Genomic DNA, 108,514 nt, shown 5'->3' with positions numbered 1-108,514 from the left:
GCCACCGCCTCAACAAAGGCGGCGAACGCCAAGCCAACCGCGTCCTGCACATCGTCGCCGTCGTCCGCCTGCGCTACTGCCCACGCACCCAGGCCTACCTGCAACGACGCACCGAACAAGGCCTCACCAAACGCGACATCATCCGCTGCCTCAAGCGCTATATCCTCCGCGAAGCCCACACAGCGATCATGAAAGACCTCGCACTCACTGCTTGACATCTATAGGAGCGTCAGGCGTGCCATCTACCTACGTGCGGCGCTACCCCCTGATCAGATTGCCGGGGGTCTGGGGGCAGCGCCCCCAGGGGAAGCACGCAAGGCGACCACGCCGCCCGCACCCCAACCCAAGCACCTACCGCGACGGATCCAGCACCAACTTCCCAGCAGTCCGACGAGCCCGCAGGTCCTCGTGCGCCTGCCGAACCTCCCCAAGCCCATACTCCCCACCGGGAACAGCCCTCAACCGACCATCCACAACAAGCTGGAACAACTCAGCCATAGCCCGGTGAGCCAAAGTCCCATGCGCCGCATCCCGAACCTTCAGAGCGTGGGGCAACCACATACCCGCAACGGCCGTGGAGTGCACCAACAACGCCCCGAGGTCGACCGGCTTAGGCCTCTCCCGCGAGGCCATGCCATAAAACGCAAGCCGCCCAAACGGAGCCAGCGCAACCAACGACTGGTCAGTAACAACCCCTCCGGTCATGTCCAGCACAACATCAACCCGCCGCCCGCCATTGGCTTCCTTCAACGCGGCAGTCATGTCAGCTGCACGAGAATCGATCGCGACATCGGCGCCAAGATCAAGCGCCAGCTTCCGCTTGTCCTCGGAAGAGGCAGTGGCGATGACCCGCCCAGCCCCCCACAACTTGGCCAGCTGAACGGCGATCGTCCCCACCCCACCAGCGGCAGCGTGGACGACAACCGACTCACCGGCCTCCATGTGAGTCGACTTCCGCAGCAACAACCAGGCGGTAGCGCCCTGAACGATCAACGACAACGCGGTCAGATCGTCAACACCGTCAGGAACATCAAAGGTGGTCAGAGCAGGCGCCACAGCCTTCTCCGCATACCCACCGGAATTCTTCGTCAGCGCGACAACCCGACGCCCGTCCGCGGTGGTCCCGACGACCTCACCGCCCGGCACCAGCGGCAACTCCATCTGCGCCAGGTAGGAGTTCTCCGCCTGATGCGTGTCGGCGTAGTTCAGGCCGGCACGCGAGACGTTGATCAGCACCTCGCCCTCACCCGCGACAGGGTCGGGCAGCTCGACCTGCTGGAGCACCTCGGGCCCGCCGAACTCGGTGATCTGAATGGCACGCACGGTCAGTTCTCCTCAAGCGCGATGGAAACGGGGTCCTTGCGAGCGGCCTCGATGCGCGAGCCGTCGGCGGCGCGGGGGCCGGGCGGGTTGCGGAACCCGAACGGCTCCGACGAACGACCTGCCTGCACGAACCAGGCCTCGCCGGTCCCCGAACCCTCCACAATGGACATGAAGGTGTCCACGACGGCCGACACGGGCAGGATCGGCATGCCGATCTCCTCCAGCGTCGAGCGCAGCGGGACGATGATGTTGGTGTCGGCGAACGCCGGGCACAGCGCGTTCACGCGCACGTCGGGATAGGCGCCACCGAGCGAGCGCACGAGACCGACGACGGCGGCCTTGTTGGCGCCGTAGACGGGGTCGCCCGGCATCGGCATGAGGCCGGCCATCGAGGCCGTGGCGATGATCTGGCCGCCGCGCTTGCGCACCTCGGGCAACGCGTGGTGCGCGCCGTAGACGACGCCGTCGAGGTTGATGGCCATGGCGCGCCGGTACACGTCGACGTCGAAGTCGTCGCCCAGCGAGCAGCCGGTGCCGATGCCGGCGTTCAGGAACGCGATGTCGAGCCCGCCGAACTCGCGCACGGCGAGGGCAACGGCGTCGGCGGAGTCCGAAGGCACCGTCACATCGCAGCGCACGAACACGCCGCCGATCTCATCGGCGACGGCTTTGCCCTGGTCGGCGTCCACATCAGCCACGACGACGCGCACGCCGTGCGATGCCAGCCGCCGGGCGGACGCGGCGCCGATGCCGTTGGATCCGCCGGTGACGAGCGCGACCTTGCCGGTGAAGTCCACGGGCATCTGCCTCCTCGAATTGCCACATTCCGACCAGTCGGTATGGTCGTCCGCACAGGCCTGGACGTCAAGCGGACTGATAGGTACGTTACTAAGCGGTTGCTTAGCTCACCATCCCCTCACCGAAGGAGGACCCGTGGCCGACAGGGTTGCGATCGTCACCGGCGCGGCTCGTGGCATCGGCGCCGCGGTCGCGCAGCGCCTCGCCGCGGACGGCCTGGCCGTCGCGTTGCTCGACCTCGACGAGCAGGGCGTGCTCGACGGCGCCGACAAGATCGTCGCGAGCGGTGGGCGCGCCGTCGGCCTCAAGGTCGACGTGGCGGACGAGGAGCAGGTCAACGCCGCGGTGGCGAAGGTCGCCGAGGCCCTCGGCGCCCCGACCGTGCTGATCAACAACGCCGGCGTGCTGCGCGACAACCTGCTGTTCAAGATGACCGCGAGCGACTGGGACACGGTCATGAACGTGCACCTGCGCGGAGCGTTCCTGATGAGCAAGGCCGTGCAGGCGTTCCAGACGAAAGAAGGCTTCGGCCGCATCGTCAACCTCAGCTCCACCTCCGCCCTCGGCAACCGCGGCCAGGCCAACTACTCCGCCGCCAAGGCCGGTCTGCAGGGTTTCACCAAGACCCTCGCGATCGAGCTCGGCAAGTTCGGCGTCACGGTCAACGCGATCGCGCCCGGTTTCATCGCGACCGAGATGACCAAGGCGACCGCCGAGCGCATGAAGATCCCGTTCGAGGACTTCCTCACCGGTGCGGCGCAGACGATCCCGGTCGCGCGCGTCGGCCAGCCGGAGGACATCGCGCACACCGCGTCGTTCCTCGTCAGCGAGGGTGCCGGGTTCGTGTCCGGCCAGGTCATCTACGTCGCCGGCGGACCGAAGGACTGAGGATCATGCGCGCTTTCGAGAGCATCGACGAGCTGGTCGCCGCCAAGGGCGAGCACCTCGGGTTCGGCGAGTGGCACGAGGTCACGCAGGAGCAGGTCAACCTGTTCGCCGACGCGACGCTGGACCACCAGTGGATCCACATCGACGTCGAGAAGGCAGCCAAAGGCCCCTTCGGCGGTCCTGTGGCGCACGGCTACCTGACGTTGTCACTGGTGCCGTACCTGGTGCGGGACGTCTACACCGTCAAGAACATCAAGATGGGCGTGAACTACGGCAGCAACAAGGTCCGCTTCCCGCAGCCGGTGCTGGTCGGCGCCAGGGTGCGCGGCGGGGTCGAACTGCTGGACGTCACGGACATCGCGCTGGGCAAGCAGCTCGTGACCAAGGTCGTCATCGAGATCGAGGGCAGCGACAAGCCCGCGTGCGTCGCCGAGATCGTCAGCGTGATCGTGCCGTGAGACTGTGGATCAGCAGGTCCGCGTAGTGCTCCGCCAGCCGCCCGGCCGGGATGTCCCCGTCCGGGCGGTACCACGTGCCGAGCTGGTGCAACGACCCGAAGAAGTAGTACGTGGCGACGTCGGCGGGCACGTCGTCGCGGAACGCCCCGCTGCGCTGCCCCTCCTCGATCAGGCCGCGGAACTTCTCGTGGTAGCGCCGCCGCTCCGCCCGGACCTCCCGCTGCTTCTCCTCCGAGAGGTGGTTCATCGAGCGGAAGAACACCTTGGCGGCGTCGAAGTCGTCGACGCTCGTGACGATCACGTCGATCGCGGCCTCGCGCAGCCGCTCGGCGACCGGGCCGGTGCTCGACGCGATCTTCTCCAGGTGTTCGGTCTGCAAGCGCAGCAACCGCCCGTAGATCTCGTGCAGCAGGTCGTCCTTCGACCCGAAGTAGTGGTACATCGCGCCTTTGGTGACACCGGCGTGCTCCACGATCTCCTGCACGGCGACGCGCTCGTACCCCTTGTCCGCGAACAGGCGGGTGGCGGCGTCGATCAGTCTTTCAGGCACGGTCACGACCGGAGCGTACCTCCCGACCAAGGAGAACCGAGGCAATGATCAGTCGCTGGACCATTGTCGTCGACCGCGACGACCTCACCAAAACCGAAGTGCTGCACGACGAACTCCCCGCCCTGGCCGCCGGCGAGGTGTTGCTGCGCGTCAGCCGGGCCGGCCTCACCGCCAACAACGTCACCTACGGCGTGATCGGCGACCTCATCGGCTACTGGAACTTCTTCCCGGCCGGCGGCCCCGGCCAGGGCGTGATCCCGCTGTGGGGCCTCGCCGACGTCGTCGAATCCACAGTGGACGCTCTGCCCGCCGGCACCCGCGTCTACGGCTACCTGCCGATGGCCAGCCACCTCGTCGTGCGCCCCAGGCTGACCTCGGCCGGCTTCGTCGACGCGAGCGAGCACCGCGCCGAGCTGCCGGCCGTCTACAACAGCTACCTCGTCACCACCCAGGACCCCGCCTACGACGAGCGGCTGGAAGACCTCCAGGTGCTGTACCGGCCGCTGTTCCTCACGTCGTTCCTGCTGGCCGACCGGCTGGTGGACAACGACTTCCACGGCGCCCGCACCGTCGTGGTCTCCTCGGCGTCAAGCAAGACCGCGTTCGGCACCGCCCAGTGCCTTCGCGGCGCCGGTGTGCGGGTCGTGGGCCTGACTTCGCCGCGCAACGTGGAGTTCACCAAGGGCCTGGGCCTCTACGACACCGTGCTCCCCTACGACGCTTCGGTGGACGTCGAACCTTCGGTGTACCTGGACTTCAGCGGCTCGGCGGACCTGCGCTCGACACTGCACGACCGGCTCGGCGCAGAGCTGGTGAAGGACATCTCGATCGGCCTCACGCACGGGGCCACCACGCCGGACCCCCGCACCGAGTTCTTCTTCGCGCCGGACCAGCTGCGCAAGCGCACCGCCGACTGGGGCTCCGAAGGCCTGGCTCAGCGCTTCGGCGAGGCCTGGCGGGGGTTCACCGCCCAGGCCGGTGACTGGGTCGCCGTGGTCCAGCACAGCGGGCCGGAGGAGTTGATCGACGTCTGGCAGGCCGTGCTGGCGGGCAAGGCGAACCCGAACACGGCCGACGTGATCAGCTTCTGAACGGCTCCTCGCCCTTCACCATCGCGAGGAACGCACCCCAGGCGGGCGCCGCGACAGTGGCGTCCGCCCGGCTCTTGGAGTCACGGATGCGGGCGGCGGAGCCGTCCAGCGCGATCTCCACACAGTTGCCGTTCCCACCGCCGTTGCTGCGGCTGCTCTTGCGCCACACAGCAGACACGTCGATCCCTACCTCTCGGCGGCCAGCCTCCCGATCCACTCGGCGGACTCGTCCGGGGTCAGCGCCAGCTTCGAGAGGTGCTTGAAGACCAGTTTAGCGGCCTTCACGCGCTCGACATCCTCGACGTGCGTCGAGCCTGCGGGGTGTTCGACGTAGAGCACGGACATCTCACCGGGGTAGGCGAAGTCCAGCACGGTGAACGGCCCGTTCTGCCCGTCGTGCAGGCCTGCGGCATCCGGCAGGACCTGCACGGTCACATTGGGCAGTAATCCCCTGTCGCTGACGTGCAGCAACTGCTCGCGATCCGCTTGTCTGAGGGCTGCTTCAGCGATGACCCCGCGATATTGCAGCGGGCTGCTGTCGTCCAGCCGCTGTTGCCTCCTCGTCCGGATGGCGATCTGATTCTCGATCCACTTCCGCGAATGCTGGATCTGCCATCCCAGGAACACTGCGCGCATGTAGCTCTCGACCTGCAGCAAGCCCGGAATGTAGCCGAGGCTGAACTCGCACACCTTGATCGCGTCGTGCTCCAGGCTGAGGTAGCCCTGATCTTCTACGCCGTAGGGATGCCACCAGCCCTTCTCGCTGGCGCGTTCCCACATGTCGATGAACGGCGCCTCTTCGGTGACGAGCACGCCGTACAGGTCGAGCATCGCCCGCAGGCCGGGGAACTCCGGCAACTGGCCGTTCTCGATGCGGCTCAGCTTCTGGTAGTTGTACCGAAGCCGGAACGCCGCCTCACGCTGACTCAGCCCAGCTCGTTCACGCAGCCTCTTCAGGGCATCACCGAGGCGCACCTGCCGGAACGTGGGGTCGGACATGCCCCAAACGTTACGGACGAGATCTGACATTCGTGAATCACGGTGGCGGGGTCTGATGAGGACCGTCCACTGCATGGAGTACGTCCACAGCATCCAGTACCACCGACGCAGCCAGAACGGCCGTCTCACCCTGGCCTACGTCGAGTCCGTGCAGGATCATGGTTGGTACATAAAGAAAGAAGCCGACTGGAAGTCCCGTTACACGGTCGCCTGCGCGACCGAATACCTCACGCGAGTGTCCGCGGAGGCGGGCACCTTCGCCATCACGGTGTGGAGGGACGCCATCCGGGTCTGCACGGTAGGGATCGACTGGAATCCTCCGAACAGGTGATCTCAGCGCCGGATCAGCCCGGCCAGCAGGCCCGCGATGTTGTGGGCGTCGTCGTGGCCGCGGTGGTGCGTGCCGTCGAGCCTTTGCCCGGCGAGCCGCACCGCCTCGGCCATCCCGACCTCGCGCGGCAGGGCGTGCACCAGCGCGAACAACGTCTTCACGTTGAGGTGCCGCGGCCCGAACGGGTACCGGACCCCGAAGTCGGCGCACTGCCGTTCGAACATCTTCCGGTCGTAGTCACCGTACGAAGCCCACACCCGGCGGCCCGACCGGAACTCCTTGCGCAGCACCGCACACGCCTCGGCGAACGAGACCCCGCCGGCGACCTGGTCGGCGGTCAGCGTCGTCAGTTCGGTGCAGAAAGGGCTGACTGACGACCGCGACGGCGCTACCAGCAGCGACCGTCGCTCGCCCCGGATCCCGGACGCCACCGCGAGCGGGCAGATCCCGATCTCGATGATCTCCGAGACCTCGCCGGGAGGCGGCGTGCCCTCCCAGCAGGTCGACTCCACGTCGACCACCAGCACCTCGTCCAACGCGATCACGTGGACCACGATCTCACCGGTCGCGGCGTTCCACGAGTCGCACTCCACCCGCACCGCGCTCTATCGACAGCCACGGATCTCGCGCACCGCCTCCAGCAACGACTTCGCGCCGGCCTCGACCAGACGGCCCCCGCTCGCCTGCGCGACTCGGTCCAGGTCCGCCGTCGAGGCCTCGCCGAACCGGATCGGGAACACCGGCACCTCTCCCCTGCCGACCCGCAGGAACTCGTCCACCGACGGGCCCGCGTTGTTCTCACCGTCCGTCATCAGCACCACCGCCGTCTCGCCGCGGGCCAGTTGCAACGCGCGGTCCAGCGCGGCCCAGATCGCGGTGTTGTCCCGCAGGTCGCCGGACGCGACGACGGCCAGTAACGCATCGAAGTCCTCCCGGCCGCGCACGGTGATCGAACGCTCCTCCAGCACGGTGCCCGCGAACCGGACGATCGTCACGGTCTCGCCGACGTAGAAGCGGTCGAACCCGTTGAGCGACGCGAACGCCTCCCGCAGCCCAGCGAGGCGAGCACCGGCCATCGACGTCGAGTAGTCCAGGACGAAGACCACCTGCCGGCCTTCCCCCGAGCGGTCGTGGAAGAGCAGCAGCCGGTCGATCACCTCGGAACTGTCCGGGAAGGAGAGCGCGGTACCGAGGTCGGCTCGCAGTTTCTCGTCGCGCGTCACGGAGGGTTCGACGGGACGGCGCCAGGTGCGGTCGGCGATCATCTGCTGCGCGGCCGGCGACCTCAGCCACTCCACGACGCGGTCGTACGCGGCCCGGTGCGCGGGGTCGACGAGCATCAGCGGGTAGTCCGACAGCACGATGCCGTCGCGCGGGTAGACGATCTCCAGCGGTTCGGCCAAGCGCCCGGAAGCGTTCAGGGACAACAACTCCGACTCGTGCGCGACCAGTCCGTCCACATCGGACCGGCGGACGAACTCGCCGACAGGGTCGGGCACGTCGAAGGCCCGTCCCGCGAGGAACCCCTGCAGGCGGTCGCAACTCACGTCCTCGGTCCGTAGCGGCGCGCCCGCGGCCGCCGTCGCGACGCCGATCAACGCGGCCATGCCACTGCCGGACACGCGTGGATCGGCCATGCCGTACCGGAACCGGCCCAGCGCGGCGCGGTCCGCGACGTCCGCCCACGTCGGCCGCTCGCCCAGCACGGACCGGCTGCCGCGCTTCACGCCGAGCACCACCGGGGACGTCATGATGCTCGACGCCAGTTCCGGCTCGGCACCTCGCAGGAACCTGGCGGTGGACAACCACGCCAGGTCGAACCCGGCGAGCGACCTGCCGGCCTCGACCGTACCGCGGTGCTCGACCGCCAGCTCGACCCCGGTGGCCTTCCGCAGCTCCGCCAGCACAGGTCCGAGGTCGGCCAGTTCCGTGCTCGCCAGCATCTTCAACCGGACCGGCGGCGGCGTGCTCGACGTGCACGCGGTGACCAGCAGCAGCAGCAGAACTGCTGCCAGCACCTTCATTACTCGGGGCTCCCGCACGGCTCCCCCTGAGTCAGACGATCACGGCACCACCATCGACGACGAGCGTCTCGCCGGTAACGTAACCGCCCGCGGGGGAGGCCAGGAAGACCACGGCGGCGGCAAGTTCCTCGGGATCACCGATGCGTCCGGCCGGAAGCGCCGCCTGCATCTTCTCCAGGTACCCCGGCGGGTACTGGTCGGTCATCTCCGACTCGAAGAAACCGGGGCAGATCGCGTTGACGCGGATGCCCTTGCGCCCGGTCCACTGCTGCGCCAGGTCCCGCGTCAGGCCGAGCAGTCCCGCCTTGGACGCCGAGTACGCGGCCTGGGGAATACCGCCGGTCACGAGCCCGAGCACGCTGGAGATGTTGATGATCGAGCCGCCGGACTTCATGACCGACGCGGCGGCCTGGGCCATCCAGTAGGCGCCGTTGAGGTTCACGTCGATGACGCCGCGGAACTCCTCCGGCGTCTCGCGCGAAGCCGGCACGGCCGACGCGACACCGGCGTTGTTCACGAGCACCGCCACCGTGCCGAACTCCGCCGCCGCTCGTGCGACTTCACGGCAGTCCTCGGGCTTCGACACGTCGGCCTGCACGACCAGAGCGCGCCGACCGGTGGCCTCGACCAGTGCGGCCGTGTCCTTCAGCCTGTCCGCGCGACGAGCCGCGAGCACGACGTCCGCGCCCGCCTCCGCGAGTGCCTTGGCGAACGCGACGCCGAGCCCCGAGGACGCGCCGGTGACGATCGCGACCTTCCCGTCGAGGCGGAACTTGTCCAGAATTCCCACTACGAAAGCCTTTCCAGGATGATCGCCATGCCCTGACCGCCGCCGACGCACATCGTCTCCAGGCCGAACTGGGCGTCGCGGGCCTGCATGCCGTTGATCAGCGTCGTCATGATCCGCGCACCGGTCGAGCCGAACGGGTGGCCCAGCGCGATCGCGCCGCCGTGCACGTTCAGCTTGTCGATGTCGATGCCCAGCGCGCGCTGCGAACCGAGCACCTGGACGGCGAACGCCTCGTTGATCTCCACCAGGTCGATGTCCGAAATGGACAGACCGGCGTGGCCGAGCGCCTGCTTCGTGGCGTCGACGGGGCCGAGGCCCATGATCTCCGGCGACAGGCCCGAGACGCCCGTGGACACGATGCGCGCCAACGGGGTCAGGCCCAGCTCGCGGGCCCGCACATCGCTCATGATCACCACGGCGGCCGCGCCGTCGTTCAGGGGGCAGCAGTTGCCGGCCGTGATGGTGCCCTCGGGCCGGAACGACGGCTTCAGCTGGGAGACGGCCTCCAACGTCACCCCGGCGCGCGGGCCGTCGTCCGTCGAGACGACGGTGCCGTCGGGCAGGGTGACCGGCGTGATCTCGCGGGCGAAGAACCCGTCCGCGATCGACTTCTCCGCGAGGTTCTGCGACCGGACGCCGAACTCGTCCTGGTCGTGCCGCGAGATGCCCATCTGCGTGGCGACGTTCTCGGCCGTCTGGCCCATGGAGATGTAGTAGTCGGGCAGCTTGCCGTCGAGGCGCGGGTCGGTCCACGGAGCGTTGGACGCGGCCGTGTCCTGGGTCCGCTGCTGAGCTTCGTCGAACAGCGGGTTGAACGAGGGCACACCTGCGTGCAGGTACCGGGAGACACACTCGACGCCGGCCGAGATGAACCCGGTGCCCTCGCCCGCCCTGATGGCGTGGAAGGCCATCCGCGCGGTCTGCACGGACGACGCGCAGAACCGGTTGACCGTCGTGCCGGGAAGGTTGTCATGGCCCAGTTGCACCGCCACGCGGCGTGCGATGTTCTGGCCGTGCTCGTCCTGCGGCTCGGCACAACCGAGGTGCAGGTCGGTGATCTCGGACGCCGGGATGTCGCCCAGTGCCGCCGAGATCACCTGCGCGGCCAGGTCGTCCGGCCGCAGCGAGACGAGAGAACCCTTGCGGGCACGGCCGATCGGCGACCGGGCGGTGGAGACGATGACTGCCTCAGCCATGGAAAACCTCCTACAGGCCCAGGTCGCGGCCGATGAGTTCCTTCATGATCTCGTTGGATCCCGCCCAGATCTTCGTGACGCGGGCGTCCATCCACGCGCGGGCGACGCGGTACTCGGTCATGTAGCCGTAGCCGCCGTGCAGCTGCACGCAGGCGTCGATGACCTCGTTCTCGATGTCGGCGCTCCAGTACTTCGCCTGCGCCGCCTCGACCGAGCTCAGTTCGCCGCGAACGTGCTGCATGGTCAGGCTGTCGATGAACGCCTGCGAGACGTCCAGCTTGGTGCGCAGCTCGGCGAGCAGGAACTTGTTGTGCTGGAACTTGCCGATCGCCTGGCCGAAGGCCTTGCGCTCCTTGACGTACTCCAGCGTCTCGTCGAAGACGCCCTGCGCGTGCGCCAGGTTCGAGATGGCGCCGCCGATCCGCTCCTGTGGCAGGCGTTCCATCATGTAGATGAAGCCCTGGCCCTCCTCGCCGATGACGTGCTCCTGCGAGAGCCGCACGTCGGAGAAGAACAGCTCCGCGGTGTCGGAGGGGTGGTGGCCGACCTTCTCGAGCTTGCGGCCGCGCTCGAAGCCGGGCATGCCGGTCTCGACTGCGAACAGCGTGATGCCGCGCGCGCCCTTGGACGGGTCGGTGCGGGCCGCGACGACGATCATGTCGGCGGTGTAGCCGTTGGTGATGAACGTCTTGGAGCCGTTGAGGATCCAGTCGTCACCGTCGCGGACGGCGTTGGTCTTCAGCGCGGCGAGGTCGGATCCGCCGGACGGCTCGGTCATCGCGATGCCGGTCTTGATCTCGCCGGTACACATGCCGGGCAGCCAGCGCTGCTTCTGCTCCTCGGTGCACAGGTCGACGAGGTAGGGCGCGACGACGTCGCCGTGGATGCCCAGCGACGAGGCGACCGCGGCGTTGACCCGGCAGAGCTCCTCGGCGAACACCGTGTTGAAGCGGTAGTCGTTCGCGCCGCTGCCGCCGTACTCCTCGGGGATCTCGAGGCCCAGCAGGCCCTGCCGACCGGCCTCCAGCCACACGTCCCGGTCGATCACCCGCTGCTCGATGAACTTCTCGACGTTCGGCGTGATCGTGCGCTCGACGAACGCCTTCGCCGACTCCCGGAACGCGGCGTGATCCTCGTTGAACAGCGTCCGCTGCACGACTACCTCCATACTAAGCGGTTGCTTAGAGCTAAGCGCCCGCTTAGCGTGCAGTACGATCCATCACCTGTCAACACGCGAGGAGCGGCCCGATGAACACGACCGGACTGGACGGGTTCTCACTGCTCGACGAAACCTGGCGCGCCGTGACCCCGGACGCCGCCCGCCGGATGCTCATCGCCGCCGTCCAGGCGTTCGCAGACAAGGGATACCACGCCACGACGACGCGTGACATCGCTTCGCTGGCCGGAATGTCCCCCGCGGCCGTGTACATCCACTACCGGTCCAAAGAAGAGCTTCTCTTCAACATCTCGCTCGTCGGCCACGAGACGTCGCTGGCGCTGCTGTCGAGCATCCAGGGCGACGGCGCGGTGCAGCGGCTGAGGAACGCGGTGGCGACGTTCGCGGGCTGGCACGCGGAGTTCCACACGACGGCGCGGGTGGTGCAGTACGAGCTCGGCGCGCTCTCCCCGGAACACCACGCGGAGGTGGCGGAGCTGCGCCGGCAGATCGAGCAGCGGATGCGGTCCTACATCGCGGACGGCGTCGAGGAGGGCGTGTTCGACGTCCCCGACCTCAAGGGCGCGACCCTGGCCGTGCTGTCGCTGTGCATCGACGTCGCGCGCTGGTACCAGCCGAGCGGCAAGCGGACCCCGGACGAGATCGGCGCGATGTACGCCGACCTCGTCCTGAGGATGGTCCGCCCTACCTGACCGACTTCCTGCCGTACACGCCTGCCACGACCGAGACACCGATCGCCGCGACGACGATCTGGACGATCACCTCGATCCAGTCGATGCCCGGCGTGTCCTGCACGCCGAGCAACCGCGCGATCCACGTCCCGATGAACGCGGCCGCGATGCCGACCAGCAGCGTCAGCCAGATCGGAATGGCCTGCTTGCCCGGTGCGAACAGCTTCCCGAGCAAGCCCAGGATCAGGCCGATGATGAGCGCGCCGATGATGCTCTCGATGGTCACGGTCGCCTCCTCCCGCTACACCCCGATGCACTCGGGGATCTCGGAGAAAATCATCCCGTCACTCGGCAAGATCCGCAGCTCGAGAACTACCAGCGGCTGCCGGAGACCTGGCTCATCCACTGGTTGATCGTCGCGGTCCAGTCGGTGCCGACGGCCTGCTGGTGCGACATGGCGAACCGGCCGTACGCGTCGCCGCCCGCACGGAGCAGCCCGGCGCGCTTGTCGGCCTCCAGGACCACGTGCAGCTCGCCCGGCGTGGTGACGAACGTCAGTTCGACCTGCTTGACGCGGCCCGCGAACTGGGGCGGCGGGTAGAACTCGATCTCCTGGTAGAACGGCAGCTGCTGCGGCACGCCGTGGATGCGGCCGCGCTCGTTGTCCGCCTTGGTGAAGCGGAAGCCCATCTGCCCGAACGCCTGGAGCACGGCGTCCTGCGACGCCAGCGGGTGCACCCAGATCGGGTCGAGGTCACCGGGGTCGACGGCGCCGCGCACCTCGAGCTCGGTGCGCAGGCCCAGCTGCATGCCGTTGAGCTGCATGCCGCCCACGACGTTGAGCGGGCACTCGAACGGCACCGGCACCTGGAACGGCAGCGAGAGGTTCTGGTGCGGCTGGGCCATGATCCGCTGGCCCACGGAGAACTTGTGGAACTCCATGTTGGTGTTGTACTCGTTGTCGCCGCTCTCGACCTCGACGCGGGTGAGCAGCGCGAGCGTGACGTGGTCGATCTCGGCCGGGTGGTCGCCGCCTGCGATGCGCACCTCGCCGGACAGCACCTCGCCGGGCCTGACGTTGGGATTGGTCAGGACCGTGTCGACAGTCGGCCCGCCCACGCCGAACGCGCGCATCATCCTTTTGAACACCACTGCGGCCTCCTGAAGCCCTTGCTGTTTGCGGGGAGTCTGCCAACTGGATCGCCCGTTTGCGGCGAAGTGTTCCGTTGACGCCTCAACCCCCAGATCGGTTCCGTATGGACTTCTGTTGACTTCAGATGGCAGCATGCGACCGCCGTCACATACTAAGCGGTCGCTCAGGAGGTTGCCCGTGCTGCTCGTCGCCAACCGGGGTGAGGTGGCTGTCCGCGTTCTGCGCGCGGCCGCTGACCTGGGGATACGCACCGTGGCGGTGTATGCGGAGGACGACGCTTCCTCGCTCCACGTGACGCTCGCGGACCGTGCGGTGGCGCTGCGTGGGCCGTCGCCGTACCTCGACGTGGATCAGCTACTGGACGCGGCCGAGGGGTGTCAGGCCGTGCATCCGGGGTGGGGATTCCTGTCCGAGAACGCCGCGTTCGCTCGGGCGTGTTCGGAGCGCGGGCTGACGTTCGTCGGGCCGTCCGCTGACGTTCTGGAACTGCTCGGTGACAAGCGGCGAGCACGGGAACTGGCGGCGTCGCTGGGGATTCCGGTGCTGGAGGCTGCGCCCGGCGAGTTCCCGGTGATGGTGAAGGCGGTCGCCGGGGGTGGCGGCAAGGGCATGCGGGCGGTGCACAGCCCTTCGGAGCTCGACAGCGCCGTCGAGGCGTGCCGGGCGGAGGCGCTGGCGGCGTTCGGGGTGGGCGATGTCTACCTCGAACGGCTGATGCCCTCCGCCCGGCACATCGAGGTGCAGCTCGTCGGCACCTCGGTGATCGGCGACCGCGACTGCTCGCTGCAGCTGCGGCACCAGAAGGTCGTGGAGATCGCGCCCGCTCCCCTGCTGGACTCGTTGCTGCGCAAGGCTCTGCACTCATCGGCCATGGCAATCGCCTCGGCCGTGGACTACCAGGGCGTCGGCACCGTCGAGTTCCTGGTGTCCGGGGACTCGTTCGCGTTCCTGGAGGTCAACCCGCGGCTGCAGGTCGAGCACACGGTCACCGAGATGGTGTCCGGAGTGGACCTGGTGCGCACCCAGCTGCTGCTCGCCTGGGGCGGCGACGTGGACTTCACGCCCCACGACCGCGGCGCGGCCGTGCAGGTGCGCGTGAACCAGACCTCGGGCGGCGTGCTGTCGTCGTTCGGGCTGCCCGCCGGGCCGGGCGTCCGCGTCGACACGCACGGGTACGTCGGCTACCGGGTCGGCACGCGGTACGACGGGCTGCTCGCGAAGCTCGTGGTGCACGGCGAGGACCTGGACGTAGCCCTGAACCGGGCGCGGCGCGCGTTGCGCGAGTTCCGGGTCGAGGGCGTCGCGACGAACCTGGAGTTCCTTCATACCCTGCTGGACCAGGACATCGTCGGTGCGACCACGGACTTCGTGGTCGAGGAGCCGGTGCCGGGCATGCGGGCGCCGCTGGCCGGCACGGTGGTCGCCGTCGACCCCGGTGCCGTCGTGCTGGAAGCGATGAAGATGCAGCACGTCGTACGGGTGTCCGGCGACGTGCTGGTGTCGGTGGGCGACACCGTGACCGAGGGCCAGGTGCTGGCGACCGGTGCCGGCGAGTCCGATGAGGACGTTGCCGAGGTGGATCCGGAGCACGTCCGGCCGGATCTGGCGGAAGTGCTGGCGCGCCACGACTTCGACCGCCCCGGGGCCGTCGCTCGCCGGGGTGGGCGGACCGCCCGCGAGAACATCGCGGATCTCTGCACTTCCTTCGTCGAGTACGGCGGCCTCGCGATCGCCGCCCAACGCCGGCGCCGATCGCTTGAGGACCTGGTCGAACGCACGCCCGCCGACGGCATGGTGGCCGGCATCGGCATCGTGAACGGCCAACGGGTCGTGGCGATGTCCTACGACTACGCCGTGCTGGCCGGCACTCAGGGCCTGCGCAACCATCAGAAGAAGGACCGGCTGTTCGCCCTGGCACAGCAGGAGAACCTGCCGGTGGTGCTGTTCGCCGAGGGCGGCGGCGGACGGCCCGGCGACACCGACCACAGCATGGTCAGCGGCCTGGACTGCGGCTCGTTCCACGCGTTCGCGCGGCTGAGCGGGCAGGTGCCGTTGGTCGGCGTGGTGGCGGGGCGGTGCTTCGCGGGCAACGCGGTGCTGCTGGGCACGTGCGACGTGATCATCGCGGTCGAGGGCGCGAACATCGGCATGGGCGGCCCGGCGATGATCGAGGGCGGTGGGCTCGGTGCGTTCCGGCCCGAGGACATCGGTCCGTTGGACGTGCAGGTGCCCAACGGCGTGGTGGACATCGCGGTGGGGTCGGAGGAGGACGCGGTCGCTGTCGCGAAGCAGTACCTCTCGTACTTCCAGGCTCCCGCAGGCGTCCCCTCGCCGAATGCGCAGCCTTCGCCCGCGCCCTCGGGGGAACCCCTAAAAACAATTCTCCCAGACAGCACCGACAATTTCGGATCGTGGAACTGCGCGGACCAGCGCCTCCTCCGCCACGCCGTCCCCGAGAACCGCCTGCGCGCCTACAACATCCGCGCGCTCATCACCACCCTCGCCGACACCGGCAGCGTCCTCGAACTCCGCCAGGGCTTCGGCAAGGCGATCGTCACCGCACTGGTCCGGATCGAAGGCCGCCCCATTGCCCTGATCGCCAACGACCCGAACGTCCTCGGCGGGGCGATCGACGCCGACGCCGCCGACAAGTGCGCCCGCTTCCTGCAGCTGGCCGACGCGTTCGACATCCCGGTCGTCTCGCTGTGCGACACCCCGGGGTTCATGGTCGGCCCCGACGCCGAACGGACCGCCACCGTCCGCCACCTCACCCGCATGGTCGTGACGGGCGCCAACCTCACCGTCCCTTTCGGACTCGTGATCCTGCGCAAGGCGTACGGCCTCGGCGCGCAGGCCATGGCGGCGGGCAGCCTGAAGGTGCCGCAGTTCGCGATCTCGTGGCCCACCGGCGAGTTCGGCCCGATGGGCCTCGAAGGCGCCATCAAACTCGGCTTCCGCAAAGAGCTCGACGCGATCGCGGACCCGGACGAGCGCAGGCAGCGCTACGACCAGATGGTCGCGATGGCCTACGAGCACGGCAAAGCCCTCAACGTCGCCTCGGTCTTCGAGATCGACGACGTGATCGACCCGGCCGACACGCGCCGCTGGATCGCCACGGCGCTGGCCCCCGCAACTTCCCGCTCACAAGGGAAGAAACGCCCGTTCATCGACACGTGGTGAGGAGAATCCGTGGTCAGCGTCGCCCCTGCGGAACAGAAGACCTTACGTCGGCTCATGGCAGCCGGGCTCGTCGGTTCGAGTCTCGAGTGGTACGACTTCTTCATCTACGCGACCGCCGCGGCATTGGTGTTCCCGAAACTGTTCTTCCCCGAGGCGACGCCGATCGTGGCGTTGCTCCTGTCGTTCAGCACGTTCTGGGCGGGCTTCATCGCGCGCCCGATCGGCGGCCTGGTCTTCGGGCACTTCGGCGACAAGGTCGGCCGCAAGCCGGCACTGGTCGTCTGCCTCGGGCTGATGGCGGCGGCGACGTTCCTCATCGGCCTGCTGCCCACGACGGCGTCCATCGGCGTCGGCGCGCCGATCCTGCTGGTGCTGCTGCGCTTCCTGCAGGGCATCGCGGTCGGTGGGCAGTGGGGCGGTGTGGTCCTGCTGCTGACCGAGACTGCGGGGCCGAAGAAGCGCGGTTTCGCGGGCACGTTCGGGCAGGCCGGCGTTCCGATCGGCGTGCTGCTGGGCAACGTCGCCTTCATCAGCGCCACGACGTCTCTCTCGCCTGAGGCGTTCGCCTCGTGGGGCTGGCGCGTGCCGTTCCTCGCGAGCGCGCTCCTCTTCCCGGTGGTGCTGTTCATCCAGCTCAAGGTCGAGGACAGCCCGGTCTTCCGTGAGCTGCAGCAACGCCGTGCGTCGGGACCGGTCGTGGCGCAGGCACCGCTGAAGGAGGCTCTGCGGACCCACCGCAAGCCGATCCTGCTCGGCGCCGGCCTGATGTTCGCGTCCAACGCGATCTTCTACGTGTCGATCGCGGGCGTCCTGTCCTACGCGACCACCACGCTCGGCCTGGCCCGCGAGTCGGTGCTGGTCGTCAGCATGCTGTCGTCCCTCGTGAGCATCCCGGTCATCCTCTGGGCCGGACACGCGTCGGACCGCCTCGGGCGCCGTCCGCTGATCATCGCGGGCACGATCGGCATGATCGTGTGGGCGTTCCCGTACTTCCTGCTCGTGGACACGGCCTCGCTGCTGTTGCTGTTCGTCGCGAACACGGTCGGAGGCATCGCGTCCTCTCTCGTGTACGGGCCGATCGCCGCCTACCTGGGTGAACTGTTCGAGGCGCATGTCCGGTACTCGGGTGCTTCTCTCGCGTACCAACTGGCGTCGATCCTGGTCAGCGGCGGCACACCGTTCGTCATGACGGCGCTGCTGGGCGCGACCGGGACCTCGCTGTCCGTGTCGGCGTTCCTGCTGGTCATGGGCCTGTTCACGTTGGTGTCGGTGTTCAGGCTGCCGGAGACGCACCGGCCGGAACGGGCCTGATCAGAGGCTGTGAAGGCCTGATCTAACGGACAAATCGGGCCTTCACAGTCAAGACCTCTGCGGAACCTGGAGCCGATGCCGTACGTTGGCGCGTCGTGACCACTCTCATGGCGCGCTTCAAGCAGCGGATGCGCAGGTTCGCGCAGAAACCCGGCTCGATCGACCTCGCCCCGTTCCAGGCAATGCTCGCGGACGTGGAAAAACACGCGGACGCGTTCAAGGCGTTCAGCGACGAAGAGCTGACGGCCCACGCCAAGAAGCTGCGCGGGGAGAGCACGGACACCGAGCTCGTGGCCCTCACGCGGGAGGCCGCCGAGCGAGCCATCGGGCAGCGTCCGTTCGACGTGCAGGTGCTGGGTGCGCTCGGCATGCTCAGCGGGCTCGTCGTCGAGATGGCGACCGGTGAGGGCAAGACGCTCGCGGGCGCCATGGCCGCGGCCGGGTTCGCGATCAAGGGCAAGCGCGTCCACGTGGTCAGCGTCAACGACTACCTCGCCCAGCGCGACGCGGACTGGATGGGCCCGCTGTACCGCCTGCTGGGCGTCACCGTGGGCTGGATCAACGGCAGCTCGAAGGCCGAGGAGCGCCGCGAGGCCTACCAGTGCGAGGTCACGTACGCGCCGGTCAGCGAGATCGGGTTCGACATCCTGCGGGACCGGATCGTCACGAGCGCCGACGACGAGATCGTGCCGGAGCCGGAGGTCGCGCTCATCGACGAGGCCGACTCGGTGCTCGTCGACGAGGCCCGCGTACCGCTGGTGCTCGCCGGCTCGACCAGCTCGGAGGCGGCCGACCCGGTCATCGCGGACCTGGTGAAGCGGCTGCGGCAGAACCTGCACTACGAGATCGACGACGAGGAGCGCAACGTCTTCCTCACGGGTGCGGGTTCCGAGGCCGTCGAGCGGGCGCTCGGCGAGATCGACCTGTACTCGCAGGAGCACGTCACGTCCACGCTGTCGAAGGTGAACGTGGCGCTGCACGCGCAGGTGCTGCTGCACCGCGACGTCGACTACATCGTGCGTGACGGCAAGGTGCACCTGATCAACGACACGCGTGGCCGTGTCGCGAAGCTGCAGCGGTGGCCGGACGGCCTGCAGGCCGCGGTCGAGGCCAAGGAGAACGTCCAGACGACCGAGTCGGGCGAGATCCTCGACTCGATGACGGTGCAGGCGCTGCTGTCGCGCTACCCGACGCGCTGCGGCATGACCGGTACCGCCGTGGCCGTCGCCGAGACGCTGCGGGAGTTCTACGAGCTGGAAGTGCTCGTGATCCCGCCGAACAAGGAGAACATCCGCGAGGACGAGCACTTCCGCCTCTACGCGACGCTGGAGCAGAAGGAGGAGGCGATCGTCGAGGAGATCAAGACCGTGCACGAGACCGGTCGCCCGATCCTCGTCGGCACGCTCGACGTCGCCGAGTCGGAGCGGATCTCCTCCAAGCTGCGCGCCGCCGGCATCGAGTGCGTGGTGCTCAACGCGAAGAACGACGCCGAGGAGGCGTCGATCATCGCGGACGCCGGTTCCTACCAGCGCATCACGGTCTCGACCCAGATGGCCGGTCGCGGTACGGACATCCGGCTCGGTGGCCACGAGGGCGAGGACCACGACCGGATCGCCGAGCTCGGCGGCCTGTACGTGATCGGCTCCGGGCGCCACTCGTCGTCACGCCTGGACGACCAGCTGCGCGGCCGCGCGGGGCGTCAGGGCGACCCCGGCGGCTCGGTGTTCTTCTCGTCCATGCAGGACGAGCTGATCACCCAGTACGCGCCGGACGCCGAGGACCCGTCCGAAGTGGACAACGACGGGCGGGTGCACGACAAGGGTCTGCTGCACACCTTCGAGCACGCCCAGCGCGTGGCCGAGGGTGTGAACCTGGAGATCCACCGCAACACCTGGCGCTACAACAAGCTGATCGAGCACCAGCGCGACCTTCTGCTCAAGCACCGCGACGTCGTGCTGCGCACCGACGCGGCGTTCGAGAAGGTCGGCGAGAAGGAGGGCGTGTCCGGCGAGGTGGCCGCCGACGCCGCCCGCAAGATCACGCTGTTCTTCCTCGACGACCTGTGGACGCACCACCTGACGTTCCTGTCGGACCTGCGCGAGGGCATCCACCTGCGCGCGCTGGCCCGGCAGAACCCGCTGGACGAGTTCCACCGCGAGGCCATCCCGGCGTTCAACAAGATCGTGCCGGAGTCGTGGGAGCGCACCGCGGAGAAGTACGAGGCGGCCAAGATCACCGACGACGGCTACGACCTCGCCGACGCCGGGGTGAAGCGCCCGAGCTCGACGTGGACGTACCTGGTGCACGACAACCCGTTCGGCTCCGGACTGGAGGAGTCGATGAAGGGTCTCGTCAAGATGGTCCGCGGGCAGCGCCGCTGACGGTCACATCTTCCCGGGGACGACGAGGTCGTCCACGGGTCTGGCGGGCCGGGGCAACGTCTCGGCCCGTCTGGCTTTCGCAGGCGTCGTGGCGGCCGCGGTCATCTCGGCGGTCAGCTTCTTGATCTCCGCGAGGATGTCGAGGTGCTCCTGCGACGGCGGTGGTCCGACGAAGTTGGACCTGTCGTGTGCCGTCCGTTCCGCGCGCTCGGCCAGCAGCCGGATGCGGCGCAAGTGCTCGTGTTCCCCGTCCGGGAACAGGAAGTCGGTCTGCTCCATCACCAGTGCAAGCTTTCGCGTGCACGGGTGACGAGTCGATCCCCTAGTCGGCTGATTCGAGTTTCTGGACGAGCCAGCCGTGGAAACCGCCGATGTGGTGCTCCGGGAGCACCACCACTTCACCATGCGCGGGCCGATATCGCTCGCAGGTTTTGAAGTCCTGTTCGTTCACCCGGTGGAACAGCTCGACCGAGCGAGAGACGTCACGGCCGGTGCAGACGGGCAGGGTCGAACAGGGCGATCGGGTGCCGCGTGACCCCGTCGATCGCGAGGTCGGCAAGGATCTCGCCGACGACGGGCACGAACTTGAAGCCGTGCCCGGAGAAGCCGCACGCCACGGTCACGCCGTCGTGCCCTGGGTGGCGGGCGATGACGAAGTCCCGGTCGGCGGTGTTGGTGTACATGCAGGTCGCGGCTCGTTGCACCGTGCCGGCGAGGCCGGGCATCGGAGACCTCGTGGCGGTGACGATCGCCTCGACCTCGTGGGCGTGCACCGTGCGGTCGATGGTCTCGGGCGTGCAGATCTCGCCGCCGTGGTGGAACGCGACCTTCACCGCGCCGTCATGCTCGGGGAAGCCGTAGAAGCTCGTGCCGTCCGCGCGGTCCCAGATGTAGATCGGGTAGCCGGCGAACGGCTCGGCCGGGGTGAAGTAGAACTGGACCTGACGTTCGATCTCAAACGGGATTCGCAGGTCTCCCAACAACTCCGGCGCCCACGGGCCAGGGCACAGGACGACGTGCCCGGCCTCGTAGCTCCCGCGACTCGTGGTGACCCTGCCGGGCTCCCAGTGCGTCACCGGCTCTTCGAAACGCAGGTCGGCCCCCGCGCGCCGGGCGAGCGTCAGGTGGGCCGCTACGGACGTCTCCGGCACGACGAAGCCCGCGCCGGGTTCGTACAGCCCGATCTCGTCGTGCGCCGGCCGCAGGGCGGGGAAGCGCTCCCGGAGCTGGGACGCGTCGAGCAGTTCGTGTGCCAGACCGAACTGCTCGACGCTCGCCCGGCTACCCGTGATGGCGCCGCTGTCCGGATCGCCGACGATGATCCCGCCGACGCGGTGGAAGATCCGTTCACCGCTGTCCCGCTCGATCTGGTCCCACATCTCGTGTGCCCGCAGCAGCAACGGCACGTACGCGGGGTCCTCGAAGTAGGCCTGCCGCGTGATGCGGGACCCGCCGTGGCTCGACCCCAGCGCGTGCGCGGGCGTGAACTTCTCCAGTCCCAGCACCCGTTTCCCGCGCTGGGCGAGCCGGTACGCGGCGGCACTGCCCATGCCGCCGAGCCCGATGACGATGACGTCGTAGGTCATCCGCGGAGCCGCTTCATCCTGGGATCGAACAGCGGCTCCTGAGCAGGACGCGCCTTGACCTTCCGCCCGAAGTACTCGATCTCGACCTCGTCGTCGATCTCGCTGGGCAGCCAGGCGTAGGCGATGTTGAGGCCGGTCGTGTACCCGTAGGCGGCACTCGTGACATAGCCGACCGGTTCTCCTTGGTGGAACACGGGTTCGCTGCCGAGTACGACGCTGTGCGGGTCGTCGATCGTGAGGCAGGTGAGCTTCTTGGTCGAGGTGAGGTTGTGCAGCGACCCCTTGCCGAGGAACTCCTTGTCCTGGCGCACCGCGAACCCGAGCCCCGCCTCGAACGGGTCGTGCTCGGTCGTCACGTCCGTGCCCCACGACCGGTAGCCCTTCTCCAGGCGCAGGCTGTTGAACGCGCCGCGCCCGGCGGCGATGACCCCGTGCCGCTGTCCTGCCTCCCACAGCGTGTCCCACAGCTTCGGGCCGAGGTCCGCGGTGGTGTAGAGCTCCCAGCCCAGTTCGCCCACATAGGACAGTCGCAGTGCCGTCACCGGAACGTTCTTGATGAACGCCTTCTGCGCGGTGAAGTACCCCTTCCGCGTGTCCAGGGTGTGCGAGATGTCGTTGACGAGATCGCGCGCCAACGGGCCCCACAGGCCGATGCAGCACGTTCCGGCCGTGATGTCCTTGATGAAGACGTCGTCCGGCGCGTGCCGGGTGAGCCAGTCGAGGTCGAGGTTGCCGTTCGCGCCGACCTGGAACGTCGTCGCGCCGAGCCGGGCGATCGTCAGGTCGCTGCGCACGCCGCCCTGTTCGTCCAGCAGCAGCGTGTAGACGACGGCGCCGGGCCTGCGGTCGAGGTTGTTGGTTGTCATGCGCTGCAGGAACTCCAGCGCTCCCGGCCCGCCGACCTCCAGCCGCTTCAACGGTGTCATGTCGAACAGCGCGACCCGCTTGCGCGTCACCAGCGCCTCGGCCCCGCAGATCGGCGACCAGAACCGGCTCGCCCACTCGTTCCGCGCGGGCACCTCGGCGACCTCGGGCAGGCCCGCGTTGGCCTCGTACCAGTGCGGCCGCTCCCAGCCCGACGCCTCCAGGAAGAACGCGCCGAGCTCCTGCTGCCTGCCGTAGAACGGGCTCGTGCGGATCGGCCGCGGGCTTTCCATGGGCTGCAACGGGTGCAGCACGTCGTAGACCTCGACGAAGTTCTGGCAGGCGCGTTCCAGCACGTAGTCGGGCGCCAGCTGCACCTGCTCGAACCGGTTGAGGTCGCTGGAGTGCAGGTCCAGCTCCGGCTGCCCGTCCACGATCCACTCGGCCATCGACCGCGCCACACCCGCGGAGTGCGTGATCCACACCGCCTCCGCCACCCAGAAGCCGTGCAGCGCCGGGTGTTCGCCCAGCAACGGCATCCCGTCGCTGGTGAACGAGAACATCCCGTTGAACCCGCGGTCCACCCCGGCCCGCGCCAGCGCCGGGATCAGCTCCACGGCCGACGCCCAGGACTCCTCGAAGTCCTCCTCGGTGAACGGCAGCTCCGAGCCGGTGATGTCGCGCGCCGCGATCGGCATGGGCCGGTGCCCGTACGCGCCAATGCCCAGCGCCTTGCCGTGCGAGCGGAAGTACAGGTCGGCTTCCTGGTGCCGCAGGATCGGCTGACGTGCCAACGCCTCCGCGTCGGCGTCCAGGTCGCCGGTGAACGCGTACTGGTGGGCCATGGGCACGAGCGGAACAGTCAGCCCGACCATCTCGCCCAGCAGCGGCCCCCACATCCCGGCGCACGACACGACGATGTCGGCGGCGAACACGTCCGTCCCGGTCCGCACGCCGGTGACCCGGTCGCCCGCGGTCTCGACGGCGACGACCTCCTGCCCGAACTCGAACCGCGCCCCGCGCTCGATGGCCCGCCGCGCCTGGATCTCGGCGGCCTGGACGGGCTTCGCGAGGCCGTCACTCGGGATCAGAAACCCGCCGAGCACCCGGTCCCGGTCCAGCAACGGGTACAGCCGCGCGACCTCGTCCGCGTCGATCAGCCGGCTCCGCACGCCCCACGACGTGGCCCAGCCGTGCCTGCGCGCGAGGTCGGCGAGCCGTTCGGGGCCGGTGGCGATCTCCAGGCCGCCCACCTGGTCGAAGCAGCCGAGAGCCGTGTACTTCTCGACCGTGTAACGGGCGAAGCTCGTCATGCTGCGGCACGAGTTCGTCTGGAAGACCAGGCCGGGCGCGTGCCCGCTGGACCCGCCGACCGCGAGTCCCGCCGCCTGGTCGAGGACCGTGACGTCGGTGAAGCCCCGCTCGGTGAGCTCGTCGGCCAGCGCGCACCCGACGATCCCCGCCCCCACGAGCACCACGCGAGGCACTGCACCAGGCATCAGTACACCCCTTCGCCGCAGTTGCGAGTAACAGAACTCGTACCGCTATCTGCAACAACCTGCGGTCAGGGCGTCCGGCTGTCAAGACGGCCGTTCGGGCTCACCCGCGGCGAGGGGCGCACCCCTCGCTGCGGGCTGTCTAGCCTGCGAAGTAACCCAACTGTGCCGAGAGTTCGCCTGCCGCCGCCGTCATCTTCGGCACGATCTCCTCCACCCGCTGCCGCGACAACCGATATGACGGCCCGGACGCGCTCATCGCCGCGACGACCTCGCCACGATGCCCGCGCACCGGGACGGCCACCGCGTGCAGGCCCAGTTCGAGCTCCTCGAAGCACGCCGCGAATCCCTGCGACGCGACCGTCTCCAGCTCGGCCAGCAACTGGCCGCTGTCCACGACCGTGTTCTCGGTGTAGGAGTCGAGCGGCAACGACGCCAAGCGCTTGCGCTCGTCCGCCGGCAGGTAGGCCAGCAGGACCTTGCCGGACGACGTGGCGTGCAGGGGTGTGCGCTGGCCGATCCAGTTCACGGCGGAGACGGCCGCCGAGCCGCGGGCCTGGGTGATGTTGATGGCGACGCCGGCGTCGTGCACGGCGATGTTGACGGTCTCGCCGAACGAGTCGGCAAGGGTCTCGCACACGGGCTGGCCGAGCTTGGTCAGGTCCATCCGACCGGTGGCGGCGCCGGCCAGGCGCACCACCCCGAAACCGATGGCGTACTTGCCCCTTTCACCGAGCTGCTCCACCAGGCCACGCGCCTCCAGCACGGAGACGAGTCTGGACACCGTGGACTTGTGCACACCCAGCTCACCAGCGATTTCGGTGATACCGGCCTCGCCCTGCGCCAGTAGTTCGAGCACGCTGATGGCCCTGTCCACGGACTGCACCTGAGCTGCCGAGTCGGAGTTGCTCATCGCGCAACAGTAACCGGCAGGCAAAACAACCGCGTGGACTCTTGACTGCGGGTCTTCGGAGCCGCACATTGTGTTGCGTCATTCGGAACGTGTGCCGTGTCACGCAACGGAGGCCGACGATGATCCGCGCCTGCGCTCTCATGGACCTGCCCCCAGGGGAGGCGGTTCGCATCGTCGGTCCTCGCGCGCCGTCAGCGGCGAGCGCCTGTCCCGTCCACGTGAAAGATGGAGGGGTCTATCTCGATGCCCAAGTGAACAGGGACGTGGCGTGAAGACGATCGCGATCATCGGCGCCTCACTCGCCGGTCTGAGGTCGGCGCAGGCACTGCGCCAGCAGGGGTTCGAAGGACGGATCGTCGTCGTCGGTGACGAGGTCCATCTCCCCTATGACCGGCCTCCTCTCTCGAAGGACTTCCTCCTCGGCAAGGTCGAGGCGGTACCGCTCGCGGACCAGGAGGACCTCGACGCGCTGGACGCGGAGTGGCGCCTGGGCGTGCGGGCGACCGGGTTGCTCTCCAGCCGGGAGATCTCGCTCAGTGACGACACGACGGTCGAGGCCGACGGCATCGTCATCGCGACGGGCGGCCTGCCGCGCACGATTCCCGGCACGCACGTCCTGCGCACGCTGGACGACGCGATCAAGCTCCGCGAGGCGTTCGGCACCGCGCAGCACATCGGCATCATCGGCGCCGGCTTCATCGGGGCCGAGATCGCCTCCAGTGCGCGCGCTCTGGGCAAGGACGTCACCGTCGTCGAGGCACTTCCCACGCCTCTCACGCGCGTGCTGGGCGCCGAGATGGGCGCTGCATGTGGACACCTGCACGGCGACCATGGATCAACGTTGATCACGGGAATCAATGTTGACTCGGTCAACGTCGACGGCGGAATCAACCTCGCGGACGGCCGTGTCGTCGGCGCCGACGTCGTCGTCGCGGGCATCGGCACACGCCCGGCGACGGACTGGCTCACCGGCGGGCCGGTCAACGTCGGCAACGGCGTCCTGTGTGACGCGGGCGGCGTGACGAATCTGCGGAACATCGTCGCCGTCGGCGACGTCGCGAACTGCGCCGGGCACCGTGCCGAGCACTGGACGAGCGCGACCGAACAGGCACAGATCGCCACCCGGAACCTGCTCGCGGGCGAGACCGTCGCGACGCACACCAACGGCGGCTACGTCTGGTCCGACCAGTACGGCGTGCGGATCCAGTTCATCGGGCGAGCGACGGAGGACGTTCGCGTAGAAGATGGGGCCATCGAGGACAGGAAGTTCGTCGCGACCTATCGAGACGGTGACCACCCGGACGACATCGTTGGCATTGTGGCCATGAGCAACGCACGACTCTTCACCCGGCTTCGCCGGAATCTGAAGTAACGGTCGTCACGGTTTACCGCCACCGGCGACCGGATAAATACCCGAGTGTCCTTCATGGACACATAATTCAGGGAGGCAGTCCGTGTCGCCGGTGCGGCAGATCATCAACCCCTTCGACCAGAGCGTCATCACCGAGGTCGAGGAGCAGACCCGCGACCAGGCCGTGGCGGCGATCGCCAGGGCGAGAAACGCCTTCGACCACGGCGACTGGCAGCACTCCAGCCCCGAACACCGCGCCGCCGTGCTGAACCACGTCGCGGACCTCCTGGAACGCGACAAGGAGGACATCGCCCGCACCGAGACGCTCGACACCGGCAAGACGCTGGTCGAGAGCCGCATCGACGTGGACGACGTCGCCGCCGTGTTCCGCTACTACGGCAACCTCGCCGGACTGCTGCACCCGAAGATCGTCCAGGGTGTTCCGGCGGACGTCATCAGCCGCGTCGACTACGAACCCGTCGGCGTCTGCGGCCTGATCGCGCCCTGGAACTACCCGCTGTTGCAGATGTCCTGGAAGATCGCGCCCGCCCTGCTGGCGGGCAACACGATCGTGGCCAAGCCCAGCGAGATCACCCCGCTCACGACGATCAAGCTGTTCGACCTGCTGCGGGAGGCCGGACTGCCGGACGGGGTCGCGAACCTGGTCCTCGGCACCGGCCCGGAGGTCGGCGCGCCGCTGTCCGAGCACCCCGACGTCGACCTGGTCTCGTTCACCGGCAGCCTCGCGACCGGTCAGCGGATCATGGCATCGGCCGCGAGGACCGTGAAGAAGGTCGCGCTCGAACTCGGCGGCAAGAACCCGAACATCGTCTTCGTGGACGCCGACCTCGACGTCGCCGTCGACTACGCGCTCACCGCCGCGTTCTTCCACGCCGGCCAGGTCTGCTCGTCCGGTACCAGGCTCATCGTGCACTCCAGCGTCTACGACGACTTCGTGGACGAGGTCGCGCGCCGGGCCGATCTCATCAAGCTGGGCAACGGGTTCGACGAGGACACCGAGTCCGGTCCCCTCGTCAGCGCCGAGCACCGGGCCAAGGTCGAGAGCTACGTCGAGGTCGCCAGGCAGGAGGGCGCGACCCTCAAGGCGGGCGGCAGGCGTCCCGAGGAAACCGAGCTGCAGAACGGTTTCTTCTTCCGCCCCACGGTCTACGCGGACTGCACGAGGGACATGAAGCTCGTCCAGGACGAGACGTTCGGCCCGATCATCACCGCCGAGCGCTTCGAGACCGAGGACGAGGCGATCAGGCTCGGCAACGACACCGAGTACGGCCTCGCCGGCGGTGTCTGGAGCCAGGACCTGGACAAGGCGCAGCGCGTCGCGAAGAAACTGCGCCACGGCACGGTCTGGATCAACGAGTTCGGCCCGTACCTGCCGCAGGCGGAGTGGGGCGGCTTCAAGCGCTCCGGCGTCGGCCGCGAACTCGGCACCGCGGGCCTGCACGAGTACACCGAGCCCAAGCACGTGTACCAGAACCTCAAGCCTGAAGCCCAGAACTGGTTCGCGCGAAGGGACTCCAAGTGACCGCGTACGACTACGTGATCGTCGGCGGCGGAACGGCGGGCTGTGTGCTCGCGGCACGACTCACCGAGGACGAGAACGTCACGGTCGCGGTCATCGAGGGCGGCCCCTCCGACGTCGGCGACGAGAAGATCCTGAACCTGCGCAACTGGATCAACCTGCTGGAGACCGAGTACGACTACGACTACCCGACGGTCGAGCAGCCGCGCGGCAACTCGCACATCCGGCACAGTCGCGCGAAGGTGCTCGGCGGGTGTTCCAGCCACAACACGCTGATCTGCTTCCAGCCGCTGCCGCAGGACCTCGACGGCTGGGGCCACGGCTGGACGTGGGACGCGGTCGGCCCGTACTACGACAAGGTCCAGCTCAACATCATCCCCGTGGTGGAGAAGGACCGGAACCCGATCGCCAAGGACTTCGTCGCCGCCGCGCAGCAGGCCACCGGCGTCCCGGAGATCGAGAACTTCAACGCCAAGCCCTTCGAGGACGGCGTCGGCTTCTTCTCCATCGCCTACCACCCGGAGAAGAACAACCAGCGCTCCAGCGCCAGCACCGCCTACGTGCATCCGATCCTGGACCGCAGGAACCTGACGCTGCTGCTCGACACCTGGGCGGGCAGGATCGAGTTCGACGGCACCCGCGCGATCGGCGTGCACACCGACAAGGGCTACGTCGAGGCCAACAAAGAGGTTCTGCTCTGCGCGGGCGCGATCGACACGCCTCGGCTGATGATGCTCTCGGGCATCGGCGACGCCGAACACCTGAGCAGCATCGGCATCGAGCCGCGGCACGATCTGCCCGGCGTCGGCGAGAACCTGCTCGACCACCCGGAGTCGGTCATCGTCTGGGAGACCACGAAGCCGTTGCCGGAGAACTCGGTGATGGACTCCGACGCCGGTCTGTTCATCCGGCGCGACGAGTCCGACCCGCGGCCGGACCTGATGTTCCACTTCTACCAGATTCCGTTCACCACCAACACGGAACGCCTCGGCTACCCGGCGGTGGAGCATGGGGTGTGCATGACGCCGAACATCCCCAGGCCGCACAGCAAGGGCAGGCTGTGGCTCAAGTCCAGTGATCCCACCGAGAAGCCGGCGCTCGACTTCGGTTACTTCACCGACCCCGACGGCTACGACGAGCAGACCCTCGTCGACGGCTTCCGGATCGCGCGCGGGATCGCCGAGCAGGAGCCGCTGAAGTCGTGGCTCAAGCGGGAGATCGCGCCGGGACCGGACGTCACGAGCGACGAGGCCCTGTCCGAGTACGGCCGCAAGGCGGCCCACACCGTCTACCACCCGGCGGGCACCTGCGCCATCGGGTCCGTTGTGGACGGTGACCTGAAGGTCATCGGACTCGAAGGCCTCCGGGTCGTCGACGCGTCCGTGTTCCCGACCATGCCCACCGTGAACCCCATGGTCACGGTGCTCATGATTGGAGAACGCGCCGCGGACCTGATCAAGGAGGCGTGAGTGACCCGAACTGATTCGACACTGTCAGCGGAGGACAGGCTCCGGAATCTGGGTTACACCTCGGAGTTCAAGCGGGACATGAGTCCCTGGGCGAACTTCTCGCTGGGCTTCACCTACCTCTCCCCCGTGGTCAGCACGTACACGTTGTTCGGCGTCGCCCTGGCCCTGGGCGGCCCGCCGATGATCTGGAGCTTCGTCGTCGCGGGCGTCGGCCAGTTCCTGGTCGCGCTGATCTTCGGCGAGCTCGTGGCGCAGTACCCGGTCGCGGGCGGCGTGTACCCGTGGGCACGCCGCCTGTGGGGCAAGCGCTGGGCGTGGATGACCGGCTGGGTGTACATGATCGCCCTGCTGGTCACGATCGCGTCCGTCAGTTACGGCGCGGGCCCTTACCTGGCCACACTTCTCGGCTACACGGCCAACGTCGGCAACACGGTGCTGTGCGCGATCGCGATCATCGTGGTCTCGACGCTCATCAACTACGCCGGCACGAAAGTGTTGAGCTGGGCCGCGATCTTCGGGTTCGCCGCGGAGATCGTCGGTGCGCTGGCGGTCGGCGTCTGGCTGCTCGTCGACAACCGCGTCCACGGCCTGGGCGTGCTGTTCGACAGCTTCGGCGCGGAGGGTTCGGGCAGCTACCTGCCGGCGTTCTTCGCGGCGGGCATCATCGGCCTCTACCAGTACTACGGCTTCGAGGCGTGCGGTGACACCGCGGAAGAGGTCAAGGACCCCGGCCGCGTCATCCCGAAGGCCATGCGCCGAACCATCTACATCGGCGGCGCGGCGGCCACGTTCGCGTGCCTGTCGCTGCTGCTGGCGGTGCCGGACTTCGGCAGGGTCATCAGCGGCGAGGACGCCGACCCGGTCACGAACATCCTCACCAACGCGTTCGGCCCGGTCGGCTACAAGATCGTGATCGGCGTCGTGCTGATCTCGTTCCTGTCCTGCACGATGTCGTTGCAGGCAGCGGCGTCCCGGCTGACGTACTCGTACGCCCGCGACAAGATGATCTTCGGGCACAGGGCGCTCGCGAAGTTCAACAAGAAGCGCCACATCCCGCCGTACGCCCTCGCGCTCGCCGGTGTCATCCCGGCGATCATCATCTTCGCGTCGATGCTCTCCTCGGACGCGCTGGCCAAGATCGTGTCGTTCGCGACGCTCGGCATCTACCTGGGCTTCCAGATGGTCGTGTTCGCCGCGCTGCGGGCCAGGATCAAGGGCTGGGTGCCGTCCGGCGAGTTCACGCTGGGCCGCTGGGGCATGATCGTCAACGTCCTGGCGCTCGCGTACGGCGTGGCGGCGATGGTGAACATGGTGTGGCCGCGCACCCCGGACGCGCCCTGGTACGACAACTACATCGTCATCCTGAGCGGTGTCCTGGTGGTCGGCATCGGCCTGGTCTACATGCTGATCGCCAAGCCGTTCGGCAACTCCGACGCGGCCGCCGGGGACGCGGTGCCAGCGCCGTGACCGTCAGGCTCTGCCCCGTATTTCGACGTTCAGACGGGTGCATCGTGGTGCCGGCCCCGCGCCCTCATATCGGGCATATGGGGGCGCGGGGCCGGTGCCGCGAGGCGCCCTGCTGGGCGCCGGAAGACGCGGTGGAGGTTGGCGGTCACGGCGCTGCTCAGCCTTGCAGGCGAAGTAGGCGCAGGGCGAGCTGCACCTCCAGCACCCGCTCCGGCGACTGCCAGTCGCCGAGCAGCGACGAGACCCGGTCGAGCCGTTGCGTGACCGTGTTGACGTGGAGGTGCAGCTCCGCCTTGGCACGGCTGAGGTTCGCGCCGCAGCGGAAGTAGACCTCCAGCGTGTGCACCAGTTCCGTGCCGCGCTCGGCGTCGTAGTCGAGCACCGGGCCGAGCACCGACCGCACGTACCCGGACACGTCCGCCCGGTCGCCCAGCAGCACGCCGACGAACCCGAGGTCGTCCATCGTGGCGGCGTCCTTGTCCCGGCCCAGCTGCCGCAACGCCTTCAGGCACCGGCGCGCCTCCTCGTAGGCCGCCGCGATCGCCACCGGCCCCGCGACCGGACCGCACGCGCCCACCGTCGCGTCCAGCGCCTTCGCCACCTCGCGGGCCACGTGCGTGGACACCGACGGCAACGCCAGCACGACGTCCCGGCCGCGCGACCCGGCCAGTCCCCTGTGGACGGACGCGTAGTGCGTGGCCCCGGACAGGTTCCCGTCCGCCACCAGCACCACGTGCGGGTCGCTCAGCTCAACGCCGACCCGCCGTGCCCGCGCCAGCAGACCGGCGGCGTCGCGGCCGTCCAGGATGTCGGTGATCAGCTCGCCGCGGACCTTGTTCTCCGCCTCGGCCACGGTCCGGCGCAGCAGCAGCAACAGCGCCGTCACCGCCGCCGACCGTTCGAACACCCGCCGGTCCGCGTCGGGCAGGTCCGGGCGGCCCGAGAGAGCGATCCCACCCAGCAGCTCCGACCCGGCCAGCACCGCGCACACCCACACGCCGGACAGCAGCACGGCCCGCCCGTTCGCCCGCACGGCGGCGGGAGGCACGACGTCCAGCACCTCGACCGGTCCGCCGAGCAGCTCCCCCACCGCCGCCGCGACCTCGGCCGAGGAACCACCGCGCAGCACCAGGTCCGTGAGCCGGTCGTGCGCCTCCTCGGCGCGTTTCATGGCCTCGTTGTGGGACTGGATCGTCGCGAACAACGACGCCGTGTCGATCGCGATGGCCGCGTGGTCGGCCAGGGACTGCAGCAGCGCGACCTCCTCGGCGGGGAACTCGCGTGAGGTCCGGTCGGCCGCGTACAGCACGCCGATGACCTTCGAGCCGAGCTTCAGCGGCACGCCCAGGATCGCGGTCAGGCCCTCGTCGTGCACCGCCGAGTCGATCGGGTTCGTGTGGTTGAACCGGGCGTCGGCGAAGTAGTCGGACGTCGCGTACGGCCGGGCGGTCTGCGCGACGAGCCCGCCCAGGCCCTCGCCGAGTCCCAGCCTGACCTTCTGGAACAACGGCGAGAACGACCCGTCCGTCACCCTCATGTAGGTGCCGGCCGGGTCGTTCATCGACAGGTAGGAGACGTCCGTGCCGAGCAGGGTTCTGGCCCTGCGCACGATCGAGCGGAGAACCGCGTCCGGGTCGCGCATGCCCGCGAGCTCGGACGCGGTCTCGAACAACGCCGCCAGTTCGGCCTCACGCCGTCGTGTCACACCCCAACCCTGTCATGTTCCTCCAGGTCCGCACCACGGGTCTCCTTGGCGAACGCGATCGCGACCACGGTGATCACGCAGGTGATCAACACGTAGACGGCGATGGGGAACGACGACTTGTACGCCTGCAACAGCGCCGTCGCGATCAGCGGCGCCAGCGCACCCGCCACGATGGACGCCAGCTGGTAACCGACCGACGCGCCCGAGTACCGCACCCGCGTCCCGAAGAGCTCCGAGAAGAACGCCGCCTGCGGCCCGTACATCGCGCCGTGCAGCACCAGGCCGACGGTCGTCGCCAGCGTGATCAGCACCGGGTCCCTGGTGTCGAGCAGCGGGAAGAACGCGAAGATCCACGCGGCCATGCCGACCGCGCCGACGAGGTAGATCGACCGCCGCCCGAACCGGTCGGACAGATGGCCCCACACCGGGATCGTCACCAGGTGCACCGCCGAGGCGATCAGCACCGCGTTGAGCCCCACGGACTTCGACAGCCCGAGACCCGTGACCACGTAGACCAGGATGAACGCCGTGATCACGTAGTACGACACGTTCTCGGCGAACCGCGCGCCCATCGCGATCAGCACCTCGCGCCAGTTGTGCTTGAGCAGCAGCAACGCCGGTGCCTTCTCCTGCACGGGCTCCTTCGCGCGCTTCTCCTGTGCCGCCAGGAAGATCGGCGACTCGGACACCGACAGCCGGATCCACAGCCCGATCACCACGAGCACGCCGGAGAGCAGGAACGGGATGCGCCAGCCCCACGCGAGGAAGTCCTCGTCCGACTGCACGGCCGCCAGCACCGCCAGCACACCGGTCGCGAGCAGGTTTCCGCACGGCACACCGGCCTGCGGCCACGACGCCCAGAACCCGCGCCGCTTCGGATCACCGTGCTCCGACACGATCAGCACGGCCCCGCCCCACTCGCCGCCGAGCGCGAAACCCTGCACGAGCCGCAGCAACGTCAGCAGCACCGGCGCCAGGACGCCCACCGACGCGTACGTCGGCAGCACGCCCATCAGCATCGTCGCGCCACCCATCAGCAGCAACGACAACACCAGCAGCTTCTTGCGCCCCAGGCGATCCCCGAAGTGGCCGAAGACAAGACCACCCAGCGGCCGGGCCAGGAAGCCGATCGCGTACGTGGTGAACGCGAGCAGCGTGCCCGTCAACGGGTCCGCGGTCGGGAAGAACAGCTTGTTGAACACCAGGGCGGCTGCCGAGCCGTAGAGGAAGAAGTCGTACCACTCGACAGTTGTCCCGATGAGCGAGGCGCCTACCACTTTTTTGATCATCGACAACTCCTCATTGAGCTGACCAGCCGCCATCGACGGCCAACGACGTACCGGTGACAAAACTGTTGCCGCACAACCACAGCACGGCGTCGGCGACCTCGGAGGGTTCGATCAGCCGTTTCACCGCGCTGCGCTGCAGGAAGATCTGCGACGAGACGTCCGCCTCGGAGATGCCGTGCACCCTGGCCTGGTCCGCGATCTGCTTCTCCACCAACGGGGTCCGCACGTAGCCGGGCGCCACGCAGTTCGACGTCACGCCGTGCGGGGCGCCTTCCAGCGCGGCGACCTTGGAAAAACCTTCCAGGCCGTGCTTGGCGGCGACATAAGCGGACTTGAACGCGGACGCGCGCATGCCGTGCACGCTGGAGATGTGGACGAGCCGGCCCCAGCCACGCGAGTACATGTGCGGCAACACGTGCCGGGTGAGGCGGAACGCGGCCCCCAGCATGAGCTCGACCATCGCCGAGAAGCGTTCGGCGGGGAACTCGTGGATGGGCGCGACGTGCTGCACGCCGGCGTTGTTGACCAGGATGTCGATCTCGCCGGGCAACGCGGCAACGGAACCGGTGAGGTCCAGCACGTGCCCGACCCCGCCGAGTTCCTCGGCCAGCGCCAGCACCCGGGGATCGCGGTCGGCCAGATGGACCTTGGCACCCGCGGTGGCCAGTGCGCGGGCGCAGGCCAGGCCGATGCCGCTCGCGGCTCCGGTGACCAGCGCGCTGTGACCCGTGACACTCGACATGAACGGAAACGGTAGGCGTCACACGGCGTGCTCAACATGTGGCGCACCCACATAACGCCTGGTTACAAGATGGCTTTAGCCACCATTTAGCGTCTCGGAGGCATATCTGGCGAACAGACGGGGTACAGGGGCGTAAGCTCCCGTCACCTGAACGGGGGAAGATCAGCAAAAGGGGGCCATACCATGTCTGCAACACCTATCTACGACGACCTCCTGCGCGAGCTCGAAGGCATCGCACAGGAGGCCGGTCTGACCAGCTCGGAGCCCACTCCCGAGCCCGTCAAGTCGTAGGAAACTACTTCGGAGGCGCGATCAGCTCGGCGGGAACCGGCTGGTCCTTGCTGATCAGGTCGAACAGCTGAGACGCCTTCTCCTTGTTCCACTGCACGACCGAGCCCGCGCCGGGCACCGTCGGCGTGCCACCGACCGGCACCGTCCCGCTCGTCGCCTCGCTCATGTTGAGCGCGACGCTGGCCAGGTGCCACACGTGGTCGTCCTCGTTGACCGACACCGAACCGGACGCCGCGTTCATCAGCGGGATGACGCGGAACGGGTTCGCGAGGGTCGCCGGGCTCTTCACCTTCTCGAAGAGCGCCGACAGGAACTTCCGCTGGTTCTGCACGCGCTGCAGGTCGGCGGTCGCGAACGCGCGCGTCCGCACGAACCCGAGCGCCTGCGGCCCGTCGAGCTCCTGGCAGCCCGCGGGCAGGTCGATGCCGGCCAGCGGGTCCTTGATCGGCTGGTCGAGGCAGATGTCCACGCCACCGACCGCGTCGACCATGTCGGAGAACCCGCCGAAGCCGATCTCCATGTAGTGGTCGATCCGCACGCCGGTCGCGCCCTCGACGGTCTGCACGAGCATCTGCGGCCCGCCGAACGCGTAGGCCGCGTTGACCTTGTTGCGGCCGTTCTCCGGAATCGAGACGTAGGAGTCACGCGGAATCGACAGCAGCACTGGCTTGGCGGCGCTGTTGTCCGGCAGGTGCAACATCATGATGGTGTCGGTCCGCCGTCCGGCGGCGTCACCGGTGGCCAGCGCGTCCTTCTGCTCCTGCGTCAGGCCGTCCCGCGCGTCCGATCCGACGAGCAGCCAGGTGGTCCCCGGCGTCTCGGCGGGACGGCCCTCGTAGTCCGGCAGCGCGTTGATCCGCGTCAGCGTCGAGTCGACGTAGAACCCGAACCCGACGGCACCCAGAACCAGGACGAGCAGCAGCACCAGAATGACGCGTCCCGGACGCCTCTTCTTCCTCATCGGCCGCTGCGGCGGCATGGGACGCCGCGGCTGCTGGTAGCCGTGGTGGTACCCAGCGCTCATTTGTCGCCAACCCCGATCGCATCAGTTTCGCTTTGCAACTAGGGACGCCGTTCGTCCCCTTAGGTTGCGAGGAACCTACCGGGGTGGCAGCACCAACGCCTCGAAAAGGCGGTTCACCTCGGCCGACGGGTCGTCCGTCCAGCCCGTGTGCGCCGGTGACGTCTGCACGATCGTGCTGCGTGGCGCGGTCAGCCAGCGGAAGCGCTGCCCCACCGTCGTCCGGCTGACCGGACCGGCCTCGGCAGCGCCGTCGCACGAGTTCGTCAGGTGCTTCAGCGACGTTTCGAGCATCTCGACGTCGAGGTGCGGGTCCAGCACCCGCAGCCGCTCACCGTCCACATAGGTCTTCGCGCACAGGAAGCCCAGCGGCGCGCAGTAGACGATGACGCCGACGTTCATGAACTCGCCACGCTCCTGCCGCGGTACCGCCCGCAGCAGCGCGTACTCAAACACGTGCGGCACGCGCGGCCTCCAGCGAGTCGACCCAGCCGCGGTTGGTCAGGCGGTAGGTGAAGAAGTCGTGATAGCGCCGGCGCAGTTCCGCCGGATCGCCTTCCAGCCACTCGTCGGGAACGAGCGCGAGCACCTCGTCGAGCAGCTCCGGCGTGACCTTCGCGGCCAGCTCAGCGTCCACTTCGGACAACACGCCCGCGTTCGGCAGCATCGCGTGGTCCGACGAGTCGTACCGGTAGTCCTTGGTGGCCGGTCGTTCCTCGCTCCACGAGTAGTGGAAGTACAGGGCGGCACCGTGGTCGATCAGCCACGGTTCGCGGTGCCACAGCAGCATGTTCGGGTTGCGCCAGCTGCGGTCGACGTTGAGGACCAGCGCGTCGAACCACAGCAGCCTCGTCGCGAGCTCGGCGCCGGGGTCGCGCACGACCGGGTTGAAGTCGAACGAGCCGGGCAGGTAGTCGAGTCCGAGGTTGAGGCCTCCGCTGGCGCGCAGCAGTTCCTGGACCTCCTGGTCGGGTTCCGCGCGTGCCAGCTCCGGGTCCAGGTGCACCAGGACGATCTCGGGTATGCGGAAGCCGAGCCGCCGGGCCAGTTCGCCGACGACGATCTCGGCGACCAGGACCTTCACGCCCTGCCCCGCACCGCGGAACTTCACCACATACATACCCAGGTCGTCGGCCTCGACCAGCCCCGGCATCGAACCGCCCTCGCGGAACGGCGTCACGTACCGGGTGGCCGTGACCTCCCTCAGATGACTCACCCGCGCATGATCACACGAACGCCTGCCCGAAGCCGAGCCCAATACCGGCGTCTAGGAGGTCAACGCCCTGAAGTAGGCGGCCTGACCTGCCTTGTTCGGGTGGTAGGAGTCGGCGGTCGGATTGACCAGCGCGTTCATCCACGGCTCGGCCGCGCACACGCCGTGGTCCGCAAACGCTTCCCTCACGTCGACGTACCGCGCACCAGCGCGTCCGGCTGCCTGCGCGATGACTCCGGAGAGCTGGTCGGCAGCCTCGTTGAGCACCTGGCGTTTGGACTTGGAGAGCGTCCGGCACCCGTCGTTCGGGGTGAACAGCCGCGGATAGCCGAGCACGACGAGCTTGGCGTGCGGTGCCGCTTCCTTGATCGTGGCGTAGGCCGTGTCGAGCCGGGCAGGCAACTGCCCGTGGATGAAGTCCACCGCCGTGGCGACCCTCTTGGCACAGGCCCTGTCACCGCTCAGCGTGCAGGTCGTCAGTACGTCCACGAACCCGAGGTCGTTGCCGCCGATGGTGATAGTGACGAACGTGGTGTTCGCGGTCAGCGCCCGGAACTGGGACCTGAGCGACTTCGTGGTCGCCCCGCTGCACGCCACGAACTTGAACGACGGGAACTCCGTGCCCCGCAACGCCGGGTAGGCGTTCGAGCTGCGGCGGCACGAGCCGTCCACATAGGAACCGGCGCCCGCCCCGGACGCGTAGGAGTCGCCGAGTGCGACGTACTCCGGGGCGATCGGTGCGGGCGCCAGCAAAGCGACAGCGAGTACTCCAGCCAAAAGTCCCATAGGCCCGGAGTACCACTGTGGATGATCGACTTGAAGTGCGTTAACCCAGTCGTGTGGGCAGCACGCAGACCGGGATCGCGGTCTGCAGCGGCGTGCCGGACGGGGTCAGCTTGCCCGTGACCTTGTCGACCGCGAACGACGTGACGTTGTTCGAGTTCTGGTTGGCCGCGAACAGGAACGACCCGGTCGGGTCGAACGTGATGTGCCGCGGGTACTTGCCACCGGCCGCGGTGGTGCCGAGCATCGTCAGCCCGGAACCGCCGACCGCGAAGTGCGCGACGCTGTCGTGCCCGCGGTTCGACAGGTAGACGTACCTGCCGTCCGCCGAGACCAGCACCTCGGCCGGGTAGTTCGTCGGGCCTCCGGACGGCACGGTCTTCAGCACCTGGCCCGGCGTGAGTTTCCCGTTCGCGTAGGCGCAGGTCACGATGGTCGAGTCCAGCTCGTTCGCGACATACGCGGTCTTGCCGTCCGGATGGAACGCGATGTGCCGCGGTCCGGCTCCCGGCTTCACCCTGGCCTGCGAGACCTGGGTCAGCTTCCCGCCGGCGAACGAGTAGACGAACACCGAGTCCGCGCCGAGGTCGACCGCCGCCGCGTACCTGCCAGCCGGGTCGAACACGATGTGGTGCGCGTGCGGGCCTTCCTGGCGTTCCTTGTTCGGCCCGGACCCCTTGTGCTGCACCTTCTGCGTGCGCGCGCCGAGGCTGCCGTCCTTGTTGACCGGAAACACGCTGAGCGAGCCGGACGAGTAGTCGGCCGTGATCAGGTACTTCCCGGACGGGTCGAGCGTCAGGTGGCACGGGTCGGCGCCACCGGTGGCCTGCTTGTTGATCACCTTCCGCGTGACCGCGTTGATCGCGGTGACCTCACCCTTGGTGTTCTCGTTGACGGCGTAGAGGAACCTGCCGTCGCGCGACTCGATCACGAACGACGGGTTGACCACGCCGCTGATCACGCCGGTCGTCCTCAGCTGCCCGGACACGGTGTCGTAGGTGCCGATGCCGATGCCCTTGGCGCCACCGCTCCACGTCGTGTAGGCGCCGAAGAACACTCTCCGCGTGGCGGCAGCCGCCTCAGCGGTCCCTCCGGTCATCAGCAGTCCAGCTCCCACACCCATGGCTCCGAGAAAACGTCGCCGGTCCACACCCACGTCCGCACCTCCGGGATACTTTTGCGGCGGCGGCGCAGCCCACACTGGCCCAGACCACTACGGTCAGGCAATAGGTGCAATCAAGATTGCGTCTAGCGCAACGGGTCGTTGTTGACCAGCCGGGCCTTCTCGGCCTCGAGGTCGTAGGCCGGTGGCGGGAACTTCGGATCCATCTCGCGCAGGGTCTCCAGCAGCAGCCTGCTGATCGTCCAGTTCCGGTACCACTTGCGGTCGGACGGGATCGCGTACCAGGGCGTGTCACGGCAGTTCTTCAACGCCTGGGTGTACGCGTCCTGGTACTTGGACCACTTCGACCGGACGTCGATGTCGGCCGGGTTGTACTTCCAGTTCTTCCTCGGGTCGTCCAGGCGCGCGAGCAGCCGTTCCTTCTGGACCTCCGGCGAGATGTGCAGGAAGCACTTGACCATCGTGATGCCGGAGTCCGCGAGCTCCCGCTCGAACGTGTTGATCTCCTTGTAGCGCGTGCGCAGCTGCGCGGCGGTGATCAGGCGCTCGACCTTCGGCACGAGCACGTCCTCGTAGTGGGAGCGGTCGAACGCGCCGAGGCGGCCCTTCTCGGGCAGGACCCTGCGGATGCGCCAGAGGTAGTGGTGGCGCAGTTCGGCGGCGGTCGGTTTCTTGAACGACGCGATGCGCACGCCCTGCGGGTTCACCAGGCCCATGACGTGCCTGACCACGCCACCCTTGCCCGAGGTGTCCATGCCTTGCAGCACGAGCAGGACCGCGCGAGAGTTCTCCGCGTAGAGCGCCTCCTGCAGATCGTCCAGCTCGGCCCCGGTGGCGACCAGGTCCTCGGCCGCCTCCTTCTTGCTCTGGGGACCGATCGGGCGGCCGGCGGGGTCGAGGGTGGAGAGATCCACCTCATCGAGTCTCAGCGCGTCACGAACCGACTTCTTCGCCATCATGTGACCGTAGCGATTCACCGTCGATTCCGCCCGCTGTGCAAGCAAGAGCCACCGATTGGTGAATCTACGCAACAAACTGATGCAATGCGCAACGGTTGACGGTCGATATCGCTTGTCGACGCACCTAGCCTTGGAGGATGACCGCCATCGCTGAGCACAACACCACGGGAACCACGAATTTGGCGAGCGCGGACTTCGTCGCTCTCGACGAGGAGTGGAGCACGCACAACTACCACCCGCTGCCGGTGGTCATCTCGCACGGCGAGGGTTCGTGGGTCACCGACGTCGAAGGACGCCGCTACCTGGACTTCCTGTCCGGCTACTCGTCGCTGAACTTCGGGCACCGCCACCCCGCCCTGGTGGCCGCCGCCGTCGAGCAGCTCGGCCGCGTCACGCTGACCAGCCGCGCGTTCCACCACGACCAGTTCGGCCTGTTCTGCCGTGAGCTCGCCGCCCTGACCGGCACCGAGATGGTGCTCGCGATGAACTCCGGCGCCGAGGCCGTCGAGTCCGCGATCAAGGTCGCGCGCAAGTGGGCGTACCGGGTCAAGGGCGTGCCGGAGGGCACGGCGGAGATCATCGTCGCCGGGTCCAACTTCCACGGCCGCACCACGACGATCGTGTCGTTCTCGACCGACGAGACCGCGCGCAACGACTTCGGGCCGTTCACGCCCGGCTTCAAGGTCGTCAAGTACGGCGCGCTCGACGAGATCGAGTCCGCGATCTCCCCGCGCACGGCCGCCGTGCTGCTGGAGCCCATCCAGGGCGAGGCCGGCGTCGTCGTACCGCCCGCCGGGTACCTGGCCGGGATCCGCCGGCTGTGCGACCAGCACAACGTGCTGATGATCGCCGACGAGATCCAGTCCGGACTCGGCCGCACCGGCGAGCTGTTCGCTCTTGACCACGAGGGCGTGCGTGCCGACCTGTACACACTCGGCAAGGCGCTGGGCGGCGGCATCCTGCCGGTGTCCGCCGTGGTCGGGTCGCGTGCGGTGCTGGGCGTGCTGAAGCCCGGCGAGCACGGGTCGACGTTCGGCGGAAACCCGCTCGCGTGCGCAGTGGGGCGCGCGGTCGTGGGACTGCTGGCGACCGGTGAGTTCCAGCAGCGCTCGCGCGACCTGGGCGCGTACCTGCACGCCGAACTGAACAAGCTGGTCGGTCACGGCGTGGCCGAGGTGCGCGGGCGCGGGCTGTGGGCCGGCGTCGAGATCTCGCCCGGCGGCCCGGTGGGCCGTGCCGCGTCGGAGGCTCTGGCCACGCGCGGGGTGCTGTGCAAGGAGACGCACGCGTCGACGTTGCGCGTCGCGCCGCCGTTGGTCATCACGCGGGACGAGATCGACCTGGGCGTTCAGGCGATCGCGGAGGTCGTTCGTCCGGTTTAGGGTGATTTAGCTCGTAGGTAGGTCACAAATGCGGCGGACGAGCCACCTGGCTCGCCCGCCGCAGGCATGATGACTCTTATGGGTGAACGGGTTCGCGCTGAGGCTGCTGCGGCTCTGGGCCGTTGGGTTGAGCCTGAAGAGGTCTACACCCAGGGACGCGCACTGAAGTCCTCAGTGGACTTCAAGGCGCACCGCGCGATGTCGCTGGCCCGGTCGCGCCCGTCCGTGCTGGAGTTCATGCGCGCGAGCAACGCGGGCCGGCTGGAGCACCTGGTCCCGTTGCGGGTCGGCCGGATGCTCGAGAACCCGTTCGCGTTCTTCCGCGGTGCGGCCGGACTGCAGGCGGGCGATCTCGCGGCCGGCTGCTCGACGGGCCTTCACGCTCAGCTGTGCGGTGATGCACACGCAGCGAACTTCGGCCTCTACGGCACGCCCGAGGGCCAGATCGTCATGGACATCAACGACTTCGACGAGACGCTGCCCGGACCGTGGGAGTGGGACCTCAAGCGGCTCGTCGCCTCGCTGGTGCTGGCCGGACGCGTCGGCGGCGTGTCGGACAAGGGCTGCCGCGACGCCGCCGAGGACGCCGTGAGCGCGTACCGGGGCACGATCCGCCACCTCGCGGAGATGCCGTTCCTGGACTCCTGGACCGCGCTGGGGGACGAGTCGACGCTGTCGAAGGTGAAGGCCGACGACCTGATCAACGACTTCTCCAAGGCAGCCGAGAAGTCGCGCAAGAACACCAGCGCGAAGTTCGCCGCCAAGTGGACCGCGCACGACGGCGAGAAGTGGCGGTTCATCACGAACCCGCCGACGTTCACCGAGGCCACTCCCCCGACCGCCCAGGCCGTGATCGCCGCGCTGCCGTCCTACGTGGACACCCTGCGTGAGTCGCGGACCAACCTGATCATGCGCTACGGCGTGTCGGACGTGGCGTTCCGCGTGGTCGGCACCGGCAGCGTCGGCCTGCGCAACTACCTGATCCTGTTGCACGGCAACGGCTCCGAGGCACTGGTGCTGCAGGCCAAGGAGGCCAGGCCGTCCGCGCTGCAGCCGTTCCTGGACGTCGAGCCCGCCAAGCACGAGGGCAGGCGGATCGTGCACGGCGCGCGGCTCGTGCAGGCGGAGACCGACATCCTGCTGGGCTGGACGACGATCGAGGGCCGGCATTTCATCGTGCGGCAGTTCCGCAACCGCAAGGGCGAGATCGACGCGACCACGCTGAAGCGCGACGACCTCGACGACTACGGCCGCCTCGCGGGCGCCCTGCTGGCCCGCGCGCACACCCGTTCCCTGGACCCGCGACTGCTGGCCGGCTACTTCCAGGACGGCGACGACCTGGACGACGCGTTCGCCAAGTACGCGTTCGACTACGCCGACCAGACCGAGGCGGACCACGAGGAACTGACCACGCTGGTCAAGAACGGGAAGCTGCCCGCGACCGCCGAGGACCGCTGACCCGCCCGCACACCGGTGTTGACCTAGCCTGGCGGTATGAAGATCCGCCGCGCCGCCTCCACCGACGACGTGTTCGCCGCCGCGCACCTGTTCGACGCGCCGCCGCGGCCGGACGCGACCGCCCGGTTCCTGGCGCAGGATCACAGCCATCTGCTGATCGCCTACATCGGCGACCAGCCCGCCGGTTTCGTCTCCGGGGTGGAGACCACGCATCCGGACAAGGGCACCGAGATGTTCCTCTACGAACTGGGCGTGGACGACGCGTTCCTGCGCCGCGGCATCGGCACCGCGTTGGTCGAGGCGCTGAAAGCACTTGCGGTGGAACGGGCCTGCTACGCGATGTGGACCGGCGCCGCCGCGGAGGACACGGCGGCGCAGGCCACCTACCGGAAGGCGGGCGGGTCGATCGACGACGGCGCCTTCGTGTCCTGGCAGTTCTAGTTCCAGACCGGTTCGTCCACTTCGGACACCTTGCCGTCCGCCCGGAAGTGCAGGAACCGGTCGAACGACTTCGCGAACCACCTGTCGTGCGTGACCGCGACGACCGTGCCCTCGAAGTCGTTCAGCGCGTTCTGCAACGCCTCCGCCGAGGCCAGGTCGAGGTTGTCCGTCGGCTCGTCGAGCAGCAGCAACGTGGCGCCGGACAGCTCCAGCAGCAGGATCTGGAACCGCGCCTGCTGCCCGCCCGAGAGGTTCTCGAACCGCTGGTCACCCGCCTGGTGCAGGCCGTAGCGCTGCAGCACCGACATCGCCGCGCCCCGGTCCTTGCCGGCGCGCTGGCCCTCGCCGTGCCAGAGGATGTCGACGAGCGTGCGGCCCAGCCACTCCGGGTGCTCGTGCGTCTGCGCGAACAGGCCCGCCACGACCCGTGCGCCGAGCTTCCACCTGCCGGTGGTCCTCACCTCGTCGCCGCCGAGCAGCCGCAGGAAGTGGCTCTTGCCGGAGCCGTTCGCGCCCAGCACCGCGACCCGGTCGCCGAAGAAGATCTCCTGCGAGAACGGCTTCATCAGCCCGGTCAGCTCCAGCTCCTCGCACGTGATCGCGCGGATGCCGGTGCGGCCGCCCTTCAGGCGCGGGTTGACCTTCTCGTCCTGAGGGATCTCCGGCGGCGGGCCCGCCTGCTCGTACCGTTCGAGGCGCGCGGCCATGACCCGGTACTTCTGAGCCATCACCTCGGAGGACTTGGCCAGCTGCTGGAGCGTGCGGACGAGGTCCTTGAGCCGCTCGTGCTCTTCGTTCCAACGCCGGTGATCTTCCAGCAGCCTGTCGATGCGTTTCGCTCGCGCGCCGTGCCACGTCCCGAACGAGCCTGCGTGCGTCCACGTGGAATGCGCCTCGACGGTGACGACGTGCGTCGCGGCGGTGGCCAGCAGCTCACGGTCGTGGCTGACGACGAGAACGGCCTTGTCGGTGGCCCGCAGGCGTTCCTCCAGCCAGCGCTTGCCGGGGACGTCGAGGTAGTTGTCGGGCTCGTCGAGCAGCAGGACCTGCTCGTGGCCGCGCAGCAGGGTCTCCAGGACCAGCCGCTTCTGCTCGCCACCGGAGAGTGTGCGGACCTCGCGGAACCGGGCCCGGTCATAGGGCAGGCCGAGGGCTGCGACGGTGACGGTGTCCCAGAGGACCTCGATGTCGTACCCGCCTGCCTCGCCGTAGCCGGAGAGGGCGTTCGCGTACCGCATCTGGGCGGGTTCGTCGTCGGTGTCCATCAACGCGAGCTCGGCGTCGTCGAGCTCCTTGGCCGCATTCCGCAACGCCTCGGGGGCGACCGAGAGCAACAGGTCGCGCACGAGCGAGTCGTCGCGGACGGAGCCGATGAACTGCGGCATCACCGCGAGCCCGCCCTGTACGTGCACGCTGCCCTGCTTCGGGGTGAGCTCCCCCGACAGGATCCGTTGCAGCGTCGTCTTGCCGGCACCGTTCGCGCCGACGAGCGCGACCACGGTCCCGCCGCTCACCTTGAACGAGACGTCGCGGAACAGCTCCCTGCCGTCAGGCAGGGCGTACGCGAGACCGTTCGCTTCCAGATAACCCACGCCCGAGATGTTCGGGGTCGCCGGTCAGGAACGCCAGCGAGTTTCCGGTCACCGCAGGCGGAGCGGGTACCTCCGGAACACCACCGCACCGGCGGTGACCACGAGGCACTGGAAGGCGGCGCCGAACGCACCGATCACCGTCAGCAGCACCGTGAGACCGCCGAAGACGAACAGGAGGGAGTAGAACAACCAGGGACGCACCTGGCGGTTCATCGTGCGGGCGAGTCTCGGCTCGTCCGCGAGCAGCCGCTGTTCGATCTCCTCGAGCGAGCGGCGTTCGGCTTCACTCAGCATCAGTGCCTCCGCAGGACGTCGGGACGTCATCATTCCCGCCCGCCACCCAGTGGATACTCGAACGCCGCCGGAGTCAAACCCGAGAAAGCGCGACCAATCGGCTGACAGCCCGCAGGTACTTCTTGCGGTAGCCGCCGCGCAGCATCTCCTCGGTGAACAGCTCCGAGAGCGGCTGCCCCGAGACCGCCACCGGGATGTCGCGGTCGTAGAGCCGGTCGCCGAACGCCACGAGCCTCAGCCCGACGCTCTGGTCGGGCGCGGCCTTGACGTCCTTCAGATGCACCGCGGTGACGCCGTCGAGCAACCGCCCGTACTTCGACGGGTGGATGCGGGCGAGCGCCTTGCAGAGGTCGTCGAAGTCGTCGAGGGTCGAGCCTGCGGTGTTAGAGGCTCTAACGATCAGATCAGTGTCTGACATCGGTGACGGCGCTGCCGGCAGGCCGCGGTGGCGGTAGTCGGGGCCGTCGACGCGCACGACGTCGAACTTCGAGGACATCGACTGGATCTCGCGCAGGAAGTCGGCGGCGGCGAACCGCCCCTCGCCGAGCTTGTCCGGCAGCGTGTTCGAGGTCGCCGCGACGTGCACACCGGCCGCGATCAGTTCCTTGATCAGGCGCGTGACGAGCATCGTGTCGCCGGGGTCGTCGAGCTCGAACTCGTCGATGGCGAGCAGCTTGTGCCCCGACAGCCGCTTCACGGCCTCCGGGAACGTCAGGACGCCGACCATGTTCGTCAGCTCGACGAACGTGCCGTACGCCTTCGGGCCGGGCACGGCGTGCCAGAGCGAAGCGAGCAGGTGGGTCTTGCCGACGCCGAAGCCGCCGTCGAGGTAGAGACCGAGCTTGCCCTCGTCCTCGTCCCTGGACCCGAACAGCGACCACTTCTTGCGGCGCACGCTGACCCGTGCGGCGAACAGGCGGCCCGCCTCCACCGCGGCGGCCTGCGAGGGCTCGTCCGGGTTCGGAATGTAGGTGTCGAAGCTGACCGAGCCGAACCTCGGTGGGGGGACCAGGCCCTCGATCAGTTCGTCGGCACCGATCTGGGGATCCCGGTCGGACAAGCGCATGCCCGCACCTTAATGGCGTGATGGGATGGCTCGGTGGAGATGTTGTGGCCCTCACCGGGCGTTGAGATGACCGACACAGCCCTCGAGTCGCTGTACGGGTATCCCGCCGGCCGCACCTGGGTGACCGCGAACTTCGTCTCCAGCGTGGACGGCGCGGTGTCGGTCGACGGCCGGTCCGCCGGGCTGGGCTCACCCGCGGACCGGCGGATCTACCTGCTCGGGCGCGAACTCGCCGACGTCGTGCTGGTGGGCTCGGCGACCGTGCTGGCCGAGGGGTACCGGGGTGCGAAACGCGCCAGGCCGTTGCCGATCGCCGTGGTGACGGCCCGCGGGTCGCTGACGCCGGACCTGCCGCTGTTCACCGACACCGCCGTGCCGCCGATCGTGATCACCACCGAGGCCGCCCGGATGCCCGCGCTGCCCGCCGACGTGATCATCGCCGGCGAGACCGAGGTGGACCTGGACGTCGCGGTCGCCGCACTCGCGGCACGGGGACTGCACCGGATCGACCTGGAGGGCGGGCCGCGGTTGTTCGGGTCGATGGTGGCCGCCGGCCTGGTGGACGCGCTGAACCTGACGGTGGCACCTCTGCTCGCGGTGGGCGACGCGTCGCGGATCGCGCACGGTCCGGTGGTCCCGCCGGTGGATCTCGCGCTGGCGTCGGTGCTGCGCGCGGACGACGTGCTGTTGCTGCGGTACCAGCGGCGCGATTCCAGCTGACGAGGCAGGATGTGCGCGTGGACCTACCGCTGACACCGCCGCTGCAGCCGATGCTCGCCACCGCGGTGGACGGGATCCCGGACGACGCGAACCTGTTCTTCGAACCGAAGTGGGACGGGTTCCGCTGCGTGGTGTTCCGCTCCGGTGACGAGGTGCTGCTGCAGTCGCGCAGCGGCAAGCCGCTCAACCGCTACTTCCCCGAGGTCGTCGCCTCGATGCTGGACGTGCTGCCGGACCGGGTGGTCGTCGACGGCGAGCTGGTGGTCGCGAAGAACGACGAGCTGGACTTCGACGCGTTGTCCGAGCGCATCCACCCGGCCGCCTCGCGGGTGACGATGCTGGCGGAGTCGACGCCGGCCACGTTCGTCGCCTTCGACCTGCTCGCACTGGGGTCGGAGGTGCTGCTGGAGTCACCGACGATCGCGCGGCGCGAGGCGTTGCTGCAGCTGCCGGGGCTGAACGTGACGCCCGCGACGACGTCCGTCGAGACGGCGCGGCAGTGGTTCACGCTGTTCGAGGGCGCCGGGCTGGACGGCGTGATGGGCAAGCCGTCGGACGGCCCGTACACGCCGGGCAAGCGTTCGATGATCAAGGTGAAGCACGCCCGCACCGCCGACGTCGTGCTCGCCGGGTTGCGCTGGCACAAGGACACCGAGCCTGGCACGGCGGTCGGCTCGTTGCTGCTCGGTGTCTACGACTCGGACGACCTGCTGCACCACATCGGCGTCTGCGGTTCGTTCAAGGCCGCCGAACGCCGTGAGCTCGCGGCCGAGCTGGCGCCGTTGATCACCACGGGAGATCACCCGTGGGCGAATCCCGTTCCGGGCCAGCGGATTCCCGGCGAGATCAACCGGTGGCGCGGCAAGCAGGCCGAGTACGTGGCACTGCGTCCCGAGCGGGTGCTGGAGATCCACTACACGCAGACCGAGGGCGAGCATCCGGTGCGGCTGCGGCACAACGGCCAGTTCGCGCGGTGGCGGCCCGATCGCGAGCCGTTGTCGTGCCGCTACGACCAGCTGGAGATCCCGGCCCGTTACGACGTGGCGTCCGTTCTGAAGGGTGAGCTCCGGGCTCGTTAGACGTCCGGCCTGGCCGATCGCGTCGCACCGATCGACGCGATCACGACACAGCAGACGGCGGCCCACTGCGCCGCCTTGAGGTGCTCGCCGAGCAGCACCAGGCCCGCGACCGCGGCGACCGCCGGTTCCATCGACATAAGGATCCCGAACACGCGCGGCGGCATGCGGCGCAACGCCTCCAGCTCCAGCGAGTACGGGATGACCGACGACATCAGCGCGACCGCGAACCCCGCCGCGAGCACCAGCGGGTCGAGCATCGCCGTGCCGGCCGAGCCGACGCCGAACGGCAGCGCGATCACCGCCCCGACCACCATCGCGAGCGCGAGGCCCTTGCCGTCAGTCGTCTGGCTGCCGAGCTTGGCCGTCACCAGGATGTACGCCGCCCAGCACGCGCCAGCGGCCAGTGCGAACAGCACGCCCGTCCACAACAGACCGCCCTGCACGCCTGTGAGCAGCACCACGCCGGCGGCCGCGAGCAACACCCACACGCCGTCGATCCAGCGCCGTGAGCCCGCGACGGCCACCGCGAGCGGCCCGAGGAACTCGATCGTGACGGCCGCGCCGAGCGGGATGCGGTCGAGCGCCGCGTAGAAACAGAGGTTCATCGCCGCGAGCACCGCGCCGTAAGTGGCGACGGTGACGAGCGTGCGGCGGTCGAGCCTGATGGACGGGCGCCAGATCACGACCAGCACCAGTGCGGCCATGACCAGGCGCAACGTCACCGTGCCCGCCGAACCCGCGACTGTGAACAGCTGCTTCGCGAACGCGGCGCCGACCTGCACGCTGACGATGCCGAGGAGGACGAGCGCCGTCGGCGGGATGCCGCCCATGAGACGAGCGGCGGGAAGCCGATCAGCGTGAGCCATGCACCCATCCTGACTCACTGGATTCTCACCTGTGCCGTGCGAGGCTCAGCTTCCCGGAGTGTGAACGAGAGTGAGGACATCTGTGCGTCGCGCTGCCTTGGCCCTACTGGCAGTGAGCGTGCTGACGGCGTGCAGCGCGGGGCCCTCGAACAGGCCGGTGATCGCGGTCAAGGGCGAGGGCGACCAGCCCGTCGATCAGAGCACGCTCGCCGGGCCGCAGCCAGTGCCCCCGCTGGGCGAGTACAAGACCGACTCGCTGCCGTGGTCGCCGTGCAACGAGCAGATGAAGGACCGCTTCGGCGCCGACGCCCCGCAGGGCGACCAGACCTACGAATGCGCGCGCATGACCACCGTGCTCGACCCGCCGGGACGCCCCGGCCGCGGCACGATCGGCATCGCGTTGACGCGCGTCGGCACCGGCAAGAGCGCGCTGGTAGTGGTCAACGACCCCGGCGGCGAGCCCGGCACGCTGAAGGCCGCGCGGCTCGCGGCGGCGTTGCCGAAGGACATCCTCAGCACGTTCACGATCATCGGCATGGACCGGCGCGGCACGGGCCGTTCGGACGGCCTGTCGTGCGTTCCGCAGTCCACGCGCGCGCAGCTCGTCGAGTACGACCCGGCCGAGACCGAGCAGTCGAACCTCGTGGTCGCCGCGGGCGAGGCGTCGCAGGAATGCGTCCTCGACCTCGAAGGCCGGCTGACCGCGTACGACTCGTGGCGCGCGGCCGCCGACCTCGAACGCCTCCGCGACTACCTGGGCACCGACCGCCTCAACGCCATCGGCCTGGGCGAGGGCTCGCGCGTCGTCACGACCTACGCCCAGCGCTACCCGAACCGCATCGGCCGCACCGTCCTCGACGGCGCCCCGGACCCGGCACTCGACCAGGTGGGCGTCCTCGAGTCCCGTGCCGTCGCGGCGGAGGCGACGTTCGACGCGTTCTCCCGCGACTGCAAGACCCGGGGCTGCGCACTCGCGAACCCCCGCGAGGACGTCACGGCACTCCTGACCCAGCTGCGAACCGGCCGCGTGCGCGGCGAGTACGTCGACCTGACCCCCGGCTCGGCCCTGAACGCGATCCTGGCGGGCCTGACCGACCGAGCCCGCTGGCCCGCGCTCGCCGACGCCGTGGCGAAGGCCCGCACCGGCGACAGCACGGGCCTGTTCGCCCTGCTCGAACCGCTGGTCAACGACCTGGACGAGAACCCGCCGCGCTTCGACGCGGGCCTGATCATCGGCTGCAACGACACCGCCACCCGCATCCCACCGGATCGAGTGAAGGCCCTCACCGCCGACTGGCAGTCGAAGCACGCGATGTTCGGCGCCGTGTTCGCCCGCATGCTGCTGCACTGCAACCCGTTCCCGCCGCCCAAGGCCGAGAAGGTGGACGCCCTGAAGAGCGCGCCGCCGATCGTGGTCCTGAGCACGGCCAACGACCTCTCCACGCCCGCGCCCGGCACCGAGCACACCGCGCAACGGCTGCCGGGGTCGGCGTTGATCGGGTGGCAGGGCAGCGGCCATGGCGCGCTCACCCTGTCGGGGTGCGCGACCACGGCGGTGCGCGACTACCTGATCGACGCGAAGGTGCCGTCGAACGGCACCGTCTGCCCGCCCTGATCGGGCCGCGCGGACAGGGAGCATTCGCTCAACCGCAACGCAAAGACGCCGTCGAATGGCGCCGTCTGCGCATCCTGGTCAGGGTCGCACCGACGCGGCGGGAAGCGTTCACGACGCGAAGCGTCCGCCCCCGATCACTGCTGCATCAACGCAGAAGGGGAGCCGCCCGCGCGACCACGACACGAAAACCCCGCACCACTGCTGCACCAACGCGGGGGGGAGCCGCCCGCGCGACCACGACACGAAAACCCCGCACCACTGCTGCACCAACGCAGAAGGGGAGCCGTCCGCATGACCACGACACGAACAGCTCCCCGCGCGAATCTTCGTGTCAGCAGCCCGAACAGCAGCCGCAGCCGGGCCCCGTGCACCCGGAACAGCACCCACACGTACCCATCAGGGCCTCCCCGTCCTCCAAGCCGGACCTGCGCGGGACATCCGCGCACCCCACGGTCCGCCCCGCCACCAGCCCTGGGAACCCCTCTCACCCGAACGCGTGCGGAGAACCACCGGGGCGTCGCAGCACGTGATCGCGCTACGCGCCCAGGTCGTCCAGGGCCTTCTGGGCTGCCTCCAGTTCGGCGCGCAGTTGCTCCACCCGGGCGAGCTGCTGAGCACGCGCCGCGTTCAGCACGCCCTCGACGATCTCGGCGACCTCGGGCGTCAGCAGCTTCGCGGCCTGGGCCACCTGCGCGGGCGGCACCGGCGTCGGCCGGACCGTCCTGCGGGTGCCCTGCAGCACCTCCACGGCCCACTCGCCCTCGCCCGTCGTCACCAGCGTGATCGTGACCTCGGGGAAGGAGCTCTTCGTGGACTGCTTGCGCGCGGCAGGCTTCGCGGGCGCCTGCTCGGCGGGAGCGGGTGCGGATTTCGGCTTGGGGGCCGCGGGTTTCACCGGCGCCTCCGGGACGTAGGGGTGAATGACCTCAGTCTCTCGCGGCGGCTCCGGCGGCGCCGGAGGTGGGCTCGCCGGCTTCTTGCGCGGCGGCGGCTTCTCCAGCGTCAACTCGGCCGGGGAGAAGGACATCTCGTCCTTCGAGCCGGTGGGCCGGACCTGGATGAAATCACCCTCCGGAGGGTCGGTGACGGCCAGCAGCTTCGCCGACCTGCCCTCCTCCATGCCGACCGCGGCCGCCGTGAACCACACCATCGGCTGACTGCCTTCGTCCAACTGCGACCGCAGGTCGACGACGTCCTCCGCCGACAGCCCGCTCTTCTTCGCCATCGCGCTGCCTCCCCGTTCGAACACCTGTGCCCCAGCATGCCCTACACCCCCGACAATTCTGAGCACAGGGTCGGCAACAAGATCATCAACAGGCGAAGAAAGGCGCGAGAGCGCTCTCAGGCTTCTTCGGCGTTCTCTACCTCTTCGGCACGCAGGTGGTACTCGCACCCGTACTCGACCGCGTACGACAGGTCGTACACATGCACGATCTTGGGCCCGCCGTGCAGATGCACGTACGTCACGGTCTGCTTCGGATCCTCGGGCGTGGACGGCAGCGAGTCGACCCTGCCGTCGAGGGGACCGCCGACGTACCGCACGACATATGGCTGGGACATAGCGACCTCCTCTCGCGTTCGGTCCAGTCTACGAGGTCACCCACTGGATCCGTTCCCGATACAGCCGGTTGGCTCACTCCTGCTTGCGGGCACGGGAAGGCTGCACGCGCAACGGCTCACCCGGCATCTTCGGGTAGTCCGGCGGGTACGGCATCTCCCCGCGCGGATCGGCCGCGTACCACTCCAGCAGCGTCTCGATGCCGAACGCCTCGGAGTCCAGACCGGCGTGCAGGTCGCCGCGCTCCTCCAGGTACTTCGGCACGGTCAGCACGTCGAAGTCGTCAGGGTCCACAGTGGACAGCTCGTCCCACAGCACCGGAGTCGAGACCGTCGCGCGCGGCGTTCCGCGCACCGACCAGGCGGAGGCGATCGTGCGGTCACGGGCGGCCTGGTTGAAGTCGATGAAGACGCGTTCACCGCGTTCTTCCTTCCACCAGGCCGAAGTCGCCAGGGAGGGTGCGCGCTTCTCGACCTCGCGGGCCAGGGCGATCACGGCGTGGCGGACGTCGATGAAGTCCCACTCCGGCCGGATCCGCACGGCGACGTGGATGCCGCGGCCGCCCGAAGTCTTCGGATAGCCGGTCAGGCCCGCGTCGGCCAGTACCTCGCGCAGCACCAGGGCGACGCGGGCGGCGTCGGAGAAGTCGGTGCCCGGCTGCGGGTCCAGGTCGATGCGCAGTTCGTCCGGGTGGTCGACGTCGGCACGGCGCACCGGCCACGGGTGGAAGTCGAACGTGCCGAGGTTCGCGGCCCAGACGATCACGGCTTCGGAGGTCGGGCAGATCTCGTCGGCGGGGCGGCCGGACGGGAACTTCACCTGCACGGTCTCCACGTACGAAGGAGCGCCCTTGGGCACGCGCTTCTGGTAGAACGCCTCGCCCTCGACGCCGTCCACGTAGCGCTTCAGCACGACGGGGCGGTCACGCAGCACCCGCAGCAGGACCGGCGCCACCGTGCGGTAGTACTCGACCACCTGCCGCTTGGTGATGCCCCGCGCGGGGAAGTACGGCTTGTCCGGGTTGGACACCCGCACCAGCTGGTCACCGACCTCGAGCTCGATCGCCTTGGAAGCCACGGCAGAACACTAAAGGCCGCGCACGAACGCCGCGAGCGCCAGTTCGAAGCTGTCGCGGTCGAGTTCGCGGGCGACGCCGGGCAGCAGGTGGGCGCGGTCGAGGTGCGGGTAGCGGTCGGTGTAGTCCGCGGGATCGGAGGAGAACCCGCTGGAGAACGAGCTCAGGGCCGAGCCGAACACGATGTACATCAGGCCCGCGGCGATCATCGTGGCCTCACGGCGTGACCAGCCGGCGTCGACCAGGGCGCCGTGCAGCAGGTCGAGGCGCTGGAGCGACTCCTCGCGGCCGGCCGGGCCGTACGCCAGAAAAGGAACGATGTTCGGGTGCGACGACAACGCCGCACGGTAGGAGCGCGCGCACCGGATCAGGCCCTCGCGCCAGTCGACCGTGAAGCCCGAGACGTCGACGGTCGACAGGATCGACGACGCGATGTCGTTGAGTAGCTGGTCCTTGGTGCGGACGTGCCCGTACAGCGACGCGGCCTGCACTCCCAGCTCAGCGGCGAGCTTGCGCATGGACAGGCCGTCGAGGCCGTCGCGATCGATGATGGCCAGGGCCACCGACCGGATGCGGTCAGGGCTCAGCAGAGGGGTGCTCGGCCGGGGCATGTGAGTTAACCTAACACTGTTCGGTTAGTCGGGAGGGTCTGTGGATCTAACGCTTTCGGACGAACACCGGCAGCTCAGGGAGCTGGCCCGGCGGTTCACCGACGAACGCATCGTGCCCCATGCCACGCGCTGGGACCGCGACGAGGCGATCGACCGGGAACTGGTTCCGGCGCTCGGCGAGGTCGGGTTCCTGGGGCTCGGGATCGACGAGCGCTACGGCGGTTCCGGCGGCGACAACCTCGCCTACTGCCTGGTCCTCGAAGAGATCGCCCGCGGCGACAGCGCGGTACGGGGCATCATCTCGGTCTCCCTCGGCCTGGTCGCGAAGTCGATCGCCAGGCACGGCACGGAAGAGCAGAAGCAACGCTGGCTGCCCGGCCTCACCGCGGGCACCCAACTCGGCTGCTTCGCGCTCACCGAGCCCGGCACCGGCAGCGACGCGGGGAGCCTCGTCACCAAGGCCACCAGGACGGACGACGGCTACCGGATCAACGGCCGCAAGGTCTTCATCACCAACGGCACGTGGGCCGACGTCGCGCTCGTGTTCGCCCGCACCGGCGGGCCGGGTCCGAAGGGCATCAGCGCGTTCCTGGTCCCCACCGACTCGAAGGGCTTCACGGCCACCGAGATCAAGGGCAAGCTCGGCATGCGCGGCCAGGCCACCGCCGAGATCACCCTCGACGACGTCGACGTGCCGGAGGACGCCCTGCTCAGCACCGAGGGCTTCAAGCTCGCGATGGGCTCGCTCGACAAGGGCCGCATGTCCGTCGCGGCGGGCTGTGTCGGTGCCGCGCGGGGCGCACTGGAAGCCGCGCTGGAGTACGCCGGGCAACGCGAGCAGTTCGGCAAGCCCATCGCGGGCTTCCAGCTCGTCCAGGAACTCCTCGCGGACATGGCCGTGGAGACCGACGCCGCCAGGCTCCTGACGTGGCGCGTCGCCGACCTGGCCGACCGCGGCCAGCCGTTCCGCACCGAGGCGAGCATGGCCAAGCTCTTCGCCAGCGAGGCCGCGGTCAAGGTCGCCAACAACGCCATCCAGGTCTTCGGCGGCTACGGCTACATCGACGAGTACCCGGTGGGCAAGTTCCTGCGGGACGCCAGGGTCACCACCCTCTACGAGGGCACCAGCCAGATCCAGAAACTGCTCATCGGTCGCGCGCTGACGGGCATCAACGCGTTCGCCTGAAAGGAAAGAAATGGACTTCACGCTCGACGAGGAGCAGAAGGAGATCCGCGACTGGGTGCGGACCTTCGTGCGCAAGGAGATCATCCCGCTGGAGCCCGAGGTGCTGCGCCGCGAACGCGCTGGCCGGCCGGGTCTCAGGCGGGACGAGCTGAAGGAACTGCAGGACAAGGCCAAGCAGGCCGGGTTCTTCGGTGTCCTCACGCCGCAGGAGTTCGGTGGCATGGGCCTCGGCGCCGTGATGACCGCGCTCCTCGAAGCCGAACTGGGCCGCAGTTTCGTCCCGTTCCGCTTCGGCGGCTACGCGGACAACATCCTGTTCCACGGCAACGAGGAGCAGAAGCAGCGCTACCTGCTGCCGACGATCTCGGGCGAACGCGTGTCGTGCTTCGCGATCACCGAACCCGGTGCCGGCAGTGACGCCAAGGCCATCCGCACGTCCGCCGTCAAGGACGGCGACGAGTGGGTGATCAACGGCGAGAAGACGTTCATCACGCAGGGAAACGAGGCCGACTTCGTCATGGTGTTCGCCGTGACGGACAAGGAGAAGGGCGCCGACGGCGGCGTCACGTGCTTCCTCGTCGACCGCGACATGGGCTGGAAGTCCGAGCCCATCCCGACCATGGGCCAGTGGGGCCCGGCGGCGCTCGTGTTCGACAACGTCCGCGTGCCCGAGGAGAACGTCCTCGGTGAGGTCGGCAAGGGCTTCCACCTCGCGATGCAGTGGATCGGCCAGGGTCGCTACCTGCTGCCCGCCCGCGCGCTCGGCAGCGTCGAGCGGCTGGTCGAGATGGCGATCGAGCAGGCCAAGAACCGCGTCACGTTCGGCCAGCCCATCGCCGACTACCAGGCCATCCAGTGGATGATCGCCGACTCCGCGGTCGAGATCGAGGCACTGCGCTGGCTCGTGCTGCACGCCGCGTGGCTCGTCGACCAGAAGCAGGACTCGCGGCAGGCGCAGTCGATCGCGAAGCTCTACGGCGGCATCAAGGCCAACGAGATCGTCGACCGCGTGCTGCAGATCCACGGCGGCATGGGCTACACCCGTGAGCTGCCGATCGAGCGCTGGTACCGCGAACTGCGGCTGCTGCGCATCTACGAGGGCACCGACGAGATCCAGCGCCGCACGATCGCCCGCAACCTGCTCAAGGGCCACGCGAACATCCGCGGCACGCTCGGGTAGCTCTATGTTGGGTTGATGCTCAGCCACGACATCCTCGGCGTCGTCGAACGACAGGTCCGCACCTGGTCGGCCGGCGACGCCGGGGTGTACGCGGCGGCAGTCGGCGGCTACTCCCCCGCGTTCCCCATCCCGTTGCTGCAGCACGGCGGCCCGCAACTCGGCCTGACCGGCGCCGACATGACCCAGGTCCTGCACGCCGAGCAGTCGTTGTGGCTGCACGGCAAGCTCCCGGCGCACGGTTCCATGGTCGTCACGAAGACCGTGACGGACATCTACGACAAAGGCTCTGGTGCCCTCGTCGTCAGCACCTGGGAGTCCGGCTACGCGAGCACGCGGTCGTCCTGTTTCCTCAAGGGCGAAGGCGGTTTCGGCGGCGAACGTGGTGAGACGCGCGAGTTCACCGTCCCCGGCACCGCGCCCGAGGTCGGCTTCTTCCAGACGACGGAAAACCAGGCCCTGCGGTACCGCGAGACCGGTGACGTGAACCCGATGCACCACGACGCCGAGTTCGCGCGCCGGGCCGGGTTCGCGAAACCCATCCTGCACGGCCTGTGCACGCTCGGGATCACCGTGCGCGGCCTGGACTTCACCGAGCTGCACGCCCGGTTCACCGCGCCCGTGACGCCCGGTGACGAGCTCCGGATCGAGCGCTGGCCGACCGGCGAGTTCCGCACGTTCGCGAACGACCGGCAGGTTCTGCTCGGATCGGTTCGGTTTTCCGAAGTGGACAGCCGCTGAAAGTTTGCACGATCGTGCCATGAGTAGTGCCCTGGCAACCGTGGACTCCGGAATCGAACCGGTGCGCGTGGCGGTGGAGTCCCGCGACCTGATCAGCGCGGCCGGCGTGACGCACCTGTTGAAGAACTCACCGCGCGTGCGGGTGGTCCAAGACCGCTCGGACGCACACGTGCTGCTGGCCCTGGTGAACGAGCTGTGCGCGCAACAGGCCGCACGGCTGAGAGCCTGCGGTTCGCCCAAGATCGTCGTGATCGCGGCCCGAGTGCACGACCTCACCCCGTCGATCGCGGCCCAGGCCGGGCTGTCGGTTCCGTTGCGGCGGGCGGATGTCAACCCCGAACGGCTGATCAAACTGCTTCTCGGCGGTCATGCGGTGCAGGACCGCTCGCCGGTGCTGAACGACCGCGACCTGCAACTGCTGAAGCTGCTGGCTGACGGCGCGACGATCGCGGAGGTCGCCGCGCAGCTGTTCTGCTCGGAGCGGACCGTGAAGTACGCGCTGCACCAGCTGCTGGAACGGTTCGGGCTGCGCAACCGGGTGCACGCGGTGGCGTGGGCGCTGCGTTCCGGTCTGCTCTAGGCAGATCCGAAGACGGAGGAGAGCTGCACCCGCCTGCTGATGCCGACCTTGCGGTAGACGCGGGTGAGGTGCAGCTCGACCGCCCGCTGCGTGACGTTGAACCGCGCCGCGATCGACCGATTCGTCTCGCCTTCCAGCACCAGCAAGACTATTCGCGACTCGTGCGGCGTCAGCCTGTCCCACGCCGCCCCGCGCGGCGGCCGGTGCTCCCGGCCCAGCGCCGCCCGCGCCTGGTCCGCCAGCTCGGCCGCCCCGGCACGTTCGGCGTCGGCCAGCGCGGCACGGGCGGCACCGAGCGCGAGATGCATGCGGGCGCGCTGGTGCAGCAACAGCGTGCACGTCCAGACCGGCGGCAGCGTTCCCGTGTAACCGAGCCGCACCAACATCTCCCGCGCCTCGCCAGGGCGGCCCGCGTCCACACAGGACGCGACGAACGCCGCTGCCCCCAGCGCCACGCAGCCCCGCAACGGTGACGCCTGGGCGAGTTCCCGCATCAGCCGGGAGACCTCGGCGTGGTCGCCGCCGGCGCGATGAGCCCACATCTCCAGCGCGGTCAGCCAGTCCCGTTCCGCGCCGGCGAGCCGGACTCGCAGCTGTGGTGCGAGATCCAGCACCACCCGTTCGGAACCCCTGCGCAGCAGACCGAGGCCGGCGAGCGCGAGCGGAACGATTCGCGGCCCGTTCTCCGGGAGGTCCCGCAGGACCCGTTCGGGATCCTCCGGCACGACGGGCGCGGCCGAGTGGCCGAGCAGGTCCTCGTCGCACTGCCAGTCGAGCACCACCGCGTCGAACCACTCCCCCGCGGCGGGCCGCTGCCGGGCGAGTTCGCCGGCCCGGGGCGCGATGCCGCACCGCAGGTGGAGCTCCGCCATCGCCACGGCCACGTGCCCCGCGGTCTCACCGTCCGACGGCTCGCGCAGAGCGGCGCGCAGGCACCTCACCGCCTGCTCCGGCCGCCCTGCCGCCTGATGCAACCGCGCCGCCCCGTGCAGCACCGGCGCCACCCACCGCGCCCCGACGGGTTCCGCGCACGCCACCACGTGTTCGGCGACGTCGACCGGCGGATCGCATCGCCGATACAGGGCCTCGGCAGCGGCGCGGTGCAGGGACTCGCGCGACTCGGGTGCCATCTCGTGCCGGATCGCATGGCTCAGCGCGGGCGACTGGACGCGCATCGGCTCGCCGGCGGCGAGACGCGCGTCGACAAGGCGTTCGAACGCGGCCAAGGTGCGGAACGACCCCATTCCGGCGACCTCGCACACCACGTCGAGAGGCGCGCCGCCCAGCACCGCCAGCGCACGGGCGACCGCGACCGCGTCGACGTCCAGCACCTCCCAGCTCCGGCGCACGGCCCGCAGCAGGCGCGGCAGCCGCAGGCCGGGCAGCACGGCGCGCAACGAGGACAGGTCCGTGACCACGTCCAGGACGTCGCTCAGCACGCCGGGAGCCCCGCCGCTGTACTCCAGGCACAACGCGGTCAGCTCCGGCGTGACCTCGGCGTCGAACCGCCGCCGGATCATCTCCGCGACCGCCTCGCCGCCGATCGGCCGCAACGGCACCCGCACGGCGTCCACGACCGCCAGAGCGTCCGGATCGCAGTCGCCCGCGAGCAGCACCGCACCCCGGAAACGGGCCAGCCGGTCGGCCTCCTCCGCACAAAGCCGCTCGGCGTCGTCGACCACCAGCACCGTGTGGCTGTCGACCCCGCTCAACGCCCGCAATCCGCGAACCGGCCGCAACCCGCTGCGTACCGCGATTGAAGAAGCAACGGACAGCAATGCGCTTTTACCCATACCAGTTGCGCCATGCACAACGCACGAGCGAGCGCCACCGCTCAGCGCCTCCGTCAGGACGGCGATCTCCCGCTCACGTCCGACGAGCAGGCCACCCGCCCTGCGCACGGCGGTGCCCACGAGACCGGGGCTAACTGGGGCGACCATGTCAACCAGCAAATCGTGGGCAGTCCCTCAGGACCATGCAGAAGCACCGGCAGAAGTTCCGCAGGTCTGCCCCTTCGCACAACATCGGGCTTCGAAGCACCCGTCGAGAACGCGAGAACCATTCGACCAATCAATTGGTAATGACAACGCCGCCTCGTGAACCAATTCGTTGCCCATTACGTGATTCCCTATGTACCCCCACACGAACACCACAAGGAGCGCCGATGCGGGTCGCGTCACGCACCGTCTTCGACTTCGTCCGGCCGAACGGCTCCACCGCGCCGGTCGAGACCGAGCTGCTCTACCGGTCGGAAGACCCGTTCGCGGTGACGATGAGGTTCCGCGCGGGCGGCTCGGCCACCACGTGGGTCATGGGCAGGGACCTGCTCGCCGAGGGCATGAGCAGCAGAGCCGGTGACGGCGACGTGCGGCTGCGGCCGCATTCGAGCCGGGTGCTGGTGCTCGAGCTCGTCTCCGACCGGCACATGACGGTCTTCCGGGTACCGGCGGGCACGCTGCGCAAGTTCCTCGACGCCACCGACCGGCTGGTGCCGCGCGGCACGGAACGGTTCGACGCCGACGCGTTCCTGAGCACCGTCCTACGCTGAGAGGCCGAGCACCTCCGCGAGATCGTGCTGCAGCCTGGTCATGCCGGGCGACTCGTAGCCCTCGCTCTCGGCCAGCGCCCGCACCCGGTGCCGGACGGCGGCGTCGTGGTCGCCGACGCGGTCGCAGAGCCCGGCTATCTCCATCAGCACGGCCACCTTGAGCTCCGGGTCGGACAGCGACTCCACCGCTGCGGCCAGCTGGTCCCGTGCCTCGGCGAACCGCCCGGCGGCGGCCAGCACGCGGCCACGGGTGTGCCTGACCATCGACAGCAGGTTCGCCGCGCCCCGTCCGAGGAGTTCCTCGGCGTGTGCCACCACGCTCAGCGCCTCGTCGTGCTCGCCGGCCTCGACGAGGGCGTCCGCCAGGCGGAGCGTCAGCTGGGCGGCGTTCTCCAGCGCCACGCCGCGCTGGTCTGCTCGCAACGCGCGTTCCTGCTCGACGCACGCCCTGTGCGTTTCGACGGCCTCGTCGAACCGGCCCTGCCGTTGCAGCAGAACACCCGAGTACGACAGCGCGAACACCACGTCCATCGGCCGGCCCGCCTCCCGGAACAGCTCGGCGGCCTGCCGGGCGTGGACCACGCCGTCCGCCTGGCTGCCCTCGCGGTTCGCGATGCCCGCCCGGTAGTAGTGCGCCCAGGCCCTCTCCGTCAGCGAGCCGCACTCCCGCGCCGCCCGCAACGCCTCGTGGTGCCATCGCTTGGCCATCGTGATGTTCGTCTGCCGCGCGATGTAGACCCAGCACACGAAGTTGAGCTGCTGGGCCCGCTGCTCCTCTTCGCCCAGTGCCGCCGCCGCGCCGACGCCCGCCGTGTAGACCTCCAGCCACAGGTCGCCCGTGCCGCGATGGTCCGAGTACCAGTGCATCGACCTCGCCAGCGCCAGCACCTGCTCGTGAGCGCCGTCGGCGACCGCCTCACGGAACGCGCCACGCCAGTTCGCGCGCTCCCCGGACAGCCAGCGGTCCGCGCCCGCCAGATCGGCCGCGCCCTGGTCGTCCGGCAGGAACGCCGACGCGTGACTCGTCGCGGTAGCCAGCAACCAGTCACGCGTGCGCAGGCGGTGTGTCTCCACGTCGGGTTCGTCGCTGTGCAACCGCTCGCGCGCGTAGTCGCGGATCAGGTCGTGGAACGAGTACCGGCCGGGAACACCCGCGCGGAGCAGACTGGCGTCCACGAGCTCCTCCAGCAACGCCTCGGCGTCGTCGGTTCCAGCCGCCACGGCGGCGAGTTCGACGGACGTGTCCGGCCCGTGGATCAGCGCGAGCCGGCGGAACAGGGTCGCCACCTCGGGTGCGAGCAGCCGGTAGGACAGCTCGAACGCGGTCCGGACCTGGACGTCGCCGGTCGCGAGCACACCGAGCCGTTCGCGTTCGTCGGAGAGCTGGTCGGCGAGGTGCCGCCACGACGACGTGGTGCGGCCCGCGATGGCGAGCGCCAGCGGCACTCCTCCGCACAGCGTCGCGACCCGGTCCGCCGACTCCCGGTCGGCCGCGGTCCGGCCGGCTCCGGCGGTCGCGGTGAGCAGTGCGACGGCGCCGTCGTGCCGCAGCGGACCGAGGTCGACCCGCGCGCGGCTGTTCAGGCCCGCCAGCACGTTGCGGCTGGTCACGACCACGAGCGAGCCGGGACTGACGGCGAGCAGCGGCCGGACCTGGACCTCGTTCGCGGCGTTGTCGAGCACGAGCAGCACCGTCCGTTCGCGCAGCAGCGAGCGGTAGAGGCGCAGGCTGTCGTTCGGATCGGACGGCATCTTGGCGTCCGGCACGCCGAACGCCCGGAGCAGCCGCGCGATGGCCCGTTCCGCCGACAGCGGCGACGGGTCCATGCCGCGCAGGTCGAGGTGCAGGCAGCCGTCGGTGAACCGACCGGCGAACCGGTGCGCCGTGTCCACCGCGAGAGAGGTCTTCCCCACGCCGGGAGGTCCGTGCACGACCACGACATCCAGCACGGACGAGGTCGCCGCACGGCTGATGTAGTCGGCTATCTGCTGCTGCTCGGTTACACGACCGATGAGCGTCTCGGCGGCGGGTGGCGTGCAGTCTGTGCGTTCGGGACGTGGTTGCGAGGCCTCTGACGACCGTGCGAGCGCCACGAACCCCTCAGCCTCTTCGTTCCGCAGCTCCAGCCCGCTCACGAGCAGGTCGACGGTCTGGGCCTGCGGGGTGTGTACGCGGCCGCGTTCGAGGTCGCTCAGCGTGCGGACGCCCAGGCCGGTGCGGGCGGCGAGGTCCTCCTGCGTTAGTCCCCTGCGGCGCCGGTAGAAGCGCAGGAACTCGCTGAAGGTGGTCGCCCGCATTCCCTCACCCTCCGGACAGGCACTTCCGCACCTCGGCGGCGATCTCGCGCGTCGCGTCCGTGTCCCACCGTTCGCACGCCGCGAGCGAGTCTCGCAGATGACGTTGCCACGCGCTGTGGTTACCCCGTGACTCGGCGTTGTCCGCGAGTTCCCGCAGGATCTCGATCTCCCCCACGCCGTCACCCAGCGCGCGGAACCCGGCGAGCGCCCGGTCCAGGTCCTCGTCCGACTGGGCGAGGCGGCCTGCGGCGCGGTGGGCGAGACCGCGGTGCCACAGGGTCGTAGCGAGCCAGGACGCCATCTGGGCGCGCTGGTAGACGGCCTCGGCTTCGGTCAGTGCCTCGACTGCGTCGTCCGGCCTGTCGACGTCTATCAGCGCGAGGCCGAGCCATCCGAGCGTGCGGCCCAGCGCGGAGAGTTCGTAGATGGTGTCGGCGTAGGCGCGTTGTTCCTTCGCTACTTCTTCGTGGGCCGTCACAGCGGCGATAGGGCGGTCCATCAGCCGCCACAGCACGCCGAGCACGGACCGTGCGTAGTGCTCGTCCATCGGCTCGTGCATCGAGTCGATCGCCTTGAGGCACACCCGTTCGGCCTCGTCGAACTGCCCGAGCCCGCAGTGCGAGGCCGACGCGATCAGCCACACCCAGCCGAGGTGCCCGGTCTCCCCCGACTCCCCGGCGATCCGGGCCGCGCCGGTCAGCACCTCCAGCGCCGGTCCCGGCCGGTGCGCGACGTCGAACAGCGCCCAGCCGAGCTGGCCGCGCACGACGATCTCCTGCCACGGCTCGCGCGCGGAGGCCAGGGCGAGGCGGTAGACGCGTTCCCAGACCAGGCCCGGTTCGATGGCCGCGTAGTGCGAGATGGCGATCACCGCGCGGGTCACGTCCTCGTGCAGACCCCTGGCCTGCGCCCGTTCGACGATCTCCGGCAGCAGGTCGCGGTGCTCGTCCAGCCAGCGCCGTCCCGTGGCGACGTCGGGGAAGGCCCTGCGCCGCGGCCTCACCCGCCGGGCATCACCTGTCTGTCCGAAGAGGACTCCGGCGGCCACCGTGGTCTCCAGGAGCCAGGCGAGCATCCTGCGGTCCGCGTCGGCGTCGGTGGCGTCGACGAGGCCGGTGGCGAACGTCCGCACGAGGCCGTGGATCGCGTAACCGTGGTCGTCGGGGTCGAGGAGGCTGACGTCGGTGAGGTCCTCCAGCGCCTGTTCGGCCTCGCCGACGGTGACGCCGGCCAGTTCGGCCGCGAGCTCCGGGCCGACGTGGGTGCCGACGAGCAGCCCGAGCCGCCGGAACACCAGCCGCGCGGTCTCCGGCAGATGCGCGAGCGACACCTCGAACGCGCCGCGTACGTCCAGGTCACCCGCGGTGAGCGCGGCCAGGCGACGTTCCTCGATCTGCTCCACGAGGTGCCCGAGAGGCCAGCGCGGACGGCTGGCGAGCCGGTTGCCCGCGATCCGGAGCGCGAGCGGCGACGTCCCGCAGAGCCGGACGAGTTCCCGCGCGGTCCCGGGATCGGCCTCGACGCGGTGCGCGCCGATGATCGACGCGAGCAACTCGACGGCACACGGTTCGGTGAGCCCGCCGAGCCGGATCCACGTCGCACCCGCCAGCCCGGCGAGCCGGTGCCGGGACGTGACGATCGTGAGGCAGCCCGGATCCGCCCTCAGTGTGCGGACCTCCTCCTCCGTGCTCGCACCGTCGAGCACGAGCAGCAGGCGTTTGCCCGCGAGCAACGACCGGTAGAGCCGCGTCTGGCCGTGCACGTCCTCTGGCACGTGTTCGGCGGACACCCCGAGGTCTTTGAGCAACCGCTGGAGGGGTTGTGCGGAGCCCTCCAGGTCGATGAGCAGCTGACCGTCCGGAAAGCTGCTCTCCAGCAGATGGGCGGCCCTCACGGCGAGGCTCGTCTTACCGGTGCCCGCAGCCCCATGCAGCACCACGAGCCCGTTGGGCATGCGGGCGATGGCGTCCAGTTCGGCGTCACGGCCGACGAGGTCCGCCACGTACATCGGGAGTGACCAGACCGGGCCGGAGAGCGCGACCCGGCCGGTCCTGGCGAGCCGGCGCAGTTCGGCCTGGTCGTGTTCGTCCAGGTCCAGCGCGTCGATCAGGGCCTCGGTGGTGCGGCGCTGCGGGGAACGGGCGCGGCCGCGTTCCATGTCGCTGATCGCGCGGACGCTCACCCCGGACCGCTCGCTGAGCTCCTCCTGGCTGAGCCCGGCGTTCTTGCGGTGCCGCAGGAGCCGGGCGCCGAACGTCATGTCACCGAAGCTAGTGGTATGGCTCGGAAAGTGGCTGGGTAATTCACGCTCAGCAGGGCGCCTCGCGGCACCCGTCTGACCGCGAATTCGCCTGGCAACCTTCCAAGCCACACCACTAGTGGGTCAAGCTCGTGATCATCTGCGCGCACACGCGGGAGAGGTGCCGGCGCATCACCGTCGACGCCTTGGCCGCGTCGCCGTCCGCGACCGCCCGGACGAGTTCGTCGTGGTCGTCCATCGACGCGTGCTGGTGCGGCGGGTCGTCTTCCAGCGCACTGCGCAGCAGCACCACTCGTTGCTGCACGAGCCGCACCTGCTCGGCGATGTACGGGCTGCGGGCGGCCTCGATCAGGGTCTGGTGGAACGCGAGGTCCAGCCGGTACGGGAACGGCTGCCCGGCCTTGTAGTTGTGGCGGCTCTCCGCACACACGTCCTGCAGCCGCACGAGGTCGACGTCAGTCCGCCGCGACGCCGCCAACTCGGCGGCCGCGCACTCCAGCGCGGTGCGCAGCTCGAACAACGCCCTGACGTCCTCGGGGCTGGCGTCGGGCACGAACGCGCCGCGGTGCGGAACCAGTGTCAGGAGCCCCTCGGAGGCCAGGTGCCGGATCGCCTCGCGCAACGGCCCGCGGCTGATGCCGAGCTTCTGCGCCACCTCGACCTCGTTGACCCGCGAGCCCGGAGGGATCTCCCCGGTGAGCACCTGCTCGCGCAGCACGTCCACGGCCTGCCCGGCCAGGCTGAGGTGCAGTGGCGCCGGAGGTGTCACCTTCGTCTCCTGATCTGGACGGCACCGGCCGTCCTCCCGCTAAACTAGCGAACGTGTCAACTGTCGACAGTTGGCAGTTTTACCCACGGGCTGGAGGGGCGACATGGCACACGAAGTGGTGGCTGAGGTCTGGCGGGGCGACTTCCTCGAGTCGGTGCACCACGGCACCGTCGTCGCGACCGACGCCTCCGGTGACGCGGTCCTCTCCATCGGCCGTCCCGGCGACGTCGCGTTCCCGCGTTCGTCGAACAAGCCGCTCCAGGCCCTCGCGATGCTGCGCAGCGGCCTCGACCTCGACGGCGAGTTGCTCGCCCTGGCCTGTGCCTCGCACTCGGGCGAGGACTTCCACGTCGCCGGCGCCCTGCGGATCCTGGCCTCGGCCGGCCTCGGCGAGGACGCCCTGCAGTGCACCCCCGACCTCCCGCTCGGCGAGCAGGCCCGCGCCCAGCACCTCGCGCAGGGCCTCGCGCCCGCCCCGAAGTACATGAACTGCTCCGGCAAGCACGCCGCCATGCTCGCCACCTGCGTCGCCAACGGCTGGTCCACCCACGACTACCTGGACCCGGCCCACCCGTTGCAGGTCGCGACCCGGCTCACGATCGAGGACGTGGCCGGCGAGCCCGTCGCCGAGGTCGGTGTGGACGGCTGCGGCGCCCCGATCTTCGCCATCAGCCTCACCGGCCTCGCCCGCGCGTTCGGCCGCCTCGCCAGCGCTCCCGAGGGCACCCTCGAACGCCGCATCGCCACCGCCATGAACACCTACCCGCAGTGGGTCGGCGGCACCGGCCGCGACGTCACCGTGCTCATGGACGCCCTGCCCGGCGTCATCGCCAAGGACGGCGCTGAGGGCGTCTACGCGGTCGGCCTGCCCACCGGCGAGGGCGTGGCGCTCAAGATCGCGGACGGTTCGTCGCGCGCCCGTGCGGTCGTCATCGTCGCGGTGCTCAGGCGACTCGGGGTCGACGTCGGCAAGGTCGAGGACCTCGCCACGGTGCCGGTTCTCGGGCACGGCCGCGCGGTCGGCGCGGTCCGGCCGTCGCTCGCGCTGGCGAGTTGACGCCCTGCCGCCCGCCGGGCTCGAATCCCCGCCCCAGCCACTAAGCTGGGGCTTATGGGCGATTCGAAGGACGAGGACGAGAAGTTCCAGGAGGAGCTGATCGGTCTCGACCCACACGACCCCGAGACGAAGGCGTTCGCCGACCATCTCGACAAGATGCAGCGGCAACGCCCGGGCTTCACCGTCGAGGGTTACCTGGAAGGCGTGCAGGACTTCGCGGACTCGGCGAACCGCACGACAGGCCACCAGCGGCTCGTCGCCGTCATCGTCGTCGGGCTCATCCTGCTGGGCGTGCTCCTCACGATCTGGTTCGCGCTCGGCGACATCCTCGCCATCATCTTCTGAGCCGAACATCTTCTGGGCCCAACATCTTCTGGTCACAAACGAGAACGAGACCTTAACGGGGCCTTACGGCGCCGCACCCCACAGCGCCGCCGGGAAGCCCTGAGAGCACGCCGGAGTTATAAAGAGACATGGAACCTGTTGTCGGCGCCACCCCCAAAGTCGTGCGTTCCGAAGAGGAATGGCGCGCCCAGCTCAACCCCGCCGAGTTCGCGGTGCTGCGGCAGGCGGGCACCGAACGTCCATGGACCGGCGAGTACACCGAGACCAAGACCGAGGGCCTCTACGAGTGCCGTGCCTGCGGGGCCGAACTCTTCCGCAGTGACACCAAGTTCGACTCGCACTGCGGCTGGCCGTCGTTCTTCTCACCGCTGGCCGGAGACGCGGTCATCCTGCGTGAGGACCGCGCCCTCGGCATGAAGCGCGTGGAGGTGCTCTGCGCCACGTGCCACAGCCACCTCGGGCATGTTTTCGAGGGCGAGGGGTACCCCACGCCGACGGACCAGCGGTACTGCATCAACTCCGTCTCCTTGAAACTCGTTCCGTCCGAATAGGAGACTGAGCCCAGTCCGGTCACCAAGGAACCGGACGGACCTGGGAGGCACAATGATCTTCCGCATCGCCCTGCGTGGCACTGACGGCGAAGGCTCCGGCGGAGTCGATGGCGGCTCGTCGAGCTAGCCATAGGCAGAAAACAGGGGCGGAAGGCCGGCAACCCTAAGGCTTCGTCAACAAGCCTTGTGGGGCTGTGGCGCGGACCACACCATTGACTCACCGAAGCACTTTCGGGGCAGTCAGGGGGTGGGGTCCAATGCCAAGGCCTTGGGGATTGTCAGGACCGGAGTTCCTTCAGCTGTACTGGATCGGGCTGGCATTGGCGGTGCTGGTCGCGATCGTCGTCCGGGTACGCGTGCGGGCGGGTCACAGCACCCAGCCCGTGCGCTCCCTGGACATGGACGAGCTCGCATATCTTGCGGGCGGTCCAAGGCGCGTGGTCGAGACGGCCGTCGCGCGACTGCTCACCGCGGGTGAGCTCAGGCCTTCACGGCGTGGCACCGTTCAGGCCACGTCCACCATGCAGTCGCTCAACCCGGTGGACCGCGCCGTCGTCACCGACTGCCAGCGCTACACCAACCGCACGGTCAACCTGATGATCCCCGCCGTCGCCGAGGACGGCGTGGTCACGGCCATCGGGCAGCGCCTCGAGGCCATGGGCCTCGTCGTCAACCCGGCCGTCGCGAAAAGCGCGCTGCGCAAGGGATCCATCGCGTTGTGGGTGCTGATCGTGATCGGGCTCGCACGGTGGGTGAACGGCATCGCGATCGGCGCGAACATCGGCTGGCTCACGGTGCAGCTCGTCCTCACCGGCCTGCTGATCCTGACGCTGCGCCTGACCCGGCGCGGCGGGCACATCCGCACCCGCAAGGGCGACCGCGTCCTCGACGACGCTCGCCGCACGAGCACCAGGGCGGCGGGAAGCGTGGACGAGGTCGTGTACGCGGGCGCGGCCGGCGCGGTCCTCTTCGGCGGTCTCGTCGTCTACCCGGATCTGGCGGTGCGCACCTCGTTGCTCGCCTCCTCCGGTTCCGGCAGCTACAGCAGCAGCGGCAGCGCGTGTTCAGCCGGTTCATCTTCGTGTTCCAGCGGAAGCAGCTGCGGGGGCGGAGGCGGCGGCTGCGGTGGTGGCGGCGGCTGATCGGTCGTTCGGTCCTATTCAGGTAACAACAGGAACCCAGGGGTAGATCTCACGTCGAAGATGCACTGACACCAGTGAGGGGAGTACTGATGTCCGAGTCTTCGGCACCGCACCGGACCACGTGGTCCGCGGAGGAGATCGGGTTCCTGGCAGGGGGACCGGGCAGGGCGGCGGAGGCCGTTCTCGCCCGGCTGCTGGACGGCGGTCTCGTGCGCGTCTCCCGCGAGGGACTCGTGACCGCCGTCCACCAGAACGGTTACGGTGCCAGAACCCCGCTGGAGGCGTACGTCCTCGCCGGACTGCAGGGCACCGCTCGTCCGATCAACCAGGTCGTGCAGGTCGCGATGGCCAGTCACGAGATGGGCGCGCTGCAAGCAAGCCTCGTCGCGCGCGGCATGGTGCACCGCGAGTTCGGAAAGCCGCGCGGCGGAAAGATCGCGTTGCGGGTGGTGCTGTTCCTGCTGGCGTTCGTGTCGGTGTTCGTCGCCTTCGCGATCGACACGAGGGTGTTCGTGCTGACGGCACTGCTGGTGTTCGTCGCGATCCTGCTGCGCAAACCAGGCAGGCTCACCAGGAACGGCAAGACCGTGTGGCTGTACGCGCTGAGGAATCCGAGCAGCAGTGCGGACGCCGTGGCGTTGTCCGGCCTGCGCCGGGGCAAGCAGCGCTCGACATCGTCCACTTCGTACGCCGCCGCCGGTTGCGGCTCGTACGACTGGAACCACCACAGTTGCGGCGGAACGTCGAGTTGTTCGAGCAACAGTTCGAGCAGTTGCAGCAGTTGCAGCAGTTCCAGTAGCAGTAGCTCGAGTTGTAGCAGTAGCAGCAGTAGCTGCGGCGGCGGAGGAGGAGGCGACTGATGGCGACATCGACGACAGCACGCGGAACACGGTTGCCCCCGGAGCAGATCGGCTACCTGGTGGCAGGACCCGGCCGGGCGGCGGAGACCGCGCTGGCCAGGCTGCTCGACGCCGATCTGGTGCGGGTGTCACGCGACGGGCTCGTGTCCGCCGTGCACCAGACCGAGCTGGGCGCCTCGACCGCGGTCGAGACGGTCATTCTCGTCAACCTGCGCAATACGATCCGGTTCGACGCGGTCGTGCGGAACGCCGCGAAAAGCGCGGAGATGCGGACGCTGCACCAGCAGCTGCGGGCACGCAGGCTGACCCGCAACCCCCGTCCCCGGCTCGCGGCGTGGTGGGTCTTCCTCGCGATCGGCGGCGTCCTGAGCCTGGCCGCCTTCCTGGAACCGTGGACCCTCTTCGGCGCGGTGGGGTTCCTGGGGGTCGCATACTGGACGTATGGCGCGAAACCGCTCACCAGGGCGGGCCGGGCCGCGTTGAAGGACGTGACCGCGAGCGACAGGGTTCTCGCCGTGGCGCTGGAAGGTTTCCGCGGCAGGATCGGCAATCAGAGTGCCGGCGAGCTCTTCGGGCTGCCGCAGAGCGTGGTCAAGATGCTGCCGCGCAAGAAGAAGAGGAAGGCTCGCGCCACGAGCGCGGCCGGCTGCGGCAGCGGGTGTGGCAGCAGCAGTTGTGGTGGCAGCAGTTGTTCGTCGGGCAGCAGCAGTAGCTGCAGTGGCGGCGGCAGCAGTTGTGGCGGTGGCGGCGGAGGCGGCGACTGATGGCGGGCATCAGGGACCTGGGCGTCGGCATCGGCTGGCGTTCGGAGATCGACCTGACCGTGGAACGGCTGCCCGGCGTGGACTTCGTCGAGGTCGTCGCCGAGAACCTCCACATCGGACACCTGCCGGAGTCGGTGACGCTGCTGCTGGAGCGCGGCGTCCCGGTACTCCCCCACGCCGTGTCGCTGTCGCTGGGCAGCGCCGACCAGGTCGACCTCCGCCGGGTCGAGCACCTGGGCGCCGTCGCCGAGGCGGTCGGCGCGCCGATGGTCAGCGACCACGTGTGCTTCGTACGGGCGGGCGGGCTCGACTCCGGCCACCTGATGCCGGTGCCCCGCACCAGGGACGCGCTCGACGTGCTCGTCGCGAACGTGCGGCTGGCGCAGCGGAACCTGCCCGTGCCGCTCGCGCTGGAGAACGTCGCGGCGCTGCTGGAGTGGCCGGACGGCGAGCTGTCCGAAGGCCAGTTCCTGGCCGAGCTCGTCGAGCGCACGGACTGCTGGCTGCTCGTGGACGTCGCGAACCTCTACGCGAACGCCCGCAACATCGGCACGGACCCGCAGCGGTTCCTCGACGAGATCCCGCTGGAGCGGCTGGCGTACGTGCACGTGGCCGGCGGCGAGCAGCACGGCGACATCTACCACGACACGCACGCGCACGCGGTTCTGCCGGAAGTCCTCGAAGTGCTGGACGAACTGTGCTCGCGCGTCGCCCCGCCCGGCGTTCTGCTGGAACGCGACGACAACTACCCGTCCGACACCGAAATCGCGGGCGAACTGGCCGCGATCCGTGCGGTGGTGGACAAACATCGTGACTGAAATCGTGAACGAGAGCAGCCTTTCGTCCGCACGCGAAAGGCTTGCCGCCCGGCAGGCCGAGCTGCTAAATGCATTGCTCGCGAACGGACCGGCACCGACGGGATTCGACGAACAACGCCTCGGCGTCGAACGCCGCGCGTTGTTGTCGAAACGGCGCGGCATCGTGCGGATGCTGGGACCCGAGGTCGCCGACGAGCTCGGCGACCGGTTCCGGTTGCTCTTCGACGCCTACGCCGCCGAATATCCACGTCGTGCGGGCTCTCGCGCGCGCGAGGATGCCGCGGCGTTCGAGGAATGGTGCCGCGCCTGCGGCGAACTGTCAGAAAAGCGCAAGGCACGCTGGAAGTTCTGGCAGTCGAACTGACGGGCGAGCAAACCGGGGGCCAGAATCCCCCGTTCGGCCCTGTGTGACCCCCAGCACCATCGATACGTTCGAAAGGGCTGGGGGACCTTTTCGCATTGCCTTCGCTTTGCCGCGAAAGGCCTTCCGGCCTGCGCGGACCACAGCGCGCAGAATTCGAACCACGAGGGGATTCGAATGCGCGGAAAATCCAAAGTGCTGGGCGCCGTCACGGCGCTCGCCCTGACCGTGGCACCGGCCGCCACAGCCGCGGCCGCTCCACCAGCGGGCAACGCCCCGCAGAGGACCGCCGACGAGGTCACCCTCGTCACGGGCGACAAGGTCCTGCTGGGACACGACCGGCAGGTAGTCGCGATCCAGCCCGGAGAGGGCCGCGGGAACATGGCCTTCAAGACCGCCCTCACCGCGGACGGTCACACGATGGTCGTGCCGAAGGACGCGTTCGAGCCCTTGGCGGCGGGCCGGCTCGACCGCAGACTGTTCGACGTCACCACGTTGCTGGAGTTCGGCTACCGCGACCGCATGCCGTTGATCGTGGACGGGCGGGCGAGACTCGGTGCCCGGTCCTCGGACGACTGGACGGCGCTCAAGGCCGGGGCCGCGACCGGTGACAAGGTCTGGCTCGACGGCATCCGCAAGCCGAGCCTCGACCGCAGCGTCGCCCAGATCGGCGCGCCGGCCGCCCACCAGAAGGGCATCACCGGCAAGGGGATCAAGGTCGCGATCGTCGACACCGGTGTCGACGAGAAGCACCCGGACCTCGCCGGTCAGCAGATCGCGGAGAAGAACTTCACCTCCGACCCCGACACCACCGACAACGTCGGCCACGGCACGCACGTCGGGTCGACGGTCGCGAGCCACGACTCGCAGTACGGCGGCGTCGCGCCGGGCGCGCAGCTCCTCGACGCGAAGGTCTGCGTCGAGTTCGGCTGCCAGGAGTCCTGGATCCTCGACGGCATGCGCTGGGCGGCGGAGCAGGGCGCCCAGGTCGTCAACATGAGCCTCGGCGGTGGCGACACCCCCGAGGTCGACCCGCTGGAGCAGGCCGTCAACGACCTGACGGCCCAGTACGGCACGTTGTTCGTCGTCGCGGCGGGCAACTCGGGTTCGCCCGGCTCGGTGAGCTCGCCCAGCACGGCGGAGGCCGCGCTGTCGGTCGGCGCCGTCGACCGCGACGACAAGATCGCGCCGTTCTCCAGCAAGGGCCCGCGCGTCGGAGACAGCGGGCTCAAGCCCGAGGTGACCGCGCCGGGCGTCGACATCGTCGCCGCCAAGGCCGGGACCACCGACCACTTCGCCGCCAGCGGCACGTCCATGGCGACCCCGCACGTGGCGGGCGCGGCGGCGTTGCTCAAGCAGCAGCATCCGGAGTGGACGCCGGCGCAGCTCAAGTCGGCGCTCGCGACCACGGCCAAGCCTGCCGAGGGCGTCAGCGCGTTCGACCAGGGCGCCGGGCGCATCAACGTGGCCAAGGCGATCGAGCAGGTGCTGACCGGCGACGTCGCCGTCAACCTCGGCCTGCACGAGTGGCCGCACGGTGACGACAAGCCGGTGACCAAGGCGATCACCTACACCAACCCGACGGACGCGGCGATCACGCTCGACCTCGCGTTCAGGGGCAGTGCCCCGGCGGGCATGTTCACGCTGGGAGCCACGAAGGTCACCGTGCCGGCCAAGGGCACCGCGTCGGTCGACGTCACGGGCGACTCGCGCGCCGGCACCCAGGACGCCGCGTACGCGGGCGAGGTCGTCGCCACGTCCGGTGCGCACACCGTCCGCACGCTCGTCGGCATCGACCGCGAGGTGGAGAGCTACACCCTCACGATCGACATGATCGGTCGCGACGGACAGGATCCGGGGACCTCGTTCACGTTCCTGGTCGGCCTGGACAACACCACGTTCAAGCCGGTCGCCGGTACGGGCGACGTGAAGATCCGCCTGCCCAAGGGCACCTACTTCCTCGACACGACGCTGTACAACGGCGAGCGGGGCATGGACCTGCTCTACCAGCCCACCGTGAAGCTGACCGGCGACGTGACGGTCAAGCAGGACGCCCGGCTGGCCCAGCCCGTGTCGGTGAAGGCGCCGGAGGAGACCGGTGACTTCACGCTCGGGATCATCGCCTTCCGCCGTGCGGTCGACGGCCAGAGCCGTCTGCAGGGCACCATGCTCGTGTTCGGCGGGTTCGAGGGCGTCGGGATCGCTCAGGCCGGCGGACCGCTGCCGCCCGGCGACCTGTCGTCGCTCGCGATGCTGCAGGCCAACACCACGGCCGACCCGCACACGTTCTACCGGCTCGCCTACCCGGTTCCCGGCGGTCTCCCCGTCGGCCTCGTCAAGGCGCCTGCCAGGAAGGACCTGGCCAGGGTCGAGTCCACCATCGGCGGCCAGAAGCCGGACAGCCAGGCGTCGAAGGGCGAGTTGCCGTTGTCCCCGCAGGGTCTGGGAGGCGGCACCGCGCTGTACCCGGTGGCGCCGGGCGCGACCGCGGTCGAGTACGTGACGACCGAGGACATGCGCTGGCAGTCCGCGATCATGACGCGGCACGCCAACGGCGCGCAGGAACGCATCACCTCGGCGCTCCGCACGTACAAGGCGGGCAGGACCTATCGGGAGCGCGAAGTCCGGCCGGTGTTCTCGCCGGGTCTGCCCGAGTCGCAGTACGGGTTCGTCGAGCGGTACGGCACGCAGTTCTACGTCGGCGTGCCGCTGACGAGCGACGGCACCCACGGCGACGGCACGTCCACTGTGGACAGCGCCAGGACCGCGTTGTACCGCAACGGTGTCCTGCTCGGTGAGACCACCACGCCAGGCGGGGTGTTCACCGTGCCGCTGCCGCGGGCCGACTTCCGCGCCGAGATGAGCGTCGACCGGAGCTCGCAGTTCGAGTTCAGCACCAAGGTGTCCGCGGTGTGGACCTTCAAGTCCCAGGGCACCGAGGGCAGGATCGACGCGCCGCCGTTGTCGGTGGTGAAGTTCGAACCGAAGCTCGACGCCAACGGCGCGGTGCCCGCGGGCACGTTGCAGCGCATCGGACTGCTCACCCAGACGCAGGGTGACGCGGGCAAGGTGCGCATCACCGGGGTCCAGTACTCGCACGACGACGGCAAGTCGTGGCGCCGTGCGGGAGTGGTCGGCAACAACGCGTTGGTCTACCACCCGGCGAACGCGCAGTGGACTTCGTTGAAGGCCACCGCGACGGACGCCAAGGGTGGAACCGTTGAACTGACCGTGATCCGCGCTTACCGGGTCACGGCAGGTTAAGTACCAGCTCGGCGGCCGGGACGCGGGTGCCCGTGTAGAAGGGGATTTCCTCTCGCACGTGCAGCCGCGCCTCGGTGCCGCGCAGGTGCCGCATGAGGTCGACGATGCGGTGCAGTTCGTCGGCCTCGAACGCGAGCATCCACTCGTAGTCGCCGAGAGCGAACGACGCGACGGTGTTCGCGCGCACGTCCGGGTAGTCGCGGGCCTCCTTGCCGTGGTCCGCCAGCATCTTGCGGCGGTCCTCCTCCGGCAGCAGGTACCACTCGTAGGACCGCACGAACGGGTAGACGCAGATGTACTTGCGCGCCTCTTCACCCGCGAGGAACGCGGGGATGTGGCTGCGGTTGAACTCCGCCGGGCGGTGCAGGGCGACCTGCGACCAGACCGGCGTGGAGACCTTGCCCAGCGGGGTGCGGCGGAAGCCCGTGTAGGCGGCCTGCACCTGCTCGATCTCCTCGGCGTGCCACCAGATCATGAAGTCGGCGTCGGCGCGCAGACCGGCCACGTCGTAGACGCCGCGCACGACGACGCCCTTGCCCTCCAACGCGTCCAGGTAGTTCTGGGTCTCACTGGCAGCGGCCGAACGGTCGTCCGGCAGCTTGCCGGGTTCGACCCGGAACACCGACCACATCGTGTAGCGGATGGTGTCGTTGAGCTCGTTGTAGTTCAGGCGCGCCATACGTCCATCTTGGCACGGGCCCCTCAACGGCGAACGCGGCCCAGCAGGTGTGCTGCGACACGGGCGGCGGCCGCGTCGGCGGTCGCGATGCAGGCGGGCACGCCCACTCCGTGCAGGGTGGCGCCCGCGACGGCGAGGCCCGGCACGTCGGCGATGCCGCGTTCGATCGTGTTCACCAGGTCGACGTGACCGACGCCGTACTGCGGCAGCCCACCGCCCCAGCGCTGCACCACGTAGTCGATCGGCGCGGCCCTGATCCCCGTCAGCTCGTGCAGGTCGTTGCGCACGGCCTTGACGAGGTCGGCGTCGCTGCGCTGCAGGAGCGCCGTCTCGCCGTGCCGCCCGACCGAACCGCGCACCAGCACGGGCTCCCCGTAGTGCGCCCATTTGCGGCTGGAGAACGTGAAGGCCTTGGCGGTGAAGGGGGTGATGCGGTCGGAGTACCGCTCCCCCTCCGCGATCAGGGTGCCGGAGCGCTGCGGCAGTTCGGTGCCCGGTGGCAGCGCCAGCGCGACCACGGCCATCGAGGCGACCTCGACCTTGCCGTACGCGGCCGACACCTGCGGGGCGATCTCGTGCAGCAGCTTGCGCGCGGACGGGGCCGGGACCGCGAGCACGACGCCGTCGCACTCCAGGTACTCCGGGGTCGCGGCCGAGCCGATCTCGAGCCGCCAGCCGGCGCCGAGCCACGACAGCACGCGGACCGGTAACCCGAGCCTGACCTCGGGCTTCGCGACCTCGGCGAGCCGGTCGACGAGCGACGACACGCCGTTGCAGAGGCTCGCGAACACCGGCGGGCGGGCGGCACGGGGCTGCGGTGGCGCGGGCATCATCATCGCGGCGGCCGCGAGCAGTGAGCCGACGCCCTTGTCCAGCAGGGTGGCGATCTGCGGCATCGTGGCGCGCAGGCCGAGCTCGTCCGCGCGGCCCGCGTAGACACCGCCCAGCAACGGGCCGACCAGGCGGTCCGCGATCTCCGAACCGAACCTGTCCTTCATCAGCGTGCCGACGGCGACGTCGCCGCCCCTGAGCTCGATCGGCGGCAGCGTCGGTTCCATCTCGACCCGCAGCGCGCCCTCGGACGACAGCATGTGCCGCACCGTCTCGACGCTCGCCGGAACGCCCATGAACGTGTGCGCGGGCAGCTGGTGCGTGCGCCCGGCCGCGTGCACGCTCGCCTTCGCGGCCGTCGGGTGCACGACGTCGCCGGCGAGCCCGACCTCGTTGATCAGCTCCTGCGCCTCGGGCTTGCGGTGCAGGAACGCCTCCGCGCCCACGTCGAACCGCACGCCCGCGAGTTCGGTCGTGCGCAGCTTGCCGCCGAGCCGGTCGGACTGCTCGATCACCGTGATCCGCGCGGCAGGGCCGAGCAGCATCCTCAACCGGTGTGCGGCGGCGAGACCCGAGATGCCTCCCCCGACGACTGCGACGTGCGGCGCTCTTCCGTGCATTACAAGCTGTGGATCAGTTCGACGGTCCGGGTGATGATCTCCGGATCGGTGTCGGGCAGCACGCCGTGGCCGAGGTTGAAGATGTGCCCCGCGGCGGCCTTGCCCTCGGCGTGGATGCGGCGCACCTCGCGTTCGACGGCGTCGAAGCCCGCGAAGAACAGCGCCGGGTCGAGGTTGCCCTGCACGACCGGCTTCGGCAGTTCGGGGTTCGCCTGCTCAAGGCGCCGCACGGCGACGTCCAGCGGGATGCGCCAGTCGACGCCGACGACGTCCGCGCCGGCCTCGCGCATCGCGGGCAGCAGCTCGCCGGTGCCGACGCCGAAGTGGATCCGCGGGACGGTGCCGATCGTCTCCAGGACGCGCTTCGAGTGCGGCAGGACGAACTCGCGGTAGTCGCGCTCGGACAGCGCGCCCGCCCACGAGTCGAACAGCTGGACCGCCTGGACGCCCGCGTCGAGCTGTGCGTGCAGGAACGCCGCCGTGACGTCGGCGATCTTGGCGAGCAGCGCGTGCCACAGCTCCGGGTTGCCGTGCATCAGCGCCTTGGTGCGCTCGTGGTTCTTGCTCGGCCCGCCCTCGACGAGGTACGAGGCCAGCGTGAACGGCGCTCCCGCGAACCCGATCAGGGCGACTTCCTGCGGAAGTTCCTTGAGCAGCAACCCGATCGCGTCCGCGACCGGCTGGACCTGCTCGGCGTGCAGTTCGGGAAGAGCCCGCACGTCCTCGAGCGTCCTGACCGGGTTCGCGACCACGGGACCGGTGCCCGCGACGATGTCGAGGTCGACGCCGGCGGCCTTGAGCGGCACGACGATGTCGGAGAAGAGGATCGCGCCGTCGACACCGTGCCGCCGGACGGGCTGCATGGTGATCTCGCAGACCATCTCCGGGTCCATGCACGCGTCGAGCATCACGGTGCCCTGGCGGAGCGCCCGGTACTCGGGCAGCGACCGTCCCGCCTGCCTCATGAACCAGACAGGGGTGTGCGACGGGGTGCCGCCACTTGCGGCCACAAGGAGGGGAACTTGAGTGCTCATATCTGTTTCATGGTCCCACGTCTCGGCGTGCCGCCATCACCCGGCCGGATTGCGAGGCATACAGTCAGTTGTGTGACCGAGCCGGAAATCTTCCGCCGGGCGGTGGGGACGCTCAAGTCGGTTCGCCACAGGCCCGAGATCGAACTCACCGAAGTTCGCCCGCCGCAGCGGCTCGCTCCGTGGGCGTACGCGCTGACGGCTGAGGTCACCGGCCCGTCGGACGAACTGTCGACCGGAAGGCTCGTGCTGCTGCACGATCCGGACGGCGACGAGGCGTGGGGCGGTGTCCTTCGCGTCGTGGCGTACGTGCGGGTCGAGCTGGACCACGAGCTGGCGTCCGATCCCCTGCTGCCCGAGGTCGGGTGGTCGTGGCTGACCGAGGCGCTGGAGCAGTCCGGGGCCGGGTTCACCGCGCTGGGCGGGACCGTGACGCAGACGTCGTCGGCCCGGTTCGGCGACATAGCGGGGCCCGCGCGCACCGATGATCTGGAGCTGCGCGCGTCGTGGACCGCGCTCGACGGAGAACTCGCCGAGCACGGCACCGCGTTCTACGAGCTGATGGCGACGGCCGTGGGGCTGCCGCCGGTCGGCGTCACCCTCTTCGGGCAGCGCTAGTCCTCGTCGGCTTCCCGCAGGACCCTGAGGACGTTCGCGCCCGCGAGTTTCGTGCAGTCGTCCTCGGACCAGCCCTTGTCGAGCAGCGCGCCGAAGAGACTGGGGTAGGTCGACACGTCCTCGAGGCCCTGCGGCAGCGCCTGGACGCCGTCGTAGTCGCCGCCGATGCCGAGGTGGTCGACGCCGACGACCTCACGGGCGTGGTCGAGGTGCAGGACCACGTCGTCGAGCGTGGCGGCCGGCTTCGGGTGCTCGACGACCCACTTCTCGGCGAACGCCTTGCGCTCCCCCATGTCGGCGTGGTTCGCGCCGGCGGCCGTCATGGCCTCACGAAGGGCTGCGTCCCATTCAGCGACACGTGGTGAGACGAAGTCCGGCACGAATGTGATCATGGCCACACCGCCGTTCGCCTTCAGCTTGACCAGCACGTCGTCCGGGATGTTGCGCGGGTGGTCCGCGACGCGACGGCACGACGAGTGACTGAAGATGACGGGCTTGACGCTCGTGTCGAGCGCGGCGTGCATCGTGCTGGGCGCGACGTGGCTCAGGTCGACGAGCATGCCGATCCGGTTCATCTCGCGCACGACGTCTCGGCCGAACTCCGTGAGCCCGTCGTGTTCTGGCTGGTCAGTCGCGCTGTCGGCCCACGGGGTGTTGTCGTTGTGGGTCAGCGTCATGTAACGGACGCCCAGGCGGCGCAAGGCGCGCAGGACGCCGAGTGAGGAGTTGATGGAGTGTCCGCCCTCGGCCCCGAGGAGGGAGGCGACACGCCCGGAGGCGAAAACTTCTTCGGCTTCGGCGGCGGTCGTCGCGATGCCCAGGTGATCGGAGTACCGCCCGGCCAGCTCGTAGACCAGCTCGATCTGCTCCAGCACGGCGGTCACCGCTCCGTCGCCCGCCAGCCGGCCGGGAATCCAGACGGACCAGAACTGCATCCCCAGGCCGCCCTCGCGCATTTTCACGAGGTCCGTGTGCAGGCTGGGATGACGTTCGGTGAGATCGATCTTCGCGGCGGTCGTGTAGACGTCCTCGCCCGTTCCGTCACCGAACTCGCGCAAAGCCCACGGCAGGTCGTTGTGGCCGTCGACGAGGGGGACACACTGCAGCAACGCCCGCGCTCGTTCGAGACCGGAACTGCTAGGCACAACCAACTCCAAGATGTCGTTCTGAGAGGGGCTCGCGTTACACCCCCTATCTAGTTGTCATCCAATCGTGTGACACATGGGGCCATCTGTCACAACTCAATAGGGATAGATACCCGATTGATCGTCCCGTAGACCCGCATGGGCGGCTACGCTGCCCCAGACGACACCACTTTCGGTCGATCAGTGGCGCGGCTGATTGGACGAAAGTCTCCGGTGCCGGTCGGGGGGCACGACCGACTCCAGGGAGGTAGTGACGTGGCTGCCGTCGGCTTAGGTCAGGCCGTTCGTACCACGCCAGCCGGCTCGTTGCCGGCGAACATGGTCCCGCACCCGCGGGAAGAGCTTTTTTCAGTGCTGGTGGTCGACGACCACCCACTGCTGAGGGAGGCGATATCAGCCCGGCTCACACAAATGGGAGCCGGCACAGTTCATGAGGCCGCTTCGGTGGCGGAGGCTCGGGCGCGGGCACTCGCTACCGGACCATGCGACCTCGCGATCCTCGATCTGGGTCTGCCGGATGGCACCGGCATCGACCTGGTCACGGAACTCCGTGCCCAGGGCTGGCCCCGCATCGTGGTCCTCGCATCCTCCGACGACCCCTACGCGGTCAGGTCGGCCTTCCAGGCGGGCGCCCAGGCGTACCTCCTGAAGTCCGCCTCTCCGATGGTGGTCACCGACGGGGTGCGCAGGGTTCTCGATGGTGGCGTTTACGCAGATCCGAGCGTGGCACCAGTACTCGCAGCGGGTACTCGGGTGCCGGGCACGGACAACACGCCGCGGGAACTCTCCGCGCGTGAGGTCGAGGTGCTCCAGCTGGTCGCCGATGGCCAGAGCAACAAGGAAATCGGCGAGGCTCTGAGCTTGTCCGCGTTGACGGTGAAGTCTCACCTGTCGCGGATCGGCCGGAAGCTGGGCACAGGAGATCGCGCTCAGATGGTCGCGCTGGCAATGCGTGCCGGCGTGATCCGTTAGATACCGGTTTGAAGCACTGAACCGGCCGAGAACACCTGTGAGTGGTGCGATCGTCGTAGGGTCATCCCCCGTGGATGTACCCGCCGACGAGCCAACCGCACCAACCGGACCAGAACCGGTACCGCTGACGGAACCTGCTGATGGGGTCCCGCCCGTGGTCGCCGATCCAGCTGCGCTCCGGCGAGCCGCTGACGCGCTCGCCGGGGCGAAGGGCCCGGTCGCGGTGGACACCGAGCGAGCCTCGGGCTACCGCTACTCACAGCGTGCCTATCTGGTGCAACTGCGCCGGGAAGGCGCCGGCACCTGGTTGGTCGACCCGATCGCCCTGGGCGGACGGCTAGACCCACTGGTGCAGGCGCTCGATGGCACTGAGTGGGTGTTGCACGCAGCGTCTCAGGACCTGCCGTGCCTCGCCGAACTCGGGCTACGCCCCGGCGTGCTGTTCGACACCGAGCTGGCGGGCAGGCTGGCTGGGTTCGAGCGTGTCGCACTGGGCACGCTGGTGGAACGGCTACTTGGTTACAGGCTCGAGAAGGGGCACGGCGCGGCCGACTGGTCGCGCCGGCCCCTTCCTGCCGATTGGCTGACGTACGCCGCTCTCGACGTGGAGCTGCTCGTGCAGCTGCGCGACGTTCTCGAAGCCGAGCTGCAGAGCCAGGGCAAACTCGCCTGGGCGCTCGAAGAGTTCGAGGCGGTGCGGACGGCGCCATCGCCGCGCCCCCGCACCGACCCCTGGCGGCGCACGTCGGGCATTCACCGCGTGCGCAACCAGCGGCAGCTGGCCCTCGTGCGTTCGCTGTGGGAAGCCCGCGACACCGTGGCCCGCGAACGCGATATCGCCCCCGGCCGAGTCCTCCCGGACTCCGCGCTCATGGAGGCAGCCGCCCGCAACCCGGCCAACGAGGCCGAACTGCTCGCCCTGCCGGTCTTCCGCGGCCGATCCCAGCGCCGCATGTCCGGCGTCTGGATGAACGCCCTGCGCAAGGCAGGCGCTCTGGCGAAGTCGGAACTCCCGGAGCCCGCGGGCCAGCACGACGGCCCGCCCCCGCCCAACCGCTGGGCGGACAAGGACCCGGACGCCGCAGCCCGCCTGGCCGCGACGAGAGCGGCACTGGCGACCATCGCCGAGGCGAACACCCTCCCGGTGGAGAACCTGCTGCTGCCCGACCTCGTGCGCCGCACCTGCTGGCAACCGCCGGCGGACCTCTCCCCCGAATCCGTGGCCACCGTGCTGCGCGACGGAGGCGCCAGGTCGTGGCAGATCGACCTCACGCTGGAAGCCCTCACCAAGGCACTGGCAGCGACAGCACCCACGCCGTCCGACCCTAACTGATATCCGATATATCAGTTAGGTCGTGCATTGACGACGGCCTCGACGTTCCCCTGGCCAAATCCGGTGCACCGTCGAGTGCCGTCGTCAACGCTGCTCAGGCCCGGCAACTGATCTCCATGCCGTCCTCGACGGGAAACGCGACGCTGACGTACCCGTTCGCCGGATCGCGCACGTACTCGAGGTAACCGGCCATCGAGTCCTGGTCGATGTCGTCAGCGACGACGAGCGCACCGCTCGCGAGCCGCGGCTCCAGATCCCGCAACACCGGCAGGCACAGCTCCTTCCACCCGTCGAGCAGCACCAGCCCGATCGGCCCCGCAAGATCCGCCAACGTGCGACGAGCGTCGCCGGGCAGGATCGTCACCACCCCACCGAGCCCCGCCTCGTCGAGGTTCTTCCGCGCCGCGGCGACCTTCGCCGAGGACATCTCCGTCCCGTAAACGTGCCCGCACCCGTTGTCCACGACAGCCGCCGCCAGGTAGAGCGTCGAGATCCCGAACGACGTGCCGAACTCGACGACGGTCTCCGGCCGGCTGGACCGCACGAGCCCATAGAGCAGCTCGCCGCCACTGGCCGAGATAGGCAGGTAAACCCCGGCCAACGCATCGGCGCGCTCCTGCGCACTACCCGCGCGCACCACATCCCACGGCGCATCGAACCCGTCATCCGCGCCAGCCGCACCGAAGAGCCGATCAAGCACCGAACGAACCCGCGCCTCAAACAAAGTGATCGCCATGCCCGCCACAGTAGACGCAACGTAGCGTCTAGCCTAGCCCTGACTAAAGTACGCCTCCTGGAGGTGGCGATGAAGAGCACCACGCATCGCGGAAACCGGCACGGCCGCAGCGAGGAAGCCAGACAGGCGGTCCTCGAAGCCGCCGACGACCTGCTGGCCGAACGAGGATTCGCCGGCGTGACGATCGAAGGCATCGCCGCACGAGCCGGCGTCGCCAAGCAGACGATCTACCGCTGGTGGCCGTCCAAGGTCGACGTACTACTGGAGGCGTTCACCGAGGACATGGCCGAACACCTCACCCCGCAGGACACCGGCGACCTGGGCACAGACATCCGCGCGCACCTGGCAACCCTGGCCGAGTTCCTCACCACCTCGGACCCAGGCGCGGTCTTCCGCGCCCTGACCGGCCAGGCCCAGCACGACCCACAACTCGCCGCCCGCCTGCGCGACGACCACCTAAGCCACCAACGCAACCGCGACCGCCTCCCCTTGCAACGCGCGATCGAACGCGGCGAACTCCCCGCCGACCTCGACGTCGAGACAGCACTCGACCACCTGGTAGGCCCGATCTACTACCGCGTCCTGGTCACCGGCGCCCCCGTCCCCCGCACCTTCACCGACGACCTGGCAGCAGCCTTCCTGCACCGCCACCAACCCCATAACTGATATATCGGTCCCCCGCCTCTATGCTGACCTGCCCCTTAGCAATGAGACTTTGGACTTCGTCCGCAAACGACCCATTGCAAGGGGCACCCACGATGATCAGCACCGCCCGCCTCGACCTGCTCCCGCTGCAAGCCGAGCACGCCGCCGAGATGGCCGAAGTGCTGGCGGACCCGGCCCTGCACGCGTTCACCGGCGGCACCCCGCTCTCCCCGGAAGCGCTGCTCGCCCGATACCAGCGATTGGCCGCGGGCTCGCCCGACCCTGCGGTGCGGTGGCTGAACTGGGTGATCCGGCTTCGCGACGAAGACCGCCTGACCGGCACGGTCCAGGCGACGATCACCCAAGCCGAAGCGTCGGCCGAAATCGCATGGGTCGTCGGCACGCGGTGGCAGCGCCGCGGCATCGCCCGCGAGGCAGCCCAAGGCCTCGTCAGCTGGCTGACCACCCAACCGGTCCGCACCGTGATCGCGCACGTCCACCCCGACCACCACGCGTCCACCGCCGTCGCCACGTCCGCCGGCCTCACCGCCACCGACGAGGTCCACGACGGCGAGACCCGCTGGCTTCTCCGCGTCCCGTGATCCCATCCCTTGCAATGACTCTTTTGCGGACGAAGTCCAAAGAGTCATTGCCAAGCAGCAGGTCACAGCAGGCAATGAACTGATATCGGCCGATATATCAGTCGGTCATGCGCTCGCCGAGCCGCTGGGCAAGGACGGCGACCTCGTCGTCGGGCACGTCGAGAACGCCGCGCGAAGCCTCGAAGGCGGCGATCTGCTGATCTTCGTAAGGCACACCCGGCGGCAACGGCGCGAGATGCCAGTGCACGTGCCGGTTGGCCTGCGGGCTGCCGAGCGACAGGACGTAGAGCCGTTCAACGGGCAGCAACGGGCGTGAAGTCGGCGATGGCGTGCTCGCGGTGGTCGACCGGCGCTACCAGGAAGTGGCCCGCCACCGAGGGGAACTTGCTCGCGAAGACGATCGCGGTGCCGTCACGGTAGGCGACGTGGTGCGGGTAGTCCGGGTTGCCGGCGAGGAGTTCGCAGATGAAGCACGCCCGGCGGGCGAGCGCCAGGTAGCTGTCGGAGTCCCAGGGCACGCGAGTGGTCATGATCCAGCTTTACCCGGCCGTCGCCAGCAGTGTTGTCAAGCGTCTGGACAGCTGCACCAGGACATGCCCGGCTGGACTGCCGCTCTTTCACGCAGGCCGATCGAAACGTTCCGCGGTCCCCAACCCTTTGCAACGAGTCTTTTGCAGACGAAGTCCAAAGAGTCATTGCTAAACAGCAGGTCACAAACCCAAAAACTAATATATTGCTCCGATATATCAGTTCGGGGCGGGCCCGTCGCCGATCATGTCGCGCGACACCTGAGCATGCGCAAGCCGCCGCAAGGCCTTGAGGACGGTGTCGCCGATGAGGGTGCCGACGACCATCGCCTCGATGACGTCATCGGGCGACGTATGCCGGACGACGTACTCGAGGTCAGCCTGCGCGATGATCTTCAACCCCTCCAGGTAGGGGTCGAGGAGGTCGCGGATCTGGTCATGGCCGATCGAGCGGCCCGAGGACAGCGCGGCCGCGAGCATGTGGGTCACGTTGGACTCGGTGACGTCGGCGCACTCCGTCTCGCCGTGCCTCGCGAAGAACGCCTGGACGTCCGCGACCGCCAGCGGGTCGAGCTCGACCGTGCCCGGCTGACTGATGGCCTCCTGGACGGCGCCGAGCTTGTTGTGCAGCGACTCGTCGCGGGTGTCGATGGCGGCGAGCACCTCGCGTACGGAGGCGATGGACAGGCCGCCCACGTCGATCAGTGCACGGACCAGGCGGAGGCGGCGCAGGTGCTCGTCGTCGTAGTAGGCCTGGTTCGGGCTGGTCAGCACGCCGGCGGGCAGCAGTCCCTCGCGCAGGTAGTACTTGATCGTCGGCACCGCGACGCCGCTTCGCTTGGATAGCTCGCCAACACGCATATGGATAGTGTAGCTTCCGGATAGTAGAGAGTGCCGCTATCCATTCAGGGGGTATAGAGAGATGCTTCGCACGTGGCACCGGCCGTTAGTCCTGTTCGGCTGGTCGATGGCGCTTCTGATTCCGGTCTCACTCCTCGGGCTGCTGGTCGACGATCGAATGCTGGTCGGTTCGCCGATCTGGCTCAAGCCGTTCAAGTTCGCCGTGTCGCTGGCGCTCTACGCGTTCACGCTGGCGTGGCTGCTCACGTACCTGAAGAGGTTCCAGCGCGTCGGCTGGTGGGCCGGCACCGTCCTGGCGACGGCCGGAGCGCTGGAGATGGTCGTCATCGTCGGCCAGGTCGTGCGGGGCAGGCGCAGTCACTTCAACTTCGAGACGCCGCTCGACACGGCGCTGTTCTCGATCATGGGCTCGACGATCGTCGTGTTGTGGGTGACGCACGCGATCGTCGCGGTCCTGCTGTGGCGCACGAAGATCGAGAACGAGGCCCTGTCGTGGTCGATCCGGCTCGGGCTCGTCATCTCGTTCCTGGGGCTCGGCGTCGGGTTCCTGATGACGCAGCCGAAGCCCGGCCAGGCCCTCGACGGCGGCACGCTCGGCTCGCACACGGTCGGCGCGCCCGACGGCGGTGCCTACATGGCGATCACCGGGTGGAGCACCGAGCACGGCGACCTGCGGGTCGGGCACTTCGTGGGCATGCACGCGTTGCAGGTGTTGCCTGTGCTCGTCGCGCTTCTCGGCCACCGCGCCAACGCGAAGCTCGCCTGGGTCCTCAGCGGGTCGTTCCTGGGCATCTTCCTGCTCGTGACCTGGCAGGCGTTGCGCGGCCAGCCCCTGTTCCAGCCCGACGGCACGACGTTGCTCGCGCTCGCCGGGATCATCGTCGCGACCGCGCTCGGCGTGGTGTGGGCGCGCGCACCGAAGAAGGAGCTGGTGGACGCATGATCGCCACCCTGTTCGACCTGACCTTCCTGCTGATCGCGCCGTTCTGGGCGCTCATGATCTTCGCGCCGAAGTGGTCGTGGACGCGGCGGATCGCCGAGTCCTACCTGATCGTGCTGCCGCCGGTCGTGATCTACATCGTGCTGATGGTCCCCGTGCTGCCGGAGCTGCTGCCGCTGGTCACGAGGCCCGAGATCGGCGCGCTGGCCGAGTTCATGAGCACGCCGACGGGCGCGGCGCTGGTGTGGGCGCACATGCTCGCGTGGGACCTGTTCGTCGGGCGCTGGATGTACCTCGAAGGGCGGCGGCTCGACGTCCACCCGCTGGTCATGGCACCCGTTCTGGTGATCACGATTCTGCTGGCTCCCGTCGGGTTGCCGCTGTTCCTGATCGTGCGCAAGGTGTGTGACACAAAGAACAGGGGTGCCGCTGTGGTTACTCACCAGTAACTAGGGTTAGAGTTGGCGTTACCGACCGGTAGGGATGTCGCGCAGCCCGGCCGGTAGTGGACAGAGTTGTCACCACAAGTGGAGGAGACGCCGTGGCCGCACCAGCAGCGCCGGCACGGGTTCGGAACGTGGTCTTCGTCGACGGCGTCCGCACGCCGTTCGGCAAGGCCGGCCCCAAGGGGATTTTCGCCGAGACCCGTGCCGACGACCTCATCGTGAAGGTCATCCGTGAGCTGCTGCGCAGGCACCCCGAGCTGCCGCCGGAGCGGGTCGACGAGGTCGCCATCGCCGCGACCACGCAGATCGGCGACCAGGGCCTCACGCTCGGCCGCACCGCCGCACTGCTCGCGGGCCTGCCGAAGTCGGTCCCCGGCTACTCGATCGACCGCATGTGCGCGGGCGCGATGACCGCCGTGACCACGGCCGCGAGCGGCATCGCGTTCGGCGCCTACGACGTCGCCATCGCGGGCGGTGTCGAGCACATGGGCCGCCACCCGATGGGCGAGGGCGTCGACCCGAACCCGCGCTTCCTGTCGGACCGGATCGTCGACACCAGCGCGCTCGTGATGGGCCAGACCGCCGAGAACCTGCACGACCGGTTCCCGCACATCACCAAGGACCGCACCGACGCCTACGCGGCCGCTTCCCAGGCCAAGTACGCCGACGCGCTCAAGAACGGCAAGATCGGGCCGGAGCTCGTGCCCGTCGCGACCCGTTCGGCGGAGAACGGCTGGGGCCTCGCGACGGCCGACGAGCCGCCGCGTCCGGGCACCACGGTCGAGGACCTGGGCAAGCTCAAGACCCCCTTCCGCCCGCACGGCCGGATCACCGCGGGCAATGCGGCGGGTCTGAACGACGGCGCGACCGGCTGCATCCTCGCCGAGGAGGAGACCGCGCGCGAACTCGGCCTTCCCATCGGCATGCGGATGGTCGGCTACTCCTTCCTGGGTGTCGAGCCCGAGGTCATGGGCATCGGCCCGGTGCCGGCCACCGAGAAGGCTCTCCAGCGCGCCGGTCTGTCCATTGAGGACATCGGCCTGTTCGAGGTCAACGAGGCGTTCGCCATTCAGGTGCTCGCGTTCCTCGACCACTTCGGCATCGCCGACGACGACGCCCGCGTGAACCAGTGGGGCGGCGCGATCGCGACCGGCCACCCGCTGGCTTCGAGCGGCGTGCGCCTGATGACGCAGCTGTCGCGTCAGTTCGCCGAGCGTCCGGACGTGCGCTACGGCCTCACCACCATGTGCATCGGCATCGGCATGGGCGGGACCGTTATCTGGGAGAACCCGAACTGGAGTGGCAACAAGTGACCATCACCGCTGAGGAAGCAAAGGCGATCTTCCCCGACGAGGTCGTCACCCACGCCAGGACTCGGCTGATCTCGGTGCCGGGCCTGGACAAGCCGGTCGCGTTCATCACGATCGACAACGGCCTGGACCACACCCGCCCGTCGACGTTCGGCCCGCAGTCGCTCGTCTCGCTCGGCGCGGCGTTCGACGAGGCCTACGCCGCCGGCCCGGCCGCGATCGCGGTGACCGGCAAGCCGTTCATCTTCGCCGTCGGCGCGGACCTGACCGCCGTCGAGCAGGCCACGGACCGCTCGCAGGGCGTCACGATCGGCCAGCTGGGCCACGAGGTCTTCAAGAAGTTCACCGACTCGGACATCCCGACTTTCGCCTTCGTCAACGGCGCGGTCATGGGCGGTGGCCTGGAGCTCGCGCTGTCGTGCCACTACCGCACGCTGGCGTCGAACGCGGCCGCGATCGCGCTGCCCGAGGTGTTCCTGGGCCTGTTCCCGGGCTGGGGCGGCACGCAGCTGCTGCCGAACCTGATCGGCGCCAACGACGCCGTGACGGTGATCTTCGAGAACGCGTTGAACCAGAACAAGATGCTCAAGCCGAAGGAAGCTCTCGCGCTGGGCATCGCGGACGTGCTGTTCGACTCCGCCGACTACCTGGAACAGTCGCTGCTGTGGCTGTCCGGCGTCGTGCGCGGTGAGATCTCCGTGCCCCGCAAGGAGATCGACCGCGGTGACGCGTGGGACGCGGCCGTCGCGCGCGCCAAGGGCATCGTGCACGGCAAGACCAAGGGCGCGGCGCCGGGTGCGCAGAAGGCTCTGGAACTGCTGGAGCTGGCGCGCGAGAACGACCTGGAGAAGGGCTACGCCGCCGAGACCGAGGGCCTCGCGGACCTCGTCATGAGCGACGAGCTGCGTGCGGGCCTGTACTCGTTCAACCTGGTGCAGAAGCGCGCGAAGCGTCCGGCCGGGGCGCCGGACAAGTCGCTGGCGCGCAAGGTCACCAAGGTCGGTGTCGTCGGCGCGGGCCTGATGGCCTCGCAGATGGCGCTGCTGTTCATCCGCCGCCTGCACGTGCCGGTCGTGCTGACCGACATCGACCAGGCGCGCGTGGACAAGGGTGTCGGCTACGTCCACAGCGAGATCGACAAGCTGGCGGGCAAGAAGCGGATCTCGCCGGACGAGGCGAACCGCCTCAAGGCGCTGGTCTCCGGCTCGCTCGACAAGTCCGCGTTCTCCGACGCCGACTTCGTGATCGAGGCCGTGTTCGAGGACCTCGCCGTGAAGCAGCAGGTGTTCGCCGAGGTCGAGGAGCACGTCTCCGCCGAGGCGATCCTCGCCACGAACACGTCGTCGCTGTCCATCACGGACATGGCGTCGAAGCTCAAGCATCCCGAGCGGGTCGTGGGCTTCCACTTCTTCAACCCGGTCGCGGTCATGCCGCTGCTGGAGATCGTGCGCGCCGAGCAGACCGACGACGCCACGCTCGCCACGGCGTTCTCCATCGGCAAGCAGCTCAAGAAGTCCTCGGTGCTGGTGAAGGACGCGCCCGCGTTCGTCGTGAACCGCCTGCTGACCCGCTTCATGGGCGAGGTCATCAAGTCGGTCGACGAGGGCACGTCGTTCGAGGTCGCCGACAAGGCCACCGAGCCGCTCGGCCTGCCGATGTCGCCGATGATCCTGCTGCAGCTCGTCGGGTCCGCCGTCGCGCTGCACGTGTCGGAGACGATGCACGGCGCGTTCCCGGACCGTTTCTCGGTGTCGGAGAACATGAAGAAGTTCGTCGCCGCCGGCAAGGGCGCGGTCTGGCAGTGGGACTCCACGGGCGCGCAGACCGTCGACCCCGAGGTCCAGGCGCTGTGGGAGTTCGGCGACTCGCCGCTGACGGGTGACGAGGTCAAGACCCGCGCGCTGGAGGCGCTGGCCGAGGAGATCCGGATCATGCTCGACGAGGGCGTGGTCGCGGAGGCTCAGGACATCGACCTGTGCATGCTCCTGGGCGCCGGGTGGCCGTTCTGGCTGGGCGGCATCACGCCGTACCTGGACCGCACCGGCATCTCGGAGAAGGTGACCGGAAAGCGTTTCCTGGCACCGGGTGTGGCCTCCGTGCCCGCCTGATCGCCGCAACGTTCAGGGGCGCCTTCCACCGGCTGGTGGAGGGCGCCTCTGTCGTTGGACCGCCAGCAGCGGGGTCCTAGGCCTCCGGTGCCATCTCCGGCTGGTGGAGCTCAGCCGACCCGTCCTTGCGGATGAAGTAGGCGTCGATGTTCGTCGCGCGCAGCGTCACCTCGGAGCCGGCCACCAGTTCCCGGTAGCGCAGCAGGTCCGGCAGCCCGATGGCGACGGTGTCGAACGGGTGCGTCTGGCGCAGCATCAACGACCTGCGCAACGCCTCGCTGAACGCCCAGCGGGGTGCGTCGTCGTCTCCGGGGACTTCTACCAGCGCGCCTTCGAGGTGACGTTCGAGCGCGGCTCGCACGTGGTCCGCCGTGCCCCACGACGCGATGTCCGTGACAGTCATGTGTCACGTATCGGGATGAATCGCGGGATCATTAGCCGTTGGGATGTTTCGATCAGGTCATGTTCCTGTGTCCCGCGATCCTCAGCGCGTGCGTCCCTCACTGGTGCAGAGCGATCTCCGCGAACTCCTGCACCCGCGTGACCGTGATGCCCTCGCGCTGCTCCACGGCGAGCGGGTGATCGGTGGGCTCGACCTCGACCAACGGCCTCACCCCGACCTCCTGCGTGTGCAGGTTGATCTTGAGGTTGAGCGTCGTGAGCTCGTAGCCAGGCAGGATCGTCGACAGCCAGCCGAAGTAGGGCGGCTCGTTCACACGGGCGGGGTCCTCGAACACGTCGATCATGCGGCCGAAGTTCGCCGGCGAGATCGACACCCACACTCCCCACTCGAAGCCCTCGTCAGCGTCGCGCACCGGCAGAACGATGCGGCCACGCACGAAGAAGTGCTCGTTCTCGATCACGCACTGCTCCCCGTCGAGGAAGCTGCCCGGCTTTTCGGCGACGTCCGGCGACCAGTACACGGGCGCGGCCATCGAGTAACCGAGCGGAAGGCCTTCGTGCACCTCACCGCAGCACGAACAGGTGAACCCCGGAGCAATCACGGCAGCCAGCTTAGAGTCACCGGCCTGCCCCGCTTGCTCCGCGGCGCTCAGACCTGACGGATCGGCACGACCTCCACGAGCCGCCCGACGTCCTTGAAGTCCTTGACGTTCATCGTCAGCACCGGCAGGCTCGCGACCGCCGCCGTGGCCGCGATCTGCAGGTCCATCCGCCTCGGGCGCGGGCTTCGGCCGGCGCGCCGCACCAGCGAGGCCATCTGCCCGTAGACCTTGGCCTCCTCGACACCGAACGGCAGCACCTCGAACGTCTGCAGCGCCGCGTAATACCGTTCCGTGCGCGCGAACCGCTCGACCGGGTCCTCGGTGTCGAGCCCGAACGCGAGCTCCGCGATCGTCACGGCGCTCAGGAACGGCTGGGCGTTCACGTACTCACCCAGGTTCGCCCGCTCGAGCCTGATCAGCACACAGGTGTCGAGCAGACAGCTCAGCTCTGCCACGGGTCGTCCAGCGGGTCGTCCGCGCCGAACACCTCGTCGGCCGCGCGGCGGTCGGCCTCCCACCGGTCCGCGTCGACCGACGGCAGGGTGCCGAACAGCACCTGGACGTCACCCAGGGGCGGACGCGTCACGGCGTCCTCCCGGTACGGCAGGAGCTGGGCGACGGGCTTGTTGTTGCGGGTGACGACGAAGCTCTCACCCGCCTCGACGCGCCGCATGATCTCCGCGTTGTCGTTGCGGAGCTCACGCTGGCCGATGGCTTTGAGCTGCTGCATGCCCACCACTGTAGCGCAAAACGCAGAAAAGTGCTACGGAGTAGCGACACCGGGCCAGCGGCTGTGGCTGAGCCGCCGATCGATCGAAACCGAGTATTTGCGGCACGGTCCGGGTCAACTAGCCTCCTCAGATATGAGAACGATTCGCGTCTTGGCTCCCCTGCTCCTGGCCGCGAGTCTCGTGGCTCCCGTGCAAGCGCACGCGGAGGAGGCGGCCTGGACCGGCCCCCTCAGCACGCGAGGCCGGTGGATCGTCGACGCACACGGCGACCGCTTCAAGCTCAAGTCCGGGAACTGGCACGGTGCGAGTGGCACCTACACCGGTTCCGGCGACATCAACGACCCCGCCAACCACCACTCCGGCGAGAAGGCCGACCAGGTCCCGCTCGGCCTCGACCGCGCGACCATGGCCACGATCATCAGTGGTTTCAAGGAGATCGGCGTCAACAGCATCAGGCTGCCGTTCTCCAACCAGATGCTCAAGGACACCAACCCCGTCCGCGGCCTGAAGGACACGCAGCTCAACGGAAAGCGGCCGCTGGAGGTCTACGACGCGGTCGTGGCCGAACTGACCCGCAACAACCTCGCCGTCATCCTCAACAACCACACCACGACCTCGCGGTGGTGCTGCGGTGTCGACGGCAACGAGCGGTGGAACACCAGCCAGAGCACCGACCAGTGGATCAACGACTGGGCGTTCATGGCCGGCCGTTACCAGGCGAACAAGCGCGTGGTCGGCGCGGATCTCTACAACGAGGTGCGCCGCAACGTCTGGGACGACCCGAACTGGGGCTGGGGCAACGACCACGACTGGCACAAGGCCTCCCAGCAGGCCGCCGACCGCCTCCAGCAGACCGCGCCCGACCTGCTCGTCATCGTCGAGGGCATCAACTGGACCGGCATCCCCGTCGACGGCTTCGCGCACGGCCGGCCGACGCTGGAGCCGGCGCGCTTCCTCAGTCACACGCTCGCCAACCCCGCCAAGCTCGTCTACTCGGCCCACTTCTACGGCTACACCGGGCCGAACCACAGCGGTGCCACCGGAATCGGCGAGACGACCGACCCCCGTTACCAGGACCTCTCGCCGCAGGAGCACATCAACGTCCTGCAGCGCCAGGCCTTCTTCATCACCGAGGCGCAGAAGCACTTCACCGCGCCGCTGTGGATCAGCGAGTTCGGCGTCGGCGGCCGCGGGGAGAACAACCCCAAGGCGCGCGACTGGTTCGAGCGGTTCGTGAACCAGCTGATCGCCAACGACACCGACTTCGCCTACTGGCCGCTGGTCGGCTTCCACACCGACCGGGGCGGCAACGGATGGGCGTTGCTGCACTGGGACGCGGCCGGCAACCGCATGGGCGTCAACGACGGTGACGACTGGCGGGCCGGCGCGTGGAACCGCCTCGTCACCGCGCCGAGCCGCACCGGGCAGGTCCCGCAGGAGACGCGGTGGAACCAGCTCCTCAAGGAATCCTGCCCGCAGAACGAGAAGCTGGTCGGCATCAGCCACACCGGCAACCGCGGCCTGTGCGTCAGTGGTCCACAATGGAGCGGCACGACCAGGGTCACCAACGAGCAGCACGTGACCAACGACTGGGCGTCCGGCTACACGAAGCTCCAGTGCCCCAACAACAACGCGGCCGTCGGCTACGCGAACTTCACGCTGGTCTGCGCTCCGGTCGCGACCGGCTCCACCAGCCGCGTCGTCTGGTTCGACCGCGGCGACAACCGGCCGGACCAGGGCGGCGACTGGGCCAACGGGCACTACAAGGGCCAGTGCGCGCAGAACGAGCACATCGCCGGCGTCGCCTACAACTGGCGCAGGACCCCGGACGCGTTGCTCTGCCGGAAGTGAAGTCCTAGGTGTTCCAGGAACGCGGCCGCGGGATCTTCGACATCCGTCGAGGTCTTGCGGCCGTTCTCCGTCACCACGACCTTCTTGTCCGTCACGGTGATCCGTCCCGCGGGCGACGCGAGCGACGCCATCGGCCCAGCGCGGAAGTGCGACTCCGGCGCGGTCTGGTGCCACCAGCAGGTCGGCACGAACTCGGCGAGGTCGCGCGGCCGGCGTTCGAGCCGGTAGGAGGGCTTGCCGTCCATCAGCACCTCCACGTCGTCACCCGAGTCCACGAGCCGGAACACGCCGAACGGATCGTGCTGGTCCTCGCGCGACTTCCAGTCGAGCGGGTGCAACGTGAACGCCCCGAACCCGACGTCGGCGATCCACGCACCGTCCACGAGCAGCGCCAGGTGGTCGAACGGCGGGCCGAGCCGCCGGTCCTCGCCCACCGTGCGCGCCGCGAGCAGGTCGACGCTGTACCCCAAGTGCCGCAACAACTCCGCGAACAGTCCGTTGAGCTCGTAGCAGAACCCGCCGCGCCGTTGCGTCACGATCTTGTCGTGGAGCCACGGGATCTCCAGCACGATCCGGGTGTCCATGTGCGTGTAGAGGTTCTCGAACGGGACGCTCAGCAGGTGCCGCTCGTGCAGCTCTGCCAACGACGACGTGCGAGAGGCACCGATGCGCTGTAGGTAGTCGTCCACCGTGCCACGATAACCGCATGGGCGAGGTCAGGATCGGCACTTCGGGGTGGGTTTACCCACCCTGGCGCGGCGTGTTCTACCCCAAGGGCGTCACGCAGAAGCGCGAACTGGCCTACCTGAGCGAGCAGCTCGGTTCGGTCGAGATCAACGGCTCCTTCTACTCGCTGCAACGCCCGTCCAGCTACCAGAAGTGGGCGGCCGACACACCGGACGACTTCGTGTTCTCGGTCAAGGGCAGCCGTTTCATCACGCACATGAAGCGCCTCAAGGACGGCAACGAGCTCCTCGCGAACTACCTCGCGTCCGGAGTCCTCGCCCTGGGCCCGAAACTCGGCCCGATCCTCTGGCAGCTGCCACCCACGCTGCGGTTCGACGCGGACCTGCTCACCGGCTTCTTCGAGGGCCTGCCCCGCACCACCACGGAGGCTGCCGAGGTCGCGAAGCGCCACGACCATCGCGTCGACCCCGCCCACACCACCACGGACGCCGAACGGCCGATGCGCTACGCCCTCGAAGTGCGCCACGACAGCTATAACACGCCGGAGTTCGTCGAGCTGCTCCGGCGCCACGACATCGCGCTGGTGGTCGCGGACGCGGCCGGCAAGTACCCGTTGATCGAGGAGGTGACGAGCGACTTCGTCTACGTGCGGCTGCACGGCCACGACGAGCTCTACGTCAGCGGCTACACCGACGAGGGCCTCGACCAGTGGGCGGAGAAGGTCCGCGCCTGGGCGAAGCAGGGCGACGTGTTCGTCTACTTCGACAACGACGCGAAGGCCTACGCGCCGCGCGACGCCAAGGCGCTGCAAGATCGTCTGGCCGATTGAGCCGAACGGACGCACACTCGTCCGGACGGAGGTGCGCCCATGTCGACGAAGAGCATCATCGCCGCCCTGGTGATCACTGCGGGCGCGGTCGCCTCCAGTGGGATCGCTGTCGCGCAGAGTGACAAGACCTGCGACAAGGGCGAGTTCTGCGTGTGGTCGGGCCCGGACTACACGGGAACCGCCCAGCGCCTCGACGTGGAATCGGCGAACCCCGGCGAGTGCATCACGCTCAACGTGACCGGCAGGTCCTTCGCCAACCGCCTGAGCAGGGACGCGACCGTCTACCAGCGCGAGAACTGCTCGACCGAGGCCGAGTTCACCACCTATCCGAAGCACGGCACCTACGTGCCGGACGCCTACTTCGTGATCAGGGGCCTCCAGGTGTGGGGTCCCTAACGACGGCGACCTACTTTAGTAACCCTATGTAACACCACTCGATCGTGTGAGTACTCGTCAGTAGGTCCCCTTTCGTGCCTAAGTTGCCGCCCTATCGAGTGGTGGCAGCTGGAGGAAATGTGACCGTGGCGGGTGAAGCCGGGTTACTCGAACTGATGGCCGGGCGACTGGCCAAAGACGATCTCACCCCACGTGCGGCAGAACTGGTGCTGGCGGCGTGCCGGGGGGAGGCGGCTCTGGAGCGCGCGCTCGCCGGTGTGCCCTCACGGCAAGAGGCCCCGCGAGAGCGGACGGACGGCCCTGGCCAGGAGATCTTCGTGTCGGAGATCCGGGTGCGCGGCTTCCGGGGCATCGGGCCCCAGGCACGCCTGCCGCTGGCACCGGGTCCAGGACTGACCGTCGTCACCGGACGCAACGGCTCGGGCAAGTCGAGCTTCGCCGAGGCCGCCGAACTGGCGCTGACCGGCTACAACTCGCGCTGGACCCGAGCACGGCACGACGTGTGGCGGCTGGGCTGGCGCAACCTGCACCAGCGGGACACCGCCGTCGAACTGGAGCTCGTCGAAGCCGCCAGGACGGACAGGACGACGATCCGAAGGCAGTGGGCGCCGCAGGACAACCTGGCGCAGGGCGAGTGGACGCAGGACGACAGGCCGTTCGACGACAGCAAGTGGCGCGAGGCGCTGGAGACCTACCGGCCGTTCCTGCCCTACAGCGAGCTGGGGACCGTTCTCGACGCACAACCCGAGGACCTCTACGAGGCGATGCACCGCCTCTTGGGCCTGGAAGCGATCACCGAAGCGCAACAAGCGCTCGCCGAGCACCGCAAACGTCTCGCCGAGATCGTCGCCCGCCCTCACGACCGACGGGAACGCGTGCGCACGGAGCTGCTGGCGTCCCAGGACGAACGCGCCCGCCACGCCGCCGCACTGCTCGGCAGCGACTCCCCCGACCTCGACGCCATCGCGGATCTCGCGCTCGGCGCGGACGTCGGCACCGGCACGAACCTGCTGCACCAGATCATGGACGTGACGCTGCCTCCCGACGACGAGATCGACCGGGTCCGCGAGACGCTCGACCTGGCGCTCGGCGCGGTCAGCGTGGTGGCCACGGCCAACGCGCAGGACTCGTTGCGGTGCAGCGAGATCCTGCGGCTCGCGATCCAGCTGCAGGAGTCGGGCGGCAGCCATACGTGCCCGGTGTGCGATCTCGGCAGGCTCGACGGGATGTGGCTCGGCAAGGCCAAGGAACGCGCAGAGCATCTCGCCAGGGCCGCCGCCGAACTGCATGAGGCCGCCGACCGCCTGGACGTGGCCGTCGCGGCCACGCGGGCGTTGTGCCTGCCGGTGCCCGAGGTGCTGGCCGAGGCGCAGGGCGTGCTCGACACGACGATCGCGCTGCAGGCCTGGCACGCGTGGGAGGCCTGCGTCTCGATCGACGACCCGGTGCGGCTGCGCCAGGAGTTGTTCGGCCGGTATGCGGAGCTCGTCGGGGCCGTGGACCAGCTGAAGACCGTGGCGCGCGAGCAGATCGACCGGCGTGACCTGGTGTGGCGGCCGATGGCGATCGCGTTGTTCGAGTGGCATTCGCAGGCGCAGCAAGCGCTTGCGGACGCCGAGGTGCTCGCCGGCGTGACGGAGGCGGAGAACTGGATCCGGAAGACCGCGGCCACACTGCGGTCCGAGCGGATCGCGCCGTTCGCCAAGGAGTCGCAGCGAATCTGGCAGCGGTTGCGCCAGCAGAGCAACGTCGACCTCGGCGCGGTGCGGCTCGGCGGCACCCGCAACGTCGAGCTGGACGTGTCGGTCGACGGCGTCTCGAACTCGGCGCTCGCGGTGATGAGCCAGGGCGAACTGCACTCGCTGGGGCTCGCGCTGTTCCTGCCGCGCGCTCTGGTGGACGAGAGCCCGTTCCGGTTCGTGATGATCGACGACCCGGTGCAGGCGATGGACCCGTCCAAGGTGGACGGTCTCGCGCAGGTGCTCGCCGACGTCGGGCTGACCCGCCAGGTCGTGGTCTTCACGCACGACGAACGGCTGGTGGAGGCGTTGCGGCGGCTGCGGCTGCCGGCGACGGTCTGGGAGGTCTGCCGCGGCGAGGACTCCGTCGTGCAGGTGCGGATGTCCGACGACCCGGTCGGCCGCTGCCTGGGCGACGCCCGCGCGATGCGGGTCGACGAGGACCTGCCCGACGCGTTGCGGGCCGAGCTCGTGGCGTCGTGCTGCCGGGCCGCGCTGGAAGCGGCGTCGCACGCCCGGTTCCGCCGCGAACGGCTCGGCCGCGGCGTACCGCACGCCGAGGTCGAGCGCCTGCTCGAATGCGCGCTGACGACCAGGCAGAAGCTCGCGCTGGCCGTTCTCGACGACCTCGCGGAACCCGCGAAGCTGTTGCCGCACCTGGAGGAGGTCGTCGGATCGTGGGCGGTGGACCTGTTGCTGGCGTGCCGGGTCGGCGGCGAGAGCGGAGACCTGGACGTGCTGATCCGCGACACCGAGCTGCTCGCGGGGTGGCTGCAGCGATGAGCCTCCCGTCCGACGTCCAGGACCGGCTGACCTGCGTGGCGAACCTGCTGGCGCGCCCCGGCCAGCTCGACGGCGTGCGGATCCGTTGCTGTGCCGAGCTTCTGCGCACCGCGGTGGAACGGTCGGTGGCCCGCGCCTGCGGGGCCGGGAACACCGACCGGCCCGTGCACGCGTTGCTGATCAGTCTTCCGTCCCATGTGGACGCCGACGTGGCACACGACGCCTCCCAGCTGTGGCACGCGCTGAGCCGCGCGATCCGGCACCACGGCTACGAGCTGACCCCGACCGTCGCGGAACTGACCGGCTGGCACGCCGACACCGCCTCGGTCGCGGCCTCTCTCGGGCCGGCCCTGACCCTTTCCGGCAACATCGACCTCACCTGAGGGCACTGGTGAAACTGCTGCTGTTCGCGGACCTGCACCTGGACACGCGCTTTCCCAGCGCGGGCCCGGAGCGGCGTCGAGCGTTACGTGACACGCTGGGCCACATCGTCGACCTCGCCCAGGAATCCGGTGCGGACGCGATGCTCTGCGCCGGCGACCTGTACGAGCACGATCGCTGCTCCCCTTCGACGGCGGAGTTCCTGCGGTCGTCGTTCGACTGCCCGGTGCCGGTGTTCCTGGCCCCGGGCAACGACGACTGGTACGGGCCGCAGTCGGTCTACCAGCAGGTCGACTGGACGCCGAACGTGCACGTGTTCTCGTCGGAGTCGATGACACCCGTGGAACTCTCCGACGGCATCACGCTGTGGGGTGCCGCGAACGTCGGACCCGGCCCGGCGCGGGACGTCCTGGACGGGTTCGCGGTGAACCGGGGCGGCGTGAACCTGGCCCTGTGCCACGGTTCCGCGCCCGATGACGTCGCGATCACCGGCCTGGACCACGCGTTCCTCGGGCACGTGCACACCCCGGAGCACGCCACCGACTACACGTTCCCCGGCAACCCGGATCCGCTGACGCCGGGCGAGACCGGTGAGCGCGGAGCCGTTCTGTGCACGGTGCGCGAGGACGGTTCGGTGTCGCGCGAGGTGTTCGACGTGTCGGCGTCGCGGTCGCTCGGCTGGCTGGACTCCGAGAAGACGTTCCCGTTGCTGGACCTCGACACCGTTGCGGCGGAACGGACCGTGCGTGGTCAGTTCGTGCGCGACGTGCTCGCTGATCCTGCTTTGGACGTGGCACTGCGCGGCCGCGTGCTGTCGGCCGGCCTGCGCGCGTTGGAGGAACGATGAGGATCGAATCCGTTACCGCGCACGCGTTCGGGCCGTTGCACGACCGCACGTTGTCATTGGCGCCCGGACTCACCGTCGTGTCGGGCGTGAACGAGTCCGCGAAGTCGTCGTGGCACGCCGCGATCCGCGCGGCTTTGTGCGGCGATCCCTCAGCGCGGCACCGTCCGTGGCACGGCGAGTCCTGGCGGGTGGCGGCCACGGTGTCGCTGGAGTCGGGTGAGATCGTCGCGGTGGACCGTGATCTCAACGCCGACCTGGCGCCGGACGCCTCGCGCTGGGTCGGACTGGACCGCATGTCGTTCGCCGCGACCGCGTGCGTGGACCAGGCACAGCTGCTGACCGTGCTGGACGCGGCGGACGGCTTGCAGAACCACCTGCGCCGGGCGGCGGCCACCGCGGGCACGGACGGCACAGTGGAACAGGCGTTGCAACGTCTGACCACACCCGTGGACGCGCTGCGGGCCGCGCGGAACCGCTTGCGCGAGGCCGAAACCGACCTGGCCGCGGCTCGCCGTGAGCACACGCGCTACCTGGAACTGAGCGCGCAGGCCCGTTCGGCCGCCGCCGCTCGTGCCCGGCTGGCCGTTCAGGAGCACGCGGAGTCGCTCGCCTCGCTCTCCGCCAGGGTGGACCGGCTGGCCGAGTTGCAGGAGCGCTTCGGCGACTCGCCGCCGTCCGGGCTCGCCGCGCAGGAGGAACTGACCCACGTGGTCAACCGCGCGCTGGCCGCGTGGCGCGCCGCGCCGACCCCGCGCGTGCTGCCGGGCCCGTCCGCGGCGGCACTCGAGGCCGAACTCGCGGCCCTGCCCGACTTTCCCGTCGGCGAGACCGCTCTGGACGACGAACTCCGCGTCGTGGCCTCGGCCTACGCGACCGCGTCCGCCGTCGCCGCCGCGCACCACGAACGCCGGCCGTCACCGCCGACGAACGCTGAACCATCCGTGCTGCGCGGCATCGCCACGCGCCTGGACCCGGCCGCCGATGGCCGCCTGACCACAGCGTCGATCGACGTGCACAACGCCCGCCAGTACCAGGACGAGGCAGCCGCCGTCGCGGCCCGCACCCAGGTCGAGGCGGACGTCGCGGTGGCGCACGTGCAGGAGATCGCAGTGCCGAACCCGTTCCTGCGCAACGCTTTGCTGGCCCTGAGCTGCCTCACGAGCCTGGTGGGCCTGCTGCTGTTCCTGACCGGCCAGCAACTCGCCTCCTTCGGTGTCCTCGTCGCCGCCCTGGTGGCCGGTGTCGGTGGCGCGATGTCGCGCGGCAACGCCGGTGCACGCGAGACCGCCGTGACCTTCGCCGCCGAACGCGCGGCCACCGCCACCCAGGCGCGGAGCGTGTTGTTCAGCGCGGACCGCACCCTGGCCGAGGCCGAGGGCCAGCGCGCGGTGGCCGTGGAAGCCGCGCGCGTGCACGACGAGGCGGTGGCCGAGTGCGCGGCCCTGGGCCTGCCCGCGGACCGCGAAACGTTGTGGCGCCTGGCCAATCGCCCCGCCTGGGAGGCCGAACACGCCGACCTGGTGTCCGAGGTCGCCCGCACCGAGAAAGCCATCCGCGTGGAACTCGCCGCACGCGGCAAGGCCGACGCCGCGATGACCGTGCCGGACCTGCTGGTGGACTACGAGACCGACTGCAAGGTGCGCGCACGCCAGGCGTCGATGGCGGCCCAGCGCCCCCAGCTGTCCCAGACCCTGGCGGACCGCCGCCTCGCCGAGACCACCGTCGCCGAGGCGACCGCCGCGCACACCCGAGCCCTGGACCTGCTGCGCGAAGCCGTCACCGCGATCGGTGGCACCGGCGACCGCCCGGAGGACCTCCTGCGCGCGATCGCCGAGTGGCAACGCGGCTGGGACCGCCTGCTGCGCGAGGCCGAGGACGAACGCAACGCGTGGGCCGAACTCCAGGCCCTGATCGCCGGGGGCACCCTGGACGACCTGGAGACCACCCTCTCAGCGGCCCAGACCCACCACGCCACCCTGCTGGAAACAGCCGGCCGTTACGCCGCCTGCGACCCGGTGGACCCGGCCCTGGCCGACGCCGCGGACTCCCTCGCGGCCACCGTCGCCGAACTGGCTCGCTCCCTGCCCAGCGTCCCGGACGCGGAAGAAGCCATGCAGGCCGCCGCCTCGGCCCTCACCGAGGTGACCGCCGAGGTGGAAGCCATCGGCCTCGCTTCCCGCTACCTCACCGCGGCCCGCGAAAAGGTGCACAGCACCATCGCCCCGGCCCTGGAGAACACACTCCGAACGTGGCTGCCCACGGTGACCGACGGCCGTTACGTGGACGCCGCCGTGGACCCGTCGACCCTGACCGTGCGCGTGTGCGCGGCCTCGGAGTCGTGGCACCAGGCCTCACGCCTGTCCCTCGGCACCGCGGAACAGATCTACCTGCTGCTGCGCGTAGCCCTCGCCCAGCACCTCGCCACCGAATCCTGCCCACTGCTGCTGGACGACGTCACCGTGCAGGCAGACGACGCCCGCACGCGCGCCGTCCTGGACCTGCTGCTGCAGCTGTCCGCGGACCGGCAGATCGTCCTGTTCGCGCAGGACGCGGCGGTGGCCGAGTGGGCGCAGGAACGGCTGGGTGAGCGGGACGTGCTGCACCAACTCACTCCGGTGGCGGCATAACCCGCTGGTGCAGTCCTCACCTGACGTCCAGTTCCGGCGCTGTGCCGACGCATCGGTACACGACCAGCAGTTTCCCGGAAATGTCAGACCCCGTCGCTACCGTCGCCCCATGACCAACGCCGCCTTCCGCAAGCTCACCCCCACCGCCGGCGACAGGCTCGCCGACCTGGGCCTGCGCACCGCGATCCTGGACCGGGCGATCGCCGCCGGTATCGACGCGCGCGCCGCCTCGCCGCCGTTCGGGCCGACCAACGCGCCGGGCCTGCTCGACTGGATCCACCGGGTGGGCACGCTGCGGCAGTTGCTGGCGGCCGAGGGGTGGCAGCGCCTGGACCACTGGAACGCGGGGCTGATCCGGCACCCGTCGCGCCCGGTGCTGCTCGGCACGTTGCAGGGCAACAGGGGCACGGGTTCGCCGGAGGCACCGTTGCGCAGTGACTACGCGAAGGGGCCCGCCCTCGCGGCGATGATGCGGGACAACGACCACGACCAGTTCGCGCTGTTCGAGAACGTGCGCACCGAGGGGCTGAAGTTGTGGTTCCTGGTGACGTACCCGCTGCAGCTCGAAGACCGGCTCGTGGTGTTGCGCGAGGTGTCGCAGCCGGAGCCGACGCCGCAGAACCAGATCATCGAGCGGTGGGCACATCGGATTCCGTTGCCGCCGATGGAGTTCCCGCAGCTCAAGGCACCCAATGTGGACGGTCCGGAGGAGGTGGACTTCCCGATCGCCCTCCGCCGTTAGAACACTGGCCGGGCGACGCCGACGGCGACGTGGGTCAGTGCGGCGGCGCCTGCCAGCAGCACCAGGGTCAGCACGCCGAGCAGGATCGACCCGCCCGGGTGACGCAGCCGGTAGGTGGTGGCCAGGGCGAGCACCGCGCAGGGTGATCGGTGCCATCCACACCCCGTGCGGCCACCGGATCAGGCCGACGACCGACAGACCCAGGAACAGCAGGCCGAGCAGCCAGGCTCCGAACCAGGCGCTGCGCGCGAGCGAGTCCCGCAACAGGTCATGATCCTTCCGCACCACGTCCCCGAAGCTACGCCGAACAGCCGGGCCACGCTGATCCGGCCGGCGCACCAGGACCCGCCTGGCAGTCCGCCGCGCCACCGGCGACAATGACCGGATCATGCTCACGCCCTCGCGACTCACGCTCGCCCGCACCCGGCGCGGACTCACCGCAGCCGAGCTGGCGCGGAAGTCGGGCGTGCCGGCACGGGCCATCGGCGAGTACGAGCGCGGGCAGCGCAGGCCCAAGACCGCCGCCGTCGAATCGCTGGCGGGTGCGCTCGGTTTCCCGGCCGAGTTCCTGACGGCACCGGAACCGCCGCGGCCGCAGAACCCGCCGCGCGACGCGCAGGCGACGGCGGCGGCGCAGCTCGCGATCGAGTTCAACGGGTGGCTGGACCGGCTGTTCGTGCTCCCCCAGCCAGACCTGCCGCCGCCGCGCACCTCGCCGCAGGGCACGCGTGACGCGTGGCGGCTCGCCACCGGGCCGGCGCCGAACATGGTGCAGCTGCTCGAGTCCCACGGTGTTCGGGTGTTCTCGCTGCCGGTCGACTGCACCGGGCAGATGGCTTTTTCCTGCTGGCACAACGGAACGCCGTTCGTGTTCCTCACCCCGTCGGCGACGCCGGAGCAGGCCCGGTTCGACGCGGCCGTCCAGCTCGCCGTGCTCCTCGGGCACGACGAGCCGCACGAGTTCGCCGCCGAGTTCCTGATGCCCCAGCGACAACTGCCCGGCACCGACCACCGGCACTGGCACGTGGGCAGGGACCAGTTCACGAAGTGGGCGAACGTCCACAGCCTCGTGCAGGGCGGCATGACGCGCCGGGAGACCTCGAAGCTGCTCACGAAGGTGTTCAGGGTTCTCCGCGAGAACGGCACGACACCGTTGCACGTGGCCAAAGAACTGAACCTGGGCCTGGAAGAACTGAACGGACTGGTGTTCGGGCTCGTGCTGACCGCACTACCGGGTGGCGGAGAACCAGGGCCGAGAGGACGCGCACGCCTTACCCTGGTCCACTGATCCGACCTGGGGGCTGTACATGATGTTCTTGCGGTATCTCGTTGCCGTGCCGTTGATCCTGCTCAGCTACGCCGGCGTGCCGTTCGGGTACCTGACGCTGTCGTCGTACCTGCTCCAGCGGTCGCTGCCCGGCAAGCAGGACAAGTTCGACTTCGCAGCCGAGTTCGCGGAGAAGTTCACCGACCTCGACGGGTTCTGGCCTGTCCCGGTGGCACTGCTGCTCTTCGTGGTGCTCTGGTGGATGACAGCGGCGTGGACGCGCATCGCGTTGCTGCCGTCCGCGCCGGTCGCCTTCATGGGCCTTCTCGCCGGGACGGGCTGGGAGAAGTCCCTGCTGTCCGTGGCGACGCCATTGGTCGCTTGGGGGCTCGCGTGGCTCGCGGCGAAGGTCGTGTCGTGGCCGGTCACCGGCGACGTGCGGCGCTCGGCCGTCGAGGTCCTCATCGGACTGCGTGGCGAGGGGCGGCTGCGGGTGCAGTCGCGCAGGTTGCTGCTCGACAAGCTGCCGCCGCCCCGGCACAGGGAGTCGCCGGTCGGGCGGGTCGCGATCCGGTTCGACCGGATCAGCCACATCGAGGCGGGCTTCGTGACCTCGCCCGCGCAGTGGCGGTTCGGCAACACGAGCGAGCTCACGATCACGCCGGGTCCGGTGCTGCGGATCATCGGTGGCGGGCAGCAGTGGCTGCTGCCCGTCGACGATGTCGAGACGGCGATGCGGCTGGTCCTGGCACGGGCGAAGGCGCGCGCGAAGGCAGATCCGCGGCCACCCCTGGACAGCACGCGCTGGGCGAACGCGAAGAAGCTGTGGGACTTGGGCCGCTCACAGCCGATGCAGCCGAACCAGCAGAAAGTGAAGCACGGCATGCATCACGGGATGCTCGTGCTGAGTGTCCTCAAGGCGGCGATGGCGGGCTATGCGGTGTTCCGCGCGTTCACCGGCAGCTGGAGCTTCGTCTTCGGGGCTCTCATCTTCGGTGGCGTCTCCTACGGCTTCGCTCGCGGCTGGGCTTCCACTGGTGCCGCGTTGAGGCTCGCCGAGGAAAATCCTCACTCACCGTTGATGGACGATCCCGATCCGCGACAAAGCCCGGTCACTGGCTGGAGTCCCCAGCCCGTCATGCTAGGCCAAACGAGCGATATGTGAAACGCATCGCCCGGCATCCCCGACACTGAGAGTGACGGGAAGCCGAGTCGTGAGGATGCCCCATGACGATGCAGCAACGCACAGAACCCTCGCCTGCCGCCGTTTTGATCGCCGTAGCCGTGCTCGCGCTGGTTCTGACCGTTGCTTTCGGCCCACTGGGCTTCGTCCTCGGTCTCGCGCTGTTCGCGTTGATGTTCATCGGCACCAAGAACAACACGGCTGATCAGATCGTCCCGGCACGCACCCGTTCACGCCTTCGCCGCCTGTCGACAGCCGGACGCATCGCGATCGTCGGCGAAGCGCACCACCAGGACGCCATCGCGGAGGTGACCGGACTTTCGGCGCCCGACCCCAGGGACGACAGGTCCGTCCTGGCGACCGCGGTGCTCGTACCGGAGTCCGCCGGCCGTCACGACCACGCGGCGGTACGGGTCGACCTGCTGCGCGGCGACGGCACCGCGGTCGCCGCCGGCTACCTGCGCAGCGAGCAGGCTGCCGACTACCAGTCTCTTCTGCTCGACCTGGCCGAACGCGGTGAGGTCGGCTCGTGCCCGGCCCGCATCATCGGGAGCGGCCAGCGCTATGGCGTGCATCTGCACCTCGGCGCCCCGCGCTTGCTGCTGCTCGACTACGAGGCACTCGGCACGGCGCCGACGTTGCCGGCTGAACACCAGGTTGCCGTCATGGGCGAGCCCGCCCACCAGTACGTGCTGCATCGTGTGGTCAACGGCCGCACTCCCGTGCATGTCATCGCCGAACTCCGCGACTGCAGAATTGTCAAGGGGTCTCACACCGGTGAACACACGCTGGAGGTACTCCTCGAAGGCGAGTGCATCGGCCAGCTCACCTATGCGATGGGCCTTCGCTACTGCGACATGACCCAGGAGTGGCGCGCCCGCACGGGACGCGCTCTCTGCGAAGCCGTCATCACCAACGAGGGCACGCGTGGACTTCAGGCGAACTTGCTGCTGCCCAAGTAGTCGTCGAACGTCCTCGGCTCACGGCCGAGAACCCGCTGCACGCCGTCGGACAAATGCGCCTCTTCTCCCGTGCGGATGCGCACGAGCAGCATCGTGACCAGGTCCGCGATCTCGTCCGGGTAGCCGAGCCCGCGCATCGCGGCCGCGAACGCCTCCGGCGCGATGTCCGCGTACAGCACGGGGTTGCCGGTCACCGCGGCGATCCGCGCCAGCATCTCGGCGAACGACAACGCCTCGGGCCCGCTGAGTTCGTAGGTCTGCCCGTGGTGACCGGGCTGCGTCAGTGCGACGACCGCGACCTCGGCGATGTCCACCACGTCGATGAACGGGTGGACGCCCTGACCGGCGGGCACAGCGAGCTCGCCCTGCTGGACGGGCCCGGCGAACATGTCCTCGTCGAAGTTCTGCATGAACCACGTGGGCCGCAGGATCGTCCACTCCGCACCCGACTCCTTGATCGCCGACTCGAACGGGTCGTCGCCGGGAGCGCCGCGCATCGACAGCAGCACCAGCCGGGTGACGCCGGCCTTCACTGCGACGTGCACGAAGTCGGCCAGCAGAAAGGGGTTCTCCGGCGGCACGACGTAGACGGCGGTGGTGCCCTCGACTGCGGGTTTCCAGGTGTCCGGGGCGGACCAGTCGAACTTCGTCGACGCTGACCGCGACGCCGGACGTGCGGCGGAGCCGAGGAGGTCGGTGACGCGGCGGCCGGTCTTGCCGGTGGCACCGAGCACGAGAATGGACGAGGCGTTGATTCCGCTCAATGTTGACATGACTTGAGCTAATCAACGTTGACGCGGACGATCCATGCTTGAACGGCCGCCATCCTTGCTCGTTCGTCCACGTGGTACTTAGTGGGTCATGAGTCAGCGTGATCTCGTGGACCTGAGGGACGCCCTGCGCGCGTTCGCCGCTGCCCGCGACTGGGACAGCTACCACACGCCCAAGAACCTGGTGATGGCCTTGTCCGCGGAGGTCGGCGAGCTCACCGACCTCTTCCAGTGGCTGACGCCCGAAGAGGCACAGGACGCGATGAAGGACCCGGAACTCGCCTGGAACGTCCGCGACGAGCTCGCGGACGTGATGCACTACCTGACCAGGCTGGCGGACAAGCTCGGTGTCGACCTCGTCGAGACCGCGTTCGCCAAGATCGATCGCAACGAGCGGCGGTTCCCGTCCGGGAGCCTGATCCCTGTACCAGTCGAGAAGGGTGAGCAGTGAGTCTCCAGAACGTGCACGTCCTGCATGTGCACCAGAAGGTCACGTTCATGGTCAACCGGTACGAGGTGTTCGTCGACGACAACGGTGCACCGGGCCAACTGGTCGGCTTCGCCGAGCAGAAGAGGCTCAAGATCAAGGAGCGGGTCACGATCTACACCGACTCGTCGAAGAGCCAGGTGCTGTTCGAGTTCAACGCGCGCAAGGTGCTCGACCTGGGCGGCGGCTACGACGTGACGGACGGGCAGGGCAGGTCGATCGGGTTGTTCCGCAAGAACTTCGCGAAGTCGCTGCTGCGCTCCACCTGGCACCTGGAGCAGCACGGCTGGGGTCAGGCGACGGGAGCGGAGCGGAACAAGTTCCTCGCGGGCTTTCGCCGGCTGTGGCAGTGGATCCCGGTGATCGGAGATGCGCCGTTCCCCATGCGGTATCACTTTGACTTCGTCACGGAGAACGGCACGCCCGTGTTCAGCGTCGACAAGAAGACCTGGCTTCGCGACCATTACCTGGTCTCGATCCAGGATCCTGGCGTCGACCGCCGGCTCGTGATCGCTCAGGCCGTGGCGCTCGACGCGCTGCAGTCCCGCTAGGACTAGAGGTAAGTCAGCAGGAGGAGGATCAGGCACACCAGCAGCACGACGCCGAGCACTGCGGGCAGGATCGACTGCGAGGACGGCGCGGGCTCGCGGGCGTGCCTGCCCCGCCTCCTGCGCGCTCGCCACCGCAAAGGTGCCTCCCCTACCCACTGCTCGTTCATGACGATCACGGTAGGGAGGTACAACCCGAGCTTGACCCACGTCACCCGCTCGCCGGGGTCCCATCACCCGGACAGCCGCTCAATGAACACAGGCCACACATGCACGCGGACATGAAAAAGCCCTGCGGGGAGCGCTTGTGGCGCTCGACCCGCAGGGCAAATTAAGTTCGGCGGCGACCTACTCTCCCACACCGTAACCAGTGCAGTACCATCGGCGCAGAAGGGCTTAACTACCGGGTTCGGAATGGGACCGGGTGTTTCCCCAACGCTATAACCACCGAAACACTATGGAATTCAACCTGAACCCCGAACCAGCAGAAAACAACCTGCCAGCGGGTTCGATCGGTCCTGGTTGTTCTTCCAGAACCGCACAGTGGATGCGTAGCGTCTTTGTAACAAGTCCTCGGCCTATTAGTACCAGTCAGCTCCAACCGTTACCGGTCTTCCACCTCTGGCCTATCAACCCAGTGGTCTAGCTGGGGGCCTTAACTCACG

Annotated in this window: 108 protein-coding genes, 2 rRNA genes and 1 pseudogene; 55 read left to right on the top strand and 56 right to left on the bottom strand. The window is 69.1% G+C overall.

What is annotated here, in order from left to right; all coding sequences use genetic code 11:
* A partial coding sequence (locus tag BLR21_RS35980) for an IS110 family transposase (RefSeq protein ID WP_143028026.1) occupies positions 1-215 on the top strand: 215 nt, incomplete at its 5' end.
* A 136-nt stretch (positions 216-351) separates the two neighbouring features.
* Here BLR21_RS35980 and BLR21_RS35975 read toward each other — a convergent pair.
* Positions 352-1,323, bottom strand: a complete 972-nt coding sequence (locus tag BLR21_RS35975; protein WP_090013590.1) for a quinone oxidoreductase family protein — start codon at positions 1,321-1,323, stop codon at positions 352-354.
* A 2-nt stretch (positions 1,324-1,325) separates the two neighbouring features.
* Entirely contained in the window at positions 1,326-2,126 is an 801-nt protein-coding gene (locus BLR21_RS35970) for an SDR family NAD(P)-dependent oxidoreductase (protein ID WP_090013587.1), read from the bottom strand.
* 130 nt (positions 2,127-2,256) lie between these two features.
* Between BLR21_RS35970 and BLR21_RS35965 the strand changes: the two genes are divergently transcribed.
* Positions 2,257-3,009, top strand: a complete 753-nt coding sequence (locus BLR21_RS35965) for an SDR family oxidoreductase (protein ID WP_256335156.1) — start codon at positions 2,257-2,259, stop codon at positions 3,007-3,009.
* A 5-nt stretch (positions 3,010-3,014) separates the two neighbouring features.
* Entirely contained in the window at positions 3,015-3,467 is a 453-nt protein-coding gene (locus tag BLR21_RS35960) for a MaoC family dehydratase (protein WP_090013583.1), read from the top strand.
* Here the strand turns inward: BLR21_RS35960 and BLR21_RS35955 are convergent.
* Positions 3,448-4,023, bottom strand: coding sequence for a TetR/AcrR family transcriptional regulator (locus BLR21_RS35955; RefSeq protein WP_256335155.1), 576 nt, complete (start codon positions 4,021-4,023; stop codon positions 3,448-3,450). The genes BLR21_RS35960 and BLR21_RS35955 overlap by 20 nt on opposite strands.
* Before the next feature lie 38 nt (positions 4,024-4,061).
* On the opposite strand from BLR21_RS35955, the gene BLR21_RS35950 reads away from it, so the two are divergent.
* Positions 4,062-5,108, top strand: a complete 1,047-nt coding sequence (locus BLR21_RS35950) for a DUF2855 family protein (protein ID WP_090013581.1) — start codon at positions 4,062-4,064, stop codon at positions 5,106-5,108.
* Here the strand turns inward: BLR21_RS35950 and BLR21_RS35945 are convergent.
* A complete protein-coding gene (locus BLR21_RS35945; protein ID WP_256335154.1) occupies positions 5,098-5,286 on the bottom strand; it encodes a DUF397 domain-containing protein in 189 nt (62 codons plus the stop codon). The two genes, BLR21_RS35950 and BLR21_RS35945, sit on opposite strands and share 11 nt — an antisense overlap.
* 8 nt (positions 5,287-5,294) lie before the next feature.
* Positions 5,295-6,107, bottom strand: a complete 813-nt coding sequence (locus tag BLR21_RS35940) for a helix-turn-helix domain-containing protein (protein WP_176929941.1) — start codon at positions 6,105-6,107, stop codon at positions 5,295-5,297.
* A 73-nt stretch (positions 6,108-6,180) separates the two neighbouring features.
* Here BLR21_RS35940 and BLR21_RS41995 point away from each other — a divergent pair, with 73 nt between their 5' ends.
* Positions 6,181-6,438: a hypothetical protein gene (locus BLR21_RS41995; protein ID WP_143028024.1), complete on the top strand. Its 258-nt coding sequence runs from the start codon at positions 6,181-6,183 to the stop codon at positions 6,436-6,438.
* Positions 6,439-6,440: 2 nt separating this feature from the next.
* On the opposite strand, the gene BLR21_RS35935 is transcribed toward BLR21_RS41995, so the two are convergent.
* The 5 genes from BLR21_RS35935 to BLR21_RS35915 are packed head-to-tail and all read right to left on the bottom strand — an operon-like array spanning position 6,441 to position 11,604.
* Positions 6,441-7,037, bottom strand: coding sequence for a 3'-5' exonuclease (locus BLR21_RS35935; RefSeq protein WP_256335153.1), 597 nt, complete (start codon positions 7,035-7,037; stop codon positions 6,441-6,443).
* A gap of 6 nt (positions 7,038-7,043) precedes the next feature.
* Positions 7,044-8,462, bottom strand: coding sequence for a substrate-binding and vWA domain-containing protein (locus BLR21_RS35930; protein ID WP_090013577.1), 1,419 nt, complete (start codon positions 8,460-8,462; stop codon positions 7,044-7,046).
* Between the two features lie 31 nt (positions 8,463-8,493).
* Complete coding sequence (locus BLR21_RS35925; protein WP_090013575.1) at positions 8,494-9,252, bottom strand: SDR family NAD(P)-dependent oxidoreductase; 759 nt, start codon at positions 9,250-9,252, stop codon at positions 8,494-8,496.
* Positions 9,252-10,448 carry an acetyl-CoA C-acetyltransferase gene (locus BLR21_RS35920; RefSeq protein ID WP_090013571.1) on the bottom strand — a complete coding sequence of 399 codons (1,197 nt, stop codon included), beginning with the start codon at positions 10,446-10,448 and terminating at the stop codon, positions 9,252-9,254. Before BLR21_RS35920 ends, BLR21_RS35925 begins: the two co-directional genes overlap by 1 nt.
* Positions 10,449-10,458: 10 nt before the next feature.
* Entirely contained in the window at positions 10,459-11,604 is a 1,146-nt protein-coding gene (locus tag BLR21_RS35915) for an acyl-CoA dehydrogenase family protein (protein ID WP_090013569.1), read from the bottom strand.
* A 92-nt stretch (positions 11,605-11,696) separates the two neighbouring features.
* Between BLR21_RS35915 and BLR21_RS35910 the strand changes: the two genes are divergently transcribed.
* Positions 11,697-12,317: a TetR/AcrR family transcriptional regulator gene (locus BLR21_RS35910; RefSeq protein ID WP_090013566.1), complete on the top strand. Its 621-nt coding sequence runs from the start codon at positions 11,697-11,699 to the stop codon at positions 12,315-12,317.
* On the opposite strand, the gene BLR21_RS35905 is transcribed toward BLR21_RS35910, so the two are convergent.
* The gene (locus BLR21_RS35905; protein ID WP_090013563.1) at positions 12,310-12,582 is read right to left on the bottom strand and encodes a GlsB/YeaQ/YmgE family stress response membrane protein; all 273 of its coding nucleotides are present in this window, start codon (positions 12,580-12,582) and stop codon (positions 12,310-12,312) included. The genes BLR21_RS35910 and BLR21_RS35905 overlap by 8 nt on opposite strands.
* Before the next feature lie 86 nt (positions 12,583-12,668).
* On the bottom strand, positions 12,669-13,448 hold the full coding sequence (locus BLR21_RS35900; protein ID WP_051770923.1) for a sporulation protein: 780 nt from the start codon (positions 13,446-13,448) through the stop codon (positions 12,669-12,671).
* Between the two features lie 178 nt (positions 13,449-13,626).
* Between BLR21_RS35900 and BLR21_RS35895 the strand changes: the two genes are divergently transcribed.
* The 3 genes from BLR21_RS35895 (at position 13,627) to secA2 (ending at position 20,321) form a co-directional block, all read left to right on the top strand.
* Positions 13,627-16,629, top strand: coding sequence for an acetyl-CoA carboxylase family protein (locus tag BLR21_RS35895; RefSeq protein WP_338061085.1), 3,003 nt, complete (start codon positions 13,627-13,629; stop codon positions 16,627-16,629).
* 54 nt (positions 16,630-16,683) lie between these two features.
* Positions 16,684-17,940: an MFS transporter gene (locus tag BLR21_RS35890; protein WP_090013556.1), complete on the top strand. Its 1,257-nt coding sequence runs from the start codon at positions 16,684-16,686 to the stop codon at positions 17,938-17,940.
* A gap of 95 nt (positions 17,941-18,035) precedes the next feature.
* Positions 18,036-20,321, top strand: coding sequence for an accessory Sec system translocase SecA2 (secA2, locus tag BLR21_RS35885; protein ID WP_090013554.1), 2,286 nt, complete (start codon positions 18,036-18,038; stop codon positions 20,319-20,321).
* 3 nt (positions 20,322-20,324) lie between these two features.
* Here the strand turns inward: secA2 and BLR21_RS35880 are convergent, their stop codons facing one another.
* From BLR21_RS35880 to BLR21_RS35860, 5 genes and pseudogenes are all read right to left on the bottom strand, one after another.
* Positions 20,325-20,600, bottom strand: a complete 276-nt coding sequence (locus BLR21_RS35880; RefSeq protein ID WP_256335157.1) for a hypothetical protein — start codon at positions 20,598-20,600, stop codon at positions 20,325-20,327.
* A gap of 43 nt (positions 20,601-20,643) precedes the next feature.
* Positions 20,644-20,814: pseudogene (locus BLR21_RS44200) on the bottom strand (aromatic ring-hydroxylating dioxygenase subunit alpha); the annotation flags it as partial.
* Positions 20,804-21,907, bottom strand: a complete 1,104-nt coding sequence (gene solA, locus BLR21_RS35870) for an N-methyl-L-tryptophan oxidase (RefSeq protein ID WP_090013545.1) — start codon at positions 21,905-21,907, stop codon at positions 20,804-20,806. The pseudogene BLR21_RS44200 and the gene solA, both read right to left, overlap by 11 nt.
* Positions 21,904-24,270, bottom strand: coding sequence for a GcvT family protein (locus tag BLR21_RS35865; protein WP_090013543.1), 2,367 nt, complete (start codon positions 24,268-24,270; stop codon positions 21,904-21,906). Before BLR21_RS35865 ends, solA begins: the two co-directional genes overlap by 4 nt.
* A gap of 139 nt (positions 24,271-24,409) precedes the next feature.
* A complete protein-coding gene (locus BLR21_RS35860) occupies positions 24,410-25,180 on the bottom strand; it encodes an IclR family transcriptional regulator (protein WP_176929940.1) in 771 nt (256 codons plus the stop codon).
* Positions 25,181-25,448: 268 nt separating this feature from the next.
* On the opposite strand from BLR21_RS35860, the gene BLR21_RS35855 reads away from it, so the two are divergent.
* The 4 genes from BLR21_RS35855 to BLR21_RS35840 all read left to right on the top strand — a co-directional run bounded on the left by BLR21_RS35855 (position 25,449) and on the right by BLR21_RS35840 (position 31,007).
* Complete coding sequence (locus tag BLR21_RS35855) at positions 25,449-26,552, top strand: NAD(P)/FAD-dependent oxidoreductase (protein ID WP_090013540.1); 1,104 nt, start codon at positions 25,449-25,451, stop codon at positions 26,550-26,552.
* Between the two features lie 82 nt (positions 26,553-26,634).
* On the top strand, positions 26,635-28,074 hold the full coding sequence (locus BLR21_RS35850; protein WP_256335151.1) for an aldehyde dehydrogenase family protein: 1,440 nt from the start codon (positions 26,635-26,637) through the stop codon (positions 28,072-28,074).
* Positions 28,071-29,540, top strand: a complete 1,470-nt coding sequence (locus BLR21_RS35845) for a GMC family oxidoreductase (RefSeq protein WP_256335150.1) — start codon at positions 28,071-28,073, stop codon at positions 29,538-29,540. Before BLR21_RS35850 ends, BLR21_RS35845 begins: the two co-directional genes overlap by 4 nt.
* A complete protein-coding gene (locus tag BLR21_RS35840; protein WP_218131066.1) occupies positions 29,541-31,007 on the top strand; it encodes an APC family permease in 1,467 nt (488 codons plus the stop codon).
* Positions 31,008-31,164: 157 nt separating this feature from the next.
* Here the strand turns inward: BLR21_RS35840 and BLR21_RS35835 are convergent, their stop codons facing one another.
* The 9 genes from BLR21_RS35835 to BLR21_RS35795 form a co-directional block, all read right to left on the bottom strand.
* Positions 31,165-32,712 carry a helix-turn-helix domain-containing protein gene (locus tag BLR21_RS35835; RefSeq protein WP_256335149.1) on the bottom strand — a complete coding sequence of 516 codons (1,548 nt, stop codon included), beginning with the start codon at positions 32,710-32,712 and terminating at the stop codon, positions 31,165-31,167.
* The gene (locus tag BLR21_RS35830) at positions 32,709-34,001 is read right to left on the bottom strand and encodes an MFS transporter (protein ID WP_256335148.1); all 1,293 of its coding nucleotides are present in this window, start codon (positions 33,999-34,001) and stop codon (positions 32,709-32,711) included. Before BLR21_RS35830 ends, BLR21_RS35835 begins: the two co-directional genes overlap by 4 nt.
* A gap of 10 nt (positions 34,002-34,011) precedes the next feature.
* The gene (locus BLR21_RS35825; protein WP_090013532.1) at positions 34,012-34,743 is read right to left on the bottom strand and encodes a 3-hydroxybutyrate dehydrogenase; all 732 of its coding nucleotides are present in this window, start codon (positions 34,741-34,743) and stop codon (positions 34,012-34,014) included.
* A gap of 295 nt (positions 34,744-35,038) precedes the next feature.
* Entirely contained in the window at positions 35,039-36,058 is a 1,020-nt protein-coding gene (locus BLR21_RS35820; protein WP_090013529.1) for an LCP family protein, read from the bottom strand.
* A 75-nt stretch (positions 36,059-36,133) separates the two neighbouring features.
* Positions 36,134-36,520 (bottom strand): DUF3037 domain-containing protein, encoded by a 387-nt coding sequence (locus BLR21_RS35815; protein WP_090013526.1) that lies wholly within the window; start codon positions 36,518-36,520, stop codon positions 36,134-36,136.
* Entirely contained in the window at positions 36,504-37,271 is a 768-nt protein-coding gene (locus tag BLR21_RS35810) for a HipA family kinase (RefSeq protein ID WP_090013524.1), read from the bottom strand. The genes BLR21_RS35815 and BLR21_RS35810 overlap by 17 nt, the downstream gene beginning before the upstream one ends.
* Before the next feature lie 51 nt (positions 37,272-37,322).
* Positions 37,323-38,054 (bottom strand): SGNH/GDSL hydrolase family protein, encoded by a 732-nt coding sequence (locus tag BLR21_RS35805; RefSeq protein WP_090013521.1) that lies wholly within the window; start codon positions 38,052-38,054, stop codon positions 37,323-37,325.
* Between the two features lie 40 nt (positions 38,055-38,094).
* On the bottom strand, positions 38,095-39,174 hold the full coding sequence (locus BLR21_RS35800) for a lactonase family protein (RefSeq protein ID WP_256335147.1): 1,080 nt from the start codon (positions 39,172-39,174) through the stop codon (positions 38,095-38,097).
* Positions 39,175-39,299: 125 nt separating this feature from the next.
* Positions 39,300-40,130 (bottom strand): PPK2 family polyphosphate kinase, encoded by an 831-nt coding sequence (locus tag BLR21_RS35795; RefSeq protein ID WP_090013601.1) that lies wholly within the window; start codon positions 40,128-40,130, stop codon positions 39,300-39,302.
* Between the two features lie 140 nt (positions 40,131-40,270).
* Between BLR21_RS35795 and rocD the strand changes: the two genes are divergently transcribed.
* The 3 genes from rocD to BLR21_RS35780 all read left to right on the top strand — a co-directional run bounded on the left by rocD (position 40,271) and on the right by BLR21_RS35780 (position 43,414).
* The gene (rocD, locus tag BLR21_RS35790; RefSeq protein WP_090013518.1) at positions 40,271-41,515 is read left to right on the top strand and encodes an ornithine--oxo-acid transaminase; all 1,245 of its coding nucleotides are present in this window, start codon (positions 40,271-40,273) and stop codon (positions 41,513-41,515) included.
* A gap of 78 nt (positions 41,516-41,593) precedes the next feature.
* Entirely contained in the window at positions 41,594-42,973 is a 1,380-nt protein-coding gene (locus tag BLR21_RS35785; RefSeq protein WP_090013516.1) for a DUF2252 domain-containing protein, read from the top strand.
* A gap of 36 nt (positions 42,974-43,009) precedes the next feature.
* Positions 43,010-43,414, top strand: coding sequence for a GNAT family N-acetyltransferase (locus BLR21_RS35780; protein WP_090013513.1), 405 nt, complete (start codon positions 43,010-43,012; stop codon positions 43,412-43,414).
* On the opposite strand, the gene BLR21_RS35775 is transcribed toward BLR21_RS35780, so the two are convergent.
* The 3 genes from BLR21_RS35775 to zapE form a co-directional block, all read right to left on the bottom strand.
* On the bottom strand, positions 43,411-45,006 hold the full coding sequence (locus BLR21_RS35775) for an ABC-F family ATP-binding cassette domain-containing protein (RefSeq protein WP_090013511.1): 1,596 nt from the start codon (positions 45,004-45,006) through the stop codon (positions 43,411-43,413). The genes BLR21_RS35780 and BLR21_RS35775 overlap by 4 nt on opposite strands.
* A gap of 48 nt (positions 45,007-45,054) precedes the next feature.
* Complete coding sequence (locus BLR21_RS35770; protein WP_176929939.1) at positions 45,055-45,300, bottom strand: DUF3040 domain-containing protein; 246 nt, start codon at positions 45,298-45,300, stop codon at positions 45,055-45,057.
* Positions 45,301-45,373: 73 nt separating this feature from the next.
* Positions 45,374-46,366 (bottom strand): cell division protein ZapE, encoded by a 993-nt coding sequence (zapE, locus tag BLR21_RS35765; RefSeq protein ID WP_090013506.1) that lies wholly within the window; start codon positions 46,364-46,366, stop codon positions 45,374-45,376.
* A 66-nt stretch (positions 46,367-46,432) separates the two neighbouring features.
* Here zapE and BLR21_RS35760 point away from each other — a divergent pair, with 66 nt between their 5' ends.
* Together BLR21_RS35760 and BLR21_RS35755 are read left to right on the top strand one after the other, a co-directional pair.
* On the top strand, positions 46,433-47,086 hold the full coding sequence (locus BLR21_RS35760) for a dihydrofolate reductase family protein (RefSeq protein ID WP_256335146.1): 654 nt from the start codon (positions 46,433-46,435) through the stop codon (positions 47,084-47,086).
* A 17-nt stretch (positions 47,087-47,103) separates the two neighbouring features.
* Positions 47,104-48,165, top strand: coding sequence for an ATP-dependent DNA ligase (locus tag BLR21_RS35755; protein WP_090013501.1), 1,062 nt, complete (start codon positions 47,104-47,106; stop codon positions 48,163-48,165).
* Here BLR21_RS35755 and BLR21_RS35750 read toward each other — a convergent pair.
* Positions 48,162-49,031, bottom strand: a complete 870-nt coding sequence (locus BLR21_RS35750) for an EamA family transporter (RefSeq protein WP_090013498.1) — start codon at positions 49,029-49,031, stop codon at positions 48,162-48,164. The genes BLR21_RS35755 and BLR21_RS35750 overlap by 4 nt on opposite strands.
* Positions 49,032-49,143: 112 nt before the next feature.
* Between BLR21_RS35750 and BLR21_RS35745 the strand changes: the two genes are divergently transcribed.
* On the top strand, positions 49,144-50,646 hold the full coding sequence (locus BLR21_RS35745; protein ID WP_256335145.1) for an alpha/beta hydrolase: 1,503 nt from the start codon (positions 49,144-49,146) through the stop codon (positions 50,644-50,646).
* A gap of 535 nt (positions 50,647-51,181) precedes the next feature.
* Here BLR21_RS35745 and BLR21_RS35740 read toward each other — a convergent pair.
* From BLR21_RS35740 to BLR21_RS35725, 4 genes are all read right to left on the bottom strand, one after another.
* Positions 51,182-51,871 carry a DUF6319 family protein gene (locus BLR21_RS35740; RefSeq protein ID WP_090013598.1) on the bottom strand — a complete coding sequence of 230 codons (690 nt, stop codon included), beginning with the start codon at positions 51,869-51,871 and terminating at the stop codon, positions 51,182-51,184.
* A 116-nt stretch (positions 51,872-51,987) separates the two neighbouring features.
* Positions 51,988-52,206: a hypothetical protein gene (locus BLR21_RS35735; RefSeq protein ID WP_090013492.1), complete on the bottom strand. Its 219-nt coding sequence runs from the start codon at positions 52,204-52,206 to the stop codon at positions 51,988-51,990.
* A gap of 73 nt (positions 52,207-52,279) precedes the next feature.
* Entirely contained in the window at positions 52,280-53,281 is a 1,002-nt protein-coding gene (gene ligD, locus BLR21_RS35730) for a non-homologous end-joining DNA ligase (RefSeq protein ID WP_090013487.1), read from the bottom strand.
* A gap of 9 nt (positions 53,282-53,290) precedes the next feature.
* Positions 53,291-53,890: a TetR/AcrR family transcriptional regulator gene (locus tag BLR21_RS35725; protein WP_090013483.1), complete on the bottom strand. Its 600-nt coding sequence runs from the start codon at positions 53,888-53,890 to the stop codon at positions 53,291-53,293.
* Between the two features lie 40 nt (positions 53,891-53,930).
* Between BLR21_RS35725 and BLR21_RS35720 the strand changes: the two genes are divergently transcribed.
* Genes BLR21_RS35720 through BLR21_RS35705 form a run of 4 tightly spaced genes read left to right on the top strand, consistent with a single transcriptional unit; the run spans position 53,931 to position 57,574 of the window.
* Positions 53,931-55,076 carry an acyl-CoA dehydrogenase family protein gene (locus tag BLR21_RS35720; RefSeq protein WP_090013479.1) on the top strand — a complete coding sequence of 382 codons (1,146 nt, stop codon included), beginning with the start codon at positions 53,931-53,933 and terminating at the stop codon, positions 55,074-55,076.
* A 10-nt stretch (positions 55,077-55,086) separates the two neighbouring features.
* Positions 55,087-56,256, top strand: coding sequence for an acyl-CoA dehydrogenase family protein (locus BLR21_RS35715; RefSeq protein WP_090013475.1), 1,170 nt, complete (start codon positions 55,087-55,089; stop codon positions 56,254-56,256).
* A gap of 15 nt (positions 56,257-56,271) precedes the next feature.
* Entirely contained in the window at positions 56,272-56,994 is a 723-nt protein-coding gene (locus tag BLR21_RS35710; RefSeq protein WP_090013471.1) for a MaoC/PaaZ C-terminal domain-containing protein, read from the top strand.
* A 19-nt stretch (positions 56,995-57,013) separates the two neighbouring features.
* Positions 57,014-57,574, top strand: coding sequence for a helix-turn-helix transcriptional regulator (locus tag BLR21_RS35705; protein ID WP_090013468.1), 561 nt, complete (start codon positions 57,014-57,016; stop codon positions 57,572-57,574).
* Here the strand turns inward: BLR21_RS35705 and BLR21_RS44195 are convergent.
* Complete coding sequence (locus tag BLR21_RS44195) at positions 57,571-59,514, bottom strand: helix-turn-helix transcriptional regulator (protein ID WP_090013464.1); 1,944 nt, start codon at positions 59,512-59,514, stop codon at positions 57,571-57,573. The genes BLR21_RS35705 and BLR21_RS44195 overlap by 4 nt on opposite strands.
* 224 nt (positions 59,515-59,738) lie before the next feature.
* Here BLR21_RS44195 and BLR21_RS35695 point away from each other — a divergent pair, with 224 nt between their 5' ends.
* On the top strand, positions 59,739-60,122 hold the full coding sequence (locus BLR21_RS35695) for an SsgA family sporulation/cell division regulator (protein ID WP_176929938.1): 384 nt from the start codon (positions 59,739-59,741) through the stop codon (positions 60,120-60,122).
* Here the strand turns inward: BLR21_RS35695 and BLR21_RS35690 are convergent.
* From BLR21_RS35690 to BLR21_RS35680, 3 genes are all read right to left on the bottom strand, one after another.
* Positions 60,114-62,420 carry a helix-turn-helix domain-containing protein gene (locus tag BLR21_RS35690; RefSeq protein ID WP_090013459.1) on the bottom strand — a complete coding sequence of 769 codons (2,307 nt, stop codon included), beginning with the start codon at positions 62,418-62,420 and terminating at the stop codon, positions 60,114-60,116. The genes BLR21_RS35695 and BLR21_RS35690 overlap by 9 nt on opposite strands.
* Before the next feature lie 4 nt (positions 62,421-62,424).
* Positions 62,425-64,680 (bottom strand): XRE family transcriptional regulator, encoded by a 2,256-nt coding sequence (locus BLR21_RS35685; RefSeq protein ID WP_090013456.1) that lies wholly within the window; start codon positions 64,678-64,680, stop codon positions 62,425-62,427.
* Positions 64,681-64,795: 115 nt separating this feature from the next.
* Entirely contained in the window at positions 64,796-65,449 is a 654-nt protein-coding gene (locus tag BLR21_RS35680) for a GntR family transcriptional regulator (RefSeq protein ID WP_090013453.1), read from the bottom strand.
* Between the two features lie 103 nt (positions 65,450-65,552).
* Here BLR21_RS35680 and BLR21_RS35675 point away from each other — a divergent pair, with 103 nt between their 5' ends.
* The 9 genes from BLR21_RS35675 to BLR21_RS35635 all read left to right on the top strand — a co-directional run bounded on the left by BLR21_RS35675 (position 65,553) and on the right by BLR21_RS35635 (position 74,611).
* Complete coding sequence (locus tag BLR21_RS35675) at positions 65,553-66,506, top strand: asparaginase (RefSeq protein ID WP_090013451.1); 954 nt, start codon at positions 65,553-65,555, stop codon at positions 66,504-66,506.
* 54 nt (positions 66,507-66,560) lie between these two features.
* Positions 66,561-66,851: a hypothetical protein gene (locus BLR21_RS35670; RefSeq protein WP_090013448.1), complete on the top strand. Its 291-nt coding sequence runs from the start codon at positions 66,561-66,563 to the stop codon at positions 66,849-66,851.
* A 128-nt stretch (positions 66,852-66,979) separates the two neighbouring features.
* Positions 66,980-67,402 (top strand): peptide-methionine (R)-S-oxide reductase MsrB, encoded by a 423-nt coding sequence (gene msrB / locus BLR21_RS35665; protein ID WP_090013446.1) that lies wholly within the window; start codon positions 66,980-66,982, stop codon positions 67,400-67,402.
* A gap of 257 nt (positions 67,403-67,659) precedes the next feature.
* Positions 67,660-68,544 carry a TIGR04222 domain-containing membrane protein gene (locus BLR21_RS35660; protein WP_090013443.1) on the top strand — a complete coding sequence of 295 codons (885 nt, stop codon included), beginning with the start codon at positions 67,660-67,662 and terminating at the stop codon, positions 68,542-68,544.
* Positions 68,545-68,633: 89 nt separating this feature from the next.
* Positions 68,634-69,404: a TIGR04222 domain-containing membrane protein gene (locus BLR21_RS35655; protein WP_090013441.1), complete on the top strand. Its 771-nt coding sequence runs from the start codon at positions 68,634-68,636 to the stop codon at positions 69,402-69,404.
* Positions 69,404-70,168 (top strand): TIGR04222 domain-containing membrane protein, encoded by a 765-nt coding sequence (locus BLR21_RS35650; protein WP_090013438.1) that lies wholly within the window; start codon positions 69,404-69,406, stop codon positions 70,166-70,168. Before BLR21_RS35655 ends, BLR21_RS35650 begins: the two co-directional genes overlap by 1 nt.
* Positions 70,168-70,986 (top strand): MbnB/TglH/ChrH family RiPP precursor modification enzyme, encoded by an 819-nt coding sequence (locus BLR21_RS35645; protein ID WP_090013435.1) that lies wholly within the window; start codon positions 70,168-70,170, stop codon positions 70,984-70,986. Before BLR21_RS35650 ends, BLR21_RS35645 begins: the two co-directional genes overlap by 1 nt.
* Entirely contained in the window at positions 70,979-71,350 is a 372-nt protein-coding gene (locus BLR21_RS35640) for an SCO6045 C-terminal-like domain-containing protein (RefSeq protein WP_256335144.1), read from the top strand. The genes BLR21_RS35645 and BLR21_RS35640 overlap by 8 nt, the downstream gene beginning before the upstream one ends.
* Before the next feature lie 174 nt (positions 71,351-71,524).
* On the top strand, positions 71,525-74,611 hold the full coding sequence (locus BLR21_RS35635; protein WP_090013430.1) for a S8 family peptidase: 3,087 nt from the start codon (positions 71,525-71,527) through the stop codon (positions 74,609-74,611).
* On the opposite strand, the gene hemQ is transcribed toward BLR21_RS35635, so the two are convergent.
* From hemQ to hemE, 3 genes are read right to left on the bottom strand one after another with little or no spacing between them, the layout of a single operon-like run.
* Positions 74,598-75,290 carry a hydrogen peroxide-dependent heme synthase gene (gene hemQ / locus BLR21_RS35630; protein WP_090013428.1) on the bottom strand — a complete coding sequence of 231 codons (693 nt, stop codon included), beginning with the start codon at positions 75,288-75,290 and terminating at the stop codon, positions 74,598-74,600. The two genes, BLR21_RS35635 and hemQ, sit on opposite strands and share 14 nt — an antisense overlap.
* A gap of 23 nt (positions 75,291-75,313) precedes the next feature.
* A complete protein-coding gene (gene hemG / locus BLR21_RS35625; RefSeq protein ID WP_090013424.1) occupies positions 75,314-76,741 on the bottom strand; it encodes a protoporphyrinogen oxidase in 1,428 nt (475 codons plus the stop codon).
* The gene (gene hemE, locus BLR21_RS35620) at positions 76,741-77,775 is read right to left on the bottom strand and encodes a uroporphyrinogen decarboxylase (RefSeq protein ID WP_090013421.1); all 1,035 of its coding nucleotides are present in this window, start codon (positions 77,773-77,775) and stop codon (positions 76,741-76,743) included. Before hemE ends, hemG begins: the two co-directional genes overlap by 1 nt.
* 72 nt (positions 77,776-77,847) lie before the next feature.
* Here hemE and BLR21_RS35615 point away from each other — a divergent pair, with 72 nt between their 5' ends.
* Entirely contained in the window at positions 77,848-78,390 is a 543-nt protein-coding gene (locus tag BLR21_RS35615) for a DUF3000 domain-containing protein (RefSeq protein WP_030479951.1), read from the top strand.
* Here BLR21_RS35615 and BLR21_RS35610 read toward each other — a convergent pair.
* A complete protein-coding gene (locus BLR21_RS35610; RefSeq protein WP_090013419.1) occupies positions 78,387-79,535 on the bottom strand; it encodes a dipeptidase in 1,149 nt (382 codons plus the stop codon). The two genes, BLR21_RS35615 and BLR21_RS35610, sit on opposite strands and share 4 nt — an antisense overlap.
* A gap of 255 nt (positions 79,536-79,790) precedes the next feature.
* Between BLR21_RS35610 and BLR21_RS35605 the strand changes: the two genes are divergently transcribed.
* Complete coding sequence (locus BLR21_RS35605; RefSeq protein WP_015099292.1) at positions 79,791-80,507, top strand: response regulator; 717 nt, start codon at positions 79,791-79,793, stop codon at positions 80,505-80,507.
* 70 nt (positions 80,508-80,577) lie between these two features.
* The gene (locus BLR21_RS35600; RefSeq protein ID WP_090013416.1) at positions 80,578-81,840 is read left to right on the top strand and encodes a ribonuclease D; all 1,263 of its coding nucleotides are present in this window, start codon (positions 80,578-80,580) and stop codon (positions 81,838-81,840) included.
* 94 nt (positions 81,841-81,934) lie between these two features.
* Here BLR21_RS35600 and BLR21_RS35595 read toward each other — a convergent pair whose 3' ends face one another.
* Positions 81,935-82,576 (bottom strand): O-methyltransferase, encoded by a 642-nt coding sequence (locus tag BLR21_RS35595; RefSeq protein WP_090013415.1) that lies wholly within the window; start codon positions 82,574-82,576, stop codon positions 81,935-81,937.
* A gap of 69 nt (positions 82,577-82,645) precedes the next feature.
* Between BLR21_RS35595 and BLR21_RS35590 the strand changes: the two genes are divergently transcribed.
* Together BLR21_RS35590 and BLR21_RS35585 are read left to right on the top strand one after the other, a co-directional pair.
* A complete protein-coding gene (locus BLR21_RS35590; protein ID WP_090013412.1) occupies positions 82,646-83,242 on the top strand; it encodes a TetR/AcrR family transcriptional regulator in 597 nt (198 codons plus the stop codon).
* A gap of 92 nt (positions 83,243-83,334) precedes the next feature.
* Entirely contained in the window at positions 83,335-83,823 is a 489-nt protein-coding gene (locus BLR21_RS35585; protein WP_090013409.1) for a GNAT family N-acetyltransferase, read from the top strand.
* Positions 83,824-83,920: 97 nt separating this feature from the next.
* On the opposite strand, the gene BLR21_RS43335 is transcribed toward BLR21_RS35585, so the two are convergent.
* From BLR21_RS43335 to BLR21_RS35575, 3 genes are all read right to left on the bottom strand, one after another.
* Positions 83,921-84,130 carry a hypothetical protein gene (locus BLR21_RS43335; RefSeq protein ID WP_218131064.1) on the bottom strand — a complete coding sequence of 70 codons (210 nt, stop codon included), beginning with the start codon at positions 84,128-84,130 and terminating at the stop codon, positions 83,921-83,923.
* Entirely contained in the window at positions 84,117-84,353 is a 237-nt protein-coding gene (locus tag BLR21_RS43330; protein ID WP_218131063.1) for a hypothetical protein, read from the bottom strand. The genes BLR21_RS43335 and BLR21_RS43330 overlap by 14 nt, the downstream gene beginning before the upstream one ends.
* Positions 84,354-84,569: 216 nt before the next feature.
* The gene (locus BLR21_RS35575) at positions 84,570-85,211 is read right to left on the bottom strand and encodes a MerR family transcriptional regulator (RefSeq protein ID WP_090013407.1); all 642 of its coding nucleotides are present in this window, start codon (positions 85,209-85,211) and stop codon (positions 84,570-84,572) included.
* Between the two features lie 61 nt (positions 85,212-85,272).
* Between BLR21_RS35575 and BLR21_RS35570 the strand changes: the two genes are divergently transcribed.
* From BLR21_RS35570 to BLR21_RS35555, 4 genes are all read left to right on the top strand, one after another.
* Positions 85,273-86,154: a hypothetical protein gene (locus BLR21_RS35570; protein ID WP_090013404.1), complete on the top strand. Its 882-nt coding sequence runs from the start codon at positions 85,273-85,275 to the stop codon at positions 86,152-86,154.
* Positions 86,151-86,600: an ABA4-like family protein gene (locus BLR21_RS35565; protein WP_090013401.1), complete on the top strand. Its 450-nt coding sequence runs from the start codon at positions 86,151-86,153 to the stop codon at positions 86,598-86,600. The genes BLR21_RS35570 and BLR21_RS35565 overlap by 4 nt, the downstream gene beginning before the upstream one ends.
* Before the next feature lie 92 nt (positions 86,601-86,692).
* Complete coding sequence (locus BLR21_RS35560; protein ID WP_090013399.1) at positions 86,693-87,910, top strand: thiolase family protein; 1,218 nt, start codon at positions 86,693-86,695, stop codon at positions 87,908-87,910.
* Positions 87,907-90,015 (top strand): 3-hydroxyacyl-CoA dehydrogenase NAD-binding domain-containing protein, encoded by a 2,109-nt coding sequence (locus BLR21_RS35555; protein ID WP_090013397.1) that lies wholly within the window; start codon positions 87,907-87,909, stop codon positions 90,013-90,015. Before BLR21_RS35560 ends, BLR21_RS35555 begins: the two co-directional genes overlap by 4 nt.
* A 76-nt stretch (positions 90,016-90,091) precedes the next feature.
* On the opposite strand, the gene BLR21_RS35550 is transcribed toward BLR21_RS35555, so the two are convergent.
* The 4 genes from BLR21_RS35550 to BLR21_RS35535 form a co-directional block, all read right to left on the bottom strand.
* A complete protein-coding gene (locus BLR21_RS35550) occupies positions 90,092-90,418 on the bottom strand; it encodes a hypothetical protein (RefSeq protein ID WP_090013394.1) in 327 nt (108 codons plus the stop codon).
* A 97-nt stretch (positions 90,419-90,515) separates the two neighbouring features.
* Positions 90,516-91,019, bottom strand: coding sequence for a DUF2199 domain-containing protein (locus BLR21_RS35545; RefSeq protein ID WP_090013391.1), 504 nt, complete (start codon positions 91,017-91,019; stop codon positions 90,516-90,518).
* A 47-nt stretch (positions 91,020-91,066) separates the two neighbouring features.
* The gene (locus BLR21_RS35540) at positions 91,067-91,474 is read right to left on the bottom strand and encodes a type II toxin-antitoxin system VapC family toxin (protein WP_256335143.1); all 408 of its coding nucleotides are present in this window, start codon (positions 91,472-91,474) and stop codon (positions 91,067-91,069) included.
* Positions 91,462-91,749 (bottom strand): type II toxin-antitoxin system Phd/YefM family antitoxin, encoded by a 288-nt coding sequence (locus BLR21_RS35535; protein ID WP_090013389.1) that lies wholly within the window; start codon positions 91,747-91,749, stop codon positions 91,462-91,464. The genes BLR21_RS35540 and BLR21_RS35535 overlap by 13 nt, the downstream gene beginning before the upstream one ends.
* A gap of 133 nt (positions 91,750-91,882) precedes the next feature.
* Here BLR21_RS35535 and BLR21_RS35530 point away from each other — a divergent pair, with 133 nt between their 5' ends.
* Positions 91,883-93,601, top strand: a complete 1,719-nt coding sequence (locus tag BLR21_RS35530; protein ID WP_090013386.1) for a glycoside hydrolase family 5 protein — start codon at positions 91,883-91,885, stop codon at positions 93,599-93,601.
* Here the strand turns inward: BLR21_RS35530 and BLR21_RS35525 are convergent.
* Positions 93,556-94,290 (bottom strand): arylamine N-acetyltransferase family protein, encoded by a 735-nt coding sequence (locus BLR21_RS35525; protein WP_090013384.1) that lies wholly within the window; start codon positions 94,288-94,290, stop codon positions 93,556-93,558. The two genes, BLR21_RS35530 and BLR21_RS35525, sit on opposite strands and share 46 nt — an antisense overlap.
* Before the next feature lie 17 nt (positions 94,291-94,307).
* Here BLR21_RS35525 and BLR21_RS35520 point away from each other — a divergent pair, with 17 nt between their 5' ends.
* From BLR21_RS35520 to BLR21_RS35490, 7 genes are all read left to right on the top strand, one after another.
* Positions 94,308-95,117, top strand: coding sequence for a DUF72 domain-containing protein (locus BLR21_RS35520; protein ID WP_090013381.1), 810 nt, complete (start codon positions 94,308-94,310; stop codon positions 95,115-95,117).
* Between the two features lie 39 nt (positions 95,118-95,156).
* Positions 95,157-95,513, top strand: coding sequence for a peptidase inhibitor family I36 protein (locus BLR21_RS35515; protein ID WP_090013378.1), 357 nt, complete (start codon positions 95,157-95,159; stop codon positions 95,511-95,513).
* A gap of 119 nt (positions 95,514-95,632) precedes the next feature.
* Complete coding sequence (locus BLR21_RS35510) at positions 95,633-98,035, top strand: AAA family ATPase (protein ID WP_090013376.1); 2,403 nt, start codon at positions 95,633-95,635, stop codon at positions 98,033-98,035.
* Positions 98,032-98,418 carry a hypothetical protein gene (locus BLR21_RS35505; protein WP_090013373.1) on the top strand — a complete coding sequence of 129 codons (387 nt, stop codon included), beginning with the start codon at positions 98,032-98,034 and terminating at the stop codon, positions 98,416-98,418. Before BLR21_RS35510 ends, BLR21_RS35505 begins: the two co-directional genes overlap by 4 nt.
* Positions 98,419-98,426: 8 nt before the next feature.
* The gene (locus BLR21_RS35500) at positions 98,427-99,263 is read left to right on the top strand and encodes a metallophosphoesterase family protein (RefSeq protein WP_090013370.1); all 837 of its coding nucleotides are present in this window, start codon (positions 98,427-98,429) and stop codon (positions 99,261-99,263) included.
* Positions 99,260-101,890: an AAA family ATPase gene (locus tag BLR21_RS35495; protein ID WP_090013368.1), complete on the top strand. Its 2,631-nt coding sequence runs from the start codon at positions 99,260-99,262 to the stop codon at positions 101,888-101,890. The genes BLR21_RS35500 and BLR21_RS35495 overlap by 4 nt, the downstream gene beginning before the upstream one ends.
* Before the next feature lie 109 nt (positions 101,891-101,999).
* Positions 102,000-102,632 carry a hypothetical protein gene (locus tag BLR21_RS35490; protein ID WP_030479927.1) on the top strand — a complete coding sequence of 211 codons (633 nt, stop codon included), beginning with the start codon at positions 102,000-102,002 and terminating at the stop codon, positions 102,630-102,632.
* Here BLR21_RS35490 and BLR21_RS42900 read toward each other — a convergent pair.
* Positions 102,629-102,766, bottom strand: coding sequence for a hypothetical protein (locus BLR21_RS42900; RefSeq protein ID WP_176929937.1), 138 nt, complete (start codon positions 102,764-102,766; stop codon positions 102,629-102,631). The two genes, BLR21_RS35490 and BLR21_RS42900, sit on opposite strands and share 4 nt — an antisense overlap.
* Positions 102,767-103,020: 254 nt before the next feature.
* Between BLR21_RS42900 and BLR21_RS35485 the strand changes: the two genes are divergently transcribed.
* The 3 genes from BLR21_RS35485 (at position 103,021) to BLR21_RS35475 (ending at position 106,044) form a co-directional block, all read left to right on the top strand.
* Positions 103,021-103,920, top strand: coding sequence for a helix-turn-helix domain-containing protein (locus tag BLR21_RS35485; protein WP_090013367.1), 900 nt, complete (start codon positions 103,021-103,023; stop codon positions 103,918-103,920).
* Between the two features lie 28 nt (positions 103,921-103,948).
* Positions 103,949-105,064 (top strand): hypothetical protein, encoded by a 1,116-nt coding sequence (locus tag BLR21_RS35480; RefSeq protein WP_143028023.1) that lies wholly within the window; start codon positions 103,949-103,951, stop codon positions 105,062-105,064.
* 62 nt (positions 105,065-105,126) lie between these two features.
* Positions 105,127-106,044: a hypothetical protein gene (locus tag BLR21_RS35475; RefSeq protein ID WP_090013365.1), complete on the top strand. Its 918-nt coding sequence runs from the start codon at positions 105,127-105,129 to the stop codon at positions 106,042-106,044.
* On the opposite strand, the gene BLR21_RS35470 is transcribed toward BLR21_RS35475, so the two are convergent.
* Complete coding sequence (locus BLR21_RS35470; protein WP_090013363.1) at positions 106,017-106,817, bottom strand: NmrA family NAD(P)-binding protein; 801 nt, start codon at positions 106,815-106,817, stop codon at positions 106,017-106,019. The two genes, BLR21_RS35475 and BLR21_RS35470, sit on opposite strands and share 28 nt — an antisense overlap.
* Positions 106,818-106,905: 88 nt before the next feature.
* Between BLR21_RS35470 and BLR21_RS35465 the strand changes: the two genes are divergently transcribed.
* Together BLR21_RS35465 and BLR21_RS35460 are read left to right on the top strand one after the other, a co-directional pair.
* Positions 106,906-107,265 carry a nucleotide pyrophosphohydrolase gene (locus BLR21_RS35465; RefSeq protein WP_090013361.1) on the top strand — a complete coding sequence of 120 codons (360 nt, stop codon included), beginning with the start codon at positions 106,906-106,908 and terminating at the stop codon, positions 107,263-107,265.
* Positions 107,262-107,852 (top strand): LURP-one-related family protein, encoded by a 591-nt coding sequence (locus BLR21_RS35460; protein WP_090013359.1) that lies wholly within the window; start codon positions 107,262-107,264, stop codon positions 107,850-107,852. Before BLR21_RS35465 ends, BLR21_RS35460 begins: the two co-directional genes overlap by 4 nt.
* Before the next feature lie 2 nt (positions 107,853-107,854).
* Here BLR21_RS35460 and BLR21_RS42895 read toward each other — a convergent pair whose 3' ends face one another.
* The 3 genes from BLR21_RS42895 to BLR21_RS35445 all read right to left on the bottom strand — a co-directional run.
* A complete protein-coding gene (locus tag BLR21_RS42895; RefSeq protein WP_157513017.1) occupies positions 107,855-108,019 on the bottom strand; it encodes a hypothetical protein in 165 nt (54 codons plus the stop codon).
* A 165-nt stretch (positions 108,020-108,184) separates the two neighbouring features.
* A 5S ribosomal RNA gene (gene rrf / locus BLR21_RS35450) occupies positions 108,185-108,301 on the bottom strand.
* A gap of 109 nt (positions 108,302-108,410) precedes the next feature.
* Positions 108,411-108,514, bottom strand: a 23S ribosomal RNA gene (locus BLR21_RS35445); the annotation flags it as partial.

The sequence above is a fragment of the Lentzea albidocapillata subsp. violacea genome (assembly GCF_900100275.1).
Classification (GTDB): domain Bacteria; phylum Actinomycetota; class Actinomycetes; order Mycobacteriales; family Pseudonocardiaceae; genus Lentzea; species Lentzea violacea.
This window is presented reverse-complemented; position numbering and strand designations above follow the sequence as displayed.

Bases quoted from the DNA above. Each gene is read 5' to 3' on its own strand.
- BLR21_RS35970 (WP_090013587.1), bottom strand. From the start codon at position 2,126: ATGCCCGTGGACTTCACCGGCAAGGTCGCGCTCGTCACCGGCGGATCC.
- BLR21_RS35960 (WP_090013583.1), top strand. From the start codon at position 3,015: ATGCGCGCTTTCGAGAGCATCGACGAGCTGGTCGCCGCCAAGGGCGAG.
- BLR21_RS35950 (WP_090013581.1), top strand. From the start codon at position 4,062: ATGATCAGTCGCTGGACCATTGTCGTCGACCGCGACGACCTCACCAAA.
- BLR21_RS35940 (WP_176929941.1), bottom strand. From the start codon at position 6,107: ATGTCCGACCCCACGTTCCGGCAGGTGCGCCTCGGTGATGCCCTGAAG.
- BLR21_RS41995 (WP_143028024.1), top strand. From the start codon at position 6,181: ATGGAGTACGTCCACAGCATCCAGTACCACCGACGCAGCCAGAACGGC.
- BLR21_RS35930 (WP_090013577.1), bottom strand. From the start codon at position 8,462: ATGAAGGTGCTGGCAGCAGTTCTGCTGCTGCTGCTGGTCACCGCGTGC.
- BLR21_RS35920 (WP_090013571.1), bottom strand. From the start codon at position 10,448: ATGGCTGAGGCAGTCATCGTCTCCACCGCCCGGTCGCCGATCGGCCGT.
- BLR21_RS35910 (WP_090013566.1), top strand. From the start codon at position 11,697: ATGAACACGACCGGACTGGACGGGTTCTCACTGCTCGACGAAACCTGG.
- BLR21_RS35890 (WP_090013556.1), top strand. From the start codon at position 16,684: ATGGCAGCCGGGCTCGTCGGTTCGAGTCTCGAGTGGTACGACTTCTTC.
- BLR21_RS35880 (WP_256335157.1), bottom strand. From the start codon at position 20,600: ATGGAGCAGACCGACTTCCTGTTCCCGGACGGGGAACACGAGCACTTG.
- solA (WP_090013545.1), bottom strand. From the start codon at position 21,907: ATGACCTACGACGTCATCGTCATCGGGCTCGGCGGCATGGGCAGTGCC.
- BLR21_RS35865 (WP_090013543.1), bottom strand. From the start codon at position 24,270: ATGCCTGGTGCAGTGCCTCGCGTGGTGCTCGTGGGGGCGGGGATCGTC.
- BLR21_RS35860 (WP_176929940.1), bottom strand. From the start codon at position 25,180: ATGAGCAACTCCGACTCGGCAGCTCAGGTGCAGTCCGTGGACAGGGCC.
- BLR21_RS35830 (WP_256335148.1), bottom strand. From the start codon at position 34,001: ATGATCAAAAAAGTGGTAGGCGCCTCGCTCATCGGGACAACTGTCGAG.
- BLR21_RS35825 (WP_090013532.1), bottom strand. From the start codon at position 34,743: ATGTCGAGTGTCACGGGTCACAGCGCGCTGGTCACCGGAGCCGCGAGC.
- BLR21_RS35820 (WP_090013529.1), bottom strand. From the start codon at position 36,058: ATGAGCGCTGGGTACCACCACGGCTACCAGCAGCCGCGGCGTCCCATG.
- BLR21_RS35805 (WP_090013521.1), bottom strand. From the start codon at position 38,054: ATGGGACTTTTGGCTGGAGTACTCGCTGTCGCTTTGCTGGCGCCCGCA.
- BLR21_RS35800 (WP_256335147.1), bottom strand. From the start codon at position 39,174: ATGGGTGTGGGAGCTGGACTGCTGATGACCGGAGGGACCGCTGAGGCG.
- BLR21_RS35795 (WP_090013601.1), bottom strand. From the start codon at position 40,130: ATGGCGAAGAAGTCGGTTCGTGACGCGCTGAGACTCGATGAGGTGGAT.
- rocD (WP_090013518.1), top strand. From the start codon at position 40,271: ATGACCGCCATCGCTGAGCACAACACCACGGGAACCACGAATTTGGCG.
- BLR21_RS35785 (WP_090013516.1), top strand. From the start codon at position 41,594: ATGGGTGAACGGGTTCGCGCTGAGGCTGCTGCGGCTCTGGGCCGTTGG.
- BLR21_RS35780 (WP_090013513.1), top strand. From the start codon at position 43,010: ATGAAGATCCGCCGCGCCGCCTCCACCGACGACGTGTTCGCCGCCGCG.
- BLR21_RS35770 (WP_176929939.1), bottom strand. From the start codon at position 45,300: ATGCTGAGTGAAGCCGAACGCCGCTCGCTCGAGGAGATCGAACAGCGG.
- zapE (WP_090013506.1), bottom strand. From the start codon at position 46,366: ATGCGCTTGTCCGACCGGGATCCCCAGATCGGTGCCGACGAACTGATC.
- BLR21_RS35760 (WP_256335146.1), top strand. From the start codon at position 46,433: ATGACCGACACAGCCCTCGAGTCGCTGTACGGGTATCCCGCCGGCCGC.
- BLR21_RS35750 (WP_090013498.1), bottom strand. From the start codon at position 49,031: ATGGCTCACGCTGATCGGCTTCCCGCCGCTCGTCTCATGGGCGGCATC.
- BLR21_RS35740 (WP_090013598.1), bottom strand. From the start codon at position 51,871: ATGGCGAAGAAGAGCGGGCTGTCGGCGGAGGACGTCGTCGACCTGCGG.
- BLR21_RS35735 (WP_090013492.1), bottom strand. From the start codon at position 52,206: ATGTCCCAGCCATATGTCGTGCGGTACGTCGGCGGTCCCCTCGACGGC.
- BLR21_RS35725 (WP_090013483.1), bottom strand. From the start codon at position 53,890: ATGCCCCGGCCGAGCACCCCTCTGCTGAGCCCTGACCGCATCCGGTCG.
- BLR21_RS35715 (WP_090013475.1), top strand. From the start codon at position 55,087: ATGGACTTCACGCTCGACGAGGAGCAGAAGGAGATCCGCGACTGGGTG.
- BLR21_RS35710 (WP_090013471.1), top strand. From the start codon at position 56,272: ATGCTCAGCCACGACATCCTCGGCGTCGTCGAACGACAGGTCCGCACC.
- BLR21_RS35705 (WP_090013468.1), top strand. From the start codon at position 57,014: ATGAGTAGTGCCCTGGCAACCGTGGACTCCGGAATCGAACCGGTGCGC.
- BLR21_RS44195 (WP_090013464.1), bottom strand. From the start codon at position 59,514: ATGGTCGCCCCAGTTAGCCCCGGTCTCGTGGGCACCGCCGTGCGCAGG.
- BLR21_RS35695 (WP_176929938.1), top strand. From the start codon at position 59,739: ATGCGGGTCGCGTCACGCACCGTCTTCGACTTCGTCCGGCCGAACGGC.
- BLR21_RS35690 (WP_090013459.1), bottom strand. From the start codon at position 62,420: ATGCGGGCGACCACCTTCAGCGAGTTCCTGCGCTTCTACCGGCGCCGC.
- BLR21_RS35685 (WP_090013456.1), bottom strand. From the start codon at position 64,680: ATGACGTTCGGCGCCCGGCTCCTGCGGCACCGCAAGAACGCCGGGCTC.
- BLR21_RS35675 (WP_090013451.1), top strand. From the start codon at position 65,553: ATGGCACACGAAGTGGTGGCTGAGGTCTGGCGGGGCGACTTCCTCGAG.
- BLR21_RS35670 (WP_090013448.1), top strand. From the start codon at position 66,561: ATGGGCGATTCGAAGGACGAGGACGAGAAGTTCCAGGAGGAGCTGATC.
- msrB (WP_090013446.1), top strand. From the start codon at position 66,980: ATGGAACCTGTTGTCGGCGCCACCCCCAAAGTCGTGCGTTCCGAAGAG.
- BLR21_RS35660 (WP_090013443.1), top strand. From the start codon at position 67,660: ATGCCAAGGCCTTGGGGATTGTCAGGACCGGAGTTCCTTCAGCTGTAC.
- BLR21_RS35655 (WP_090013441.1), top strand. From the start codon at position 68,634: ATGTCCGAGTCTTCGGCACCGCACCGGACCACGTGGTCCGCGGAGGAG.
- BLR21_RS35650 (WP_090013438.1), top strand. From the start codon at position 69,404: ATGGCGACATCGACGACAGCACGCGGAACACGGTTGCCCCCGGAGCAG.
- BLR21_RS35645 (WP_090013435.1), top strand. From the start codon at position 70,168: ATGGCGGGCATCAGGGACCTGGGCGTCGGCATCGGCTGGCGTTCGGAG.
- BLR21_RS35635 (WP_090013430.1), top strand. From the start codon at position 71,525: ATGCGCGGAAAATCCAAAGTGCTGGGCGCCGTCACGGCGCTCGCCCTG.
- hemQ (WP_090013428.1), bottom strand. From the start codon at position 75,290: ATGGCGCGCCTGAACTACAACGAGCTCAACGACACCATCCGCTACACG.
- hemG (WP_090013424.1), bottom strand. From the start codon at position 76,741: ATGCACGGAAGAGCGCCGCACGTCGCAGTCGTCGGGGGAGGCATCTCG.
- hemE (WP_090013421.1), bottom strand. From the start codon at position 77,775: ATGAGCACTCAAGTTCCCCTCCTTGTGGCCGCAAGTGGCGGCACCCCG.
- BLR21_RS35595 (WP_090013415.1), bottom strand. From the start codon at position 82,576: ATGGCGATCACTTTGTTTGAGGCGCGGGTTCGTTCGGTGCTTGATCGG.
- BLR21_RS35590 (WP_090013412.1), top strand. From the start codon at position 82,646: ATGAAGAGCACCACGCATCGCGGAAACCGGCACGGCCGCAGCGAGGAA.
- BLR21_RS35585 (WP_090013409.1), top strand. From the start codon at position 83,335: ATGATCAGCACCGCCCGCCTCGACCTGCTCCCGCTGCAAGCCGAGCAC.
- BLR21_RS43330 (WP_218131063.1), bottom strand. From the start codon at position 84,353: ATGACCACTCGCGTGCCCTGGGACTCCGACAGCTACCTGGCGCTCGCC.
- BLR21_RS35575 (WP_090013407.1), bottom strand. From the start codon at position 85,211: ATGCGTGTTGGCGAGCTATCCAAGCGAAGCGGCGTCGCGGTGCCGACG.
- BLR21_RS35570 (WP_090013404.1), top strand. From the start codon at position 85,273: ATGCTTCGCACGTGGCACCGGCCGTTAGTCCTGTTCGGCTGGTCGATG.
- BLR21_RS35565 (WP_090013401.1), top strand. From the start codon at position 86,151: ATGATCGCCACCCTGTTCGACCTGACCTTCCTGCTGATCGCGCCGTTC.
- BLR21_RS35550 (WP_090013394.1), bottom strand. From the start codon at position 90,418: ATGACTGTCACGGACATCGCGTCGTGGGGCACGGCGGACCACGTGCGA.
- BLR21_RS35535 (WP_090013389.1), bottom strand. From the start codon at position 91,749: ATGCAGCAGCTCAAAGCCATCGGCCAGCGTGAGCTCCGCAACGACAAC.
- BLR21_RS35530 (WP_090013386.1), top strand. From the start codon at position 91,883: ATGAGAACGATTCGCGTCTTGGCTCCCCTGCTCCTGGCCGCGAGTCTC.
- BLR21_RS35520 (WP_090013381.1), top strand. From the start codon at position 94,308: ATGGGCGAGGTCAGGATCGGCACTTCGGGGTGGGTTTACCCACCCTGG.
- BLR21_RS35515 (WP_090013378.1), top strand. From the start codon at position 95,157: ATGTCGACGAAGAGCATCATCGCCGCCCTGGTGATCACTGCGGGCGCG.
- BLR21_RS35505 (WP_090013373.1), top strand. From the start codon at position 98,032: ATGAGCCTCCCGTCCGACGTCCAGGACCGGCTGACCTGCGTGGCGAAC.
- BLR21_RS35495 (WP_090013368.1), top strand. From the start codon at position 99,260: ATGAGGATCGAATCCGTTACCGCGCACGCGTTCGGGCCGTTGCACGAC.
- BLR21_RS35490 (WP_030479927.1), top strand. From the start codon at position 102,000: ATGACCAACGCCGCCTTCCGCAAGCTCACCCCCACCGCCGGCGACAGG.
- BLR21_RS35485 (WP_090013367.1), top strand. From the start codon at position 103,021: ATGCTCACGCCCTCGCGACTCACGCTCGCCCGCACCCGGCGCGGACTC.
- BLR21_RS35475 (WP_090013365.1), top strand. From the start codon at position 105,127: ATGACGATGCAGCAACGCACAGAACCCTCGCCTGCCGCCGTTTTGATC.
- BLR21_RS35470 (WP_090013363.1), bottom strand. From the start codon at position 106,817: ATGTCAACATTGAGCGGAATCAACGCCTCGTCCATTCTCGTGCTCGGT.
- BLR21_RS35465 (WP_090013361.1), top strand. From the start codon at position 106,906: ATGAGTCAGCGTGATCTCGTGGACCTGAGGGACGCCCTGCGCGCGTTC.
- BLR21_RS42895 (WP_157513017.1), bottom strand. From the start codon at position 108,019: ATGAACGAGCAGTGGGTAGGGGAGGCACCTTTGCGGTGGCGAGCGCGC.